This window comes from Mesobacillus sp. QJM3NY_10 (genome assembly GCF_056173465.1).
Genome location: NZ_CM149675.1, coordinates 2,687,697 through 2,803,039 on the forward strand (window position 1 = coordinate 2,687,697; position 115,343 = coordinate 2,803,039).

Annotated in this window: 125 protein-coding genes, 1 tRNA gene and 1 other annotated feature (2 of these 127 cut by a window edge); of the genes, 25 read left to right on the forward strand and 101 right to left on the reverse strand. The window is 40.0% G+C overall.

Annotated features, from left to right (window positions below):
* Positions 1–109, reverse strand: the 5' end (the start) of a protein-coding gene (locus tag AC0VX7_RS13455; RefSeq protein ID WP_475424641.1) for a hypothetical protein. Its footprint begins 608 nt before the window's first position; 109 of the gene's 717 nt are visible here — the first part of the coding sequence; the start codon lies at positions 107–109; its stop codon lies off the left edge, out of view.
* Between the two features lie 243 nt (positions 110–352).
* On the opposite strand from AC0VX7_RS13455, the gene AC0VX7_RS13460 reads away from it, so the two are divergent.
* Positions 353–559 (forward strand): YwbE family protein, encoded by a 207-nt coding sequence (locus tag AC0VX7_RS13460; protein ID WP_475424642.1) that lies wholly within the window; start codon positions 353–355, stop codon positions 557–559.
* 106 nt (positions 560–665) lie between these two features.
* Here the strand turns inward: AC0VX7_RS13460 and AC0VX7_RS13465 are convergent, their stop codons facing one another.
* The gene (locus tag AC0VX7_RS13465; RefSeq protein ID WP_475424643.1) at positions 666–1,811 is read right to left on the reverse strand and encodes a cation:proton antiporter; all 1,146 of its coding nucleotides are present in this window, start codon (positions 1,809–1,811) and stop codon (positions 666–668) included.
* A 177-nt stretch (positions 1,812–1,988) separates the two neighbouring features.
* Between AC0VX7_RS13465 and AC0VX7_RS13470 the strand changes: the two genes are divergently transcribed.
* Positions 1,989–2,879, forward strand: coding sequence for a YitT family protein (locus AC0VX7_RS13470; RefSeq protein ID WP_041965319.1), 891 nt, complete (start codon positions 1,989–1,991; stop codon positions 2,877–2,879).
* A gap of 282 nt (positions 2,880–3,161) precedes the next feature.
* Here the strand turns inward: AC0VX7_RS13470 and AC0VX7_RS13475 are convergent, their stop codons facing one another.
* Together AC0VX7_RS13475 and AC0VX7_RS13480 are read right to left on the reverse strand one after the other, a co-directional pair.
* Positions 3,162–3,695 (reverse strand): GNAT family N-acetyltransferase, encoded by a 534-nt coding sequence (locus AC0VX7_RS13475; RefSeq protein ID WP_475424644.1) that lies wholly within the window; start codon positions 3,693–3,695, stop codon positions 3,162–3,164.
* 93 nt (positions 3,696–3,788) lie between these two features.
* The gene (locus AC0VX7_RS13480) at positions 3,789–4,046 is read right to left on the reverse strand and encodes a DUF1292 domain-containing protein (RefSeq protein WP_475424645.1); all 258 of its coding nucleotides are present in this window, start codon (positions 4,044–4,046) and stop codon (positions 3,789–3,791) included.
* 184 nt (positions 4,047–4,230) lie between these two features.
* Between AC0VX7_RS13480 and AC0VX7_RS13485 the strand changes: the two genes are divergently transcribed.
* The 3 genes from AC0VX7_RS13485 to AC0VX7_RS13495 all read left to right on the forward strand — a co-directional run bounded on the left by AC0VX7_RS13485 (position 4,231) and on the right by AC0VX7_RS13495 (position 6,763).
* Positions 4,231–5,043, forward strand: a complete 813-nt coding sequence (locus AC0VX7_RS13485; protein WP_475424646.1) for a YitT family protein — start codon at positions 4,231–4,233, stop codon at positions 5,041–5,043.
* Between the two features lie 119 nt (positions 5,044–5,162).
* A tRNA-Arg gene (locus AC0VX7_RS13490) sits at positions 5,163–5,236 on the forward strand.
* Positions 5,237–6,118: 882 nt separating this feature from the next.
* Positions 6,119–6,763, forward strand: a complete 645-nt coding sequence (locus AC0VX7_RS13495; protein WP_475424647.1) for a phosphatase PAP2 family protein — start codon at positions 6,119–6,121, stop codon at positions 6,761–6,763.
* 67 nt (positions 6,764–6,830) lie between these two features.
* Here the strand turns inward: AC0VX7_RS13495 and AC0VX7_RS13500 are convergent, their stop codons facing one another.
* The 12 genes from AC0VX7_RS13500 to AC0VX7_RS13555 form a co-directional block, all read right to left on the reverse strand.
* A complete protein-coding gene (locus tag AC0VX7_RS13500) occupies positions 6,831–7,283 on the reverse strand; it encodes a YndM family protein (protein ID WP_475424648.1) in 453 nt (150 codons plus the stop codon).
* Positions 7,284–7,317: 34 nt separating this feature from the next.
* Positions 7,318–8,685 carry an amino acid permease gene (locus tag AC0VX7_RS13505; protein WP_475424649.1) on the reverse strand — a complete coding sequence of 456 codons (1,368 nt, stop codon included), beginning with the start codon at positions 8,683–8,685 and terminating at the stop codon, positions 7,318–7,320.
* Positions 8,686–8,797: 112 nt separating this feature from the next.
* Entirely contained in the window at positions 8,798–9,145 is a 348-nt protein-coding gene (locus tag AC0VX7_RS13510) for a hypothetical protein (protein ID WP_475424650.1), read from the reverse strand.
* A gap of 151 nt (positions 9,146–9,296) precedes the next feature.
* Positions 9,297–10,127 (reverse strand): ABC transporter permease subunit, encoded by an 831-nt coding sequence (locus AC0VX7_RS13515; protein ID WP_475424651.1) that lies wholly within the window; start codon positions 10,125–10,127, stop codon positions 9,297–9,299.
* The gene (locus AC0VX7_RS13520; RefSeq protein WP_475424652.1) at positions 10,120–11,031 is read right to left on the reverse strand and encodes an ABC transporter ATP-binding protein; all 912 of its coding nucleotides are present in this window, start codon (positions 11,029–11,031) and stop codon (positions 10,120–10,122) included. The genes AC0VX7_RS13515 and AC0VX7_RS13520 overlap by 8 nt, the downstream gene beginning before the upstream one ends.
* 409 nt (positions 11,032–11,440) lie before the next feature.
* Positions 11,441–12,787: an ABC transporter permease gene (locus tag AC0VX7_RS13525; RefSeq protein ID WP_475424653.1), complete on the reverse strand. Its 1,347-nt coding sequence runs from the start codon at positions 12,785–12,787 to the stop codon at positions 11,441–11,443.
* On the reverse strand, positions 12,777–13,475 hold the full coding sequence (locus AC0VX7_RS13530; RefSeq protein WP_475424654.1) for an ABC transporter ATP-binding protein: 699 nt from the start codon (positions 13,473–13,475) through the stop codon (positions 12,777–12,779). Before AC0VX7_RS13530 ends, AC0VX7_RS13525 begins: the two co-directional genes overlap by 11 nt.
* 99 nt (positions 13,476–13,574) lie before the next feature.
* Positions 13,575–14,096, reverse strand: coding sequence for an RNA polymerase sigma factor (locus AC0VX7_RS13535; RefSeq protein WP_052442145.1), 522 nt, complete (start codon positions 14,094–14,096; stop codon positions 13,575–13,577).
* A gap of 81 nt (positions 14,097–14,177) precedes the next feature.
* Positions 14,178–16,133 (reverse strand): DUF6449 domain-containing protein, encoded by a 1,956-nt coding sequence (locus AC0VX7_RS13540; RefSeq protein ID WP_475424655.1) that lies wholly within the window; start codon positions 16,131–16,133, stop codon positions 14,178–14,180.
* Positions 16,108–17,007, reverse strand: a complete 900-nt coding sequence (locus tag AC0VX7_RS13545) for an ABC transporter ATP-binding protein (RefSeq protein WP_475424656.1) — start codon at positions 17,005–17,007, stop codon at positions 16,108–16,110. Before AC0VX7_RS13545 ends, AC0VX7_RS13540 begins: the two co-directional genes overlap by 26 nt.
* Positions 16,982–17,389, reverse strand: a complete 408-nt coding sequence (locus tag AC0VX7_RS13550) for a GntR family transcriptional regulator (protein WP_475424657.1) — start codon at positions 17,387–17,389, stop codon at positions 16,982–16,984. Before AC0VX7_RS13550 ends, AC0VX7_RS13545 begins: the two co-directional genes overlap by 26 nt.
* Positions 17,390–17,645: 256 nt before the next feature.
* The gene (locus AC0VX7_RS13555) at positions 17,646–18,128 is read right to left on the reverse strand and encodes a GNAT family N-acetyltransferase (protein WP_475424658.1); all 483 of its coding nucleotides are present in this window, start codon (positions 18,126–18,128) and stop codon (positions 17,646–17,648) included.
* A 201-nt stretch (positions 18,129–18,329) separates the two neighbouring features.
* On the opposite strand from AC0VX7_RS13555, the gene AC0VX7_RS13560 reads away from it, so the two are divergent.
* Positions 18,330–19,238, forward strand: a complete 909-nt coding sequence (locus AC0VX7_RS13560; RefSeq protein ID WP_475424659.1) for a VanW family protein — start codon at positions 18,330–18,332, stop codon at positions 19,236–19,238.
* 130 nt (positions 19,239–19,368) lie between these two features.
* On the forward strand, positions 19,369–21,453 hold the full coding sequence (locus tag AC0VX7_RS13565) for a peptidoglycan D,D-transpeptidase FtsI family protein (RefSeq protein WP_475424660.1): 2,085 nt from the start codon (positions 19,369–19,371) through the stop codon (positions 21,451–21,453).
* 99 nt (positions 21,454–21,552) lie between these two features.
* Here AC0VX7_RS13565 and AC0VX7_RS13570 read toward each other — a convergent pair whose 3' ends face one another.
* Together AC0VX7_RS13570 and AC0VX7_RS13575 are read right to left on the reverse strand one after the other, a co-directional pair.
* Entirely contained in the window at positions 21,553–22,056 is a 504-nt protein-coding gene (locus AC0VX7_RS13570) for a hypothetical protein (RefSeq protein WP_084135442.1), read from the reverse strand.
* A 157-nt stretch (positions 22,057–22,213) separates the two neighbouring features.
* Positions 22,214–22,684, reverse strand: coding sequence for a GNAT family N-acetyltransferase (locus tag AC0VX7_RS13575; protein ID WP_475424661.1), 471 nt, complete (start codon positions 22,682–22,684; stop codon positions 22,214–22,216).
* Positions 22,685–23,143: 459 nt separating this feature from the next.
* On the opposite strand from AC0VX7_RS13575, the gene AC0VX7_RS13580 reads away from it, so the two are divergent.
* The gene (locus tag AC0VX7_RS13580) at positions 23,144–23,707 is read left to right on the forward strand and encodes a GNAT family N-acetyltransferase (protein WP_475424662.1); all 564 of its coding nucleotides are present in this window, start codon (positions 23,144–23,146) and stop codon (positions 23,705–23,707) included.
* Positions 23,708–23,819: 112 nt separating this feature from the next.
* Here the strand turns inward: AC0VX7_RS13580 and AC0VX7_RS13585 are convergent, their stop codons facing one another.
* The 5 genes from AC0VX7_RS13585 to AC0VX7_RS13605 all read right to left on the reverse strand — a co-directional run bounded on the left by AC0VX7_RS13585 (position 23,820) and on the right by AC0VX7_RS13605 (position 27,569).
* On the reverse strand, positions 23,820–24,317 hold the full coding sequence (locus AC0VX7_RS13585) for an N-acetyltransferase family protein (RefSeq protein ID WP_475424663.1): 498 nt from the start codon (positions 24,315–24,317) through the stop codon (positions 23,820–23,822).
* Between the two features lie 57 nt (positions 24,318–24,374).
* On the reverse strand, positions 24,375–25,292 hold the full coding sequence (locus tag AC0VX7_RS13590) for a DUF1002 domain-containing protein (protein ID WP_475424664.1): 918 nt from the start codon (positions 25,290–25,292) through the stop codon (positions 24,375–24,377).
* A 199-nt stretch (positions 25,293–25,491) separates the two neighbouring features.
* Positions 25,492–26,232 carry a hypothetical protein gene (locus AC0VX7_RS13595; RefSeq protein WP_475424665.1) on the reverse strand — a complete coding sequence of 247 codons (741 nt, stop codon included), beginning with the start codon at positions 26,230–26,232 and terminating at the stop codon, positions 25,492–25,494.
* A gap of 4 nt (positions 26,233–26,236) precedes the next feature.
* Positions 26,237–26,953, reverse strand: coding sequence for a hypothetical protein (locus AC0VX7_RS13600; RefSeq protein WP_475424666.1), 717 nt, complete (start codon positions 26,951–26,953; stop codon positions 26,237–26,239).
* A 31-nt stretch (positions 26,954–26,984) separates the two neighbouring features.
* Positions 26,985–27,569, reverse strand: a complete 585-nt coding sequence (locus AC0VX7_RS13605; protein WP_475424667.1) for a YdcF family protein — start codon at positions 27,567–27,569, stop codon at positions 26,985–26,987.
* Between the two features lie 451 nt (positions 27,570–28,020).
* On the opposite strand from AC0VX7_RS13605, the gene AC0VX7_RS13610 reads away from it, so the two are divergent.
* The gene (locus AC0VX7_RS13610) at positions 28,021–28,542 is read left to right on the forward strand and encodes a MerR family transcriptional regulator (RefSeq protein ID WP_475428151.1); all 522 of its coding nucleotides are present in this window, start codon (positions 28,021–28,023) and stop codon (positions 28,540–28,542) included.
* Positions 28,543–28,667: 125 nt separating this feature from the next.
* On the opposite strand, the gene AC0VX7_RS13615 is transcribed toward AC0VX7_RS13610, so the two are convergent.
* The 7 genes from AC0VX7_RS13615 to AC0VX7_RS13645 form a co-directional block, all read right to left on the reverse strand.
* Positions 28,668–28,868: a cold-shock protein gene (locus AC0VX7_RS13615; protein WP_023614065.1), complete on the reverse strand. Its 201-nt coding sequence runs from the start codon at positions 28,866–28,868 to the stop codon at positions 28,668–28,670.
* Positions 28,869–28,976: 108 nt separating this feature from the next.
* Positions 28,977–30,005, reverse strand: coding sequence for an ion channel (locus AC0VX7_RS13620; protein ID WP_475424668.1), 1,029 nt, complete (start codon positions 30,003–30,005; stop codon positions 28,977–28,979).
* Positions 30,006–30,197: 192 nt separating this feature from the next.
* Positions 30,198–31,427 carry a glutathionylspermidine synthase family protein gene (locus AC0VX7_RS13625; RefSeq protein WP_475424669.1) on the reverse strand — a complete coding sequence of 410 codons (1,230 nt, stop codon included), beginning with the start codon at positions 31,425–31,427 and terminating at the stop codon, positions 30,198–30,200.
* Between the two features lie 10 nt (positions 31,428–31,437).
* Positions 31,438–31,902, reverse strand: coding sequence for an RNA helicase (locus AC0VX7_RS13630; protein ID WP_475424670.1), 465 nt, complete (start codon positions 31,900–31,902; stop codon positions 31,438–31,440).
* Between the two features lie 15 nt (positions 31,903–31,917).
* Entirely contained in the window at positions 31,918–32,316 is a 399-nt protein-coding gene (locus AC0VX7_RS13635) for a DUF350 domain-containing protein (RefSeq protein WP_215032584.1), read from the reverse strand.
* 15 nt (positions 32,317–32,331) lie between these two features.
* On the reverse strand, positions 32,332–32,775 hold the full coding sequence (locus AC0VX7_RS13640; RefSeq protein ID WP_475424671.1) for an aminotransferase yhxA: 444 nt from the start codon (positions 32,773–32,775) through the stop codon (positions 32,332–32,334).
* Positions 32,776–33,168: 393 nt separating this feature from the next.
* Positions 33,169–33,294, reverse strand: a complete 126-nt coding sequence (locus AC0VX7_RS13645; RefSeq protein WP_269745728.1) for a hypothetical protein — start codon at positions 33,292–33,294, stop codon at positions 33,169–33,171.
* A gap of 89 nt (positions 33,295–33,383) precedes the next feature.
* Here AC0VX7_RS13645 and AC0VX7_RS13650 point away from each other — a divergent pair, with 89 nt between their 5' ends.
* A complete protein-coding gene (locus AC0VX7_RS13650; RefSeq protein WP_475424672.1) occupies positions 33,384–34,358 on the forward strand; it encodes a LacI family DNA-binding transcriptional regulator in 975 nt (324 codons plus the stop codon).
* A 309-nt stretch (positions 34,359–34,667) separates the two neighbouring features.
* Here the strand turns inward: AC0VX7_RS13650 and AC0VX7_RS13655 are convergent, their stop codons facing one another.
* The 9 genes from AC0VX7_RS13655 to AC0VX7_RS13695 form a co-directional block, all read right to left on the reverse strand.
* The gene (locus AC0VX7_RS13655) at positions 34,668–35,237 is read right to left on the reverse strand and encodes an MEDS domain-containing protein (RefSeq protein ID WP_475424673.1); all 570 of its coding nucleotides are present in this window, start codon (positions 35,235–35,237) and stop codon (positions 34,668–34,670) included.
* A gap of 271 nt (positions 35,238–35,508) precedes the next feature.
* On the reverse strand, positions 35,509–36,507 hold the full coding sequence (locus tag AC0VX7_RS13660; protein WP_475424674.1) for an NAD(P)H-dependent flavin oxidoreductase: 999 nt from the start codon (positions 36,505–36,507) through the stop codon (positions 35,509–35,511).
* A 303-nt stretch (positions 36,508–36,810) separates the two neighbouring features.
* On the reverse strand, positions 36,811–36,996 hold the full coding sequence (locus AC0VX7_RS13665; protein ID WP_475424675.1) for a hypothetical protein: 186 nt from the start codon (positions 36,994–36,996) through the stop codon (positions 36,811–36,813).
* A gap of 82 nt (positions 36,997–37,078) precedes the next feature.
* Positions 37,079–37,354 carry a phage holin gene (locus AC0VX7_RS13670; protein WP_475424676.1) on the reverse strand — a complete coding sequence of 92 codons (276 nt, stop codon included), beginning with the start codon at positions 37,352–37,354 and terminating at the stop codon, positions 37,079–37,081.
* 75 nt (positions 37,355–37,429) lie between these two features.
* Positions 37,430–37,999: a glycerol-3-phosphate acyltransferase gene (locus AC0VX7_RS13675; RefSeq protein WP_475424677.1), complete on the reverse strand. Its 570-nt coding sequence runs from the start codon at positions 37,997–37,999 to the stop codon at positions 37,430–37,432.
* 112 nt (positions 38,000–38,111) lie between these two features.
* Positions 38,112–39,362: an MFS transporter gene (locus AC0VX7_RS13680; RefSeq protein WP_475424678.1), complete on the reverse strand. Its 1,251-nt coding sequence runs from the start codon at positions 39,360–39,362 to the stop codon at positions 38,112–38,114.
* A 230-nt stretch (positions 39,363–39,592) separates the two neighbouring features.
* Entirely contained in the window at positions 39,593–39,826 is a 234-nt protein-coding gene (locus AC0VX7_RS13685) for a hypothetical protein (protein WP_475424679.1), read from the reverse strand.
* A 136-nt stretch (positions 39,827–39,962) separates the two neighbouring features.
* A complete protein-coding gene (locus tag AC0VX7_RS13690) occupies positions 39,963–40,694 on the reverse strand; it encodes a ZIP family metal transporter (protein ID WP_475424680.1) in 732 nt (243 codons plus the stop codon).
* Between the two features lie 87 nt (positions 40,695–40,781).
* A complete protein-coding gene (locus AC0VX7_RS13695) occupies positions 40,782–41,168 on the reverse strand; it encodes a VOC family protein (protein ID WP_475424681.1) in 387 nt (128 codons plus the stop codon).
* Positions 41,169–41,467: 299 nt separating this feature from the next.
* Between AC0VX7_RS13695 and corA the strand changes: the two genes are divergently transcribed.
* On the forward strand, positions 41,468–42,418 hold the full coding sequence (gene corA, locus AC0VX7_RS13700) for a magnesium/cobalt transporter CorA (protein ID WP_475424682.1): 951 nt from the start codon (positions 41,468–41,470) through the stop codon (positions 42,416–42,418).
* 26 nt (positions 42,419–42,444) lie between these two features.
* Here the strand turns inward: corA and AC0VX7_RS13705 are convergent, their stop codons facing one another.
* The 3 genes from AC0VX7_RS13705 to AC0VX7_RS13715 all read right to left on the reverse strand — a co-directional run bounded on the left by AC0VX7_RS13705 (position 42,445) and on the right by AC0VX7_RS13715 (position 44,819).
* Complete coding sequence (locus tag AC0VX7_RS13705) at positions 42,445–42,639, reverse strand: hypothetical protein (RefSeq protein ID WP_475424683.1); 195 nt, start codon at positions 42,637–42,639, stop codon at positions 42,445–42,447.
* Positions 42,632–43,762, reverse strand: a complete 1,131-nt coding sequence (spoIIP, locus tag AC0VX7_RS13710; RefSeq protein ID WP_475424684.1) for a stage II sporulation protein P — start codon at positions 43,760–43,762, stop codon at positions 42,632–42,634. Before spoIIP ends, AC0VX7_RS13705 begins: the two co-directional genes overlap by 8 nt.
* 118 nt (positions 43,763–43,880) lie before the next feature.
* Positions 43,881–44,819, reverse strand: a complete 939-nt coding sequence (locus AC0VX7_RS13715) for a magnesium transporter CorA family protein (RefSeq protein ID WP_475424685.1) — start codon at positions 44,817–44,819, stop codon at positions 43,881–43,883.
* 324 nt (positions 44,820–45,143) lie between these two features.
* Between AC0VX7_RS13715 and AC0VX7_RS13720 the strand changes: the two genes are divergently transcribed.
* The 3 genes from AC0VX7_RS13720 to AC0VX7_RS13730 all read left to right on the forward strand — a co-directional run bounded on the left by AC0VX7_RS13720 (position 45,144) and on the right by AC0VX7_RS13730 (position 47,980).
* Positions 45,144–45,539: a hypothetical protein gene (locus AC0VX7_RS13720; RefSeq protein ID WP_475424686.1), complete on the forward strand. Its 396-nt coding sequence runs from the start codon at positions 45,144–45,146 to the stop codon at positions 45,537–45,539.
* Positions 45,540–45,849: 310 nt separating this feature from the next.
* Positions 45,850–47,238, forward strand: coding sequence for an alkaline phosphatase (locus AC0VX7_RS13725; RefSeq protein WP_475424687.1), 1,389 nt, complete (start codon positions 45,850–45,852; stop codon positions 47,236–47,238).
* A gap of 73 nt (positions 47,239–47,311) precedes the next feature.
* The gene (locus tag AC0VX7_RS13730) at positions 47,312–47,980 is read left to right on the forward strand and encodes a hypothetical protein (RefSeq protein ID WP_475424688.1); all 669 of its coding nucleotides are present in this window, start codon (positions 47,312–47,314) and stop codon (positions 47,978–47,980) included.
* A gap of 440 nt (positions 47,981–48,420) precedes the next feature.
* On the opposite strand, the gene AC0VX7_RS13735 is transcribed toward AC0VX7_RS13730, so the two are convergent.
* Entirely contained in the window at positions 48,421–49,143 is a 723-nt protein-coding gene (locus tag AC0VX7_RS13735) for a DUF421 domain-containing protein (RefSeq protein WP_475424689.1), read from the reverse strand.
* Positions 49,144–49,446: 303 nt separating this feature from the next.
* Between AC0VX7_RS13735 and AC0VX7_RS13740 the strand changes: the two genes are divergently transcribed.
* Positions 49,447–51,564, forward strand: coding sequence for a PBP1A family penicillin-binding protein (locus AC0VX7_RS13740; RefSeq protein WP_475424690.1), 2,118 nt, complete (start codon positions 49,447–49,449; stop codon positions 51,562–51,564).
* Between the two features lie 893 nt (positions 51,565–52,457).
* Here the strand turns inward: AC0VX7_RS13740 and AC0VX7_RS13745 are convergent.
* The 3 genes from AC0VX7_RS13745 to AC0VX7_RS13755 form a co-directional block, all read right to left on the reverse strand.
* Entirely contained in the window at positions 52,458–53,015 is a 558-nt protein-coding gene (locus tag AC0VX7_RS13745) for a GNAT family N-acetyltransferase (protein WP_475428152.1), read from the reverse strand.
* A 69-nt stretch (positions 53,016–53,084) separates the two neighbouring features.
* On the reverse strand, positions 53,085–54,029 hold the full coding sequence (locus AC0VX7_RS13750) for an ABC transporter permease (protein ID WP_041965747.1): 945 nt from the start codon (positions 54,027–54,029) through the stop codon (positions 53,085–53,087).
* Positions 54,026–54,967, reverse strand: a complete 942-nt coding sequence (locus tag AC0VX7_RS13755) for an ABC transporter ATP-binding protein (RefSeq protein WP_475424691.1) — start codon at positions 54,965–54,967, stop codon at positions 54,026–54,028. The genes AC0VX7_RS13750 and AC0VX7_RS13755 overlap by 4 nt, the downstream gene beginning before the upstream one ends.
* A 212-nt stretch (positions 54,968–55,179) precedes the next feature.
* Here AC0VX7_RS13755 and AC0VX7_RS13760 point away from each other — a divergent pair, with 212 nt between their 5' ends.
* Positions 55,180–55,332 carry a YpzG family protein gene (locus AC0VX7_RS13760; protein WP_215036292.1) on the forward strand — a complete coding sequence of 51 codons (153 nt, stop codon included), beginning with the start codon at positions 55,180–55,182 and terminating at the stop codon, positions 55,330–55,332.
* A gap of 53 nt (positions 55,333–55,385) precedes the next feature.
* On the opposite strand, the gene AC0VX7_RS13765 is transcribed toward AC0VX7_RS13760, so the two are convergent.
* From AC0VX7_RS13765 to AC0VX7_RS13790, 6 genes are all read right to left on the reverse strand, one after another.
* Positions 55,386–56,213 (reverse strand): undecaprenyl-diphosphate phosphatase, encoded by an 828-nt coding sequence (locus tag AC0VX7_RS13765; RefSeq protein WP_475424692.1) that lies wholly within the window; start codon positions 56,211–56,213, stop codon positions 55,386–55,388.
* Between the two features lie 147 nt (positions 56,214–56,360).
* Complete coding sequence (locus AC0VX7_RS13770) at positions 56,361–56,855, reverse strand: GtrA family protein (protein WP_475424693.1); 495 nt, start codon at positions 56,853–56,855, stop codon at positions 56,361–56,363.
* Positions 56,812–57,846, reverse strand: a complete 1,035-nt coding sequence (locus AC0VX7_RS13775) for a glycosyltransferase family 2 protein (protein ID WP_475424694.1) — start codon at positions 57,844–57,846, stop codon at positions 56,812–56,814. Before AC0VX7_RS13775 ends, AC0VX7_RS13770 begins: the two co-directional genes overlap by 44 nt.
* Positions 57,847–57,864: 18 nt before the next feature.
* Positions 57,865–59,535 (reverse strand): DUF6044 family protein, encoded by a 1,671-nt coding sequence (locus AC0VX7_RS13780; protein ID WP_475424695.1) that lies wholly within the window; start codon positions 59,533–59,535, stop codon positions 57,865–57,867.
* Positions 59,536–59,639: 104 nt separating this feature from the next.
* A complete protein-coding gene (locus AC0VX7_RS13785; RefSeq protein WP_475424696.1) occupies positions 59,640–60,143 on the reverse strand; it encodes a CBO0543 family protein in 504 nt (167 codons plus the stop codon).
* A 381-nt stretch (positions 60,144–60,524) separates the two neighbouring features.
* On the reverse strand, positions 60,525–61,769 hold the full coding sequence (locus tag AC0VX7_RS13790) for an MFS transporter (protein ID WP_475424697.1): 1,245 nt from the start codon (positions 61,767–61,769) through the stop codon (positions 60,525–60,527).
* 328 nt (positions 61,770–62,097) lie between these two features.
* Between AC0VX7_RS13790 and AC0VX7_RS13795 the strand changes: the two genes are divergently transcribed.
* Positions 62,098–63,843 carry an AAA family ATPase gene (locus AC0VX7_RS13795; protein WP_475424698.1) on the forward strand — a complete coding sequence of 582 codons (1,746 nt, stop codon included), beginning with the start codon at positions 62,098–62,100 and terminating at the stop codon, positions 63,841–63,843.
* Between the two features lie 333 nt (positions 63,844–64,176).
* Here the strand turns inward: AC0VX7_RS13795 and AC0VX7_RS13800 are convergent, their stop codons facing one another.
* From AC0VX7_RS13800 to AC0VX7_RS13885, 18 genes are all read right to left on the reverse strand, one after another.
* The gene (locus tag AC0VX7_RS13800) at positions 64,177–65,004 is read right to left on the reverse strand and encodes an STAS domain-containing protein (RefSeq protein WP_475424699.1); all 828 of its coding nucleotides are present in this window, start codon (positions 65,002–65,004) and stop codon (positions 64,177–64,179) included.
* A gap of 151 nt (positions 65,005–65,155) precedes the next feature.
* Complete coding sequence (locus AC0VX7_RS13805; RefSeq protein ID WP_475424700.1) at positions 65,156–65,431, reverse strand: YkvA family protein; 276 nt, start codon at positions 65,429–65,431, stop codon at positions 65,156–65,158.
* A gap of 178 nt (positions 65,432–65,609) precedes the next feature.
* Positions 65,610–66,371: a MerR family transcriptional regulator gene (locus AC0VX7_RS13810; protein ID WP_475424701.1), complete on the reverse strand. Its 762-nt coding sequence runs from the start codon at positions 66,369–66,371 to the stop codon at positions 65,610–65,612.
* A 753-nt stretch (positions 66,372–67,124) separates the two neighbouring features.
* The gene (locus tag AC0VX7_RS13815; protein WP_475424702.1) at positions 67,125–68,771 is read right to left on the reverse strand and encodes an amidohydrolase; all 1,647 of its coding nucleotides are present in this window, start codon (positions 68,769–68,771) and stop codon (positions 67,125–67,127) included.
* Between the two features lie 358 nt (positions 68,772–69,129).
* The gene (locus AC0VX7_RS13820) at positions 69,130–70,596 is read right to left on the reverse strand and encodes a sodium:solute symporter family protein (protein WP_475428153.1); all 1,467 of its coding nucleotides are present in this window, start codon (positions 70,594–70,596) and stop codon (positions 69,130–69,132) included.
* On the reverse strand, positions 70,596–70,817 hold the full coding sequence (locus tag AC0VX7_RS13825; RefSeq protein WP_215036304.1) for a DUF3311 domain-containing protein: 222 nt from the start codon (positions 70,815–70,817) through the stop codon (positions 70,596–70,598). Before AC0VX7_RS13825 ends, AC0VX7_RS13820 begins: the two co-directional genes overlap by 1 nt.
* A gap of 21 nt (positions 70,818–70,838) precedes the next feature.
* The gene (locus AC0VX7_RS13830; RefSeq protein WP_475424703.1) at positions 70,839–72,092 is read right to left on the reverse strand and encodes a M20 family metallo-hydrolase; all 1,254 of its coding nucleotides are present in this window, start codon (positions 72,090–72,092) and stop codon (positions 70,839–70,841) included.
* Positions 72,093–72,144: 52 nt separating this feature from the next.
* Complete coding sequence (gene ald, locus AC0VX7_RS13835) at positions 72,145–73,239, reverse strand: alanine dehydrogenase (protein WP_475424704.1); 1,095 nt, start codon at positions 73,237–73,239, stop codon at positions 72,145–72,147.
* 94 nt (positions 73,240–73,333) lie between these two features.
* Entirely contained in the window at positions 73,334–74,689 is a 1,356-nt protein-coding gene (locus AC0VX7_RS13840; RefSeq protein WP_475424705.1) for an aminotransferase, read from the reverse strand.
* 63 nt (positions 74,690–74,752) lie between these two features.
* On the reverse strand, positions 74,753–76,219 hold the full coding sequence (locus tag AC0VX7_RS13845; RefSeq protein ID WP_215036308.1) for a CoA-acylating methylmalonate-semialdehyde dehydrogenase: 1,467 nt from the start codon (positions 76,217–76,219) through the stop codon (positions 74,753–74,755).
* Between the two features lie 160 nt (positions 76,220–76,379).
* Positions 76,380–77,999, reverse strand: a complete 1,620-nt coding sequence (locus AC0VX7_RS13850) for a PucR family transcriptional regulator (RefSeq protein WP_475424706.1) — start codon at positions 77,997–77,999, stop codon at positions 76,380–76,382.
* 148 nt (positions 78,000–78,147) lie between these two features.
* A complete protein-coding gene (locus tag AC0VX7_RS13855) occupies positions 78,148–78,375 on the reverse strand; it encodes a hypothetical protein (RefSeq protein ID WP_475424707.1) in 228 nt (75 codons plus the stop codon).
* 18 nt (positions 78,376–78,393) lie between these two features.
* Complete coding sequence (locus AC0VX7_RS13860; RefSeq protein ID WP_475424708.1) at positions 78,394–78,609, reverse strand: hypothetical protein; 216 nt, start codon at positions 78,607–78,609, stop codon at positions 78,394–78,396.
* 16 nt (positions 78,610–78,625) lie between these two features.
* Entirely contained in the window at positions 78,626–80,101 is a 1,476-nt protein-coding gene (locus tag AC0VX7_RS13865) for an NCS1 family transporter (protein WP_475424709.1), read from the reverse strand.
* Positions 80,102–80,305: 204 nt separating this feature from the next.
* Positions 80,306–81,724: a dihydropyrimidinase gene (gene hydA / locus AC0VX7_RS13870; protein WP_475424710.1), complete on the reverse strand. Its 1,419-nt coding sequence runs from the start codon at positions 81,722–81,724 to the stop codon at positions 80,306–80,308.
* 72 nt (positions 81,725–81,796) lie between these two features.
* Complete coding sequence (preA, locus tag AC0VX7_RS13875) at positions 81,797–83,083, reverse strand: NAD-dependent dihydropyrimidine dehydrogenase subunit PreA (protein WP_475424711.1); 1,287 nt, start codon at positions 83,081–83,083, stop codon at positions 81,797–81,799.
* A 21-nt stretch (positions 83,084–83,104) separates the two neighbouring features.
* Positions 83,105–84,478, reverse strand: a complete 1,374-nt coding sequence (locus AC0VX7_RS13880; RefSeq protein WP_475424712.1) for an NAD(P)-dependent oxidoreductase — start codon at positions 84,476–84,478, stop codon at positions 83,105–83,107.
* Between the two features lie 84 nt (positions 84,479–84,562).
* Positions 84,563–85,453, reverse strand: coding sequence for a nitrilase-related carbon-nitrogen hydrolase (locus AC0VX7_RS13885; RefSeq protein ID WP_475424713.1), 891 nt, complete (start codon positions 85,451–85,453; stop codon positions 84,563–84,565).
* A 516-nt stretch (positions 85,454–85,969) separates the two neighbouring features.
* Between AC0VX7_RS13885 and AC0VX7_RS13890 the strand changes: the two genes are divergently transcribed.
* Complete coding sequence (locus AC0VX7_RS13890; protein ID WP_475424714.1) at positions 85,970–86,614, forward strand: alpha/beta family hydrolase; 645 nt, start codon at positions 85,970–85,972, stop codon at positions 86,612–86,614.
* Positions 86,615–86,631: 17 nt separating this feature from the next.
* Positions 86,632–87,369 (forward strand): uracil-DNA glycosylase family protein, encoded by a 738-nt coding sequence (locus AC0VX7_RS13895; protein ID WP_475424715.1) that lies wholly within the window; start codon positions 86,632–86,634, stop codon positions 87,367–87,369.
* A gap of 27 nt (positions 87,370–87,396) precedes the next feature.
* Here the strand turns inward: AC0VX7_RS13895 and AC0VX7_RS13900 are convergent, their stop codons facing one another.
* The 11 genes from AC0VX7_RS13900 to ltaE all read right to left on the reverse strand — a co-directional run bounded on the left by AC0VX7_RS13900 (position 87,397) and on the right by ltaE (position 97,925).
* Complete coding sequence (locus AC0VX7_RS13900; RefSeq protein ID WP_475424716.1) at positions 87,397–88,032, reverse strand: hypothetical protein; 636 nt, start codon at positions 88,030–88,032, stop codon at positions 87,397–87,399.
* The gene (locus AC0VX7_RS13905) at positions 88,022–88,546 is read right to left on the reverse strand and encodes a sigma-70 family RNA polymerase sigma factor (protein WP_475424717.1); all 525 of its coding nucleotides are present in this window, start codon (positions 88,544–88,546) and stop codon (positions 88,022–88,024) included. Before AC0VX7_RS13905 ends, AC0VX7_RS13900 begins: the two co-directional genes overlap by 11 nt.
* A 118-nt stretch (positions 88,547–88,664) precedes the next feature.
* Entirely contained in the window at positions 88,665–90,950 is a 2,286-nt protein-coding gene (locus AC0VX7_RS13910) for an ATP-dependent DNA helicase (protein ID WP_475424718.1), read from the reverse strand.
* A 115-nt stretch (positions 90,951–91,065) separates the two neighbouring features.
* The gene (locus tag AC0VX7_RS13915) at positions 91,066–91,194 is read right to left on the reverse strand and encodes a hypothetical protein (RefSeq protein ID WP_264190894.1); all 129 of its coding nucleotides are present in this window, start codon (positions 91,192–91,194) and stop codon (positions 91,066–91,068) included.
* Positions 91,195–91,473: 279 nt separating this feature from the next.
* Positions 91,474–92,694 (reverse strand): helix-turn-helix domain-containing protein, encoded by a 1,221-nt coding sequence (locus AC0VX7_RS13920; RefSeq protein ID WP_475424719.1) that lies wholly within the window; start codon positions 92,692–92,694, stop codon positions 91,474–91,476.
* Between the two features lie 180 nt (positions 92,695–92,874).
* Entirely contained in the window at positions 92,875–94,158 is a 1,284-nt protein-coding gene (locus tag AC0VX7_RS13925; protein ID WP_475424720.1) for a S8 family peptidase, read from the reverse strand.
* Between the two features lie 426 nt (positions 94,159–94,584).
* Positions 94,585–95,331, reverse strand: a complete 747-nt coding sequence (locus AC0VX7_RS13930; RefSeq protein ID WP_475424721.1) for an STAS domain-containing protein — start codon at positions 95,329–95,331, stop codon at positions 94,585–94,587.
* Positions 95,318–95,980, reverse strand: a complete 663-nt coding sequence (locus AC0VX7_RS13935; protein ID WP_475424722.1) for a cobalamin B12-binding domain-containing protein — start codon at positions 95,978–95,980, stop codon at positions 95,318–95,320. The genes AC0VX7_RS13930 and AC0VX7_RS13935 overlap by 14 nt, the downstream gene beginning before the upstream one ends.
* An 11-nt stretch (positions 95,981–95,991) precedes the next feature.
* A complete protein-coding gene (locus AC0VX7_RS13940) occupies positions 95,992–96,360 on the reverse strand; it encodes a hypothetical protein (RefSeq protein ID WP_475424723.1) in 369 nt (122 codons plus the stop codon).
* The gene (locus tag AC0VX7_RS13945) at positions 96,357–96,662 is read right to left on the reverse strand and encodes an antibiotic biosynthesis monooxygenase family protein (protein WP_475424724.1); all 306 of its coding nucleotides are present in this window, start codon (positions 96,660–96,662) and stop codon (positions 96,357–96,359) included. Before AC0VX7_RS13945 ends, AC0VX7_RS13940 begins: the two co-directional genes overlap by 4 nt.
* Before the next feature lie 237 nt (positions 96,663–96,899).
* Positions 96,900–97,925, reverse strand: coding sequence for a low-specificity L-threonine aldolase (ltaE, locus tag AC0VX7_RS13950; protein WP_475424725.1), 1,026 nt, complete (start codon positions 97,923–97,925; stop codon positions 96,900–96,902).
* Positions 97,926–98,060: 135 nt separating this feature from the next.
* Between ltaE and AC0VX7_RS13955 the strand changes: the two genes are divergently transcribed.
* Complete coding sequence (locus AC0VX7_RS13955; protein WP_475424726.1) at positions 98,061–98,486, forward strand: CBS domain-containing protein; 426 nt, start codon at positions 98,061–98,063, stop codon at positions 98,484–98,486.
* A gap of 44 nt (positions 98,487–98,530) precedes the next feature.
* On the opposite strand, the gene AC0VX7_RS13960 is transcribed toward AC0VX7_RS13955, so the two are convergent.
* The 4 genes from AC0VX7_RS13960 to AC0VX7_RS13975 form a co-directional block, all read right to left on the reverse strand.
* Positions 98,531–98,995 (reverse strand): STAS domain-containing protein, encoded by a 465-nt coding sequence (locus AC0VX7_RS13960; RefSeq protein ID WP_475424727.1) that lies wholly within the window; start codon positions 98,993–98,995, stop codon positions 98,531–98,533.
* Positions 98,996–99,124: 129 nt separating this feature from the next.
* Entirely contained in the window at positions 99,125–99,262 is a 138-nt protein-coding gene (locus AC0VX7_RS13965) for a hypothetical protein (protein WP_023614008.1), read from the reverse strand.
* Between the two features lie 697 nt (positions 99,263–99,959).
* Entirely contained in the window at positions 99,960–100,568 is a 609-nt protein-coding gene (locus AC0VX7_RS13970) for a hypothetical protein (RefSeq protein WP_475424728.1), read from the reverse strand.
* Positions 100,569–100,710: 142 nt separating this feature from the next.
* A complete protein-coding gene (locus tag AC0VX7_RS13975) occupies positions 100,711–100,860 on the reverse strand; it encodes a hypothetical protein (protein WP_475424729.1) in 150 nt (49 codons plus the stop codon).
* Positions 100,861–101,156: 296 nt separating this feature from the next.
* Here AC0VX7_RS13975 and AC0VX7_RS13980 point away from each other — a divergent pair, with 296 nt between their 5' ends.
* A complete protein-coding gene (locus AC0VX7_RS13980) occupies positions 101,157–101,294 on the forward strand; it encodes a BA3454 family stress response protein (RefSeq protein WP_475424730.1) in 138 nt (45 codons plus the stop codon).
* 363 nt (positions 101,295–101,657) lie between these two features.
* On the opposite strand, the gene gloA2 is transcribed toward AC0VX7_RS13980, so the two are convergent.
* The 9 genes from gloA2 to AC0VX7_RS14025 form a co-directional block, all read right to left on the reverse strand.
* Positions 101,658–102,044: an SMU1112c/YaeR family gloxylase I-like metalloprotein gene (gene gloA2 / locus AC0VX7_RS13985; protein WP_475424731.1), complete on the reverse strand. Its 387-nt coding sequence runs from the start codon at positions 102,042–102,044 to the stop codon at positions 101,658–101,660.
* Positions 102,045–102,055: 11 nt separating this feature from the next.
* Entirely contained in the window at positions 102,056–102,457 is a 402-nt protein-coding gene (locus AC0VX7_RS13990; RefSeq protein ID WP_475424732.1) for an anti-sigma regulatory factor, read from the reverse strand.
* A 4-nt stretch (positions 102,458–102,461) separates the two neighbouring features.
* On the reverse strand, positions 102,462–102,818 hold the full coding sequence (locus AC0VX7_RS13995; RefSeq protein ID WP_102263056.1) for an STAS domain-containing protein: 357 nt from the start codon (positions 102,816–102,818) through the stop codon (positions 102,462–102,464).
* Positions 102,819–103,083: 265 nt separating this feature from the next.
* The gene (locus AC0VX7_RS14000; RefSeq protein ID WP_475424733.1) at positions 103,084–104,100 is read right to left on the reverse strand and encodes a C40 family peptidase; all 1,017 of its coding nucleotides are present in this window, start codon (positions 104,098–104,100) and stop codon (positions 103,084–103,086) included.
* 393 nt (positions 104,101–104,493) lie between these two features.
* Entirely contained in the window at positions 104,494–104,961 is a 468-nt protein-coding gene (locus tag AC0VX7_RS14005) for a hypothetical protein (protein WP_475424734.1), read from the reverse strand.
* A gap of 69 nt (positions 104,962–105,030) precedes the next feature.
* Positions 105,031–105,891 carry a DUF421 domain-containing protein gene (locus tag AC0VX7_RS14010; protein WP_475424735.1) on the reverse strand — a complete coding sequence of 287 codons (861 nt, stop codon included), beginning with the start codon at positions 105,889–105,891 and terminating at the stop codon, positions 105,031–105,033.
* Between the two features lie 10 nt (positions 105,892–105,901).
* A complete protein-coding gene (locus AC0VX7_RS14015; protein WP_475424736.1) occupies positions 105,902–106,105 on the reverse strand; it encodes a DUF1657 domain-containing protein in 204 nt (67 codons plus the stop codon).
* Positions 106,106–106,379: 274 nt separating this feature from the next.
* Positions 106,380–106,583: a DUF1657 domain-containing protein gene (locus AC0VX7_RS14020; RefSeq protein WP_023614288.1), complete on the reverse strand. Its 204-nt coding sequence runs from the start codon at positions 106,581–106,583 to the stop codon at positions 106,380–106,382.
* 131 nt (positions 106,584–106,714) lie between these two features.
* Positions 106,715–107,185 (reverse strand): hypothetical protein, encoded by a 471-nt coding sequence (locus AC0VX7_RS14025; RefSeq protein ID WP_475424737.1) that lies wholly within the window; start codon positions 107,183–107,185, stop codon positions 106,715–106,717.
* 391 nt (positions 107,186–107,576) lie between these two features.
* Between AC0VX7_RS14025 and AC0VX7_RS14030 the strand changes: the two genes are divergently transcribed.
* Entirely contained in the window at positions 107,577–108,740 is a 1,164-nt protein-coding gene (locus AC0VX7_RS14030) for a TIGR04053 family radical SAM/SPASM domain-containing protein (RefSeq protein ID WP_475424738.1), read from the forward strand.
* A gap of 139 nt (positions 108,741–108,879) precedes the next feature.
* The gene (locus AC0VX7_RS14035) at positions 108,880–109,176 is read left to right on the forward strand and encodes a HesB/YadR/YfhF family protein (RefSeq protein ID WP_023614291.1); all 297 of its coding nucleotides are present in this window, start codon (positions 108,880–108,882) and stop codon (positions 109,174–109,176) included.
* Between the two features lie 37 nt (positions 109,177–109,213).
* Here AC0VX7_RS14035 and argS read toward each other — a convergent pair whose 3' ends face one another.
* From argS to AC0VX7_RS14065, 6 genes are all read right to left on the reverse strand, one after another.
* The gene (gene argS / locus AC0VX7_RS14040) at positions 109,214–110,911 is read right to left on the reverse strand and encodes an arginine--tRNA ligase (RefSeq protein ID WP_475424739.1); all 1,698 of its coding nucleotides are present in this window, start codon (positions 110,909–110,911) and stop codon (positions 109,214–109,216) included.
* 43 nt (positions 110,912–110,954) lie between these two features.
* Positions 110,955–111,168 (reverse strand) — a binding site (T-box leader).
* A gap of 257 nt (positions 111,169–111,425) precedes the next feature.
* Entirely contained in the window at positions 111,426–111,899 is a 474-nt protein-coding gene (locus AC0VX7_RS14045; RefSeq protein WP_475424740.1) for a GNAT family N-acetyltransferase, read from the reverse strand.
* A gap of 78 nt (positions 111,900–111,977) precedes the next feature.
* Positions 111,978–112,886 (reverse strand): hypothetical protein, encoded by a 909-nt coding sequence (locus AC0VX7_RS14050; protein ID WP_475424741.1) that lies wholly within the window; start codon positions 112,884–112,886, stop codon positions 111,978–111,980.
* Positions 112,870–113,415, reverse strand: coding sequence for an RNA polymerase sigma factor (locus AC0VX7_RS14055; RefSeq protein WP_475424742.1), 546 nt, complete (start codon positions 113,413–113,415; stop codon positions 112,870–112,872). The genes AC0VX7_RS14050 and AC0VX7_RS14055 overlap by 17 nt, the downstream gene beginning before the upstream one ends.
* Positions 113,416–113,537: 122 nt before the next feature.
* Positions 113,538–113,807, reverse strand: a complete 270-nt coding sequence (locus AC0VX7_RS14060) for an OsmC family protein (protein ID WP_475428154.1) — start codon at positions 113,805–113,807, stop codon at positions 113,538–113,540.
* Positions 113,808–114,008: a hypothetical protein gene (locus tag AC0VX7_RS14065; protein WP_475424743.1), complete on the reverse strand. Its 201-nt coding sequence runs from the start codon at positions 114,006–114,008 to the stop codon at positions 113,808–113,810.
* Positions 114,009–114,209: 201 nt separating this feature from the next.
* On the opposite strand from AC0VX7_RS14065, the gene AC0VX7_RS14070 reads away from it, so the two are divergent.
* Positions 114,210–114,347, forward strand: coding sequence for a hypothetical protein (locus AC0VX7_RS14070; RefSeq protein WP_214907677.1), 138 nt, complete (start codon positions 114,210–114,212; stop codon positions 114,345–114,347).
* A 100-nt stretch (positions 114,348–114,447) separates the two neighbouring features.
* The gene (locus AC0VX7_RS14075) at positions 114,448–114,876 is read left to right on the forward strand and encodes a hypothetical protein (protein WP_475424744.1); all 429 of its coding nucleotides are present in this window, start codon (positions 114,448–114,450) and stop codon (positions 114,874–114,876) included.
* A 122-nt stretch (positions 114,877–114,998) separates the two neighbouring features.
* Here AC0VX7_RS14075 and AC0VX7_RS14080 read toward each other — a convergent pair whose 3' ends face one another.
* On the reverse strand, positions 114,999–115,343 hold the 3' portion of the coding sequence (locus tag AC0VX7_RS14080) for a LysE/ArgO family amino acid transporter (protein WP_475424745.1). It continues 264 nt past the right edge of the window; the window shows 345 of its 609 coding nt (coding positions 265–609); its start codon lies off the right edge, out of view; the stop codon is at positions 114,999–115,001.

A 115,343-nucleotide genomic window follows, 5' to 3' on the forward strand; every position in this document is an offset into this window, starting at 1 on the left:
TAATGGTAAGTCCGTGATATTTTTCTTCCTGTATCTTTTGAAAATAAAAATATCCGCCAACTAAAAGCAAAATGATAATAATAAGTAAAGCCAATTTCCATAACTTCAAGTGTATCCCTCGCCTTTTCACATAAGCTTTTTGTGGTTTATTGTTGCTGGTCGTATTTCACTCGAGCCGCAAACAAAATCAAATCTTAATTCATGAATATTACTATTAAGGATAGCAGGGCAACATGTTCATGAAAGAAGCCCTACTTTATAATAATGTAAAAAATGGTAGAATTGAATACTCATCGATCGCTTTATATTATTTAAAAGAGTATATCAATAAATAAATTAGTGGAGGGTTATCATGTCCAATAGAAAAGATGGCACAAACCGAAATGAAATCAAACCCGGCTTGAAGGTTAATATTGTCCTTAAAGCTGACCAGAAAACAGGAAAACTTACTCAAGGCATCGTAAAAGATCTCCTTACCAATTCCAGCACGCATCCTCACGGGATTAAAGTAAGGCTTGAGGACGGACAGGTTGGCCGTGTTAAGGAGATTTTGGAGTAGAAAAGGGTTTATCATTGGTTATTCTATATGCTGTATGAATGCCGGAGGAAAGTATACCGATAGTTTCTTTAGACTAAAAAAGCATTAAAGGGCTGCCCTTTAATGCTTAACTAGTCTTTTCTTGCACTTTTTCAACAATTAATTTATTCAACCTCGGGGCCAATTGGAACATGATCGTCCCTATGATGGCAATTACCAAAATATAAATGCTCGCAAAAATCTTTAACTCTCCGGTTGCCAGCGCAGCTATAATGACGGAGAATTCCCCTCTTTGTGTGAGCGATAGGCCTGCCTTCAAGGAATCACTTCTTGAAAGACCGTACCATTGTCCTCCAATATATCCTACAATCAATTTATGAATCAATGACCACAGCACTAGAACAATCAATAGCTCTAAATACGGAATGTCGCTGGTCATTTCAATATGAAGACCAAAGTTCAAGAAGAAAAATGGAAGGAAGATATTTCTTACTGGCAATGCCGCCTTTTCAACCTTGTCCTTAATTGAAAGCTCTGAAAGCATCATTCCTGCAAGAAATGCCCCGATTACCTCTGACAAACCGAGCAGCATTGCGATGCCCCCATAAGTTAGCGCAATCCCCGTGATCAACACGATAAAGATATCATCTTGGTCAATCTCTTTTAAAATTGATTCGGCTTTTTTAAAGACCACTCTTGCGAAGAACACGGCTATTCCTGCGAGAAGAACAATTTTCAAGAGAATCATCACAAAATCAGTTACCGTAAATCCTTCTCCAGAAAGGCCAATCAGTACGGTTACAAGAATTGGCGCAATTAGATCCTCGAAAACCAGGATAAGGAGCATGAATTCTGACTCTTTGTTTTCATCCCTGTTTTTATCTACAAGCAGTTTCGCTGTGATAGAGGAGCTAGTAGCGTAGACAATACCACCGACAATTAAAGAAGATACCCAATCCAGTCCGAACAGCAGGCTAATCCCTGCAGTTACAACAATCCCGAGAAAAGCATCAAGCAAACCGCCTTTCCATACCTTTGCACTGTTAGTAATAAGCCTTTTGACTGGAAACTTCATACCTAATATGAAAAATAACAGGACTAAACCAATCTCTCCCGCCACTTCAATTACCTTAGATTCCTTAATAACCAAGGATAATATGAGACCAAGCAAAATATATAATAATATATCAGGAATTTTTATTAATTTGATTCCGACCATACCAATAAAAAAAAGCACCAATAGAAAAACTCCAATGACTAAAGTCAAATTCAATCTGCAACAACACCTTTTCAATTTTTAAAAGTAATAACCTTCCTTTTTACTACCCAATTACCTTAAAATCAACACTGGAAAATTAAATAATTAAAGGTCTTTAATTTAGTTTGGTTTAACAATTATGATAAAATTAGTTAAATAAAATTATTAGAAGATTCTTATAAGGGGGAAGAAATGAACAGCATTCCAGAACAGGCCCTTGTCCAGCAGCATAAGGGCATCACAAAAACCAAACTCGCAAAAAGAATTTTTTTCATCATATTAGGTGGTATCTTGATGGGCGTGGGAATTGAGGAATTCCTGGTCCCGAACAAAATTCTTGATGGCGGTATTGTTGGTATTTCAATCATCCTCTCACATTTAACAGGCTGGCGCCTCGGCCTCTTTATCTTTGTTCTCAACATTCCATTCTTTTTCATTGGCTATAAACAAATTGGAAAAACCTTTGCACTATCCACCCTATTGGGAATCACTGTCTTATCTTTAACGACTAGCTTTCTGCATGATTGGCCTGTATTTACAGAAGATTTACTTCTTGCAACCGTATTCGGTGGAATAGTTTTAGGAGCTGGGGTCGGAATAGTGATCAGGTATGGAGGTTCACTAGACGGAACGGAAATCCTTGCAATCCTGGCAAATAGGAGACTGCCCTTCTCTGTTGGGGAAGTCATTATGTTTTTCAATATTTTCATTTTTGGCACGGCAGGATTTATCTTCGGATGGGACCGTGCGATGTATTCACTCCTTGCCTACTTCATCGCATTCAAAACTATTGATATAGTCATTGCCGGTCTTGATGAATCGAAAGCTGCGTGGATTATAAGTGACCAGCACAAGCAAATAGGCGAAGCCATCCTGGCCCGTCTTGGCCGTGGCGTCACATATTTAACCGGCGAGGGTGCATATACGGGCGATGACAAAAAGGTCATTTTTTGCGTCATCACCCGTCTTGAGGAAGCCAAATTGAAATCTATTGTTGAGGAATTGGATGAGTCAGCCTTCCTTGCTGTCGGAAATATTGCCGAAGTGCGTGGTGGCAGATTCAAAAAGCGAAATATCCACTAGTTTACAGCGAACACAGAACAAAAAGCGCAAGCGCCTCGTTCAGCCCCGACAAGCGCTGGAGGGCCGACCAGTGAAGTCGTTCTTTGACTTCATTGGGCGGACCGAAGCGACTCGAGGGGCTAGGCGCTGGAGCTGGATTAAGAAAACCCGTATAGTCATCCACATTGAAATTTTTTTATAGTTTCCTAGTAAACAAAAAAGCTCAGAAATCTGAGCTTTTTGTCTTGATTCAGATAAATTACTTTCTGCAGCTGTATAAAAGGAGTTATAAATGCCTTCATTTCATTTTCGCGCTAATAGAGAGTATACATTGGTATCATAGGATACCCCAGCTTGTACCATATAATTTCTCAGTATTCCCTCTTTTTTAAATCCGAGTTTGAGGAGCAGTTCATTTGAAGTAGTATTTTCAAGAAAAACAATTGCACCAATCCGTTCTAAATTCATCTCATTCAACCCATATTCAACAGCTTTGCCGATTGCTTCTTTTGCTAAGCCTTTCCCCCAATAGGTTGGGTTCAGCTCATAGCCTATTTCTGCTCTCCTATGTTTTAATGACACTGCATGAAAGCCAACAGTACCAAGGAGACTTTTGTTGTTTTTTAATTGGATCCCCCACCTCATCCCTTTACCTTCAGTAAAACCATTGTGAAAAGAATGAACGAGTCCTCGTGCTTCTTCTATGTTTTCTAGGGGTTCTGAACCATAGAGCTTCATAACTTCAGCATTGGAAAAATTGATAAATAAATCTTCGGCATCCTCCTCAGTAATTTCCCTGAGAATGAGCCGGTCTGTTTCTAAAATAGGAAATTTCATATGTCCCCCAAATTAAATAAAGTGATCTTTATCATTTCTATACTAGACAAGAAAACTCCTTTAAAGAAAGCCACCCAGTTTGGGCGGCTTTCTTCAGTCTTCCGCAGGTGCGGCATCAACAGCAATTTGATATGCATCAAGCAAATCTGACTTTTCCAAGTCACTCTCGAGGCCTACGAGGAATTGATTGCCGCCATCTTCTTCTACTCTCATTAATACTGTTCCATCTTCATCCCTAAGCATCGCAAAGGATTCACCATTCATTTCGAATAATGCTTCTACCTCGAATTGCCTCTCCTTGCCCCTATCGTCTTTAACAGTTACCAGATCTCTGATTGAATCGTTTTTCAAAGCTGCTCACCTCCAACAAATGGTCACTTTATCTTTCCCTTCCTCAAACTTAATATGAACTCACAGTTAAATGGCGATATCAAATCGAAATTCTTAATGAATTTTAAATAAACTTTTAAATTCATTTCTTTATTTTCATCTATATAATATTTTTTACACACTGTTATTTTTGGAGGCGGCGTTCTTGAAGTCAGCAGGAATCATCTTTGGTTCAATCATTGTTTCATTTGCATTTAATCTTTTCCTAATCCCCCACGGAATCATGAGCAGCGGGATCAGCGGGCTTTCCATCATATTGTCAATGCTAACATCCATTAATACTGGTATTTACAATTTCCTTTTGAACTTCCCCCTATTAGTCTTAGGCTATTTGAAACTGGGACGTAAATTTATTTTATATACAATACTTTCCGTCATTACAATTTCTATCTCTCTTTATGCTATTCCAGTGTTTAAACTTGCTGAAGATGCGATACTTTCCTCTATATTTGGCGGGGCGATTGTTGGATTAGGTATAGGGATTATATTCCGTTCCTCTGGTTCATCAGGGGGCTTCGATATAATTGGGATGCTTTTGGCAAGACGCAAAGACTTTCCTATGGGAACACTTTTATTTGCGATGAACTCAGTCGTTATTTTGTTATCAGGCTTTTTGTTTAGCTGGGACGCTGCGTTGAATACACTTGTTTCCATCTTTGTTCTGGGGAAAGTGATCGATAAAATTCATACACATCATGTTAAGCTAACGTTGATGATCATTACCAGAAAAGGTGAAGAAGTAAAGCAGCATTTATTAAAAAATGTATATCGTGGGGTAACAGTAATAGACTCTGTTGGCGGATACTCAAACGAGAAAAGTAATGTCATCATCACCGTCATTTCCCGATATGAGCTCACCGAAGTTAAAACACTTATAGAGGAAATTGATCCTGAGGCATTTGTGAATATAACCGAAACCCTGGAGGTCATGGGCCTTTTTCATCGAAAACAGCATTAAGAAGCTGAGTAATCAGCTTCTTGGATGCTTTCTGAAATTAGAGGAAAATTTATCTTGAAATTTTTAGAGTTTCATCTTATAATAATTGAGTCGCTGCAATAAAGTATATTTCTTATCATGTCCCAGTAGCTCAGTAGGATAGAGCAACAGTTTCCTAAACTGTAGGTCGGGAGTTCGAATCTCTTCTGGGACGCTTAAAACCTTGATTTTTAATCAAGGTTTTTTTTATTGATATACCTATCTCCAATCGAACGAACATTCCCCGTAATTCAGTATTTGTTCCCGTGTATGACTGTGATACCTTATTCTCTTGCTGCCCTGTCAAGATTCCACCTTTTTCTTGACAGCTTTTCGACTGATGACCTCGACCTGTCAAGATTCCGGCTTTTTCTTGACAGCTTTTCGCCTCATGCCCTCGAACCTGTCAAGATTCTGGCTTTTTCTTGACAGCTTTTCGCCTCATGCCCTCGAACCTGTCAAGATTCCGAGTTTTTATTGACAGCTTTTCACCTGTTGACCTCGAACCTGTCAAGATTCCGGTCTTTTCTTGACAGCTTTCCTCCTGTTGCCCTCGAACCTGTCAAGATTCCGGCTTTTTCTTGACAGCTTTTCGCCTCATGCCCTCGAACCTGTCAAGATTCCGAGTTTTTATTGACAGCTTTTCACCTGATGGTCCCAAAGCTGTCAAGATTCCGCCTTTTTCTTGACAGCTTTTCGACTGATGACCCCAAAGCTGTCCAGATTACAGCTATACGCTCGCGGTTCCTTAATATTCTATTGTATCTTCCTTAGGCTAACTTCTAATTTCTCACTCTTTTATTTGAGAGCTTCTTTTATGATGGTGTCAACAGCAAATGACCATTTATATCTTGCTATGTTCCTTGTTTATTAAAAATTAAGCACTAAACAAGAGTATTTACTAGGAAGTAGGAACTAATCCCATGCTAAATGCGTCTATATAGGTAATAGCACTATTGGTTACTATTACTATCTCAATCTAATGAATACTAGGGATTAAAAGTTGTGGTTTGTGGTATTTATACACCACAAGCAATTTAGCAAAAGGGGCATTAACATGAAAACCAAAATAAAAGAGTTACCCTATTTATTATTTTTGCTGGTTATGCCAGTACTAGGTTTAATTTATAAAATCTTGAATAACAATCCACGAGAGGCTGTCATCCTTTCTACCAATGTTGACGATAAAATCCCTTTCCTTCCTGTCTTCATTTTACCGTATATCATTTGGTACGCGTTCATATTAGGTTATCTAGTTTATTTTTGGTATAAGGATACTCGAGTTTATTTAAAAACATTGACAATGATTGTTATTGGCGAGTTAGTATGTTTCGTTATTTATTTCTTCTTCCAAACAACCGTTCCACGCCCAATCCTTGTTGGTGATGGAATCCTTATAGACCTTGTCGGTATGATTTACAGCCACGATCAACCATATAACGCTTTCCCCAGCATACATGTATTAACTACGTTTGCCATCATTCTTGGCAATATCAACATTCGCAATAAGCATATCATCCATTCGGTCTTCGTACCGGTGATGGGCTCATTGATTATTATCTCTACGCTGTTTGTTAAACAGCATTATATACTCGATATGTTCGCATCAATGTTTTTAACTTCGTTTATTTATGGAATAGTCTTCGAGCTATATGAAATTAATGTTACCGAGAAATCCAAAACAGTTTATGTAAAAGATTGAAAAATCCGCTTCATGGAAAAGAGCTGCGACTGCAGCTCTTTTTTAGTACCTTGAGGTTTTTGAATCGTTATTTTTCTGATTCCTCTTCACTTCTCACATCAGGTTTGACTGGATAAAATTCTTCAGACGCTTCTGTTTGGTACTGGTAATTCGTATTTCGATATTGTTTCTCCCCATCTTCAAGAATATTTCCTGCCACATATTTATGGAAAAAGTATTCAAATAGAGCGACACCGGCGGCTGATATCAAAGATGCAAGCAGTAAACTCTCTCCATAAGTTAAACTTTCTCCCAAAATCCAAATGATCATAAAGGCAAGTCCAAAGTCAGCTAATGTTGCGATTGTATTATTCGTTTTTGGCAGTAAGAACAGGTCCCCAATTACATAAGAAGCTAGCCCAAGAACCAGGGAAATCAAGAAGACATTTGTAAAAGACATATCGTACATCAGGCCAAGAATGACATAAAGTAGTACCAGGCTGGCAAGAAACTTTACAGCTAATGCTCTAAGATGTTTCATGTCGATCTCCTCCATAAACTTTTAGTGTTTTGCGTTATTTTGCTCCACTAGCTTTATTCCATACCTTTTTCTGTAAAACTAACGATATCATCCCAATAAGCAAGACAACGATTATGCTAATAAAGAAACCCATTCGTATGCTTTTTTCCATTATCGTCCCGCTAACAGCAGCAAGGATAAGGACGATTCCGATAAAAGATATGAACTTCCCCCATACTTTTAATTCAAGCAATTTTAAAGCAGAGATTATGATGAAGGCCCAATTGAATAAAATCAGGATGCCTGCGGCTGTAGTGATATATTCATAAATTTTGCCCGGAAGCAGCAAGGCTGTTATGATTGATGCAATCAAGCCAACCACTGCAAGTCCCAGCGATGGAAGGGGCAATTCTTTTAACTTTTTGATTTTCTTGGCGAAGACCTTCGGAGCATCTCCATCATTAGCTAGCGTAACGAGCAAAGTAGTCACCCCAAACAACGAAGCAGTCATGGTAGAAAAGCCTGCGACGATGATCGCTGCGTTGAACATATGAGGGAAAAAAGCCAGGTTATATGGGTCCAGGGCTGTGACAAATGGGCTTTCTTTATGGTGAAAAGCACCATGAGCTGCCATGATGACCGCAAGTCCCAAAGCTAGTACATAAATGATCACTAGTAAAATCAGCATGATGACTCCCGCTTTAGGAGCATCTTCTTTATTTTTCAATCTTGTTGCCATCAGGCCAATTACTTCTATGCCTCCATAAGCATAAAATGCGTAAATCAATGATGACCAGAATCCTTTAAAGCCTTCAGGAAACAGTTTTTGTGGAGAATTTGGCACCATTACTTGCTTCGTATCAAGATTAAACCAGCCAAATATGGCGGCAGCAGCTATTAAAATGAACATAATAATGGCGGCAGTTTTAATGATGGCTAATAAATCTTCTACCTTGTCAAATCCCTTATTCCCAGTAAGGACAACACCGATCGAGAGGATAGCATAACCAGTAGCGAAAAGCCACAAAGGTATGTTAGGAAACCAGAATTGTGACAAAATTGAAAGAGCAGTAAGCTGGCTACCCATAATCAGGATATTGGAACTCCAATAATTCCAGCCACAGCTGAATCCGGCCCACTGTCCATAAGCTTTCTTGGCATAGTAGCAAAACGAGCCCTCCTGGGGGTCTTCGGCTGTCATTTTAGCCAGCAAATTATAAACCACGTATGTACCGATTGCGGCAAGGATGAAAGAAAAAACGATAGATGGTCCGGTAATTTTAATACCAATTGCAGAACCGAGGAAAAAACCGGTACCAATCGTACACCCAACACCAATCAGTGACAGTTGCCACCATTTCAAATCTCCTTCATTGGAGCTATTTCCACAACCCGACTTTGATGATGGCAGAAAAAAATCCATTGTTTTACCCCCTTCCTCAACAAGTATTATCATTCGAGAATCAACTGCATTTTATGTATTGAACCATCAGGCATGAAAAAAGTCGAATCCCGGGGAATCGACTTTTTTCATTTTATTTCTTGCTCTTTTCTGATTCAGAGTCATTACTTAGTCCGGTCATCGTCCGATACATTTGAGTGTACATACTTCCTTGCACGATGTTTTCTAGGAAAAATTCACCTATGAGCTTTTTATATTCCTCGTCCTCAAACATCTTTTTATTTTGAAGCTCCATTTCTGCCAGTCCTTCATATGTGGAAATCAGTGCATAAGTATGGTCTTCACCAGAAATCGGCGATAAGAGCTCCACCTTGTGGTCATATTGTTCGTTACGGAAATTTTGGATTAAGCGTAAGTTTTTGATGCCATCCGGAAATTTATCCTGTTTCATTTCAAAAGTTTGAATAACAATAACTGACATATCTTATCCCCCTGTGATGTAATCGATAGGATTAGATTTTTCCTAAGTTAGACAATCTATACATTTACATTCCTGGGCTATCAGTTAACAAATTTCCTCACCAATTCACTGGCCACTTTGCCAAATTGGGATGGTGCTGTTGTAATTTATGTTATATTTGCTTTTCAAATAAAGTATTACGATCATTATATTTTGTCATCATTTTTAATAAGATAAAATTTAACATTAAAATGGTGACACCTATTAAAGCAAGTAAAATGGGCTTGATGACAAGAAAGCCCGTTGCCTGGCCTATGAAGAGACCCATGATAGGAAGGATCAAAATACCGCCAAGTTGCTGTGCCTCCTGAAAACCTTTTGCCCTGGCGGAAACGAACACATTCACCAGGATTGTGAGGATTGTAATCATTGGGACAACCCAAAGCATCAGGATTAGCCAGTTTGCATTTGGAAAAATGAAATAACCAAACATACTATAAGTCAAGCTTACAGTAATAATCCCAAATAGGAAAAAGCTCACCCATGTAATAATAATAGAGGGAATGAATGCTGAAAGTACTTTGCCCATAAATAATTCCTTCACCGTAATAGGAGAAAACAACAGTGTTTCCATGGTCCTTTTTTCTTTTTCACCAACAAAGCTATGAAGAGCAATCATCATTGCATTAATGGTCGGTATAAGTAAGAAGATCGAACCAAGCAGGTAATTCACTACAACGAAAATTATTTGGTGTTTCATACTTGGGAGGCTGCCTATCATTTCCCCGCTCTTAGTATCTTTAAGCCCATATACAACATTATTCACTAAATCAATCAATTCCGGAGACGTAATGGGTACATTCTTTACCAAAAGAATAAATGCCAGCGGAAAAATCACCGAAAAAATCAGTGGCAATAAAATTAACCCCAACCATACCTGAGCCGAGCTGGTGATACCTCTTATATCTTTTGCAGCTACAAGCCATATTAATTTTTTATTCATTGACCCCACTCCTGATCTTAAAGTATAAGGATTCCAAATCGTTATTTTCAATCTCCACATGGTGTACCCAAAATTCACTTATGATTTTTTTAAGCAGTAGGGTTATATGGTCACTTGATGGCAATAAAAATTGCAATGTATTTTTATCTTTAACTAAAACAGGATAACCACCCCAATGGGCTTCAACAGGCAATAAATTTGTAATTACCTTCAATTTGATTTGTGTGACATACCTTTTTTGCAGTTCATTTAGAGTGCCGTAATCTGTTATTTTTCCGTCATTTAGAAAAAAGTACTCTTTACATACATGCTCTAGTTGGTGCAAAATATGCGAACAAAGAAATATGGTTGTTCCTTCCTGCTCGTTTAAATCCTTGAGGAATTTAAGCACCAATTTTATTCCTTCTGGATCAAGCCCATTCGTAGGTTCATCAAGAAAAAGGAGTCGTGGTTTATGGAGGATTGCCTTGATGATTCCCAACCTACGTTTCATCCCTGTACTATATGCCCCTACTTTTTTATCCATATGCTCAGCAAGTTCAAATTCCTCTAAATAAAGGTGGATTTGCTTTAAATCAAAGTTTCCATATAGCTTGGAAAAAAAGATTAGATTATCTAACCCAGACATTTCATGATACAGACCGGCATTTTCAGTTAGAATTCCAGTTGATTTCCTGACTGAATCTCCTTCAATTCCCGGGTTCATGCCGAGAATTGACAGCTTTCCGTCTGTTTGGTTGATGACACCGTTCATAAGGCGGATCACAGTTGTTTTTCCGGAACCATTTGGACCAAGAAGCCCTACAATATCCCCTTCTTTTACACTCATAGATACATTGCTAAGTACCACCTGTTCACCGAAATGCTTTGAAACTCCATCCAGTTCTATTACATTTTGCGACATTCTGCTACCCCCTGCTTGCTTACCGTTTTTTCATAAGACGGACAATATTTAAAAACGTTCAATAAAGTTTTAGATTATTTTTTATAAGGTGAAACGTCAAATGGTGTTGGTCGTTGTTCATAGCCTAAACTGCCAACGCTTGATCCATTGAAGATCATAAAATAGGACCAGTATTCGCGACTGGTCCTTCATTTTATAGTATACAATTAGCTCTATTGATGACTAAATATTCCAGAATTTTGATTATTCAGACGTGGCTGTATTGGTGACCTATTTTTACAGAATCTTGATTTTCAGGTCACCAATAGGCTTCTTTGGTGACCTATTTTTCCATAATCTTGATTTTTAGGGCGCCAACAGGTTTTTTTGGTGACTCAATTTTCCATGATCACTACTTTTCTATCGCTTCTTATACTTCCCGTCTCATTGCCTGGAGGACATCTACTTTAGTAGCTCGCTGGGCAGGACGCAGTCCGGACAGAATCGTGACCAGGTAGCAGATGATAAAACTGATGATTGGCAACGTATATGGGATATGGCTGAAGATCAGGCCTTCTGGCGGTTCTTCACCGAACGCTTGCTTGATGATCAGCGGCAGTCCGAAATTCACAATGAAACTAATGAGATAAGCAACAAGCGTTCCAATCGCTGCACCGATTAGTCCGATATAGCTGCTTTCAAGGAGGAAAATCTTTTTAATTGTCTTTGGATTAGCCCCAATCGCTTTCATTATACCGATATCTGGTGCCCTTTCTGTAACAGCCATAGTCATTGTGTTATAGATTCCTATCGAAGCAATAATGATTGCAATCGTACCTATAAAAATCAATCCTGCTTTAACGATGGTGAACATGACATTGACATCTTTGAGCTCATTTATGACCGAATAGGATGGGTAATTATTTTCTTCTAAGTTTGCCGTAATATCTTTAACTGCTTCCATATCCTTCGCGTAAATATTCACTTGATCATACTGGTCAGCAGGGATGGTTGGCAGTTCCATGTCCGGATTGTTAGGATCCTTCAGCATTCCACGTGGAGTGCCCGTGAATTCCTCAACCTGTTTAAGGACTCCTTCAGAAACAAATACCACACTATCGTAAACCCATTCCTTCGTTGGTTTCTTGCGGATGCCGACAACCGTAACTTCTAAGGGTTCTTTCACCTCTTTGCCGTCTTCGAACTTGATAACATTCATGGTAATTTTCTTACCGACCAATTCCCCTTTGTAGCGGAATTCTTCTTTTATCTGGCCCTTTTCATTGTACAGCTCTTCCGTTATCTCTTTATTTGGGCGAAGATCTTGGAAAAAATGGTACCCAACGACCACTTCATTCTCTGCTTTTGGAAGCCTGCCCTCCGAGAGTTCTAGCCCAGCCTTTATTTCAGATGGCATGTGCGCCACTACTGCCTGGGCATCTGTCAGGTGTTCATCCACTTCAAACATATAATTCTGCAGGTTTTTCCTTCTTGTCACAGCCTTGACATCCTCTATTTCTTCAAAGTAGGAAATATCCTCATCCGTCAGCTGTCTGAAGCCATTATTCGGCTCCTCTTTTCCAGGGACTTCAATTTCTGTCACAATCCTTCTTTCCAGCGTTTCTTTTACGATCGATTTATGGAGACCAAACCCCACTGAAGCAAGCACAATCAGGAATGCTACGCTCATAGCCGTGGCTAGTATGGTCATGAACATCCGAGTCCGGTTCTTTTTCATATTTTGCCTGACGAATTGAAATTGATCTTTAAGCCTCATTTGCCAATACCTCCTCAACAACTTTGCCATCCCTTAATTCAATGGTACGATGGCCAATTTTGGCAACCTTGTCATCATGAGTAATGATTAAAAATGTAATGCCAAGCTCTCTGTTTAATTTAATGATGAATTTGAGTAAATCTTCTTCTGTTTCCGAGTCCAGACTGCCGGTCGGTTCATCAGCAAGAATGATTGGTGGATTGACAATAAGGGCGCGGGCAATGCTTACCCTTTGCTGTTGACCACCTGAAAGTTCTCCAGGATAATGATCCTGATAGTCAGATAATCCAACCATATCAAGGATTTCATTTGTTCGTTTTGTCCTCTCTTCCTCTTTGACTCCTTTTAAAATCAGAGGCAGTTCTACATTTTGATAGGCTGTCATGCTTGGGATCAATTGAAAGCTTTGAAAAATGAATCCTAGATGCTGAATCCGGAAATCGGCAAACTTTGTTTCGTTTAAAATGGATGTTTTGATTCCATTGATCGTGATTTCTCCCTCTTTTGGCCTTATAAATCCGCTGACAAGGTTAAGGAGTGTTGATTTTCCCGAACCGCTCCTGCCAACAATGGTTACAATTTCTCCTTTGTTCACTTTAAATGAAACATCCTTCAACACAGGAATTATTGTTTTTCTCCCTTTTTTACCGATTTCAAAGTCGTGGCTCAAATTATTGATTGAAATCATTGACGCACCTCTTCTACAAAATATTTGAATAAATTATATTTTTTTCCAGTAATCAAGCAGAAAAAAATAGGCGATTGGTTAATCGCCCAAATAGAACTATTAGGCTGGGTACTTCTCTGACATAACTTTTTTCAATTGTTTCCGAGCTCTGTGGAGACGCGTTTTCACTGTACCTGATTTAATATTTAATTTGCAGGCGATTTCGTCTTCTTTTAACCCGTATTGGAACCTCAATACCAACACTTGCTGGTACTCACTCGTCAGCAAGTACAGCATATGTTGAATTTCTTCTTTAAACAGGATGATTTCGACTTCCTTTTCAAGCGATTGGTTGTTATCATAATCGCTGAAAATCTGCTCCATGATGCTCTGGTCAGATGGAAGCCATTTTCTTCTTTTCTCTGCCCGCAAATAATCAATTGCAGTCCTTGCCGCGATTGCTGCTAACCATGAACCGATTTTATGCGTATCTATGATGGTATCTGCCTTTTTATATGCCTTTATGAAAGTCTCCTGGACTACATCCTCTGCAAGATGTCTGTCTTTAGTAATACTGAAAGCAATTTGACAAAGCTTTTTCCCGTGGATCCTATAAAGCTCATCAAAATCAATCTTAGCCATATCCATCCCCCTTGCCCCTGTAACTTACTTTTGCAAGCTGCATTGCTTACAATTCTCTGTCTAGTATTTTGACGTTTGTTTTTACTTAAAATGCTCCTTGATAAATGCTGGTACATCTTTATCGCTAAAGGTGCGAATTTCTTTGTGATTCACTGTTTTATAAACGAAAATAGCGGTATACGGTGCTTCATTAAACCAGCCATAACCTGCGTTCTCTATCGATGAGAGCAATTGATCATGTTCACTCAGTTTAAGGGCGTTTTTATCGTTCATAATACGATTAATTATTTCTTCTTCAGGATATTCCTTGAATTGTTCCTGTTCTATTGAATCATTAGTTACGACAACATAGTCTATATCATCAGGTGTCACAATTGCTTCTTTCAGCATGTCGTTTTCCTCTAGCCATGCGATGAAGCTTTTATATGAATGCTTCAATTCAATATGGTCATAATCGTTTATGCCCGACATAACTTCAATCGATGATGTGTTCCCTACTTGATAATAATCAATGGAAAATGGTTCTTGCTCAATTTCCTTTTTCAGAATTGCCATAGCCTGTTTAATTTTCTCCATATCGGTAATCGTCAACGGGCTATCAGTTATGTGTTTGTTAATTCTAATAGATGTAATTTCATCGGTATTCATTTTAAAAATAGGCTGGTGAGTATGCTTATACTCAAGTGATTCAAAAATCCCTCTCATTTGGGGCTCGTAATCGAATCGATCGATCGTGTACTGGCGAACCAGTTTATCTCCATTCTTCAATTCATAGATAAAGAGAGCAAATTCCCGTGATTCCAATCCTTGCTCATTCAATTTTTCATTATTGATGATACTCTCATGGAACTTTCGGACTGCTTCTATATTTTCTTGCTGGAATAGTGGTTTTGGAGCAAGTCGATCATCCGCGTCCATATAAACGTGATTCGCGTAGGTGACACTTTTAATCTCCTCTAGAGCAGGCACCTTTTTCTCGTATGGAGCGAACGCTTGAGTTATGAGGATCAAGACCGCCATCGCAACCGCAAAATATCCAAGGCCTTTTACTTTTCCAAAGACCCTCCATGTTTTTTGAAGAACCATTTCGGCAGCGAAGTATCCGATTATCCCCCCAGCTGTGTACCCAAATATTAGCCAGGCAAATTTATTCTGCATGGCATCGAAATACATGCCACCAAGAAGCATCATGCAGAAAGCTGCTCCGTATTTAAAAACAACTTTTAAACCATTAAAAGCAATTGCCTCCGATGCAGCTTCTATTTTCCTTTTTTTATAGATAAATAGGGACAGGACATATGAGACCAATACAAAGACTGAATATAAGAGAACTGCCTTCACAGATATTGACTGACCCTCTAAAATAGTCAGATGTGAAATAGGTGAAAGATATTCTATATTCCTGATCTGATAATAATCACTAGGAAAACCATACAACATTAATCCAAGATTATAGATGATCAGCAGAGTGAATCCAGCCGGAAACAGGAGCATGATATACGTCAAGACACCCTGGACCACCGATATTCCTGTGATCATTGCTATAAAAACCCCAGAAAGGTAAAATACAGCATTAAATAAAATGATGATCCCAGCCCATCTGAAAATGTCCTGCAGCTGGAAATATAAATTCAAGTCATACACACTGTGAATAATGGCAGTGAACAGCGCAATCAAGATGACTGGAATAATCAGAAACACAAAGCCTGTCAGTGTATAAAAGTGGAAAATATCCTGCCGTTTCAATGGCAGACTATGGATTAAATCTGCTGCCTGCTTCACATGCAGGAAACGATAAAGAAAGATTGCCATAACAACTGGTACCGTAATAAACATGATGAACTGTATCGCAAAATTGAAATCAAACAATCTTTCCACCGGCATGAAATCACGGTAGTTCTCACCTGAATACAGCATCATGATTCTTAATGGAATCGCGAAAAATAAAGCCAGGAAGTAAATGACGGATATCCAGCCGACGTTTCTTCCAACCTGTAGTACCATTTCTTTCTTAAACAATGATGTTTTTGATTGCATAGCCGATATCCCCCATTTCATATATAAAAATCTCCTCTAATGTCAATGGGAGGATATCAAATATAACAGGTTCAGTCTGATTGATAACCTTCTCGATCTCATCCTCTTTCCCCCTGATAATACATACCATGACACTTCCCCTTCTTTCGCAGTGGAGCATTGTCAGTTGATTTTCCAGGTGCTTCGGTGTTTCTCCCTTATAAGCCACCTGAACCTTATGTATATCAGATTTAAGATCATCAAGGTCTTTTTCCAAAAGGAGTGACCCATGATGCAAAATTCCAATATGGTCGCAAATATCTTCAATTTCGCGCAAGTTATGCGAGGATATTAAAATCGTCATTTCCCTGTCTGCGACATCCTGTATCAGTAGGTTTTTAACCTTTTTCCTTGCCACCGGATCCAATCCATCCATGGGCTCATCAAGAATCAATATTTCAGGCATCGTTGATAAGGCGAGCCAGAAAGCAGCTTGTCTTTGAATTCCCTTTGAAAAGGTATGTAATTTTTTGTTCATGCTGAAGTCGAATATTTCGGCTAATTTGATAAATCTAGCTTCATTCCATGAAGGATAAACGCTTTTATAGAAATTCGCCATCTGCTTGACTGTATACTGAGGAAAGAAATATGGCTGGTCGGATATATAAAAGATCTTCTCTTTTAAGGCTTGGTTTTCAAAGACCGCTGAACCTTCCAAAAGCACCTTCCCAGAATCCTGTTTATAAATTCCAGCAAGCAATTTAATGATGGTTGTTTTACCTGCACCATTCGATCCAATCAAGCCGTATATTGATCCTTTATTTATAGTCATATTGACGTTTTTTACAGCCTCGTGTTTTTCAAATGTTTTATTGATCTCGATCATTTGAATCATCTTGCCTGCTTCCCCCTTTCAAGCCATCAATGTTTCCAATCATCTCACGCAACTCTTCCGCAGTAATGCCCAGGTACAATGCTTCCTGTAGCAGTTTTTCCAGATCCTGCTTCACCTGCAATATTTTATCTGCATCTTTGCCAGGTTCCATCGCATTTACAAAACTCCCCTTGCCTTTTAATGAATAAATGAATCCCTGTACCTCAAGCTCTCTATATGCCTTTTGAATTGTATTTGGGTTTATTGTCAATTGCTGTGCCATCTGACGCACCGAAGGCAATTGTTCATCAGGTTTGAGCACTTCATTAATGATCAGCTCTTTCATCTTATCTACCAGCTGCTCGTATATCGGTTTTCGGCTCCTCAGGTCAAGCTCAAACATAATGACCCCCTATCTGTACTAAGTGTACTATTATTATTAATACAGTTAAATTATATGCCAACCACTTCCAAAAAGATAGGGGATATTTTCTTAATAATTTCTTAAGAAAAATTAAGAAATTGATGTCTAACTCATGAAGGTGAACTCGATAGGTAATGGTTAAATTATCTATTTAGTGTAATTTTACACAATTATTATATATAATCACAAGGCTGAAAGAGAAAAATAATTCGACAAAAAAACACCCTAGCGTTAACTAGAGTGCTAATTTATAGTAGATAAAGTCGTCCTTTTCTTCTGATTCTTTTTGAAAAAGACATCTATCTAAAACCTTTTGTGATGGTAAATTATTCCTGGTAGTTTTCGCACGTAATTCTTTCAGGTCCATATTCTTAGTTTCTAATATAAGCAATTGCAGCCCTTTGACAGCAGCTCCCTTGCCAGAGAATTTTTGTCCTACCCGATAACCGATATCGCCTGATTTAGTCACCCAGTCAATATCGACAAGGTTCATTCGACCGATGATTTGTCCATTTTCGTCTTTGATTAAATAAAACAGAGACCTTCTATCTTCCTGTTCCTCCAATAACTCTTCCAAGGTTTCACAAAAATCTTCATACCTAAAATACGAATCTGGCCTGGGCGGCACGAAACTTTCGAAAAATTCCTTATTTTCTTTTTCGAACGCGAACAATTGGACCGCATCATCCAGTGACAATAACGATAAATACAGGTTCATACTTTCTTACCCTCCAATTTTGAAGTTACTTTGAAGATGTATTACCTCAAACAATCATGATTTAATCGAACTTAAGACCTTATATCTAGGCATATTTACTATTCGCCATGTTTTCTCAATAACCTTTCCAACAAACACCAACTAATCCAAAATACATTAAACATCACCTGCTTATCCATAATAAAACGGGAGGTGAAGAAAGTGAAATGGTTATTGGCAATTGGACTTATTCTATCTAGCAGTACAGCAGATAATCATGATGAAATAGATTTAGTTTGGGATGGTGAATCAATTGTAGAAGTTCAGCGATCAGATTTTTCGATTCCATGGTTTGGGTATCCAATTCTTAACCATACAATGCTGGAAACATTAAATAAACAAATGTCTCTTCAGATTAAGAAGGAACCCATAAATGCAGGTTTGGATGATTACGGGAACATCATACCAGAAGAGGTGGGATATATTCTTGATGAGAAAAAGTTCAAGGAAAAATTCACAGCAAGTTTTTTTGAAAGACACCATTCACGATTACAAGTTCCTACCTTACCTGTATATCCGAAGGTAGACAGCGAAATCATCGCCAATATACGAACAAATCTAATTGGCCATTACATAACATATTTCAATAGTAGGAACAAGGAACGGACCCATAACATTAACCTTGCTGCGGAAGCAATCAATAATCATGTTGTTTTTCCCGGGGAAACCTTTTCCTTCAATAAAATTGTCGGCAAACGTACCGCCTCACGCGGTTATCAGCCTGCACCCATAATTGTTAGAGGAGAATTATCAGAGGGAATTGGCGGAGGTATTTGCCAGGTATCATCAACACTTTTTAATGCAGCTGATCGCTCTGGCATGAAGATACTCGAGCGATATTCTCACAGCAAGCAGGTTCCCTACGTTCCACCTGGCAGGGATGCAACTGTCAGTTGGTATGGGCCAGATTTCACATTCAAGAACAAATACAACCAGCCCATTCTGATCCGGGCTAAAACTTATCCTGGTAAAATGATTGTCATGATTTATTCCTCTGATGAAATCAACATAGAAAAGCGCAAAGTTCCCAGCACAGACAGCAGTGTTATAATACCTGAAGAAGCCATATGATGTTAAAAAGGAATCCTTGAAATAAAAAGGGTTCCTTTTATTTTACAGGAAAACCTTTACAGAGTAGTAAATCTTTACGTACACTAATGGTAATAGATGGTTTTTATATTTTCATAGGATGTGAGAAAACTTGCCTAAAAAAAAGAATACAACACCAATAAGGGTCAATATTCTATTCTTTTCAGTCTTTATTCTCTTTTCATTGCTGGTCCTTCGCCTCGGCATTGTCCAAATCGTCCATGGCGAAGACTATAAACGTGAAATTAATCGCAAGGAGGATGTGACAGTCAATAACCCTGTCCCGCGAGGAAAGATGCTGGACAGAAACCACAAGGTAATCGTCGACAACAAACCACTGAATGCTATTACATATACGAATGAAGGTGCTTCCCAGAAGGAAATGCTCCAAGTAGCTGCAAAGCTAGCCAGAATCATTGAGAAAGATACAGATAAAGTCCGAGAGAGAGATATGAAGGATTTCTGGATGATCAAGCATCCAGAAGAAGCAAAGAAACTTTTAAAAGATAAAGAGATGGAGCTTTTCAGAAATAAAAAGCTGAAAAATAAAGATTTATATAAACTACAGCTTGAGAGAGTTACAAAAAATCACCTTAGTCAACTAACTGAGCAGGATATTGAAGAGCTTGCGATTTTCAGCATCATGAACAGCGGCTATAAATTCGTGCCGCAAATCATCAAAAATGAAGGTGTCACACAGGAAGAATATGCGCTAGTCAATGAAAATCTGTCACTGCTTCCTGGTGTTAATGCTGCAACAGACTGGGACCGGGAATATAAGTATGAAGAGGCCTTTAAACCTGTACTAGGAAGAATCACGACAAGCAATGAAGGTCTTCCTGCCGAAAGACTTGATTATTTCATGTCACGTGGTTATACACGTAATGACCGTGTTGGGAAAAGCAATCTCGAACTTGAATATGAAGATGTACTTCAGGGTAAAAAAGAAAAAATTGTGAATGTGACCGATAAAGCCGGCGAACTTCTGGAAAAGGAATTAGTTTCAGAAGGACAGCGCGGAAAAGATCTAGTCCTAAGTATTGATATGGATCTGCAGCTCGCTGTCGAGGAAATTGTTGAGAAGGAATTATGGGCTGCCAAACGGTCTCCGGGAACAGGGCTCTTGGACAGTGCCTACGTTGTTTTAATGGATCCAAACACTGGTGAAGTATTGACAATGGCAGGAAAAAGAATTGTAAAAGACAAGAAAACAAACGAAGTTTATATGGAAGATGACGCACTTGGCAACATACTTAAAACCTTTAACGTCGGCTCTGTCGTCAAAGGGGCAACGGTTTTTACCGGCTATAAAACAGGCGCAATCAGTTCAACTACCAGATTTGATGATAGAGCACTTGATATAAAGGGTACTCCTATAAAAAAATCCTATAGCTACCTCGGAGTCTTGAATGACATCGATGCCTTGAAGAGATCATCCAACGTCTATATGTTCCATACCGCGATCAGGATTGGGAATGGTGTCTACCGTTATCAGCAACCGTTGAACCTTGAGCCAGAAGTTTGGGATACGATTCGCAATTCCTTCGCCTCATTCGGCCTTGGCATCCGTACAGGAATTGACTTGCCAAATGAACAAACCGGTGCAAAGGGAGCAAATTACCCAATTGGTAAAGTACTCGATTTAGTGATCGGTCAGTATGATACGTATTCGAATATGCAGCTTGCCCAGTATATCTCTACGATCGCTAACGGGGGCTATCGAATGCAGCCAAAGATTGTCAAAGAAATACGTGAACCCGCCATGAATGGTGAAGAGCTAGGGCCTATCTATAAATCCTATTCACCAAATGTACTCAATGATATTGGTGCGAAAGACCAGTGGCTTGATCGTGTCCATATTGGCTTCAAAAAAGTAATGCAGGAACCTGGCGGTACAGCATATCGTTATTTCAGCACAGCCACCTACTCGCCTGCTGGAAAAACCGGAACTGCTGAGGCTTTCTACGATGGGCAATATCGAGTAAAAGGAGACGCACTAATAGATACAATGAATCTTAGCCTTGTTGGCTATGCACCTTCCGACAATCCAGAAATCGCCATGGCTGTGATAGTACCCTGGGCTTACCAGGGCAGTGTTGACCACGGTGCTAACAAAAAGATTGGCCGTGCTGTGATGGATGCATATTTCAACATGAAAAATGGAACTGAACAACCCACCGATGAAACTGAAGATTAAGAGACACGTTCCTGCTCTGTATTGCTTTTATGACTCTGATAGTAATTTTGAGGATTGATAAGAAAAGCAGTGCCTTTTGGCACTGCTTTTCAGCTTCTTTTACAGTTCTTTCGCAAGTGAAGGCTTATTCATTTCAAGGCTTTCAAATGCAGCTCCAATTTTTTCTTCACCCTGTGCGAATTTTTCATCAGCAGCATCAAAGGCTGGAGCATCTTTCTTCAGCTCTTCTGATTTCATTTTATATGATTCAGCAATTTCTTTAAGAGCAGTTTCCAGATCCGCTTTTTGATCCTTTAAATCCGCAGGCACTTCCAGGCCTTCAACCTTAGTCGCAACAGCGGCTGCTGATTCACTCGCCGCTGCCTTTTCTTCAGGTGTCGGCTCCTCTGCTCCCTCATATGCATTTAGATCAGCATCAGCCTCGTTAATCGTGCTAACAATGCTCATGTAAAATTTATACATAACACTCTTTGGGTTTGCAGCAGGCTTTGCAGCTTCCTCTGATTCTTTATTTTCAGGTTGTGCTTCTTCTTTTTCCGCTGAACATGCAGTCAACCCGATTGCGAATGTAATCGCTGAAAGTAAAATCCAAAACTTCTTCATCTTTGTTCTCCCCTTCAAACTATATATCGCTAAGTGTGAGACCTGAATTTCACACAGCTTTTTCATTATAAAGGGATTATTTAACAAATACAAATTATTTATGGCCAACTTTATTAAAAAGTCCCCACTTGCCCAAAAGCAATAACGAATTACTTTATCACCACTTTAGCATGATAATGAATTCGTTAGTGTCAGTTTTAAACTCATACGTCTTTTTAAACTCCAGGTTTTCATATAGCTTCATTGCCCTCTTATTAAATTTAGCGACAGTCAACCTGAAAATCGAATCTGAACTTAAAGTTTTAAGTTCGTTTAATACAAATGAAAAAAATAAAGAACCATTCCCCTTTCCAGTTAACTCAGGATGCATTCCTACTCCTACATCAATTGCTGGTTCAGTATATGCACCTGCCCCTCTTCCAGCTGGAACCTGGGCTGAATGCCCACTGCAATAAAACCCAATTAATGCCCCACTTTCGTCCTCTACGGCTATATATCCTTCATTCATTAATTCACTTATTGCATCATCGGTAACGTCATTATTATATAAATCATACGGCGGATCATACTTCCAACTTAAAATATCCGTTGCAATAACCTTCGTCATCTTCCTGCTATATAACTTCAAGACTCTCCCCCCTGCCTGTTTATCGAAATATTATCTAATAGTTATTTAACATTCAATACAAAAAAACTATTAGTTTTGAATGCAGTTTAATAAAAAAAATCATTTTTACTATTTTGTCATTTTTTCGTAATAATAGGTTTAATAGTTTCAACTGCGGGAATATAAGTAGTAACAAAACAAAAACAATTAATGACAGGAGCGATTACATAATGATTACTACATTCGCATTACTTGGAGGAGCTTTCGCAATCGCCGCTGGTTTAAATTTCTTCGCAGTTAATGAAAATGCATTTATAGATGACGAAGCAACTAATTAAAGAGACGCTGTCCGCAGCGTCTCTTTTTCTGTAGATTTGAACATTTATTGTATTTTTGTTCAGGCGCAGGAAATACTAGAATTGAAGAGAATTAGTTAAGCATAAGCGTCTAGCCTCATATCTATTAAGGAGGTACGGAAACATGCAGACACCAGATATATTATCAGGTGAACAAGTTATATTGTGCAAAATTAAAGAAGAGGATTTGGATACATGGTGGGGCCTGATTCACAATGACGAACATCCTGAATGGAAAAAATGGGATGCACCTTACTATCCACTAAGGCGAGAAAGCCTTGATAAGTTTAAAGAACAAATGACGAACCTCATCCATCAGGGATATGACAGAAAGTACCTTATTAAAGTAAACGATGAAATTATCGGAATGGTGGCATATTACTGGGAACACGAATCTTCACAATGGCTGGAAATTGGGATTGTTATTTATTTGCCAGAATATTGGAATGGTGGGTATGGGACTGAGGCATTGAAAGTTTGGATTACACACCTATTTGAAACTTTCCCAATTCCAAGGATCGGCTTTACAACCTGGTCCGGCAATTCCAGGATGCTTACGGTTGGTAAAAAACTGGGAATGGTCGAAGAGGCTCGAATCAGGAAATGCCGACTCTATAACGGGAAATACTATGATTCAATAAAAATGGGATTATTAAGGGAAGAATGGGAAGCCCAGCAACATTCCTGAATCTCATCTAGGGCAAGTACTTTAAGATATTAAAACAGGCTAAAAACGATTGTGAGTCCATCGTTTCTAGCCTGTTTTATTCATGTCATCCAAGAATGCCACAACTATTGGCTTAAAGTATTCTGGACATATAGAATTCATCATTATATTGACCATCGACAAGTAACGAATCCTTCTTGGTTCCTTCTATTTCAAAGCCCATCTTCTTGTATAATGCGATACCTGCCTTATTTTCAGTCATCACCGTTAATTCCAATCTGTGAATCCTAACTTCTTTCCCCCAGCTAAAAAGCTCTTCAAAAAGTCTTGTGCCAAATCCGGAACCACGAAAACCTGACTTTATGCCTATAACAAGATAAGCTGTATGCTTAGTACGGCTTGCACTTCCTCCCTTTGCAATTAAATATCCTGCCAGTCCACTGTCAGCCTCTGCCAGGAAAATATTTGAGTTTTCTTCAGCCCTAAGAGTCTGAATCATTTTCCTTTGAGCCTCAGGATTGAATTTCCTTTCACCAGGTCCAAATAGCATGAAATTCGTTGTACCTTCAACTTCTTGTATGAGTTGTGCAAAATCATCTGTATCTCGTTCTTCGGCTTGCCGGATATTCATATTAAGTCACCTCTATACCATATACGATTTCAAAAAAACAGAGGAAAATCCTCTGTCTTAGGAAAAAATGCTCTTTATGCTTTCAATTAGTTCTTTAAAAAAGTTTGAGACTGATTCCAGGAAGCCTTTGTCCCCTACTGCCTCCTCGATTCTCTTCTGGATATCTGTAGAAAGGTTTTCTAACTGAGTTTTAACATTGTCAAAATTGATGTTCAAATCGCGCATTTTATTGAACAAATCAACGAGAAGCTGTTTGTCTTCCGGGCTAAGCTGAATTTCGAGAGACTTTAGCTTTTCATCGATAATCTTCTCGATCTCTTCTTTTGTTGCTGGGTTTTGAGCTGCAATTTCTTTCTTGATTTCTGTCAGGAGCTCACTAACTTTATCCTGATCGAGCCCCTCTTTTTTAGCTAGTTTTGTTGCCAGGTTCAATTCTTGATTGGCAACTTCAGTACGATCCTTATCAAGGGCTGTTCCTTCACCTTCATCATATGCCTTATAGATTCCCACTAGAGCTGAGTGTCCGGTTACCTTGACTGGTGAAACGACATCTACAATGGCATCCTCGATTCCTGCTGTCAACAGCGCGTTGGCGTACATTTCATCCGTTACTTCCGTTATATTTTCTGGAGTGACTTGGTTAATCACAAGCCCCTCTCCGGTATCCTTCCTAGTAATCTTGGCAGATGAATACATATTGGAATGTTCATCGCCATCGATATAGGTTACTAGATCTTTTCCTGTTACAACAATTTCCTTAACTTTGGAAGGATCTTTGATTCCCAGCAGATTCCTGACTTCATCTTTCTGCTTTTCTGAAAGTGCTTCACCATAAACTACAATTGGTGGTCCGTATTTCTCATTTATGACATCCTCATTGTCAGTGGAAGCAAATGCTGGAACAGTATAAATACCCAAAGCGAAAACAAACAGGCTAAATAAAACTGAGATTTTCATCAAGTGCGTAACTTTCATCAATTGTTTCTCCTTTTTCACATTATTTTACCTACTTACCCTTCTTACATCAGTTAGAACCTGAAGAATGATTTCCCATCAGTTGGGCTCTTTTCACAGGTTCCCTTATTAATACGAATATTTACGCCAAAAAGTTTCATTGACAAGCTACTGAAAAGGAATCAGGAATTACTTTCCATTAATTTTACTCACAAGCATATTACCTTATATAAATTTCATTTTCATTTAAAAACCTAAGATACTCTGTTGACGAACCACCACTGCCAAAACCATTATTGTTTGGGTAAGAAGGATACTCTGTGGACCCATCAACCGATGTTGACTGCCAGCCAAAGTAATATTGAGCAGGTGGAAAAAAGTCAGCAAATAAAGGATTGGGTTTCATTGCTGCCATCAGTTTATTTTCTGCTTCCATATACTTTTGCCACTCTGGAGGAATCGAAGTATAACCATATGACTTCTCTCCAACCTCTGCCCTGTAATCCATTTGAATACCGGGATCATACTGTTGCTTTCCATCACTGACGGAAAACCCACGTTCTTTAATCAAAAAAAACGTCAAAAATTCCAGATTATTCTCTGGATGATAATTCCACATAATAAAATGTGATGACGGGTCATTTGAATCAATCTTCCAGATTTGCGGCATGCTTCCGGTAGAGAAACTTGATAATTTCCACTCCTGCTTTCCCCACTCCCAAAAGCTTATACCATGGCCTTCCTCTTTTGTAATGAAAGGAATGTATACATGCTTATCATCAAGAAAAATCGTGTCCTGTATTTCCGCTATTCCAACTCTGTTATATGGATCACTCAAGATTGCCTTTATTTCCTCCTGGTCTGGAAAGGTTGCTGGAGGAGCTAGATAATACCAATAAAAAATTCCTCCAGCCATAAGAATCGTAATAAGTAAAAGAGGCACGAGCACCTTTTTGCGCATGAAGTTACTCCCCCTTCTTTAGCAAAGATTTTTCGGCACGAAAGTATACTTGCTTTTGGCCCGTTGAGATTAAGATCCCTTTTCCATCTTGTTCAACAAAAATCATAGGATCGATACCGCTTCCCCATTTTGCTTCAATTCCTGTAAGCTGATATGGAAATCTTTCTTCAGCTTTTGAAAGTTCACCGGCAGACTCAAAGGCTTCGTAGTACCACTTTTCACTATATACTGATTCTTTCTTGAAACTGTCCAATTGATCAAGAAGAGAATCCCTGTCCAATATCTTGCTGCCAGCAGAGGGATGGGTTTGAATGATCTTTCCTTTGTTGATATCCGAAAGATAGGTTGATATCTCATTGGCAGGGAATATAGCCGAATGGATTAGTGGACTGATAAGTGAAACTGCTAAAAAGATAAAATTGGCGAAGAAGCCTAACCAGGCATATTTCCGATACTTATCCCAGCTAATACCCTCTTCTTTACGTGAATAGATACGTGAATAGATTCCATATAAAATCCATACACCAAGAGGAAGAATGGCTAGTTTTATCTGCTGATCCATATATGGCAAGTTAATAGAAAAAGAGAATAATCCAACAAAAATGACAATCGCCAGTTTCCATATGATTGGTTTTATATCCTGTTTACTATATATACGTCTTGCCAGAATGAAAATAGCACCCCATGCCACTAGATTCAAAACAATCCCAGGAGCGTTCATATATTCACCTCATTTTAGTTACTGTTTATTCTTACCTGAAAACATTGATCATGAAATACTTTGTCAGCGCCAGGTATTCTCTTATATATGATTTCAACACTGCCTGAATTGGCGTCTTTGCAGCCAATCCATTTATCTTCAGTGCTTCATTGTCTGCTATCATCTTGGAACGGAAGATATGGAAATCATTCGTCACCACTAAGCCAATTTCAGCATTTTCAGGTATGAATTTTTTAGAAAATCCAATATTCTCGTACGTATCAGTGGACTTGTCTTCAAGGATAATCCTTGATTCTTCGATCCCATGTTGCATTAGTTCCCTTTTAATACATTCGGCTTCAGATATGTCTTCCCCCGGGCCTTTGCCACCGGAGGCGATCGCAATAGTATCAGGATTTTCCTTTAGATAATTTGCTGCGTGGTCAATACGGTATTTTAGTGCCAGCGAAGGAACTTTTCCCTTGACCCGCGCTCCTAGAATTATCATATAATCAGAATTCTTCGGCACATCCATGTTAGCGTGCTGGTTTATTTTGTAATGAAGGTAACCTACATAAAACAAGGAAAAGAGAAGTCCTGCTATCACAATTTTTTTGATTATTGGTTTCTTTATCATGATTATTAACCCTCCAAATCGATACTCTAATATTACCATCGTTTACCATAGAAGGTTTGTAATTTTCTTAATAACAAGCTGTTTTCGTTAAAATTGTTGTTAAAATCCTAAAGCCGATTTTAACGTGATAAAAAGTCATTTTGAAGTCTTTATTAAGTGTGCAAGCTCTTTCTCATAATAAGCTTTTAATTTTATGAAGAAACATAGGTCATTCAATCCTATTTTGTAGTCAATAGCAACAAAATTTGAGAAAAGAGTCTGATAAAATGGATAACTTGATAAAAAATAACATAACTCGACTGGTTATTATAATAAAATCACGACGGTTTTACCTAAAAGAGTGTATGGTGGTGTTTTTTCACTTTCTTTGCCGAAAGCCAACTAGTTTTGTCAGCGACAAAGGAAAAGCAAATTAAAAAGCGAAATTTTACTATAACAAGGGGGGATTATGATGAATACTAGCGCAGTAGCAAAGCTGCTCGGCGTTTCACCGAGCACAATACAACGCTGGGTGAAGCAGGCAAACCTTCAAATGGAGCGTACGGAGTTAGGACATTATCAATTTTCCGGGGAAAGTATCGAGATCTTAAAAGACATCAAAGAACAGCTTAATAAAGGAGTTTTATTACAGGATTTAAAAATTAAAGGAAGAAAGCAAAGAAAAGCGACAATCCCAGCTGTTAAACCAGATATGGCACTGGATAAGCTAATGAAGCGAATGGAGGATTTCGAAAACAGGCTTAACCGAAAGGCTGATGAAGTTGTATCATATCAAATCCTTCAGCATCGCAGGGAAATTGAGGAACTGCAAAATGAGGTAGCCAGACTGAAAGAAGTGATTACAAGCATGGAGGAAGCCGCTGCACAGCAGGAACAAGTGGCTAAGGAGGAAAAACAAACATCTTTAGCACCTGTTTCTTCCTTAAGGAAATTCAAAAAACGAAATATAATCAGTTCCTTTTTTGGATTTTAATTTGGCACATCAAGGATGTGTTCTTTTTTTGTAAATATTTAATCCTCAAAATCAACAATATTTACGAAAAAGCCAAATCAAAAAAACAGACCCATAAAATCTGAGTCTGTTTCAGGTATCCTTAGTTAGGCTTTCTGTACGTTTGTCGCTTGCGGGCCACGCTGGCCTTGTTCAACTTCAAATGTAACTTCTTGTCCTTCATCTAAAGATTTGTAACCTTCGCCCTGGATTGCTGAGAAGTGTACAAATACATCTTCCCCGCCTTCACGTTCGATGAATCCAAAGCCTTTTTCGCTGTTAAACCATTTTACTTTACCACGTTCCACTATTGTTGCCTCCTAGCGATTAAAAAAATTGCAATTTAACCTTGCGTGATTATTATATCCTTCTAAAAATATTTTAAACCAAAATAGAAGAATTTTTTTGACGAAAATTTAGCTGCATAACTTTTTATAGGTTGCCTCATCGCAAATGACAAACATCTCCGTACCCTCAGGAATTTCTTCATTATGTTTTCTTGCAATATCAAGCGCGTGTCCATCTGAAATGAGTGTTGCTCCGAGGTCAAAGAGCTCCATGGCTGCTTGCTTATAAGTAGTCCAATGCGGCTTCTTCTCGATTTTATAGAGGTTCTCTCCTTCCATATTGCTGAGCAGTTGTTTAAACAGCTTGCTCGAACCTGGAAAGATCGCTGCCTGAGCCATGAGTTTAGATACTGATTCATTGGATAAAATAAATTCATCGATGTTCGCATGTTCGAACAACGCAATATGCTTTTCTTTCATGATCTCGGCAATCGTATATATATTTCTTTTTGACTGTTTCGAGATATGTTCTACCCTTGATGCTATAAGCAAAGTTTTCCCATCAGCGTATTCAGGAAACTCAATACGATCATCCGTAAAGACAGCCACTGATTTGGACTCGAGGATATTAGCCTGCATTAGAATTTCTTCTTCAGCAGGGTTTCCGCTGACAAAATGTACTCGGTCATGCTGCACTGGCGACTCATTGCTATGATCGACAATGACTATATCGCACTTTTTATTGGAATTCAGGATTTCCTCAACAACATTACTAAGTTTATCTTTGGAGGAGCCGATCAGTATATAGTGGTCCTTTCCTTTATATGCCAACTTCCCTTCCTCCTTCATTTTTTTATACAAAGTCAAACTATCAAAAATCTTGCCGATGATAATACCCATTGCCCCAATCCCGACTGTATATAGCAGCACCATCGTAAAAATTCGGCCTAAATCACTGCTGGGGGAGTAATCACCATAACCAACCGTCACGACCGTGGTCATTGTCCACCAGACTGCATCAAGGTATCTTGGAAAAGTTTCTGGTTCAAGTGTCTTGATAATCAAGCTGCTTAATAGAATCACTCCAAGAACGATCAAGGTGATTTTCAAAAGACTGACTTTCAGCAGTTTTGTAAAAAACCTCTGTAAAATCCACATGAATGGACCTCCTTTCTTTTATGCTCTTTTCTCACTACAAAATAGGATTGGTTGACCTATGTTTCTCGCAAAGTTGACTCTTTTTTTAAGAAAAGAGCATGCAAACTTAATACCGACCTGCAAAGTGGCTTTATATTACGTTAAAATCGGCTTTAGGATTTTAACAATCATCTTTACGAAAACAGCCTTCTCTTAAGACAACCCCACTGGTAAAAAGCAAGAAAGGTTGTTTGTAATTTCTCCTCCGACACGGTAACCGAGCGCGGATGATTTTCCGTTAATAAGAAAACTCCCTGTTAATACATGCCCTTTTTGCTTACCTTTTTCTGAATTGTATGTAACAGTGGGCAGTTCGATATACTGCTGAAAAATGGATGGAACAGCGTTGTAGTTTTTATGTTTTTCTTCCATTATCAGTTTACCAGTGGAACTGTATATCTCGACTGTGTCTCCTTCTCTCCCGAAGATAGGCTTTTTGACAAAAGGAACATGCTTCGTTAAAAACGGCTCCGCTTCCAAATAAGTAGGCAGGAAATATTCGTTAATCCAGTCATGCTCTTCGGGTGTGAAAAACGGATCATTATCCTCATGTAATCCCCATATTACCGCCTGCACAGCTTTATTCTGCAATAAGAAAGCAGACGGAGGATTGATCATTGCCAATTTCTTTGTTTTTACAAGTTCAAGCAGCCACATACCGATTTTATTTCCAGATTCGTCTTCATCCATTATGAGGCTTTCTATCGGAAATGTTTGCCGGTAGAGGATGTCAATCTTACGGCCAGTTTGATCATATAGGCCAGTCCCAGGTATGATACTTAGTTTATCTAGTGCAATGAACCTGGAAGGTAAACCATATAAATCCTGCAAATATAAAACTGTATTTCGATCTTCTATATTGTCTTCATGCGCAGTGAAAACAACATATGGTTCAATTTCTTCCAGCCATTTTGCAGATGCAGCAACAGCAATCCGGACAGCTCTGGCCAGTTGATCCTCCATTCCTTCATTTGGATTTCTGAAGCCAAATTGAGTCGCTACAGATCCATTTACGCTAAATAATTCCTTAACGAAGGTTGGAGTATCAGAATTGATCTCAATGCACTTATATGTATTTTCTGTTTTAATCAGGTCCAGCCTTGCGATAACACTTTCAACATTTAATGTCTTGAGCCTTATAAAATCGAGGGTTTCAACCGGATACCCCAGTTCACTCAAGGTATCCAGTTGAACATTTCTCAAGAGCTCACTAACTTTAAAAAATATTCTGCCGATTCTATTTGTACAAAGCCTGATGGCTTCAACTTCCCCCTTATCAATGGTAGAAATATCAAATAAGGCATATTCCTCCCCATACAAATCGGGCCAGAAGTTCTTTATTCCACTATAAAATCCTTCTCTATTTGCTTTGTAGTTTTTCATGGAATGCCTCCTATTCCATGTCGTTTTCACCAATGGCTTTAAGATACAGGACGTAAACTCCCCGATCTTCATCCACTTCAGTGGAGGTAACAGCCATTTGCCCGAAACCAGGAACATCAATAATATCCTTTAAGAGATAGCGGATTACATCAAGGTGTGTCCGACAAGGAACAGCAGTTAGCAACTTATAATTCTCACTTTCCTTGAATCGCCGGAATTCCACGTGGATTCCTATTCCCCGATAACTTTTCTCACCAAGGACATAATTGTTCCTGCCCCTGTCTTCAAGAACGAGTATTTCTTCATCCCCAACCATCTCATTGGATATCAGTTCATACTGGCTTCCTTTAATAATGAAATAAGTGCAAAGCTGGCGGGCATAAAACTCATCTATTCCGACATTCGGGATCGTATATTCGTATAATGGTTCATAGTTGTCTTTTCCATCATGAACAAAATAAGTTAGTTTTTTCATGGATGTTTTCTCCTCCTAATAAGAAAGGCTTTTTGCAACAATCCAGCCTACAGCAAGAGAAAGTGAGAAGAGAATGACACCAACTGAACGGTTGTCTTCTTCAATCGCTTTTTGGAGGCTATATCTGACCGTAATAACCTCAGCGACAAAGAATACTATAATTTGCGTAAAAATCCCAATGGAACCCCAGATAGCCATATCCAGAAGGGATACCGAATATTCTGCTGCTGCTCCCAGCACGATTGCTAGTCCCAGCATTTTCCCTCCAAGCGAAAGAGCTGCTGTTATATTTCTTTTGCCAATCAGTTCAAACTCCTTAATCTTTGGTGTAGCCAACACGAATAAGCCCACACCTGCCGTCAGCAAAAGCAATCCAAGTCCTAAATAAGCGGCAAAATTCAAATATAAATTCATTAATTTTCCTCTCCCTTAACCGCCAGTAGTGCTTCTTGACCCGCTGCCGAATCCTGAACTGCCCTTTGGCGAAGTGTTTTTATAATTGCTGTCCAATCTTGCCCCTTTGAATGATGAACTGTTCTTGTACTTCGTATAGTCATTGCTCTTATAGAGTAATGATCGATTCGCAAAGAACATACCAGCGAAAAAGTAATGTCCAAAATATGGAGAGTTGTTATCATCACATTCCCAGACACCATCTTCATTGTCCCATTCCCAGTCTGAACAATCGGTCCCTTCTGGTACTGGAGGGATATCCTGGCCCTGCTCAGAATTCCAATCCTGCCCTTCATCGCCAGATACATCCGGTTCCCAATCCCGGTCCGGAATGGCCTGTGGGTTGTTATTGCAACCAGCCAGCCCCATCATCAAAGCCGTAGCAGAAATACTCGCGATAACCTTTTTTGTTTTGCCCATTTATTTCACCTCTTTCTTATTGACGTAAATATTTACGGAAGACCTGGTAAAAAGTTTCATATTCCTTCTTACTTTCCAGATTACAACCTTCCTTTTATTGTAACACTTTCGTTTCGCAGTGATGCTGAATTCTACAATCAGTTTATTAATTCCTTCCTGCACTTTACTATTAAGGCTGTTTTCGTAAAGTTTGTTGTTAAAATCCTAAAGCCGATTTTAACGTGATATATCCCCATTTTGCAGGTCGGTATTTAGTTTGCATGCTCTTTTCTCATAAGAATCGTCAACTCCACGAGGGAATATAGGCACTCCAATTTTGTATAGCAACAACGTTTGAGAAAAGAGCCATTATTAAAGAGTGAATGACGGCGGTTCGTTTTTTCCTATTAACATTCAATCTTTCCCATAAAAAAATTCCTCGAAATTAAATTCCTCTATTTCCGCGTTTCCTAATGCGATTTTTGCTAAAATAATTTCAAATAAGCATAAACCTGCTAACATAATAATTCCTGCAACCATAATGACAGCTCCTTTAAAATATGTTTGCATATACAATAATTTATGGAACGCGTTTCAGGTCAAGAATAATCTTTGCGAGGTTTTTTTAAATGGCTAATATCCGAGAAATTGCCCGACTGGCAGGAGTGTCGGTTTCCACTGTGTCACGGGTGTTGAACCATCATCCATATGTAAGCCCAGATAAACGGGAAGCAGTGCTGAAAACAATAAGAGAACTGGATTACAGCCCTAATATTAATGCTGTTCATTTATCCCGGGGAAAGACCAATATGGTCGGAATCGTATTGCCAACAATCAATCACCCTTATTTTTCAGAACTCCTGGAAGGAATTGCTGAAGAAGCAATAAAGCATAATATCCAGCTGGTTCTCTTCCAGACAGGTTATCAACAAGAAAAGGAATTCGAAGCGTTAGAACAACTTCGAGGCCATCTTATTGATGGGGTTATTTTTGCTTCACGTGCAATTCCGTTTGATTCACTTTTGAAGTATAAAAATGCAGGGCCGATGGTGTTATGCGAGGACTCTGATCAAGATGATTTTCCTTCTATATCAATTAAACATGTTGCAGCATTCAACCTGGGGTTGGAATATTTAATATCAAAAGGTCATAAGCGGATTGCCATTTGTCTTGGGAGACTAGAAGGAACAAATAGCCAAAAACGCCAGAAGGCATACGAGGAAAAGATGAAGATGATTGGTCAGAAGGTACAAGAGGAATGGATTCTTGGCAAATGTTTAATGATTCAGGATGGGAAAAGAGTGGTGAATCGTTTTTCACAAATGAAAGAAAAACCCACGGCCTTTCTAGTGGGTAATGATCAAGTTGCAGCCGGTATTTTTACCGAAAGTGTAAAACAAGGACTTGCTGTACCTGAAGATGTAGCCATTTTGAGCTTTGATAACCATCAGATATCTGAAATTATGGGAATAACAACAATTGACATACCCACTAAACAATTAGGTTCATTTGCCTTCAACTCATTTATTAAGCGATCTGGCGATAGTACATATGCAGAGAAGATCGCTCTTCCATTTAAATTAATTGAGCGACAATCTGTATAGAATAAGAAAAGCGCAAGCGCCTTGTTCAGCCCCGACAAGCGCTGGAGGGCCTGACAGTGAAGTCGTTCTTTGACTTCATTGGCAGGACCGAAGCGTCTCGAGGGGCTAGGCGCTGGAGCTAGACACTAATCTAAGTGGATAAATTTATACTTTCTTATCCAAGAACAAAAAGCGCAAGCGCCCCGTTCAGCCGAAGCGACTCGAGGGGCTAGGCGCTGTAGCTGGAAAAACAAATAGTTATCCACATTGGGATAATTTTATAATTTGCTGGATAACCAAAAAACCTGCCAATTATCGGCAGGTCACTTGTTACTTTATTCTGCTTTTTCGATCTATCAATTCAATGGTATCGTCCGTCATGTAATATTCGTGGGAATCCATCAAAATGTCTTTCAATGACTCAGGGACCCTATTGGCATCGTAACTACAAATGCTGATTAATTTTGTGGCCTGGAGAAATACGTCCGCTTCTTTTTCGTAATCCCCAAGATTCTGGACGATTTCCTCTTGATCCCTCCATTCAACATGAGCCCAAGTCTGAATAGGAATATTATTTTCCAAAAAAGGTGAAAGCATGTTATCTAAATAACTAAGAATAGTATCCTTATTAAAGTTGCCACGATAGCAGTAAAATTCATAATTATTGATTGTGTGAATCATTTCCTGTTGTTCCTCATTAAACTCAGCTTTGATTCTCTTCTGGAGTTCAGGCAAAATCCGGTCATTTTCTATGATCATCACGTGATTGCCGAGTCCAATTGCCGCTGTAACATAGACTATAAGGTTATCAACATATTTCTCTTCGTTTTCGAATGAATAAAAAATATGGGCACCATTTTCTTTAACAGTAGAGATCAAATCCTGGATTCTTTTGCGCATTGTATCAGTCTCCTCCGGAATTCAAGGGAAACAAACAATGAATTCACATATTCAAAATATACCCTTTATAATAACATACTTCTATCCATTAATCGATTGAACTTGTTTATGATTCAATCAGGTCAGATTATATATACAGATTAGGGTTTTAATATCCCTATATTTTCCCAACAAGGTTTTTTAATCTATTCATTTTATTTCTCGAAATTTTCTTTTAACAGGGATTACTCTAAAAAACTCACCGATCAATTGCCTGTCGGTGAGTTTAGTATTATTCCATAATAACAGTTTTGAGTTTGCCAGCTTTTGCGTTCACATTACTTAAAGCCTCACGGTATTCAGATTCTAACTGGCTAATAATCTCTGATGCAGATTGTATATTATTAATAGCTCCAACTCCCTGCCCTGCTGACCAAATGTCTTTCCAAGCCTTGGCATTCGTCTCTCTTTGCATCGAATCAAAATTAACATGATCTTTTTTCTGTAGGGTTTCAGGGTCTAGTCCGGCCCTGACGATGCTTGGCTTTAGCATATTCGCTTTGACACCAGAAAAAGCATCGGTGAGAATAAGGTCTTCTTGAGTTGCATCCACTACCATTTGCCTGTACTCATCATTGGCCATACTTTCCTTTGCCACAATGAATCTTGTCCCCATGTAAGCAAGGTCTGCTCCTGCAGCCTGTGCAGCAAGTACGGCCTTTCCGGTGGTGATTGATCCTGCCAGAACAATGATCCCATCCCAAAAGGTCCGTACAGAATCAACGAAAGCAAAACCATTAAGATCCCCAGCATGGCCTCCTGCTCCGTTAGCGACTAAGATAAGCCCGTCTACTCCTGTCTCTGCAGCTTTCTTGGCAAATTTTACATCACTGACATCAGAGAAAACAAGGCCCCCATATTCATGGACAATGTCTACCACTTTCTTAGGACTCCCGAGTGACGTGATCACAAGCTGAGGTTTATGCTTTTTTATTAAGGCAAGCTCTTCCTCAAGCCTACTGTAAGTACTATGTACCACCATATTCATAGCCCAGGGTGCTATTTTCCGTTCTGGCTCTTGTTTTTTTGCTTCTGCTAATTCGTCATTCAACCTGCCCATCCATTCATCTAGAACTTCTATTGGTCGGGCGTTTGGAGCTGGAAATGATCCAATCACTCCATTTTTACAGCAGGAACTTACCAAATCAAGACCTGAGACTAGGAACATTGGGGCTGCTATTGCAGGAACAGATAGCTGATCCCACCAGCTTTCTGGAACCACTTTACTCATCGTATCATCCCTTCTACATTTCTAAATTTTCTGAATATCTATATCATAGTTTAACTTATCGGATTTTTCAATCTCGATGAATATTTTATTATTTTAAAAAAACGCTGTTTTCGTAAAGATGGTTGTTAAAATCCTAAAGCCGATTTTAACGTAATATATACCCATTTTGCAGGTCGGTATTAAGTTTGCATCTTTTCTCAAAAGAAGCATCAACTTTACAAGGAATATAGGTAATTCACTCCAATTTAGTATTCAATAGCAACAAAGTTTGAGAAAAGAGCCTTAAAAAAAGAATCCCCCACCTTAATGTGAAGGATCCTTACGATATTTCTGCTGAATCTTTTTTATGCTGTTAAGAGTACGTACTAAAATTGTATCATTTCCTTCTTGTGGGTTCTTTAAATATCTGCGCCATATAAATTGACTTCCTTCTTCTATCAACAGCAAAACAGTGATTGGCAGCAGCAAGAGCCAAATCCAGGTCCACATATTTCAGGCTCCTTTCGAATGGATACATTATCCTATTCATTTCTTTACCTCAAAATGTGCGAATGCTAAACATTAACTCTTTTTAGTTTGGTTCCTTGTATTCCATCGCCCTTTTACTGTCTCTGTATCCTTTAGTAGTTGGATCTTGTATGATCCCGAGCATGGCAAGAATCATGAATATACCGTTCACCAACATCAAAATTTCATTTTGTAGTTCATCTGTTAACCTGAAAGTTGTCCACCCTAAAATATTCAATCCTTCCAGGACTATTTGGGCTACAATCATAAGTTGTGATATGAAAGCAATAACCCAGGCTTTATTTTTGAACCTAATACCCCAGTTAAACAAATGCATCATTCCTTCCACTGCTTCTATTCATAATATATTCAGCTGAAGGAATTGGTTGTCTGCTTTTGTCCCGGCCTTCTTATTTTATCTTCTTTTATCTAATCTATCTAAAATATCTTCACGGTGGATGAATATTATAATCATTACAAGTAATCCAGTAATAAGAAGGACAAGAGGCTGGATATCAAAATAATAAAAACTTATAGGAATCAAAACAAAGGAGCCTAGACCAGCAAATGTAAAACTTTTTAAGAAGGGATAAAGTATAAGAAAACCAAAAATGATAACTAAAGCTGTTAACGGTTCAAAGGCGAGCATCCCTCCGATAAACGTCGAGATTCCCATTCCACCTTTAAATTTTAAGGTAATCGGCTTTACATGGCCAATAATTGCAAATCCCAATCCACCCAATATGAATTCAGGTGACAGTTTAAAATATTCACCAATAAGTATCACAACGGCCCCTTTTAGCGCATCACCAAGAAAAGTCAAAACGAATGATACTCTTCCATGTACCCGGCCGGCATTCCGCGCCCCTACATTACCGCTTCCTTCAACTCTTATATCCTTTTTCCCGAGGAACTTTACAACGAAATATCCAGCCATCAAGGTGCCTAGAAAATATGAAATTAAAAAATAGCTAAAGATAGTCATGGCAACACAACCTGTCTAACAATATTAATAGAGTTTATTCGATATAAGGCAGATAAATTCCTTTATAAAAATTCCCATAGGTCAGTTGACATATACTTCCTTTATTTACCAGTTATGATCTTTGGATTGCGACCTTATTCCCGCTGAGGTACTGTTTTTTCATATAAAAATAGAATAGTAAAAATACAGCTCCTGAGAACAATCGTAAAACAGCTGCAAGATTCATAGCTGTTTCAATTGAACTTAACTGAAGCAAATACACACCAACCTGTGGTGCGATAAAGCCTATAATCGCTAAAAGTATGTTATATTGTGCGATAAAACTTCCCCGGTTCTCCTCCTTCGTCACTTCAAGAAGCTGATTAAATAACAAAAGAACGGTCCCAGAAACAAAAAGGCCGGAAGTAAAGTTGACGAAAGTTAGGTAATACATATTTTTTGAAAGAATTGTTAGGAATGGCGCTGATGCCATCCCGACCGCAGTAACTGCCAGCATCTTTCCATTACTGTGCTTATCAGCCATCCTTCCCCACCACTTGAAGCTTATGATCTGACCTACCTGATTCGCCACAGTTATAATGCTGATCCAAAAACCAGTCATATGAGCGACTTTGATATTATAAATATTGAACAGAGGCCAGGCTAGCTGCCAGGCAAAGTTGAAAAACAAACCGCATATCAAGTAATAAATGAACGGTTTATGTTTATAAGCGTCCCAGCCAAGATTTAACCGTTTCTTGCCTGGTACGATTTCTTTCTTTGGTTCTATATGTCTATTTAAATAGAAAACTTCTGCAATGCCAAAAAGAAACGCTAAAACAAAGAGAATCTGATATGGCAGAGGATTGGATTTGTCAAACCATTGAAGCCCTATTCCAATCAGCAATGTCGTAATCATACCAGCTATGGTCAGTATCCTGTTCCTTTCACTAAAGAAACTACTTCTACGCCTGTCTGAAATAAGGTCCCCGATAAATGACTGCCAGCTAAGCATTGCGAATGATCCAGGAAGATTCATTAGACCGATCAGTATGACAAATGTCCAGGCTCTGTATTCTTCAGGCAGATAAATGACCAAAAACATCCCCAGCAAAAATAAACGAGTGAACAAAATCGAGAGACCAGTGAACCTCTTTTTTTCCTGCAGCCTGCTCATGATCACGGTACCAAGAATCATTGCGAACATACCTATTATTTGAGGCAGAGAACTAATTAATCCAACTTGATAATTCGTAGCTCCGAGAACACCAATTGCAAATAAGGCAAAGTAGTTATTGCTCATACTCATAACAATCGTAGAAGCGACACCATTTATTATGCTATTCTTTTCATTCCTCTTTGTTATTTGTGAAGGACTTTCCATACATTCCTCTTCTTTCGAATCATTCAAATTATTTTGGATATCGAAATATCCACCTAATTTTACTCCTTCTGGTTTTTGCTGGCAATAAGATTTTTTCTACAAAATAAACAAAGAATTTTCTGGAAATAAGGCTTTTTAAAAAGGGGATTTTTAATCTTAATTGGTTAGCTTTTTTAGAATGGCTTTCTCTGCTCCAATAAAAAAAGGAGCACATGGCCCCTTACGATTATTTACACGTTCTTTAAAACTAGTTTCAATTTATTGTCACGTTCGCTTCTTTCTTCTTCTGCAGCAAGATCATACTTCTTTAGCAAGTGAAATACTTCATTCAAAATGTCCTGAGTATGTTCTTCCTCAAAAAAACGGTTGAATAACGGGTGGATGTCCTGCGGAAGGAATTCCTTTTGTGATTGGTATTTCTCCTGGACATCCTTTTTGCTGTGGTCGATATTGCATTCTCCCATACTGATCCCTCCTAATATGTATACCATTAGAATACCAGACTCTCTTTGTCTTTACCCAGCACTTTTAGGTTTATTCCTAACAAAGAAACCTGAATTATAGAAAAGGATAAAGGCCACGCGTTTATCGCCTTTATGTCTAACCGAAATGTATAGTGAGATAGAGCATTGAAATCAAGCCAAGGATAAAAGAGTACGTTGGGAATTTTACTTGATGATCTTCCTGGCTTTCTGGAATAAGTTCCTTATAGATGACAAAGAGCATTGCACCTGCCGCAAAACTCAATCCATATGGTACAAGCCCTGCTACTTCTGCAGCTAGAAAATATCCAATCGCAGCCGTTACTATTTCTACAGCCCCTGTAAAGGCAGCAATCATAAGAGCCTTCACTTTAGACATTTTCTGATGGATTAAATAAAGCCCAACGAGGAATCCTTCTGGCGCATTTTGCAGGCCAATTGCAAAGGCAATAATAGCTCCAAGGTTTTCTTCACCCGATCCATAACTCACCCCGACTGAGAGGCCCTCGGGTAAATTATGGAGAGTAATAGCTGTAATGATGACTAACGTTTTTCGATCAACACCGGAAAAAATTTTAAAGTCACTTGTGCCGAGGTCTTCAGTCTTTGAATGTATGAAATTCAAGGCAAACGTCCCTAATAACATTCCGATCGATAGTACCCAAATATCTGATGATTTCAAAGACTCTGGTATCAAGCTAAAGGTTGTAGCCGCCATCATGATCCCTGAAGCATAACCAAGAAGTAAAGATTTCAACCGGGGTGAGACATTATTTAGAAATAAAACTGGAATTGCTCCCAAACCTGTTGCCATCGCAGAGATGACAATTCCTAAAAAAGCATCTGCCATAACTTTTTCCAGTGCCTCCTAATTTACAAAAGTAAAATACTTTTCCCCTTAAATCAGGAAGTTACACTTGGAAAAAATTATCCGCTGTCAATCAGGTGCAACCAATTCAACTTTCATACGATCTGGACCTTCAAAGAACACCGCGTAGTGATCTGCCCCTCCAGCAAAAGGGTGTCTGTCTTGATAGAGGATAGGGATACGTCTTTCTCTTAGTTTTTCTGTCATTTGATCCACATGTTGCCGTGAATCTGCATAAAAAGCAAGATGATTCATACCAACTTGCGAGCGGTGATATCCTGCTTGAATGAACCTTTCTTCGGTTTGGACGAATACTATATAAGTCTTTTTAAATTTCCAACTCATGCCGCTGTCCCATTTTTGATATACTTCATATTTTAATTCGCTTAAAAACCAGCCCCAAAATTCTATTGTCTTATTTAAATCGGTTACATTGATTTCAACATGATGCAGCATTCTTTCTCATCTCCTGAACAATCTGTTTTTGTATTTTGTGCATAACTATTGGCAACACTAGAATGAAATTTTGTAGAAATTGCTTTGATTCTTATTATAGCAATACAGCTTTATTTCCATCACCCATCTTTTGTTGATTTGAAGCAGCTTTCTGACTCCTGATATCCCACTCTCATGGGTTCTGCTTTGATTCCTGTCCATCTTTGCTAATATAATAATAAGAGGTTATTAAGTTTGCTTTACTGAAAAACCAATCAAATTAATTAAAATAGCCTAGAAAACGTTTTTTGGGAGAATTTATGATACGTACAATTTCTGTTAGTCCTTATGGGGATATCCAAACTGGTCGAGGTATAGATTCATTGGTGTCAGACAGTGGTCATTGGCATTGGATTGACTTCAATGAGCCGACAGACGAAGAAATCGAATTTTTAAAAGAACCATTGCGATTCCACCCTTTATCCATTGAAGATTGTATCCATACACTTCAAAGACCCAAACTCGATTATTATGATGATTATCATTTTTTTGTTTTCCAGGCTCTGAATGGAGAGTCCATGCAGAAAGAAGAGGTTGATCTATTTCTTGGACATAACTATATCGTTACCTACCATAGCGTCAGCATGCGTGAAATTGACGATGTGTGGAAGAGATTAGAACTTTCAAAGTCGCCAGGAGAATGGAACCCATCAATCGTCCTCTATCATGTTTTAGATAAAATAGTCGATAACTATTTCCCTCATGTTTATCGAATTGAGGACTTATTGAATGAAATTGATGAGAATTCTGCTGACCGCTCGATGGAGGAACTGCTTGAAGAGCTATTCGATACAAGGCATGAATTGCTCTCGTTAAGACATACCATCACTCCAATGAGGGATTTGGTATACAGGATGATTAATTCCCATCGCCTTTCTGGAGTGCTTGAACAAAAAGAATATTTTGCGGACATCCATGACCATTTATTAAGGTTAGCTGAAAAGGTGGAAGCGAGCCGTGAACTGACAACAGATATGCGGGACAGCTATTTGTCAATCAATTCACATGAAACAAATCGCGTAATGAAAGTACTTACTGTAATCACAACCATTTTCATGCCACTCACCTTCATAGCAGGAATTTACGGGATGAATTTTGAGAATATGCCTGAACTCTCCTGGAGATTTGGATATTTTGGATCATTGTTCGCCATGTTCGTCATAGGGATGACCATGTTCTTCTGGTTCAGGAAAAAGGGATGGTTTAAATGAAGCAAAAAAACCATTGAAGTCATGCATCAATGGTTTTTTTCGTTTTGCTTTTCAGCGTCTTCCTGATGGTTTATAAAATCTTCAACCAGGCATTTACTGCTTATGATAATGCCTGACAAGAAAAATGCAATTGTCAACGTCAAGGGGAAATAAAAGTACGCTAACATCGTAGTGGCAATCGTCCACAACAGCCAGAAATATTTTTCACGATATTCAGCCATTTACCTCTTCCGCCTTCCAATAAATCTGGCTGATTGCGTCCGCTAACGCTTCTATTGTGTTTTTTAATTCTTTCATATTATTATCAACGCCGCCTACCTCGACGACCAGCGTGTTAGCATGCAAGTCTTGATTATATATTCCATCAACGCCGATTCCTTTTTTAGGCAAAACTCCCTTGCTGATCCCTGGATAATCTTTATTCAGGATCTTATGAAGTTCATTTGCAAACTTCAGGTTCTTCTGGAAGTTCTTATTTTCTTCGCCAATGACAAAAACCAATCTTGCATATGGCTTGTTATTGATTGTGGCTGTAGTCGAATCCTTTCTGACAGAATCCCTGTGCAGGTCAATAAAGTAATCTAATTTCTCGTTCCCAGCCATTGCGCTTTGAACCAACGAACGTGATATTTCATATGACTTGTGTGTCATCCAGCCTTTTTTATCTAACTCCTGGCCAATATTGGTCTTATCCACACTCGCTCCTATACCCCTTTTCTCCAACTCCTTTCCTAGTAATTCACCTACAATCGTAATGTTTGTTTTGCCATCAACAGCCTCATTTTCATTCTCTGCTCCCTCCAGGCCAAGCAATGGTAAGTACGACTCCCAGCTGTGAGTATGATAAATGAATACCGATTTTTCAGTTGGTGAAGAACCAGAGTATATTTTGCCGCTATTCAGCTCCTTCAGTTCATTCGCTGCCATATTTCTTTCCTGCAGTAAAACCTCCATAGGAGGGGCAGATTCAATCGGAATATCCGTAAAATCAACTCCTTCATCTGCGATGAGGAAGTTTGAATCAAATGCCATGAAACCTGGAATTTCACTCCTTATCAGACTTCTAATATCATTCATCTCAACATTTGTTAGCAATTTGAATCCAGTAGAAAGAATTGGCAAATCAGCATTCGATCCTGTCAGTGCATGTCCAATCAACGGGTTCTCATAACTGATGATCCTGAGGAATACGTCTGCACCAATTTCTCCGTTTACTTTGAATTTAAAAAAGCTAATGTTCGAAGAAGAAATGAATCCGGCTATCAGAAAAAAACTGAGTGTACAAATTAATATAATGAAACCTGACAGCATTTTCCTATAAATATTGACCAAAATCCCTGTCATTCCATCACCCTTTTGCTTGTGATACTAATTTTGAAAGTACTATCTCTGTTAATCCATAAATATGTATTAATGCAGAATTTAGACTAAAAAACGCCCGGACTGATGTCCAGACGTTCAATTAGAAATATTTCTTTTTCCAGAAAACAAATGCAGTTAACCCGGCCAATAACAAAGCCATACTGATCGCCAGGAAGAACGCAAACGGATTGTGCTGAAATGGAAGATCAACGTTCATACCATAGAAGCTTGCCACCATAGTCGGGAACGAAAGAATGATCGTAATGGATGTCAGGAATTTCATTACCATATTTAGGTTATTTGAAATTATAGAGGCGAAAGCGTCCATCATACCACTTAAAATTGAACTATAAGTCTCAGCCATTTCGATGGCCTGTGTATTTTCGATGATGACATCCTCCAGCAAATCCTTGTCTTCATCATACATTTTTAAATAATTGAAGCGCATGATCTTTGCGAGTACCACTTTATTGGATTTTAGTGATGTCGTGAAGTAAACCAGGCTTTTCTCCAAAGCAAGAAATGCATATAATTCCTTGTTTTTCATCGACTGATGCAGCTCGCGCTCAATCTCATTTGTCTTTTTATTGATTTGTTTCAGGTAGCGTAAATAATAAATGGAAATAACGTAAAGGATCTGCAGGGCAAATCTTGTTTTCTTATAAGTATAAAATTCCTTGACTCTATTTGACTTGAATTCATTCAATACAGGAGTCTCTTTTAACGAAACTGTGATGATACAATTCGCAGTCTGAATTATCCCGACTGGTATAGTTTCATAAATCGGAAAGCCAGAATCATCATGGGTGATGTATGGATAGTCAACGATGATATAGACAATACCATCTTCTTTTTCAATCCTTGGCCTCTCTTCATCATCAAGGGCATCCTTTATGAAATCCACTGCGATCCCTGTTTCAGTCGCAACCCTTATGATCTCATCTTCTGAAGGATGTACCATATTAATCCAGGATCCTTTTGAAATTTCTTCTACACGTGTTAAATGTCTTTCTTCACTGCTTTTATAGATTTCCAGCATTTGACCAACCTCCTCTTCAATTATTGAGGAAGCCAACTACCTTTTTTCAGAGTTGATAGTCTTGCAGCATTCAATTGTATCAAATCTAATAGATTATCGACTTCCCCGCACCTATCGGGATCAGGTTCTTTTGAATAACCCAAAGATACCAACTCCTTTCTGTTTTCAACTCTTACATCTTACTCCTGAAAGGGTGAAACTACAATTAGAACTTTAAATGAAAAATAATAATTTTTATATTACAGTTGACATTATACCTCATATGGTATATATTAATTAAAGTAAATTATACCCATAAGGGTATTAAACAGGAGGAATATTCGAATGAAAAACATGTTTACAAAATCTCTCATTGCTTTTGCGATGATTTTATCTTTAGTTGCTGCTGGACTTCCACAGCAAAAAGCTGAAGCTGCTACTACAACCGCTGATGTTTTAGTAACAGTAGGCCAAATGGGTGCTGATTCATATTCTCAGACATTGGATGGTGTTCTTTACACAGTTGACCAAATTGGCTTCATGGCTGACAGAATCCTTTGGACTCAAGAGCAAATTGGTTTCATGGCTGACAGGATTGTATATGTAACAGAGTTTTCACAGAATAACACGGTAAAAGTAATCTACATGGCTACTGCTTTATGGCCAACTGGAACGAAGGATGGCGGATACACTTATAAGGTATCGCTTATGCCAGTGGCAATGCTGCCAGCTGGCTGGTAAATAGTCATGAAAGGCGAATCTTGGGGTTCGCCTTTTTATTTTCAAATAATTCATCCCACCTCATAAAAACACATCTTTTGACATGTCTTGTTTATATATCCAAAAAATCCAACCTTTTCTTAATCCCTTTTATCTAACTTCCCCCTCCTCTTTTCTTTCATAGATAATCCAATTGTCACACCTCCCCTTTCTATCTGCTCCAAACCTCACATTCCTAATACAGCCCTTGGAAAATCTGCTATTTCTCAAAGAAGAAATCTTCTAAAAATATAACTATAATTAGCTTGAAGTCTAGTAATTGGAGGGAAAAATGAACATGAATAGTAACTTCAAAAAGAAATTGATTCCTTTTGCTGTCGTTTCATCTCTTGCTATCGGCGGTCTTTCAGGAGCTTTTACAGCTGACGCAAAGGAATCACCTAATCAGAATAATGCTAAAATCAAGAACGTCATTTTCATGATTGGTGATGGTATGGGAGTATCCTATACATCTGCTTACCGTTACCTGAAGGACGACCCAAATACTAAACTGGCAGAAGGAACCGAATTCGATAAGTTCCTCGTTGGCCAGCAGTCGACATATGCGGAAGACCCTGAAGAAAACATTACAGATTCCGCTTCATCAGCAACTGCAATGTCAGCAGGTGTTAAAACATATAACGCGGCAATTGGAGTTGACAACGATAAATCCGATGTGAAAACGGTTCTGGAATCTTCCAAAGAACAAGGCAAAGCAACCGGACTTGTTGCTACCTCTGAAATCACCCATGCTACTCCAGCTTCTTTCGGTGCACATGATGAGAGCCGCAGAAATATGAATGCAATTGCAGAGGACTACTATGATGATTTAATTAATGGTGAACATAAGGTCGATGTGCTTCTAGGTGGAGGTACCGATCTATTCGATCGCGAAGATCGGAACCTAATTGAAGAATTCCAAAAAGACGGCTACAGCTACGCTTCTACGAAAGAACAGCTGGAAAGCGATAATAATGAAAAAATCCTGGGATTGTTCGCACCGCGTGGTCTTCCTAAGATGATCGACCGTACAGACGACATTCCATCTCTTGAAGAAATGACTAAGTCTGCGATTGAAAGATTGAATAAAGATAAAGACGGTTTCTTCCTGATGGTCGAAGGCAGCCAGATCGACTGGGCAGGACACGATAATGATATCGTTGGTGCGATGAGTGAAATGGAAGACTACGAAAAAGCGTTCAAGGCAGCGATTGATTTTGCGAAAAAGGATAAGCATACTCTTGTAATAGCGACTGCAGACCACTCTACGGGCGGCTATTCAATTGGAGCTGACGGCATTTACAACTGGTTCCCTGAACCAATTAAAGCAGCTAAACGCACGCCAGACTTCATGGCAGCTGAAATTTTCAATGGTGCAGATGTCGAAGAAACACTTTCCAACTACATTGATCTAGAATTGACTTCTGAAGAAATAAATTCAGTCAAGGCTGTTGCTGAAGGAGATGTAACTGACATCGATAATGCTATTGAAGAAATCTTCAATCAGCGCACACATACAGGCTGGACAACCAGCGGTCACACCGGTGAGGATGTAAACGTCTATGCATTTGGCCCAACTCGAGAAGGTTTAGCTGGGAAAATTGAAAACACAGACCTTGCGAAACATGTCTTCAGCATTCTGCAAAACGGGAATAAAGAAATTGTAATTGAAGATAAATAAAAAAATACTACCACTTCTCCCGCTGTCTCTAAGGTAGCGGGAAGTCTGTTTATCAAATGCTGGAAGGTGCGATATGAGAAAGATAATTTTATTGATCGCAATAATTACTTCACTCCTAGGGTGCAGTCACGAAGTAAGTTCCAATTCTTCAGCTGAAAAAGAAAAAGAAAAATTGATACATAAAAAACAAAATGAAGACACTCCCCCTCCACGTAAAACAATGATTGAATATGTCCCTAACCCTCAAGTCACAGATGATCGAAAGTTGCTGAGTGTCGGTCAAGATTTCAGGGATGAGAAAGGTTATGCCAAGTTAAAAAATTTCAGTAACTTGGATGAAAGAATTACTGCAGATTCCATTGAAATGGTCATAAAGGAAGCCAAAATAATCGAATATCATCCTGACTACAGCCTGGTTGACTTTTTTCACAGCTATACTCATGAAGAACAATTTACTTTTGTTAAAATATTTGTTGAACTGGAAAACAAGTCAGATGAAATATTAAATTTTGCTCCTGTAGCCCAAATTGAATTTGACACTGGAGAAAAGAGAAGTTGGGAAGACGATATCTACTTAGAAGAACTGAACGGAAAGTTTCTCCCTGGTGAAAAGAAAGCTGGGAATATCGGAGTGATCGTTGAGAACCCCGATATAAAATCAATCAAGATTACAACTAGCAAAGTTTTCAACCAAAGTGAAACGGAAATCTTTGAAGAGCAAACAATTAATATCCATTTTTAATAATGGCTCTTTTCTCAAACTTTGTTGCTATTGAAACAAAATTGGATTGAATTACCTATACTCCTTCGTAAAGTTGACGCTTCTTATGAGAAAAGAGCATGCAAACTTAATACCGACCTGCAAAACGGGGATATATTACGTTAAAATCGGTTTTAGGATTTTAACAACAATCTTTACGAAAACAGTCTTAAATAATACAAAAAGGCGTGGAATTTTAATCCACGTCTTTTTATGTATGTATAGGGCTTTTCACCCCGTTCTTATCTGCGCATTTCACCAGAACTCTGAGAATTTTCTTACTTACTTTTTTTAACTTACTATGACACAATTCGGGGTATTTATACTGGGGAAACTGATCTTAACAGTCCCCTTTTGGATCTTGATCAAGCATGGCTTTCCAGCTTGATTGTAAAAAGGAAAGTTCAATCACGCTTTTCCCATCAATGATAAATCGGTGGTATGTTAATAGCTGATTGTTTCCTCAAGGTGATATGCAGAGATTTCCCTTCTGTAATGGAAGCAAAGAATACCTCACTCAAATTATTTACCGACTCCTCTGCTAATCTCTCCATCAGCCACTTCTCGTCCAGGTTAAGCTGAAAAAGAACTTTTTTGTACAATTTGCCGTCTAAAATTAATGGCATGGCCAAATCATCACCAACTCTGGTCAAGTTCATATCTTCCAGAGTGACCGTCGATTTTTCAGCTTTTTTCATGACCGTTAAATTCCCACTAGCTTCCAGGATTCCAATCCTTACATCCTGTACATTAAAAATATCTTTTTCACGTAACATTAACAAAATATTATCTATTGAGTACTGTGTTTTACGTAAGTTTTCCACAATTAATTGTCCTTCATGAATGACCGTGATTGGTTCAAAAGTGAGTATACGGCCTATTTTTCTGTTTTTAATTTTCAGGTAGGCTACCAGTTTTTGAAGCAACGCTATTAAGATTATGGCAACCCCTGTATGTATATGAGGAATCTTTGGGTCGGCAATGTCAGCCCCAACGACCGCACCAAAAGCCAATAAGATTAGAAAATCAAAGATAGGCAGCTCTCCTATTGAGCGCCTCCCCATAAATAAAGTCGCAAACAACATCAGCGGCAGAATAGTGACCACCCTGCCTAAGAGAATTAACATTTCTTCTAAGAGTTTCATTTGGCCCCTCCATTTGTAAGAATCCTTTAGTTAGTTTTGATGTATTTATTTCATTTATACAAAGAGCATCAAAATTATAGACAACCCTCTCCCTTTCATAGTACTCATTTTTACTTCTTAGTCGACTGCACTGCCATAGAACCGGAGAGCTCAAAATTGTCATTTGGCCCATCTGTGCCTGTTAAACGCCTCCAACTTTCCTGATGGACAGCAAATCATATATAATGGAAGGTAAATTAGTGAACACCTAATTCTGGCAGCTTGAATATACACTGAAAAGCTTCAATTAAAAGGAGAAATTATATGCAATTACTGCAACGATTTTGGGAGGCTGTTGTTCGATTTTGGAAACGGCGCCACCTGACTCAGATATTTTTATTAATCTTATTGGTTTTCATATTGCTGTCGATTCTCTGGTTCGCCTTTATCGCTAGCAGGGCGAATGTCCAAACCCTGAAGGATGGATTGAGCCAGGCAACCACGATTTATGACCGCAATGGTGATGAAGCAAGCAAGCTTGCTTCAAACCGCACTGGTGGAGTATCGATAAATGATATGCCAGAGCATGTCCCTAATGCGGTCATTGCTATTGAGGATGAACGTTTCTATGAACATAACGGATTCGATATTAAAGGCATCACACGTGCTTTTTTCGGCAACCTTTTAGCTGGAGGCATTACCGGTGGTGGCAGTACCCTCACCCAGCAGCTGACAAAAAACGCCCTGTTATCTTCAGAGCGGACATACAAACGTAAAGTAGAAGAATTATTTTTAGCAGTTGAGCTTGAAAAGGTATATGAAAAGGACGAAATCATAGAAATGTACCTGAACCAGGTGTATTTCGGCAGTGGCGCTTTTGGGATCAACAACGCCAGTAAAAAGTATTTCGCAAAGGATATTCAGGATGTGACAATCAGTGAAGCTGCAATGCTTGCCGGTCTGCTTAAAGCACCTTCTGCCCTGGATCCTTATAATAATTACGATGCTGCCATCAAACGCAGAAATGTTGTTTTATCTAAAATGAACGAGCTAGGGATGATATCGGATTCTGAATATAAACAAGCAAAATCCGAAAAGATTGTCCTGGAAGACGGAGGCGGCTCTCTTGCCGATCGAAAATATCCTTCTTATGTCGATGCTGTTTTAGATGAAGCGACAAGTAAATACGGGCTTACCCAGGATGAAATCATGACAAGAGGCTATCGCATCTATACTGAACTTAATCAGGACATACAATCCGGCCTGGAAAAAGTATACCAACAGGATCATCTATTCCCTGATCGAGCCAGTGATGTTTTAGTACAGAGTGGATCCGTTCTGCTTAATCCCGAGAATGGTGGTGTCCTTGCATTGGTTGGCGGACGAGGCGAGAAAGTGTTCAGAGGGTTCAATCGTGCTACCCACCTAAGAGCTCAGCCTGGTTCAACAATGAAGCCTCTGGCCGTTTACACACCGGCATTAGAAGAAGGCTATAAGTATGATTCCATGCTTGTTGACAAGAAGATGTCTTTTAAAAATTACAGTCCCAAAAACTTCTCTGATACTTATAAAGGAGAAGTGCCAATGTATGAGGCAGTGGAAAATTCAATTAATATACCTGCTGTTTGGCTTTTGAATGAAATAGGCTTAAATAAGGGAATTGATGCTGTAAGAAGGTTTGGAATCAAAGTAGAGAAAGAAGACCAGAACCTGGCCCTCGCCCTCGGAGGAATGCATAATGGTGTTTCCCCCTTAAAGATGGCCGAAGCTTATTCTGTCTTCCCAAATGGCGGGAAGCGTCATGATGCCCATGTAATCACGAAAATTGTCGGTCCCACAGGCAAGGTGATTGCAGAGCATGAGGGCTCAACAACACGCGTAACTTCCAAATCAGTGGCCAATGAAATGACGTCTATGTTATTGAATGTTGTAGAAACAGGGACTGGTAAAGGAACAAATATTGAGGGTGTTGAGATTGCAGGAAAAACAGGGTCTACTCAGCTTCCTTATGCAGATATCAATGGAACAAAGGACCAATGGTTTGTAGGATATACACCGAACATCGTCGGGGCAGTATGGCTTGGTTATGATAAAACTGACCGCAAGCATTATTTATCCAGCAGCAGTTCAAAGGATGTAGTGCCGCTGTTCAGGGCGATCATGGAAGAAACAGTGCCCCACATCGAGCAGGAGGAATTCAGGGTCCAGTCAATCAACGAAAGGCAGTCTGGTGCCATCGTTGATTATGAAGAAACAGAAAAAGCAATCAGGGAAAAAGCAGACGAACTGGAGCAAGAATTAAAAGAGCGTGCTGGCCAGGTTGAAGAAAAACTAAAAGAAGAAGCGCCAAAGTGGAAAAAAGTATTTGAACAAATGCAGGAAGACGCCGGTAAGGTTGGCGACAAAGTGATAGATAAACTTAGAGAGTGGCAAGGAGAATAAAAGAAATGTGAGCAGCTTAATAATTGGCTGCTCACTTTTTATTTATAAAGAAAAAGGCCATTTTCACGGAGGCATGATTGCGAATTATAGGCTGATGTCGTAGAGATGTTCGATCTCGGTTTGACTTCGGACAAATCCGCAGGGTCACAACACCACTTTGTCCGAACACTCAAAAGCACATCGCCATTTTGTCCGAACATGGCATGACTTCGGACAAATTCACAGAAGCACATCTTCACTTTGTCCGAACACGACATGACTTCGGACAAATTCACAGAAGCACATCGTCATTTTGTCCGAACACGGCATGACTTCGGACAAATTCACAGAAGCACATCGCCATTTTGTCCGAACCTGGCATGACTTCGGACAAATTCACAGAAGCACATCGCCATTTTGTCCGAACACGGCATGACTTCGGACAAATTCACAAAAGCACATCGCCATTTTGTCCGAACACGACATGACTTCGGACAAATTCACAGAAGCACATCGCCATTTTGTCCGAACACGGCATGACTTCGGACAAATTCACAGAAGCACATCGTCATTTTGGCCGAACCTGGCATGACTTCGGACAAATTCACAGAAGCACATCGCCATTTTGGCCGAACCTGGCATGACTTCGGACAAATCCGCAGGGTCACAACACCATTTTGTCCGAACCTGGCATGACTTCGGACAAATTCACAGAAGCACATCGCCACTTTGTTCGAACCTGGAACGACTTCGGACAAAATCTCAGAATCACAACGCCACTTTGTCCGAACACGACATGACTTCGGACAAATTCACAGAAGCACAATTCCATTTTGTCCGAAGACGGCATGACTTGTTGTAATGCCCTTAGTAATCAAATACCAAAAGATATTGCCTATTAACAAATTGCATATTTAGAATGTTTTAGAATAAATACATGTATCCCTTAGCTCACCGTCAACTGAAACTGAATCATTCTTTAGTATGCCATCGAGAGCAAAGCCTAATTTTTCGGGGATTGCCCTGCTTTTAGTATTCAATGAATCACATCGGATTTCGATCCTGCGCGCTTTAAGCTCCCGCACGGCAAAATCAGTGATTCCCTGGACAGCCTCTGTCATATAACCTCGCCCGCTATAGCGAGTATCAATCCAATAACCGATCTCGAATTTAGGCACATCCCAGTTTATTCTATGTAAACCTGATGAGGCGACGAATTCCCCTGTGTCTTTTTTAAATACAAGCAGCCGTAGATCTGACCGATTTAAAAAATTCAAATATCCTTGTCTGATTACAATTTCCGTTTCTTCAACCGATTGTTCTTTTTGAGCAAATGGCATCCAAGGCTGGAGTTCTTTTAAAGATGCATTGATTGATTCACAAGTTACAGCACCGTCACCAGGCAGCGGCATCCTGATCAAAAGTCGGTCCGTTTCAAATTCAGTTGGAAAATCCAATAAAATAGGATTCACCATCCCTCTCACCTTCCAATCTTCAAATTAAATAGAGCGGCCCGAGGACCGCTCTTTAATTTATTCTGCTTAAATACTGATATCCCTTTTTTGGAAAAAGAAAAATGTAAGCATCATGAATATTGCGTAATACACTGCAAGTATTGATAAAGATACCGGCAATGTTATATCCTCAAGAATTCTATCCTGAAGAGCATAGACAGTCAAATCCAAATGCGGGAAAATCAATAATTTCGCCCAAGTATACTTGTCAGCAAGCATTAGGATAATCCCACCTAGTGTCGACGAAAAGAAAAGGACAAAGATACCTATTCCAACTGCAAGAGCCTGGCTTTTAAACAATGTTGACAGCATAAAAGCAATGGTCATGATGATGAGAAGGCTAGGAATGAAGTAAACCATTTTTAACAAGAATTGTGTACCGACAATTGCCACTTTTCTTCCTTCCAGCGTGATTTCAAACATCTTCATATTGAAATCACCACTTCCAAATAGGAGCAATCCAATTATATAGCCAGATACGATTAATGTCAGGACCAATAATAAAGCATAAATAATGACAGCTATGTACTTTGACAGCAGGATTCGCCATCTTTGATGCGGACGGATTAATAGCTGCTTGATCGTTCCATCAGAGAATTCTGCAGCAACATTGGCACTTCCGACAACTACTACGAACAAAGTGACTAGTGAACTGACACCTACAACAACATCATTCATAAAATGCCAGTTTGTTTTCGCATTCGGATTAATGTCCTGATCCAGAAATTGCTGGGTCTGCTCTATTTGGTTTTGAATCATTTTCTTTTCGTCACCGGAAGCAGATGCCATCTGGTTTTCAAGCATGGTAATTTCATTCTGTGTATCCTGTTTCCAATTAGGGTTAGGATCTGCACTGAATTTAGAATAAATAATTCCTGCGATTAAAACTGCCAGTACAATAACGATCATGTATATCCAGCTTGCCATTTTTCCAAAAATTTTCATCAATTCATTTTGAATTAAAGGAATCATACCATTTGCTCCTTTTTATCTTTATTTGTGATTTCCAAGAAGCGGTCTTCCAGCGTGGCTTTCACATTTAAAATTTCAAAAACATCTATATCATTTTCAACAAATAGCTTATTGATCATTGGAATTTGTTCTTTTCGCACTGATAAGGTCAGACGCGTGCCTTTACTCAAAGTCACTTTCACACCGGACATGTGTTCTGCCAAAAGCTTCGATGCAAGGGCAGGATTTGATAGTTCCACTTCTATTGTATTTACCTTTTTCTCCTCAGACGTTTCGTTATCATGCATTGAGGATATATGTATCAATTTTCCCTTCTCGATAATGGCGAACCGGTCGCACATTAGCTGCATTTCTGATAATAAGTGAGACGAAACTAACACCGATGTTCCCTGGCTTGCGAGCAAACGTAAATAATCACGGAATTCACGAATTCCCTGAGGATCAAGTCCGTTTGTTGGTTCATCAAGTATGAGAATAGAAGGCTTATGTAAAATGGCTTGTGCAACCCCCAGACGCTGGCGCATCCCTAAGGAATACGTACGAACTTTATCATTGATTGCATTTTCAAGACCTACCAGCTCAGTCACTTCGTTAATCCGCTCTTCAGAGATATCGCTTAATGCCATTCGAGCATAATGCCTTAAATTTTTATATCCACTGAGGTATTTATAAAATTCTGGGTTTTCGACAATAGCACCCAGTTCATTCATTGCTTCTGTAAATGAATCATCCAGATCGTGGCCATTGATTAGCACAGTTCCTCCTGTACGATTAATCAGACTGACGATCATCCGGATGATTGTTGTCTTCCCTGCACCATTAGGACCCAGGAGTCCAAATATTTCACCCCGTTCCACTTGAAAACTCACATCATCAACAATTGTTTTTTTACCAATCGTCTTCGTTAACGCCTTTACCTCAAGGGCAAATTGCGACATAGAATCTCCTCATTTCATTAAAAGTTAATATACCTAAACGCCTCACAAAGATTAATACGATAAAAATTGTAAAAAGTTACAAAAAAAGAAAAAAAGATTTAATTGTTTCACTCAATTTTCCCGATGTATATTGCTATTTGATAATACAAACGCTATTAGTGATGTTCTTACGAATATCAGACGTTTCAAAAATCCAATCCTGAGGTGATAGTATGAGTTACAAAGATCATTTGGATCCGCACTCAGAACTTTTCCACCACGCTTGGACAAGGCGGAAGCGATTAAATTCTCAAGTGAATGGCCAGACACAGGTCACGAAGAATACCATTCTTGCGAGAGGGAACGCGAAAGCCCACCGCTGGTAAAGGATATTTGTAAACGTAAAAAAGGAAAAGGCTCTGGCCTTTTCCTTTTCAAATTAAAGAAAAATAAAATAAATCAAAGCTGCCAATACGATTCGATAAATCGCAAAAGGCACCAATTTAATTTTGTTGATTAACCTCAAAAAGAATTTAATGAATATCAAAGCAAAGACAAACGCACTGAGGAAACCGACGGTGAAAAATGGCAGGACATCCAGTGAAAAATACTGCCAATTTTTGAATAGCGAAATGCTGCTGGCGCCAAGCATGATTGGAACCGCCATGATGAACGTGAAATCGGCAGCTGCTCGGTGGCTCATTCCAAGTAGAACACCTCCGGCAATTGTGGAGCCGGATCTGGAAAATCCGGGCCATAATCCGAGACACTGGAACAAACCTACTCCCAATGCTTGTTTATAGCTGATTTGATCAACATCTTCAGTCTTAAGTTGTTTTGGTTGTAAGCGGTCTGCGAGAATTAATAGAAATGCACCGACTACTAATCCGATTATGACTGTTTCTACCGAAAATAGATATTCGTCAATATAGTCCTCAAATAACACACCTGTCAACCCGGCGGGAATCAAACCAACAATCACCTTAGGCAGACTTAGCCTCCCTTTGGAATCTCCGATTGAAACACCTTTTTTCAGAGCTAATAGGTTAATGAATCTTTCCTTAAACACAATGACCACTGCTAATATAGATCCTAATTGTATGACTACTTTGAAGGTATTGGCAACAGGTTCTGTAAATAATTGTTTAGAGTGCAATAACAAATCATCCACAATAATCATATGACCAGTTGACGAAACAGGAGCAAATTCAGTTAATCCTTCTACTAACCCTAGTATAAATGCCACAAATAATTCCCAAATGTTCATGAAGTGGTCTTGCTCCTTTTAAAGTTAAATTTAGATATTGGGTACTTGCCATGTTCCGAAAACCTTACTAAACAAAAAGAAGAAAAATTAAAACACTCATTCATTTTTATCTCTATTTCGATATTTAGTCAATAAAAAAAAGCAGCCTCAAGAGCTGCTTTGAATCTGGTCCTTAAAAACAAAGGATTTTTGTCCTATATAGTTCGTGATCGTGTATATGATTGATCCAAGTAGTATTGCAATATTATCCGAATCTATATAGAAATGCCAAACTGCAATGGAGTTCATTGTCCCGGTTATCACTCGGCTGACCGAGAAGGAAAGGAAATAACATGCCAAAACCACTAAAATAAATTTTGGTCCCCCAACCTGAATGGGAACCCTGCTATTAAATGTAAGAGTTCGATTCAATAGATAGCTAACAGCAGCCCCTATAGCATTGCCGGTGAACGTCGCATACCAAAATGGCCAGTCCAGTCCATTTTTCAGTAACAACATAAGTCCCATTCCAACAAAGGTATTCAGTAAGCCGACAAGCAGAAATTTCAAAAAAGGAGGAAAGTTTGCAAAACCTACGACAATTCTTTGAGCCAGCTGGTTAGTTATTCTCAGATAGCTTCCGAGTTTCAACGATTGACTCATAGTCTGCCCCTTCCATGTTCATCAGTTTCCTTGACACCGGCAGGTTAAAGAGGTCGACATCGATAATATACTTGGGCCTCCGCTTAGTTTCTTTATAGATTTTGCCAATATACTCACCGACTAAACCCAGGGCAATTAGCTGCAGTCCCCCTATAAGCCATATCGATGTGATTAACGAAGTCCATCCAAGTTCTGTGTTACCGAACAGCTTCAATGTAAGAAAGTATAGACCGAAAACAAGGCTTACAAAAAATGAGATACACCCTACAAGCATAACGAATCTTATCGGTGTAACGGAAAATGAAGTGATTCCATCAAAGGCAAACGCCAGCATTTTTCTTAATGGATACTTTGTTTCCCCCGCAAGCCTTTCCTTTCTTTCATAGGAAACAGAGGTTGAATTAAAACCGATTAGTGGGACAATCCCACGGAGGAACATGTTGCTTTCAGCAAAATGCACCAATTCTTCAACCGCCCTCTTGCCCATCAAACGAAAATCGGCATGGTTGAAGACTAGTTTGACTCCAAGCTTGTCCATTAGCTTGTAAAAACCTTCTGCAGTATAACGTTTGAATAATGTGTCACTCTCCCTGCTGCTTCGCACCCCATAAACAACTTCATAACCCTCATTGAACTTCATGACCATGTCGTTAATGGCATGAATATCATCCTGCAGATCAGCATCAATGGTGACCATGCAATCAGAAGCCTCTTTTGCTGAAAAAAGTCCGGCAAGCAGTGCATTTTGATGCCCTGCATTTCTCGATAGCTTTAGTCCTTTTACCATTTCGCTATTCAAACTGGCCTTATAAATCAAGTGCCAAGTCCTATCCTTGCTGCCATCATCGACGAATAAAATTTTGCTTTTTTCTGATACCATTTTATCGGTGACCAGTTCTCTAAGCTTTGTTGTTAACTGATTAATAGTCTCTTCCAAAACTGCTTCCTCATTAAAACAAGGAACAATAATTGTTAAGATCGGCATATTCATTGATTAGCCTCCTTGGTGTTATAAAGCTTCATAGAGGTAAATTTTCCAGGCGCTTTCCTTTGAGGTAAAGACTTTATCGAGCTTCAGGTTATTTTCTAATGCGTTATCAATCGGAACAGCAGAAAAGATAAATTGCCCCCCCATTTGTTTAAATGGCTCTAGGTTTAAATCAATATTTTCGATTCTTCTTTTGGATGTTTTTTTAAATAAATAATGCTTTCCCAATTCATCAGTAAAAAGATAACAGCGTCCGCCCCACTCATCAAAATAAATTCGGATCCGCTTATTTTTCACTAGTTCCTTTTCGATAATTTTCCTGAATTGATATTTATAACTCAAAGGATAAAAATTATTGTAGGTATCCAGTGTGTAAAAACCATTAAATTGTGCTACCGCTGGATGTAAGCCTATACTGGCAATACGATAGCTATTTTGAGGTTTTCCTATGTGATTTTTAATCGCGTTAAATTGTTCCTCTGCATAAAACTCCCTAACACTTGGCTTTTTGCGATGAACAATCTCTTCATTTGTAAATAACAGAAATAAAATTTGCGCAGCTACCAACCAGGGGACTGCTTTTCTTAATATTTTTTCATCCCATAGAATTTTCAGACCGATCGCAAACAACAGGTACAGGATTAATGGACGCAAAAAGTGATACCTGGCAAAATTAAATGTATCAAGAAAATGGAATTTCTCCGTTAAAGGTAGCCAGCCTTTATAAAACCAAAAGGCATACCAGGCAGATAAAATGAAATTCAGCACAAATAAGAAAACAAAGATGCGCTCTTTCCCCCATTTCCTATGCTTCCAAATAAGAAACAGCGCTGCAAATATGACCGGCAAAATAACAAGTGTATGTACAGTCATTACATGGGTATGTCCAAGCAAGAAATTTTTAAAGGTAAGTCTGACAGAATGCCAGAAAGACAGTCGGGCATGAAAATATTCATCCCTGCTATTCGGTTCACCATCAAATAGAAAGGAGTATACCAGTCTGTAATCAGTGATTAAGTAAACAGCGGTCATATAAGCTATTGCTATGAAGAATCTCCAGTTCCATCCTTTACCGCGAATAACATCACTAAGCCAGAGTAAACCCATTGCACTGAGGAAAAAGAAAAAACCCAGAACAATGCTTGAGTAAAATGGCAAGAGCGTTAGAGCAACATAATGCAACCATTTACCTCTTCCATTTCTTATATGCAATAAAGCCCAAAGTGCCAGAGGCATACCCAATGTGCTAAGCATCCCTGAAGGCCAAAAAGGGGTTAGGGCAAATGCAAGTGCAGTCCCAATCCGAATCAGGCTTTTATCTTTCCCCTTAATAAAGTGGTCCTTCAAAACCAGGTACATTCCAATGAAGGCAAAAAACCTGGTGATTGCCTGACTTATTCCATAAGCAATCATCGTCGGGAACCATACATATAACCACACAATCAGGCTGTACTCAGTTCCAAGTGCATTTCTTGGCAGTCCATTAATGATTTGAGGAATCCTGGATTGTAATGATCCGGCAATCTGGCCACTCTCAGCAAGTACCTTATACCATGCCAAATTCGAATCAAGATTGTCATGTACCCGGATATGGGCATCGTCTCCTAAAATGAAATAGGGGGATAGGAAGAGTGATATCACAATCAGAGAAAACACGATGAATATTCGCTCTTTATCCTGAAAGTAAGACAAATCACATTACACCTCAAATTTCATATTTGCTTTAATTAAGGTTTACACATTTTTAGAAAGTATTCCCTTAACTGCCAAACAATCAGCAAGTGATCTATATACCTTCAAACAAGTTGGTAGTTAAAGATCAATAAATAAAAAATAACAAAGAATATGGAAAGAATAAGCGCAAGCAAAGGATTCCTATAGTGGAGCCTGAGCATGGGATACATCGTGCTGTAGAAAAATACTTCCCAGCCCATAGACCAGCCGTGTGCGAATTTGATGGCTCCTATTTTGAGTGCAATTGCCTCTATAATGACCGACAAAGATATCCACTTTAAGTAATACCAGAACCTACTAGTTCTCTCTTCTGGAAAACTGCCTAGGAACAATACAATCATGCTTGGGTAAAAAATAAACGTATATAGGGTTTCCGTGACGAATAGACTGATGAAGTTCTTGTCAAATTCCCACAAGTGTTTATTTCCGATGTAGGAAATATACTCATAGAAACAGCTAAACAAGGCCCAGTAATAAAAAGTAGGTAAAAACTCTTTCCACTTTTGCCACTTCCCTCTTCCGACCGCCAATGCGACCCCACCTGCGATCACTACAGCATGGAACAAGTTCTTCCCTCCCTTTGTTACACCTTGTCTAAAATCCTTTGTTAATCCTGTATATTCAATCAAATCTATTTTCTGCCAATCAACTTGTTTTATGTATCATCATGCCAGAAGAGTTGAGGTCCAAAGTTTTCCCTATTAGAAAAGCGCAAGCGCCTTGATCAGCCCCGACAAGCGTTGCCCGACTATAACGCCACATCCTGTGGCAGTCGGGTCTGCACGTCCTGTGCCTCAGAGGGCCGACCGGTGATGTCGCTCTTTGACTTCATCCGGACCGAAACGTCTCGAGGGGCTAGGCGCTGGAGCTAGACACCAATCTAAGTAGATAAATTTATACTTTCTCCAGTAAAAAAGCTGTACTGGATTTTAAACCAGTACAGCCTACTAACCTTCTTCTGTTAAATTGTTTTCTGCCTCAAGGATGAATAGATCTTTCTTTGACTGCAGGAATATGATTGAAGTCAGGGCAACAGCCAGCAGCAGCCCCAGTGCCGAGAATGCGATAGTGACTGTTTGTAGTTTCACTAATTCCGCTAAATAACCTAAAAGTAATGTTAAGACGATCTGGACCATTGCCTGAAAGAAGGCAAACGCACTGCTGAACCTGCCCATCAAGTCAACAGGTACATTGTTTTGGAAAAATGTTGTGTAACCGGTAAACGAGAATGGAGAAAAGAACCCAATAATTATAAAGCCAATTACAGCTAAAGGTACCGTGGCTGGAGAAGCAAGATAAAACATTAAGTATCCTGTTACAGACAAAAACGACCCCACTCCCAAGAGCATTTTTATGGAAAGACGATTCGCCAGAGCTGACACTGCAAATGAGCCAACCACATACCCCGCTCCTGTAAGACTTACCAACAGTCCGTAATTCTTTTCGGATAAGCCGACAACCTGCTGAATGAAGGTTACCTCCTGAGAATCAAGTGCAAATGAGATTAAAGTAATGAATTGAAAAATCAGGAAAACCACCATAAAACCTGCTGCTGTTTTACCAAAATTGATTACTGCCTTCCAATCCGCTGCGATCATTTTCATCGTAATTCGATCTCTGTGTTGTTCATTAGTTAACCTTTCATCAACATCTGGCAGGAAGAAAATTGCTATAGCACATAGAAAGAAAGTTACTGCATTAATATAGATACTTGTACTTATGCTTCCATACATGATCAGCAGTCCAGACACACTCGGTCCAACCAGCATAGCCCCGGATGTTGCAAAGGAAAAAAATGAATTGAAGCGTTTTCTCTTTTCAGGAGGAACAAGCTTCGTTATGTAAGTTTCTGAAGTTGGGCCAAAAAATGCCCCAGCTATATTTGTTAAGAACATAATTATATAAATCGGAACCAGCGAAGTAAATAACGGAATGATCGCTATTAAGATACCACGAAGAATATCAATGAAAATCATTAAACTTCTCTTATTGACCCGATCAATGACGCTGCCAGCCCAAGTATTAGTTAGGAGGATCGCCAGTGGCCTGATGATGAATAATCCTGCAATCGCAGCAGCAGAACCTGTTAATTTTAATACTAATAAATTTATAGCCACAAAATAAATCCAATTACCAATATTTGAAATCCCAATTCCCAGAACCAATAGCATGGGATTCTTCCAGCCCTTCAAACAGACCCCTCCTGAGTGCGCAAAATAAATGTCAGAATATTACTTAAGTATTTCTCTTTCCATCCTATCTTTACCTTCCAAAAGTTTCAAGTAGCTATTCAGTTTGGACTTGTATTTTTTCCCATTTACGATTAATGTCACAATTTGTCCATATAAATTTTCCCAACATCAAATACAAAAAACCTGCTCTATACCCGTATTAGCAACATTTCTAAACATCAAGCCTATTAATTTCATTTATTTACCACTGCGAGTCATACAATTTACCCATTCATAACGTTGGTATATTACTTATAATGGTATTTAGAATTAATAAGGAGCTGAAACTATGAATTCAAATCCGAAGTTTGTTTCTAAGATCCTTCCGCTTTTTGCGGCGTTTATGGTTATAATTACGTTAGCAGCGACATTTGTCGTTCAAAATACTACTGATGATAAAGTATCGGTTCCATTTTCTTCGCTTGTCAAGTCTATTGAGGGCCTAAATGGTGGCGAAGCAACACTTATTGAAAAAATGGATGGAACTCTTATACTCGAGACAAAAGATTCAACATTTGTTTCCCAAGTTCCTCCTGGCAGCCAGATGGTTGAGAAATTAGTAGAGAAATATAATATAAACTATGAATATATGAACAATAGCAAGTATGGCGCTTGGATCCTTGGTGGAGTCTTATTGCTGTTGATGGGTACTGCGTTCGTGATCCAAAAGAAAACAGGAGGTATAGGCACCGGCAATAGAATGAAAAACAGTTTATCAAAGCCTAACCCCCTTCCTTCCATTACCTTAGCAGATGTAGGTGGATTGCAAGAAGAAATGAAAGAAGAAATCATCCAGACTCTTTCAATCTTGAAAAATCCAGATAAATCATCCAAGATGGGCATTAAATCTCCAAAGGGGATTCTGTTATACGGACCTCCAGGCACAGGTAAAACATTACTTGCCCAAGCTATTGCCCGTGAATTGAATGCTAATTTCTTCTCAGCCAGCGGATCTGCATTTAATGAAATGTTCATCGGTGTAGGTGCATCGCGTGTCCGAAGCTTATTTCAAAGTGCCCGCAAGCAAGGCCCTGCTGTAATTTTCATCGATGAAGTCGATGCTCTTGCAGGCAAGCGTAAACCCCATGGCGGTGAAGAAGGTGAAAAGACATTAACAGAGCTTCTTGTCCAGCTTGACGGAGGACATTCTAACGATGGCATCCTATTCATTGCTGCAACAAACAGAAAAGACATGCTTGATGATGCATTCCTGCGCCCTGGACGTATCGATTTCTCATTTAACGTCCCTCTTCCTGATACAAAAGGGAGAAGAGAAATCATCGATATCCATATTAAAGGAAAAAACCTTGCTGACAATGTAGTCGCATCATTGGATGACCTGGCAGAAAGTACTTCTGGATTCTCAGGCGCAGAGCTGCATTCATTGTTTGAAACTGCAAGTAGACGGGCGTTAAGGAATGGACAGGATTTCATTTCGAAGAGTGATATAGATTATGCTCTTGACCGAACAATACTAGGCAGCACGTCCCGCGCCCTTCAGGATGCTGATACAAAGCGCAGGGTAGCAATCCATGAGGCAGGACATGCTCTCGTATCAGCTGTCACTAAACCTGGTTCAGTCCGTAAAGCAACGATTATTCCTCGGGGACAGGCACTCGGTTATGTGGCTCCAATTCCTAAAGAGCTTCAATTGTCCACACACAGCGATTTGATCGACCGGATTGCCATGATTCTTGCTGGCGGTGTCGCTGAAAGAATGATTCTAGGTGAGCACAGTATCGGGGTAAGCGGTGATGTCCAACAGGCTAAACAGATCATTGAGCAAATGGTAGACACCGGATTGCTTCAGGAAGGTTTCTCACTTACATTTAGCAAAGGCTTAAAAGAAACAAAAATGCAGGAGCTTTTCGATGACGCTTTAGAAAAATCCGAAATGATCATAAATGCCCACCAGAATCAATTTGAACGACTAGTAGATGAATTGCTAAAGAAAGAAACACTTGATGGTTCCGAAGTTGATGAGATCGTACAGGATAAAACTGGATTTCGTGAAGATCAATATATAATGGCTTAAGAACAAAAAGATCCAGCGCCTCGAGGGGCTAGGCGCTGGACCTGGATTAAGAATACTGCATGTAGTAATCCACAACTAAATAATTTTTAATTTACTAAACAACAAGAGTAAAAGGCTTTCCTCAGTGGGAAGCCTTTTTTATTGGCTCTTTTCTCAAACTTTGTTGCATTGAATACAAATTAGGATTGAATGAACTACGTTTCTTCTTCGCAAAGTTGACTTTTAATAAGAGAAAAGAGCATGCAAACTTAATATCGACCTTACAAAATGGGTTTAAATTCCGTTAAAATCGGCTTTAGGATTTTAACAACAATCTTTACGAAGACAGCCATTTTATTTTCGCGCAAGAGCCTGGGCTAGATTTGTACGAACTTCTGTTTCTTTAAAAGAAAGCCCGAGCTGAACGGCTGTCTGGGCTATTTCAGGCCTGATACCAGAAAGAGTTGTCTTCACGCCTATTAGTTTCAATGCATTTAAAAGCTGGAATAACTGGTGGGCTACCATTGTGTCTATCATCGCCACACCGGATAGATCGACAAACAAATGGTGTATACCTCTTTGACTGCAATGCTTCAGTGTGTTTTCAAGAATCATTTTCGCCCTGTATGTATCAATATCTCCAATAAGAGGCAGCAAGCCTTGATGGTTGCTTAACGAGATGACAGGTGCACTTAACTCGTTGATTGTGTCCTGCTGGGCTTTTAAAACGGTTTGCGAGTATTTATATGTAGCTTCAACAAATCGTAAAATGACTTCATCCATTTCTTTAAGGATGACGTCATACCAATCATCCACTTCTTTTCTCGTTATCTCTGGATGTAACTCCGTAAATTTTCGGACATAGTCAAAATACTGATTCCTGACGTTTTTAAATTCCCTGATCACATAATGGATAGGCGTATTAATATGTTCAATATCACTGGCAATTTCGATAATCCACGGTTCAAAGTCCTGAAAAAATTCTTTTTCCTCTTTTCTAAATAATTCAATAAAATGCAGATGAAAATCATGATTTTGCTCTTTTAAGGCTTTTATGACATCAGGTTCTTTTGGCGCATAAACACCTGCTGTCTTAGTCTTATCAATATTTTGATACCATTCTTCCGTTAAATTGCGGGTGTTTTCTTTCAGATATATATATAAGTTTTGATTTCTGTGCACTAAGCTTCCCCCCATCTGTATGCACCACTATGACTATACTATGAGTGCAGTTAGTCTTTTTTTTGGATTATATCAAATATCTCCCCTTTTAAGAAATATTAACATGGTGGTACAATGACTCCATGTATTATTAGATGTATCTATCTGCCCTTTAATCTAGACTATGTTTTTCCTTTAACTCAGGGGGAGCCATTTTTATTATTTGTTGGAAAATGATAAGCAGCACGCCTACATCATCTACGATCCCAATCAGGGTTAAGAAGTCTGGGATGATATCGAACGGCAGCAGAAAATATCCGATGATCAAACCAACTGAAATTACTTTTTGCTTTACTGGGACCATTTTAGAAGTAAAGAACTCTATTAAAAAAGGGAAAAACTTTTTCACTTTAAATATAAGCCTAATTCTTTTGAAAAACTTTTTCATAATAAAACCTCCTTCATACTAGTAATACCCTCATTCACTTTTATGGAATCTTTAAACATCTAAGCAGACAAAGAACTGCAACGCTATATCTTTATACGTAGGAGGTAGAGAATTGTTTCAATCAGAAATAAATAAACAGCCAATATAAATTGGCTGCTTCCGAGCTTAATAAATTGATTTACTTTTCTTGCTGATCGCAATAGTAATGTATTGCTTCTTTAAAGAACGCTGCTAGTCCTTGTTGGTATTTGTCTATATTTTTTGTGAATCGTGGGTCATCGACATATAAATCCCCAAGACCGCGAAATATATCCAGGGTGCAATCATAATAATGATCAGTGATAAACTGGCGCCAATCCGCTACTGCCCGCTGCACTCCCGGGTCTTCTGGACCGTAGTCCATTCCGGCCATGATCCGCTTATAAATTTCATCTGTCTTATTCTGGATTTCCCCCCAGTCTTCAGAAGAATATCCAGCGGTCCTCTTCTCTACTTTTTCGACAGTCTCCTTACCGTATCTTTCCTTCGCTTCCTCACTATATTTCTTCTGATGTTCTTCGATTTCCTTCATATCAAAACCTTTGAACATATCCTTATTCTCCATTTGATAACCTCCTTCTATTGAATCAATTGTCATTTCCACTGTCCGGATGATCTCTTCAAGCCGCTTTTTTTTCGCTAAAAGCAATTCTTTATGCTTTTTGAGATTTTCTTTGCGGTTGAACTCTGGCCGATCAATAATATCCTTGATTTCATGAAGAGAAAAATCCATTTCCTTGAAAACTAAAATTTGCTGAAGGCGCTCAAGATTTTCATCTGAATAAAGTCTGTACCCAGCAGAGGACACCTCCTCCGGTTTAAGTAAACCTATACGATCATAATGATGCAAAGTACGCACACTTACTCCAGTCGTCTCCGCAACTTCTTTTACTTTGTACATATCTCGATCACCCCCACATTTAGATCGTAAACTATGACGCAGCGTCAGAGTCAATATATTTTTGTAATTCCATTTTCTGTAAATTCATCTGTAATAGAGAAAACTTTTAAGGAGACATGAAAATGTACACTTTTACCAAAGGTTCTGTCGCCGGTTACAAGAACCAGCCAGTTCCCTAGCTGTCATGCTACCTGATATAAGAAATGAAGCAAATCACAGTGATGTCAACTCTGCTGGATTAATCCTTTATTGGGGTAACTACTAGAGCCTATTTTCCTAGTGGTTCATTCATTATGTTCCTTGATAATAAGTTTGGTAAAAAAACAAAGTCTCAGGATTCCATGGAGATTGTTATAAAAGAACAAAAAGCGCAAGCGCCTCGTCCAGCCCCGACAAGCGCTGCCCGCCTTTAAAGCGCCAAGTCCTGTGGCTGGCGGGTCTAGCACGTCCTGTGCCTCGGAGGGCCTGATGGTGAAGTCGTTCTTTGACTTCATTGGGCGGACCGAAATCGAAAAGTATAGCCGACTGTCCAGAAACGCAGAAACTGGAGACTCCGACAAAGAAGCGCTTTTTGCTTCTGCCTGCGGAGTTGAAGTTTCGGAGTTTCTAGGAGGCGAAACTAGACAAGCGACTCGAGGGGTTAGGCGCTGGAGCTGGATTAAGAAAACCTGTATAGGTATCCACATTGAAATTTTTTTATAATTTCCTAGTAAATAAAAAAACAAGCCGATTATGATCAGCTTGTTCTAAAGTCTAACATTCGAATTGATACACTTCCCTTTCAGCAACCTTGTTGGAATCATACAGAACTTTCCCATCAATCATGGTTAACTCTACTTTCATCTCTTTAATTTTACTCTTTTCTATTTTCATTATACTAGAATCCAGGACGACTAAATCTGCCAGTTTGCCAGATTCAATACTTCCCTTTATATGTTCCTCAAAGCTGGCGTAAGCACCATTCCACGTGTAGGCCCTGATTGCTTCTAAAACACTGATGCACTGGTTTTTCCCTACTGCTAAACCATTTATTGATTCCCTGTTCACTGCCGCATGGATACCTAGTAGTGGGTCGAGAAAAGTAACCGGAGCATCGGAGCCAATTGCGGCTACGATCCCCTTATCAATAAAGTCACGAATAGAATACATAACGTCTACACGGTTTCCATAGTATTCAAGATATTTATCCCCATTCACAAACATAAACACTGGGTTAGGCGTTACAACCACATCTAGTTTTCTCATTCTTTCCTGTAAATCAGGACAGGAGATACCTGCATGCTCAATTCGGTGGCGATGGTCCGCTCGAGGACGTTTAGCCAATGCCTCTTCATAACAGTTCAATAGCATTTCGACGGCTCGGTCCCCCTGAGCATGGGCGGTAAGCTGGAACCCTTTTTCATGAGCCTCTCCCAAAATACGGTTTAACTCTTCCTGGCTGTAATAGATAATGCCGTTGTCAGAAGGGTTATGCGTATATCCTTCTCTAGTAGCGATTGTAGGTCCTACACTGCTGCCGTCTGTGAACAATTTTGCTGGTCCAATCTTAAAATGCTCATCACCCAGTCCAGAAATTGGTCCTGCATCGACCATTTTTTTCACAAACTCGTGTGAATTGGTCAAAGAACCTACCATAGCATAGACACGGGTTTTCACTTCTTCTGCTTTAATGGCCTGCTGCATAATCCGGATAATTTCAGCACCGTCACCATACCCGCCAGCATCATGGATGGAAGTGATCCCTGCTTTAATGAATTCCTCAGAAGCAAGCTTCATCCCCTTTCGAATTTCTTCACTCGTATAGCTAGCGTATTGAAAAACTTGCATATGCGCGTTTTCAATCATCCGACCAGTTAAGCTTCCATCTACATTCCTTTCAATAATCCCCCCATCAGGATCAGATGTATTTTCGTCAATTCCGGCAATCTCCAGAGCTTTACTGTTCACCACGCTTGTATGATTACATGTACCGATGATGACAATAGGATGATCCATTGATATGGCATCAAGCTCTTCTTTTGTTGGATAGCGATTTTCCTTCAGGTTAGATTCTTTGAATCCCCACGCTCTTATCCATTCACCCTTAGGAGTACTCTGGACTTTTTTACGAAGGTCCACAAAAAGGTCTTTCAAAGATTGAATATGGTGTTCAATGCAGCTCACACCTAATAGATTCGTGCCATAAATAGTTAAATGGATATGAGCATCAATGATACCGGGCATTAACGTCTTGCCTTCCAGATCCACAATAGTCGTTGTTTTTGCGGTAAATTCTTTCATTTCAGCTGATGTCCCCACCGCTAAAATTCGATTATCTTTAACCGCAACCGCTTCTGCAACCCGATTCTCTTCATCAACTGTAATCACTTCACCGTTTATAAAAATAATATCTGCTTTCATTACTTCTCCTCTCTGTTTGAAAAAAAAATCGCCAGACCGAGCAAGGCCACTGAAAAAGTCTTAACAAGGATAGTATTGTTAAATTGGCCGGTTGATTTCCACTCCAGGATGCTTCGCTTTCCGCGGGGCGTGCGGTGAGCCTCCTCAGCGCTAAAGCGCCTGCGGGGTCTCACCTGTCCCGCTGATCCCGCAGGAGTCTCGCACCTTCCGTTCCAATCAACCTAGTGCTGTTAAACCAGTAACATTAACCAAACTACTAAAAAGGCCGAGTCCCTGATTTTTTAAGGAACTCGACTTTTTTTGTTTAGTCTCAAGAAAATCTAAAAAACCGGCAGATTTTCAGCGGCCTCGACCGAGCCTACGCTACATCTACATAACGGTTAATATCTTCTTCTGTCTGCTTTTTCGTCAAAAAGCTAACCGTTACCATAATGACAATATTAGAAATTAAACCTAGAATACCGGCATGGATTTCAAATGGTGTAGACGTTGCCACCAGCTGGAAATAATAGTTTACTAGTGTTCCTACAACCAAACCAGAGATGACCCCCTGGGTTGTTGCCCTTCTCCAGAATAGGGCACTGTACACTCCAGGTGCAAATTGAACAATCGATCCATATGCACCTAAAAGCAATGCAATCAAGCCTTGTCCTCCAAAAACGGTAATGTAATAGGCCAACGCGCCAATTACGAACACGCCCACCCTCATAATCAAGAGGGTCGTCTTATCTGAAAGGTTCTTCCAAATCGACTTCACTACCCCATCTGTCACTTCGAGTGACGCACTGTGCGTAATCGCATCGGCAGTTGACATCGCCGCCGCAAGTGCTCCAGCCCCAACAAGTCCATACAGCCAGCCAGGCAAATTCATGACGGTTGTGATTAGATAAGGTAAAATCTGATCAGCACTCTGAAGCTGTCCGGAATCAACGATCCCTTTTGCTGCGAATCCTACTAGCAAAAGCGGAACCAAGAACAGTGCGAATATCGGATAGGCCAGAACCGTCTTTTTGATGGTTCTTGGACTTGATGCATACGATTTTGAAAATAAATGCGGCCACATTAAGAACCCGATGACCGAAACCAGAATAGTTGTCGTATAAGCAACAGTCCCCATTGACGATCCCTCTTTGCCAATCTGTAGAAACTCAGGTGTTTCCCTTGCCATGGAAGCAAACATCTCCGTCGTCCCGCCATGGAGCTGATAGACGATTGTCAAACCAACAATCCAGGAAATAAGGATCATCAATAACCCCTGGAAAACATCTGACCAGGCAGCCGCGCGCAAGCCTCCTGTCGCTACATACACGACAACAATTCCATACGATAAAAGTGCACCTAACCAGAACGGGATTCGTCCCTCGGTCATGATTTCAAAAATAATCGCCATCCCGGACATTTGTGTAGCCAGGTATTGGATCGAAGCAAAAAGAGCGATCAAACCAACGATGACTGCCAGTGCAGGGCTGTTGAATCTGCCTTTCAAGAATCCAGCCACCGTATATAAACGGTGCTTCTTACCGATTTTCCCGATTTTAGGGCCAATGATATACCACGGTAAAATAGCAAAGGCGGTGTAGGTAATAATATATAAAGCCGGTGCTCCTTTAGAATAGGCCCAGCCTGGTGCCCCTAAAAACGAGAAGGCACTGAAGACGGCTCCGCCCATCAGGAACCACATCACAAATAATCCAAGCTTGCCGCCTGCTACTGCAAATTCATCAAGCGAGCTGCCATCTCTTCCCCTGCCAGCCATGATCCCGACAAAAAGGGCAATGACAAGGTACAAAATCATCATAATAAGAGCTATTTGCCAGCCTGGCATCACACATCGCCCTCCTCATCCTGGTCTGGATCAAACCGGTATAAAACAACCAATGCCACAAAAGTGATGACAATCCACAAGATCACCCAGAAGAACGAAAAAGGTAAACCAAAAATAATTGGAGTGGCACGGTTCGCAATTTCGAAAAACGGGAACACGAGCATTAAAAAGGGAATGAATCCTACTGCGATATACAGAGTATTAAATTTCGCTTTGCTCAACTTGTCTCAGCTCCTCTTTGTTTATGATTGTTCTGCTATCTTTACTGCAGTTCGATAAAGCAATTCAGCACCAAAAGCAATGTCTTCAAAGGTTGAGAATTCCTTTGGATTGTGGCTGATTCCGTCCTTGCAGCGGACAAAAATCATTCCATAATCGCAAACATAGGACATGGCCAGGGAATCATGGAATGGTCCGCTCATCAGTTCCATCGTATCAAGGCCAATCTTTTCGCTCTCTTCTCTCATGACGTCCATTATTTCCTTGGCGCAGTACCGCGGCTCACTATTTGTATCCTCGGAGATTCTGCATGTCAATCCATGCTGGACAGTAATCTCGGATATTCTTGTCCTTAATCTTTCTTCGATCCTGTGCCTTCTATTAATATCAATATCTCTTAAATCAACAGTGAACGTGACTTTTTCGGGGATAATGTTGCGCGAATCCGGGAAAATGCTCAGACTTCCAACGGTGCCGACAGTTGGAGCATCATGGTTTTCACCGGCAAGTTCGTTAAGAGCAACAATCACCTTCGCAGCCCCCACCAGCGCATCCTGCCTCATTGGCATCGGCACAGAGCCAGCATGTCCCGCAAAGCCCTCAAGCTCAACAGTCAGCCATAACGGACCAGAAATCCCGGTAACAATTCCGACCGGCAAGTTGTTTTTTTCCAGAACAGGCCCCTGTTCAATATGCATTTCCAGAAAAGCGCCGATGCTTCCTTCTGGATATACAGATTCTTGTAATTTATCTGGATCACAGCCAAAGTCAATTAATGCTTGCCGTCTTGTTATTCCATCCTTGTCCGTCCGTTCCATTTCTCCTTCTTCCAGCTTGCCGAGGATTCCCCTGACACCGAATAATCCTTTATTGAATCGGCAGCCTTCTTCATCGCTAAAAGCAACCACCTCAATCGGCATTTTCGGGACGATGTTCTGCTCCTTCATCGTCTGTGCGACTTCCAGTGCCCCCAGGACGCCGATGACACCATCAAACCTTCCGCCATATGGCTGAGAGTCGATATGGGAGCCAAGCATCAAAATCGGCGCCTCGGGATTTTCACCATCAAACCTGCCGATCAAATTGCCAAAATGGTCAATCCTCGCTGCCAGGCCGGCTTCTTCCATCCAGCCCTTTACCTTCTCTAGGCCCTTCCTGTCCTCTTTTGTTAAGGTCACCCGGCATACGCCGGTTTCGCCAATTTTGCCGATTTCCGCCAGCTCATTGATCCGCCGCTCCAGACGCTGTTTATTGATGGTTATCGTTTGCAGAGTCATACTTTTCGCCTCCATTATTGCAGAGTATTTTAGCCTTATAAGATTCACCATTCTAGATCATCGTCATCTGGTGTGCCTTTGCTACTTCTTCATAGACGATCTTTCCATTCAGGATATTGAGCCCTTTATGTAAGGCATCGTTTTCTTCAAATGCCCGTTCGTAACCTTTATTGGCGATTTGTAAAATATAAGGAACCGTCACATTGGTAAGAGCGATCGTCGAAGTACGCGGGACTGCACCTGGCATATTTCCGACTGCGTAGTGGACAACACCATGTTTTACATAGATTGGATTTGCATGCGTGGTGACATGAGTGGCAGTTTCGAATATTCCTCCCTGATCGATCGCCACATCGACAATAACCGATCCTTCCTGCATCATGCATACCATTTCTTCACTTACTAATTTAGGCGCTTTCGCACCCGGGATAAGTACCGCTCCTATGACAAGGTCAGATTCAGCAACGGTATCAGCAATCGTGTATGGGCTCGACATTAACGTCGTGATGCTATGGCCAAAAATGTCATCCAGTTCCCTAAGCCGATCAGGGCTTACATCAAGAATGGACACTCGTGCCCCAAGTCCAACCGCAATCTTAGCAGCATTCGTACCGACCACGCCTCCTCCAATGATCGTCACCTTCCCCCTGCTCACACCTGGAACCCCGCCAAGCAAAACACCTTTACCACCGTGTGTTTTTTCAAGGTAGGCAGCCCCAATTTGCGTCGCCATCCTGCCGGCAACCTCGCTCATCGGTGTGAGCAGCGGCAATGTCCGATTCGGAAGCTGAACGGTTTCATAGGCGACAGCCACGACATTCTTTTCAATCAAGGCTTCAGTTAATGGCCTGTCAGCAGCAAGGTGCAAATACGTGAACAAAATCAGGCCATCGTAAAAGTATTTGTACTCATCTGGCGTTGGCTCCTTTACCTTAATGACCATCTCGCTTTTCCACACCTCTGAGGCCGTCTCGACAATCACTGCACCAGCTTCTATATAAAGTTCATCGATAAACCCGGAATTAACACCTGCTCCTTTTTCAATGACAACCTGATGCTGGCGCTGGGCCAACTGCATCACCCCGGCTGGCGTGAGGCCAACCCTGTTCTCATTGTTCTTGACTTCTTTAGGTACACCTATTCTCATCGTCCATCTACCTTTCAAGTAAATTAATCATTTGTACAAAACACCCGTAACCCCTCCTTACGTAAACGGATTACGAGTGTCATAGATGGTGATTTTACAGAATTCCGTTCAGCTCTTCCTTCAGTGTTTGAATGATAAAATCCAGGTCTTCCATTTCAATGTTCAGCGGCGGAGCAAGGGTCAATACATTGTTGTAGCCAGCTACAGTGGCCCCGTTCTTGCCAATGATCAATCCCTTTTGTTTACAGCCGCCAATGACTTTATTGACCAGGTCCGCTCCCAAAGGTTCCTTTGTTGACTTATCCTTGACCAGTTCAATACCCACAAGCAATCCCTTGCCTCTAACATCACCCACAAAAGGATGATCCTTAAGCTTTGCAGACAAACTTTGTTTTAAATAGTCCCCAAGCTCCCTTGAACGATCATAGAGCTGCTCATTTTCCATAATTTCTAGATTCTTCAAGGCGAGGGCACATGCCGCCGGATTTCCTCCAAAAGTATTGACATGGCGGAAATAGTCGTATTCCTCCGACCCTTTAAAAGCCTCGTAGATTTCCTTGCGAACAGCCGTTGCCGACAATGGGAGATAGGCACTCGTGATTCCCTTGGCCATCGTGATGATATCCGGTTTGACATCATAATTCATGAAGCCAAAAGGCTTTCCTGTCCGGCCGAATCCGCAAATGACCTCATCTGCAATCAACAAAGCTCCATGTTTTTCACAAACCTCTTTGACACCCTTCATATATTGATTCGGAGGAATAATGACTCCCCCGCCGGTGATGATCGGCTCCATGATGACACCGGCAATCGTCTCGCTCAGTTCCCAGGTCATCATGCGATCAATTTCCTTGACCGACTGCAGTTCAGCACCATCCGTGTCCGCCTGATCAACATCCCTGTACAAATCCGGCGGGGCCACATGCATGAAGCCGGGAGCAAGCGGTTCATATTTGTATTTCCGCTGTGCCTGCCCTGTTGCCGCAAGCGCACCCATCGAATTCCCATGGTAAGCCCGGTAGCGGGAAATGAATTTGTACCTTCCATGCTCTCCATTTTGCTGATGAAATTGCCTGACCAGCTTAAAGGCTGTTTCGTTCGCTTCCGACCCACTGTTCGAAAAGAAGATCACATATTCATCGCCTAGAAGTTCGTTCAGTTTTTCCGCGAGCTTAATCGCGGGAAGGTGACTCTGGCTGAGCGGGAAATAAGCCATTTGCTTCAGCTGCTCATAGGCTGCATCCGCTAGCTCTGTCCTTCCGTAGCCAACATTCACACACCACAGGCCAGCCATCCCATCCAGATACTTTTTCCCGTTATGGTCTGTCACCCATGATCCTTCCGCCTTCTCTGCAATCAAAGTACTCTCAGGACTGTACGGCTTCATGGAATGCCAGACATAATCCCGGTCCTTTGTGAGAAAATCCTCACCCTGTTTAATTTTTGTCATACAAGCCTTCCTCCTAAGCTCTATTTCATGCTTAATCTATTTGGAGTTGCACCGCCCTAAGCTTTAATAATCGAAACGGGAAGTGATCATTTTTTTACGAGTAAAGAAATTAACCCCATCCTTGCCATTTACATGAAGGTCTCCATAAAAAGAGTCTTTCCAGCCGGAGAATGGGAAGAAGGCCATGGTTGCCGGAACGCCAACATTGACTCCCAGCATTCCTGCATCTGCTTCTTCTCTGAACTGTCGTATGGCCCTTGCATCCTTCGAATAAATGGTCGCGCCATTTCCAAAACGGGATTTTCGAAGATACTCAAGTGCTTCATCCAAATCCTCCGCCCTCAGCAAGCTTAATACCGGTGCGAAAATTTCATCCTTCGCAATCGTCATATCAGGAGTGACATGATCAAAAATCGTCGGACCCAGGAAAGTGCCGTCCTTATGTTGATCCAGTTCATTCCGGCCATCCAAAAGAAGGGTCGCACCCTCTTCCACACCTTTATCGATATAGCCCAGCACCTTTTCACGATGGGATTCCCTGATGACCGGAGTGAGAAGGACCTCATCATCCAGACCATTTCCAATCACAAGCTCGTCTGCCTTTTGTTTTAACGCCTGGACGAACTGCTCACCCTCGCCCACGACAACGACGGCACTGCACGCCATGCATCGCTGGCCTGCACTACCATAAGCAGAACTGATGATATGCGCTACAGCCTTTTCCATATCCGCATCTGGCATGACAATATGATGATTTTTAGCTCCTGATAACGCCTGGACACGCTTCCCTTCTGCAGCAGCTCTTTCATAGACATATTTTGCAACTGGCTGTGAGCCAACAAAAGAAATCGCCTTCACATCCTGATGATCAAGCAGTCCATTAACGACATCATGGGCTCCATGAACGATATTCAATACTCCCTTCGGAGCACCTGCTTCACTTAAAAGCTCAACCAATTCATTAGCTAAAAGCGGTGTCCGCTCGGATGGCTTAAGCACAAACGTATTTCCGCATGCAATCGCCAGCGGGAACATCCACAGTGGAACCATCATTGGGAAGTTGAAAGGAGTAATTCCGCCGACTACGCCAAGAGGATAACGGAACATCTCCGAGTCGATGTCCTCGGCAATATTGGACAGGCTTTCTCCCATCATCAGCGTAGGCGCGCCAGCCGCAAATTCCACACACTCAATGCCCCTCTGGACTTCTCCATGTGCTTCCTTATAGGCTTTTCCATTCTCCTGGACGATCAGCCTTGCCAACTTTTCATGATTTTCCGTCAGCAAGTGATGGTACTTGTATAAGATTCGCGCCCGTTTTGGCACCGGGGTATTCTTCCATGTTTTGAAGGCTTCATTCGCAGCGCTTACTGCAAGCTCTACATCTGCTTTTGAAGAAATAGGGACCCTCGCCAGCACTTCCCCTGTTGCCGGGTTTGGTACATCAAGCGCCTCTGTACTTTGCGCATCCACCCATTCCCCATTGATATAATTCTTCAAGACAGCTGTTTCATTTTTTATGACAGTCATGCCTTCTTAACCTCCTCGTTTTTTCTAAATTTTTAAAAAACTTACCTTATAGTAAAATTATCATTTATTTGTTACACGCTTTCATTAGACATTATGTAAAATAACTAGCCAGAAAAATTGCACATAATGAAAAAAGCGGGGATCACTCAAAAAATGCGGACTATAATGATTCCTGTTCCATTCCCTTGACATGCTTCGATGAAAGCAAAAACTCATAGGAATGGAGCATGAATTCGATCGCAAGTCGTTTTTCTTGGTTCATAAAATCACTTCCAAGCAGTTTTTCCAGCTTTTCAATCCGATGATATAAGGTTTGCCGTACAACATAGAGCCGCTTCGCCGTCTCCTGCTTTGAGCCATTACAGGCTAAATACGTTTTCAACGTTTCCATCAGCTTGCCATTATACTTTTGGTCATAGCAGATCACTGGCTCAAGGTATTCCAATACAATTTCATTCAAATCTAAATGACGGTTCAAATGGGAAATAAGCCTGTAAATATGAAGGTCATCATAAAAATAGCTCATCTCCTGCTGACCGCAGCGATTCTGTATCCGAATCGTTTCAACCGCGGTCTGATAACTGAGGTTGATATTTGTCAAATCCTCTACGTATTTTCCTATCCCCAGCACCAGCTTGGATTTATGCTTTCCAACCTTAAAGTCCTGTTGAACCAGTTTTTCAATCCCTTCGCGTATTCGCTGCTTCCACGTGGTTGAGTTTCTTTTATTCAAGAAGATAAAAATCAGGGAATCTCTTTTTTCAATCGAAAACAATGTAAAGCCCTGCTGCTCAAAAATCGTCCTTGTGTAGAGCTTGAAATAAGTTAAATCGACATTCGAATACTGAGATAATGGATCGAGCTTACAGAGACAGACGAATGCCCCCTTTGGTTTAACAGCCGGCATGTGATAAGCAAAGTATTCGTTAATCGACTCCTCGCTGTACTCACCCTCAAGCCAGCTCATTAGCCATTCCGATTCCTCTGCCTGCTTTTTCTCCTCAACATAATGCTTCCGTAGAAGAAACTGAGCAAGTGCCGTAGCAGTCCGATCGAGGATCAGCTGATCAAAATCGGTAATAGCCCTGTCTTTGGAATAGATAATCAGCTCTGCTTTGCTGTCTCCAAGTAGCTGGATGGGCATGCTAGCAACCGAAGGTGAGGCGAGGCCCCTAGCGTGTTCCTCAATCATATTCAATAAGACGCCTTGTTCCTTCTCATTTACTTTTGGGGTGAACTGTATTTCATTGTGGCTAAAAATGGTGATGACCTGAATTTTTAAATATTGCTGGATAAATTGGAGGATTTCATTATGATCTTCAATCGTTAAAAGCTTCTTATTCAGCGCCTGGGAATAGCCTTCTAAGTCTGAAATCATTTGATATTGGTGATTGATAAGGAGAGTATGTATATCCTGGGTTATTTCGACAAATGGAACTTCCTGTTTAAATAGAATGATTGGAAAGTGATGCTGATCAGCTAATGCAATAATTTCTTGTGGCAAAAAGGTTGTATAGGTTCCGATCTCAATACATAGCCCTGCTGCCTGTGATTCGATCAGCTGCTCCAAAACTGAAAGGAACAATTGCTTGTCCTCCTTCCAGGCAAGCCCTGTCGATAATATCAATTCATTCCCGTTCAGTAAATTCCTGATCTTCGTCACATCGACAACATGAACCCACTTAACCAGTCTGGATAGTCCTTCTTTGCCTGCAACGACTTCAATATTTTCAAAATGTTTTCTTTGTAAAAGATCTTTTACAGTGAGATATGAACTCAAAGAATAACCTCCTTTTTCATAGAGTTATCCCCTACTATAAAATAATTTCACCAAAAAATGTGTCGTTTTCTGTATTTTCAGTATATTTACCTATAAAAAACAGCCAATCACCCCGAAACCCGGCTGATTAGCTGTTTCTGAAAGAAATTTATCCGAGATGTATGTCTTGTAGCTCACGAAGCATTTGCTCATACTGTGCCTGATCGTAAAAGTCATCAATCTCCCAGTTGTCTAAAATCCAATGGACCGCCTCGGTTGAAGAGTTGAACACCTCGCCGCTTGAATCGGCTTTCTTAATCATATATCGTCCATTGTCTTCATCAATCGTAACTTCGCAGGGAAAGGCATTACCCCGGCACTTCAATAAATATTCCACTGTTCAACCCTCCTCCTTTTAAGCACCTGTTTTTTGCTGTTTCAATAAAAGGAACGAAAAATACTTCCGCGCATCCGGAGTGAGGATTTGCAAGGTTTCGTTCTCTCCCTCTTGGTTTTCAAATTCTACAAAGGCCCCGCTTAAATTCTCGGTGATATTTTTGATGCTGTAGCCCTGCTGGATCATAAAATCAAGCCGGTCTCTTTCCTGTAAAAATTCCTGGTACTCTGACAAAGATTTCACGCTCCTTTTAAGTATTAATAGGGTTTGTCGCTTCTGGCACTACAACCACCTCAACACCTTCTTCGATGCTCCAATCTCGGCCAACTGTGATACCGAGGTACTTTTCATCGCTTGGATCCTCGATTTCAGCTTGCCTGTATTTTTCGAACCACCAGTATTTAGCAAGTACATAGTAGGCAATACCGCCGACGGCAAAGCCGACCAGGAACGAGTAGGATGGCATCATATAAGCGGCTGCTCCGCCTAAGATCCATGCGATCAATCCTGCCATATTAAATCCATTCAAATATCTGAATTGCCCATGTTCTTCATACAAGTCCTGGACATTTACACGCCTTTTGCGAAGAACATAATAATCCGTGAACAAGATGCCGACGATGGCGGATAAAATTCCGCCAATGATTAGCAATGCAGGAATGATGATCCCGAACAGGCTCCAAGGCTGTACAACGATTCCGACGACACCGGCCATGATAACACCCACCCAGAAAGGAACCTTGGGCCCGCCAACATTGGAGAAGATGGTCGCAGCCGGGATTACATTGGCAGAAGTATTTGTGGACCATTGAGCCAGCACGATCATTAACAAAAGCACACCTAAAATAAATCCGCTTGCTGCCTGCTGAAGGCCAACAACAGGATCATAATTCAAGACAGCCACATAAGAAACAGCACCTATAATGACCATGAATGTATTGACAATCGGCATCGCAATAATGCTGCCTGCAATCTGCGCTTTATTGCGCTTGAGCCAACTCCGCTCGTGTTTGGGTGCTTTAAAATATCTTGATAACGACGGCATATCAGCAGCCAGTGTGGCCCAGAAACCCATATTCGCCATGACGACAACCATGAATGCAGTGAACGCTGCTCCGCCAGTTACTGGACTTTCCACCCAAACCCAGATATCCCTGCCCTCTGCCAACGCTTTATCCGACAGAGACACATACATCCAAGAAGAAATGATGATGATGATTGGAGCAGCCAGATCAGCAAAGCGCTCAACCGCCTTGATTCCAAGAGCGGTATTCACAAGCTGTACAGTGGCGAATAAAACAAAGCAGATGAACCAGTTGTCAAAGCCGTACAATAAATTTAGGATGCCATTGATGGCAGTTGCACCAAAGTAGGTGTTAATCCCAAACCAGCATGATGCTGTGATACCCCGCACCAGTGAAGGGATATGAGTCCCGAACGTTCCGAACGGTGCCCGCATATAGACCGGGAAAGAGAGTCCATGTTCTACTCCGATATCACCAATAATCGTCATGAATATCCCGATAGCGACGGAACCGATAAGCGTAGCGACAATCACCCAGCCTAAAGGTAAACTTTGAATCCCAGATCCCCCAATTGCAAATGCAGCCAGGACAACGGCCATTCCGACCCAAATGACTGCAAAACCGAATGCACTGATCTTCCTGTCACCATGTGAAATTGGCAGTAAATCAGGCGATTTCAGGTAACTTCCTTTTTTACTCATTCAGACACCCCCAAATAAAATAAACTTAATTTTCTGAATTCAAAAGACAGAAGGAGACAATAGACATTGGCAAGTTCTTAATACTCACCTCCAAAATTCATTTTAAAAATGATCTAGTATCCGGCAGCAAGGGGTGACCCCCTTGCTGTGGTAATAGGATTCACTGTCTCGAATTCTTGAAATAGTTTGCAGGGTGTCCTGGAATTATAATGTAAGTGATTCCTTTGTCAGGTTAGCTTTTACCTCGCCATATTTAGCCCGCTTAAGATACTGGCCTGCGCCTGGTTTACCAACAAAGGTTTTATCGCGAATGACAAACTCTCCGCGAGATAAAACAGAAACAGGTTCACCAGTGACCTTCATTCCTTCAAACGCACTATAATCAACCGCCATATGGTGGCTCTCTGCAGTAATCGTTCTTTCGACTGTTGGATCAAAAATCACAATATCTGCATCGGCACCGACCGCGATTGTTCCCTTCTTCGGATACAGGCCAAATAACTTCGCAGCTCTCGTGGAAGTAACATCGACAAATTGATTAAGAGAAATCCTTCCCTTCATCACTCCCTCTGAGAAAAGAATGGACACACGGTCCTCTACAATTGGGCCTCCATTTGGTATTTTGGAGAAATTGCCTCGACCAAGCTCCTTTTGCCCTTTAAAATCAAACGAACATTGGTCTGAACCCACCGTTTGCAGCTGGCCAGTCTTTAGTGCATTCCACAAGACATCCTGATTCCATTTTTCACGGAGTGGAGGTGACCAGACATATTTTGCCCCTTCAAATTCCGGCTTTTCCAGGTAAGATTGGTCTAGCACCAGATACTGAGGGCAGGTTTCACCCCATACATCAATGCCTTTATTTCGGGCTTCAGCAATTTTCCTTGCAGCATCAGCGCAGGATACGTGGACGACATAAAGCTGGGAATTCGCAAGTCCTGTAAAAGTCGCTGCCCGTTCAGTCGCTTCTCCTTCGATTTCCGCCGGCCTCGTTAAGGCATGATAAATCGGATCCGTATTCCCCTGAGCCAGTGCCTGCTTTGTCAAATACTCAATGACATCACCATTTTCCGCATGAACCATGACAAGAGCGCCAAGATCCTTGGCAGCAATCAGTGTTTTGAATAAGGTTTCATCATCCGCCTGCAGGACATTTTTATATGCCATAAAGACCTTGAATGATGTAATCCCCTCCTCATCAATAACCGCAGGAAGCTCGTTCAGTACATCATCATTGATTTCACCGATCATCAAATGAAAGCCATAGTCGATTACCGACTTTTCCTTCGACTTTGCGTGCCAGGTGTCGATTGCACTTTTCAACGGAGCCCCTTTATCCGTTAGGCAAAAATCAATAACGGTTGTCGTGCCGCCAAACGCAGCAGCAATCGTTCCTGTTTCAAAATCGTCCTTCGTAACCGTCCCGCCAAATGGCATTTCAAAATGGGTATGCGGGTCAACGCCACCAGGGAAAAGATAGCAGCCAGTCGCATCCACGACCTCCGCTCCCTGTGCATTAAGGTTATCTCCGATCATGCTGATGACACCATTTTCAACCAACACATCTGCATGGAACGTATCCGTTGCCGTTACGATTGTTCCATTTTTTATCACTTTTTTCATGCATTCTCCTCCTTTAAAAAAGCTGCAAATTTGAGTGCTTTAATTTCTTCAATGGCTTCGCGCGCTTTAAAATCACTTAGCAACCGGATCAACTCCGCAAGCCAGGACTCCAAGCGCTGCCTGGCGTTCATTCCATGTCATCGGCGGCAGCCCGCTCTTGACCTCTACCATATCGATCGCCCCATCAACCGGGCAGACAATTGAGCAGAGATTACAGCCCACGCAATCCTCCTCCCTGACCTTCAAATAAGCCTTTCCGCTATCATCCTTCAGCATGTCAATACACTGATGCGAGGTGTCTTCACAGGCAATATGGCATTTATTGCAGTTAATGCAAGTGTCATTATTGATCCGGGCCACAATCTTATAGTTGAGATCAAGGTCGCCCCAGTCAGAGTATTTCTGGACAGACTTGCCGACCAGCTCCGAAACCGAAGCAATTCCTTTTCCATCGAGATAGTTGTTCAGTCCCTCAATCATATCCTCGACAATCCGGAAACCATGGTGCATCGCAGCGGTACATACCTGAACGCCTGTTGCGCCCATCAGCATAAATTCAACAGCATTCTGCCAGTTGGAGATGCCGCCAATGCCGGATATCGGCACATTGATCCGCGGATTTCTGGCACACTCGCCGACCATATGCAGGGCGATCGGCTTCACCGCAGGACCACAATAACCGCCGTGCGCGCCTTTACCGCCGACATGCGGCACGGTATCCCAAGTATCGATATCGACCGCAGCCAGACTGTTAATCGTATTGATCATACTGATGGCATCGGCTCCTCCTTGGACCGCTGCCTCAGCTGTCACTGTGATATCCGTGATATTCGGAGTCAGCTTCACGATCACCGGAGTCTTGGCGACTTCTTTTACCCAGTAAGTCTGTTTCTGGACAAGTTCAGGCACCTGTCCAGATGCCGCCCCCATGCCCCGCTCAGCCATACCGTGAGGACAGCCGAAGTTCAGTTCAAGACCATCTACACCAACATCCTCCACTCGCTTCACAATCTCATGCCACTTTTCCTGCTTGGGCTCGACCATTAGGGAAGCGATGATCGCATGATTCGGGAACTTTTTCTTTGTTTCATAAATTTCTTTTAAATTTACCTCGAGCGGCCGGTCTGTGATCAATTCAATATTATTAAATCCAGCCACTTTCTGGCCGTTGAAACTGACTGCTGCAAAACGAGAAGATACATTCAAAATCGGATCGCCCAGCGTCTTCCAGACAGCGCCGCCCCAGCCAGCTTCAAAGGCACGCTGAACCTGATAGCCCGAGTTCGTTGGCGGAGCAGAAGCTAGCCAAAACGGATTGGGTGACTGGATTCCTGCCAAATTGATACGTAAATCTGCCATACACTTACCTCCCTTTGATTGTTAAGCTGTTTCCGGAACCGGCTTAGACAGAAGCTGATGGATCGCATAGGCCGTGTCCTTGCCTTGCTGGGCCGCTGAAACAACCATTGCTTCGCCCTGTCCTTTGCCAAAAATGACGTCACCACAAGCGAAAACTTTCTGATTCGAGGTCTGATACGTTTCCGGATCAATTTTCACGACACCGCTCCGGTGCTCCAGCCCGAATGCTTCCAGCAATCCAACATATCTTGATTGGCCAATCGCCTTGATGACCGCATCAACTTCCAAAAGGAACTCTGAGCCCTCAAGCCGTACCGGACGCCGGCGTCCATCCTCTCCTGGTTCACCGAGCACCATCTTCACACACTCAATGGCCCTCACCTTTCCGTTTTCATCCCCAATAATCCTTACAGGTGCAGTCAGCCAGCGGAACTCTACGCCATCCTGCTTGGCAAACTCATATTCAAATTCATAGGCCGTCATTTCTTCAACTGTACGGCGATAGAGAATCTTAACGTTTTCCGCCCCCAGCCTTACTGAACATGTCGCACCATCAATCGCTGTATTTCCAGCTCCGACGACGGCGACTTTTTTGCCTAAGAATTGGTTGTCAATCGGTTTCGTTTTTGTCGCTTTGACGAATTCAATCGCATCATAAACTCCATCGAGGCCTTCTCCATCGATTCCGAGCTCCGGTACCTTTGACATTCCGACTGCTAAAATGACGATGTCATGCTGCTCCATGATTTCTTCAACGGAGATATCGACTCCGACTCTTGTATTGGTACGGATTTTAACATCAAGACTCTCAACCTGCTTTACTTCCCAAAAAGAGATGCTCTGTGGAAGCCTGAATGAAACAATTCCATAAGTGTTCAGTCCGCCTGCTTTGTCCTCCGCTTCAAAAATCGTTACATCGTAACCGAGCAAAGCAAGCTCTCTAGCTGCTGATAAACCAGCAGGTCCGCCGCCGACGATTGCGACTGACTTCCCATTCTTATTCCCGGCCTGGAAAAGCACTTGCTCATTCCTGATCGCCCAGTCCGTCGCATAACGCTGCAGATCCCCAATCATAATTGGCTTTGTGGAGTGGTTCAGCACACATGCACCCTCACATAGTTCTTCAGTAGGACAGACACGTGAGCAGCTTGCCCCAATCGGATTCGCAGTCATGATCGTTTTCGCAGAGCCCTTCAGGTTTCCAGAAGCAATCTTCTTTATAAAAGTAGGGATATCGATTCCCGTCGGACATGCCTGGATGCATGGCGCATCATAGCAGTACAGACAGCGATTCGATTCTTCGTACGCCTCCTGATTCGTCATTCCTGGATGGACTTCCTGAAAGTTCACTTGTAAATCTTCATATAATATTTTCGAGACATTGCCTTTACTCATGCAAACAACCCCCTGTTTAAAAAATCGGACAGAAAGAGGGCTTTACGTCCTCCTCCTGTAAAGCCCTTACTGTTGCCACGATAATTATGGTAAAAGTGCAGTCATATCCTCATACGTTTCCGGACGTCTGTCACGATAGAACTGCCACGTATCACGGACTTCCCTGATTAATTTCTTATTCATTTCGCCAATGATTACCTCATCCTGATCACGGCTGCCCATAGCGACAAAATTGCCGCGCGGGTCCACTAGATACGACTGGCCATAAAACTCACCCATATTCCACGGGCCTTCCATGCCAACACGGTTGATTGCGCCCACATAGTAGCCATTAGCTACCGCATGCGCTGGCTGCTCAAGCTTCCATAAGTATTCTGACAAACCAGCAACAGTTGCCGACGGATTCAGGACAACCTCGGCTCCCTTCAATCCTAGTAATCTAGCACCCTCAGGGAAATGGCGGTCATAGCAAATATAGACTCCGACCTTGGCGAAGGCTGTGTCGAATACTGGATATCCGAGATTGCCAGGCTTGAAATAATATTTCTCCCAGAACCCGCATCCCTGTTCTCCAACACCCACATGCGGGATATGCTGCTTTCGGTATTTTCCTAGATAAGACCCATCCGCATCAATCACCGAAGCAGTATTATAATAGGTAGCGATCCCTTCCCTCTCATAAATAGGAAGCACAATTACTACTCCTAATTCCTTTGCTAGATCCTGAAACAGCTTAGTCGTCGGTCCGTTAGGAATCTCCTCTGCAGCGTCATACCATTTTGAATTTTGCTCCGAGCAGAAATACGGCCCATAGAATATCTCCTGCAGACAGATGATCTGAGCTCCTTTATCCTTCGCTTCCCTGACCAGCTTGATATGCTTCTCGATTGCCTTCTGCTTATGAACATCCACAGGCTCATGACCATCTACATCATTTGATGCCTGGATTAGCCCAATTTTTACAGTGTCCGACATTCTCGATTCCCCCTCTTATATAGTTAGGTAGTTATATGTCGTTATTTGTAAGCGCTTACATAATTCCTTAGTAAACGACAAATTCTTTGATGACTGGAATGGTTATGTAATTATAGTAACCTCCTTTTTTATTATTTTTCTGAATAATTAGAAACTTATGTATATTTTACAGTTTCCCTATTTTGTTTGCACTATACATAATGTTAAAAGATGTACAGCGTGTACTGTTCATTTTGTAAGATACAAAAAAAAGTACCAGAAAGATTAAGTATCTCTCTGGTACCTGAAGACACCGCCTCCGGTTTGAGTAAACCAATACGATCCTAAGGATGCAGAGGATGCAGAGTACGCACATTTACTCAGTCGTCTCCGCAACTTCTTTAACTTTGTACATATCTCAATCACCTCCACATTAAGATCGTAAACTGTGACGCAGCGTCAGTGTCAATATATTTTTGTCATTCCATTTTCTGAAAATTCATGTATAATAGAGAAAACTTTTAAGGAGACATGAAAATGTACACTTTTACCAAAGGTTCTGTCGCCGGTTACAAGAACCAGCCAGTTCCATTTCAGCTTATCAAACAGAATAAGCAAGCAAGTTCCCTCGTCGTCATGCTACCTGGAAGAGGATATACTGTCCAGGGACCTTTATTTCATTATTCTACTGGAGTCTTTTTAAATAAAGGTTTTGATGTTCTTCATGTTAACTATGATTACAATACTGTTCAGTCGGAATCTTTAACCTTGGAAGAAGAAATACAGCAAATCACCCAAGACGTAAATTCAGTACTTGACCAAATTCTTATCGACCAGCCATACGAAACTTATACTTTAATCGGAAAATCACTGGGAACGATCGCGCTATCTTCAATAGTAGACCGAATTTCATTAAAAAACGCGAAGGTTATCTGGCTTACTCCGCTTCTGCAATTGGATCATGTTATGGATAAGATGCTATCCTCAACTCAAAATGGTTTATGCATCATCGGTGATGAAGATCCATGTTTTATATCTGAAAAATTTGAGAAACTGAAAGAAAAGGAAAATATGCAGACACTTTTACTGCCTGGAACAGAGCACAGTCTCAACTATGCAGATCGGCCAGTTGATTCGATTGATATATTGAAAAAGGTAATAACTGAAATTAACAACTTATAATGTAATGGGGGATAAGCATGAACAAGCTGGAGAAATACTACAAGAAAATTGCAAATCTCCCTTTAAAAGAAAGTTATAGTCGAGGCGAAATATTAACTTCGGATTTTGTGTTGGCCAAGGAAAATAACATTGAAATTTACTATTGCACTCATAACGAATATATCAATAAAAAGGCCAAAGTGTTTATTGTAGGAATTACACCTGGGTTTCAACAGATGAGTAAATCGATTGCGGTTGCCCGAAAATGTTTAGAGGAAAACCTTTCACTTGATGAGGTAGCTTATATTTGTAAGCGTGAGGCAAGGTTTTTTGGGGTACTCCGCAGTAACATCGTTCAAATGCTCAATGATTTAGACCTGAATAACCTTTTGGATTTAAAAAGCTGCGAGGAGCTTTTTAACGATAAAGATTACTTGCTACATACCACATCTCTCATCCCTTATGCCGTCTTTATCAATGGGAAGAACTATACCGGTCACAGCCCGAAAATCAAGAAGAATGAATTATTGACTCGTTTTCTGGCAGAATTCTTCGAGCCCCAGGCTACCTTACTTAAGGATGCTCTGATCATCCCGCTTGGTAAGGGAGTCGAGGAAATCGTAGCAGAATATACGCGAGCAGGCATAATTAAGGAAAATAATGTCTTATACGGATTCCCACACCCTTCAGGTGCGAATGGCCATCGCCTTCACCAATTTAATAGTAATAAAGAAAAAATGAAGATAAGGATTAATGATTTTTTCCAAGAAAGATAAAAGACCAATGATCTTGGTCTTTTAAACTTACTCAAATGGAATTTCTTCCTGATATGCCTTTTTGTATTTGTTCAGCATTTCTTCTTTATGTGCTTCACTTTCGATCATTATGTCTCCGTAAACGGGAACAACTGTATGCCAATCCTGTTCTTCATTCTTCCTGGATACAAATAAATAGATTTCTCCTTCTTTTAGCAGCTGGTCATTTTCCACCAGTATCAGTTTTTTTCCTTCATATCCCCCCTGCTGATTGACTGTTACCTCACCTTGCAAATCACCCTTGATATTCTCAGCCACCTCCACTTTGAATTGTGTTTCAAGCATCCCTCTTTCTTCAGAAGTTCCAGACATCTTTATGACTTTTCCAACGAACACATTGTCAGCCCATCCCACAAGCCTTTGAGGGACAGTAACATCAAAAGCATGACTGGTTTGTACCGTTTGAATCACAGGATTTTCAGGAGGTTTATTTGAAAGCAATCCAGGACCGGCGATTCCCAAGGCAATGATCGCAGCAATGCCTGGTGCTGCAAAGGCGAGCCATTTCTTTTTATTCCTTTTTCCCATCTCCGTTTTTGCCTTTCCAATCCCTATTCTGCTCCGATCGTTCAATTCTTTTGGTATTTCAATTTTATTCATTTCTGTTTGGATTTTATTGCTCATTTGCCTCATCTCCCTCCAAATCTTTGCGAAGCTTCCCCAATCCCCGGTACAATATTGTCTTCGCTGTACCTAGAGGTATATTCAATGTTTCTGAAACTTCTCTTAAAGTCATTCCTTGATAAAATCTAAGAAGGATGACACTTTTTTCTTCCTCCCGCAGCTCTTCAATCAATCCCTTTAATGTAATTTCGGATGTTATATCTTCATCAACTGCTCCGGAAATAAATTCATCAAAATCGGGCTTCAGCGGCACAACTTTTTTCCTTTTTCTAAGAATGTCGAGAGAACAGCTGATGGCTATTCTGGTCAGCCATGACTTAAAGTATTTAGGCTCTTTCAGTTCTTTTATGCTTTTAAAAGATTTGTACGCTGTTTCCTGGACTACATCCAAGGCGTCATTCTGGTTTTTCATATATATAAACGCCATCTTGTAAAGATCTTGCTCATATTGCTGGAAAAGCTCGAGAAATGCTTTGTCATTTCCCTTCTGTGCTTTTTTAATCAACTTCAGCAATAGGTGCACCCCCTTGTTACCGTTCTTATTCATTAGACGGAAGATTCGCCGCTTTGGCTTTAAATCCTCTAAAAAAATACAAAATAAAAACATCCTGTACTACAAGCAGGATGTTTCCCTATAAAATCGCATATCTTCTCCATACATCTGGAAGCAGGGATTGATATTTTTGCTGTAAATACCGATCATCGATCAAAATGATCGTTCCTGTATCTTGTTCTGAGCGTATCAATCTGCCGCCAGCCTGAAGCACTTTGTTCATGCCAGGATAAACATAGGCGTAATCATATCCATTTTTCCCTTTGGATGAAAAATGCTGTTTGATCAAATCCCGCTCAAAGCCGATCTGAGGCAGACCAACACCCACTACCACTACACCATTCAGTCGATCACCCTTTAAATCTACTCCTTCTGAGAAAATCCCTCCTAGGACAGCGAAACCTACCAGAGAAGATGATCCACCTGGCTTGAAGTATTCCAGAAACGCTTCACGTTCGGCATCTGCCATTCCTGTTCCCTGTACAATTGTAGGTATACCGTGATCGCCAAGATTCCATTCTTCCAATACCGAATTAAGATATAGATAGGAAGGAAAGAAGACTAAGTAGTTGCCTGGCTTGCTTTGAATGGTTTTGATCAGTGTTTTAACTATTGGTTGTATCGAGTTTTCTCTATCCTTATATCTTGTTGATAAAGGATGGATCATTACCTGGTTTTGTTCTTGTGAAAATGGAGAAGGAATTCTGACAACATAATCATCATCATCTCCACCTAACATATCACGGTAATATCCAATAGGACCCAAAGTCGCCGAAAAGAAAACACGAGCCTTAAAGCTTTTACCTGCTTGCTTGATCAGATAAGAAGGATCAAGGCAAAATTGCTTTACTATAACCTCATTCCTTTGAACCTCTGCATATAAAATGAACCTTTCATCAAAGAGCTTGCTGATTCTTTGCCAGTTCTGCGCCGCGAAATAGGTTTCAAGCAAAAGCTCAGAATCCCCTGGACTCTCTCTTAGCAATTCTTTTTCAGCATAGTCAATGAATTCCAGCACTAACTGATTAAACTCCCAAAGTGGGTCCTCGAACTCAATCGTTTTAGACGGTTCAGCCTGCTTCCTTATTTTGATAAAGAAGTCGTTTATCTGCTTGCAAATTCCATGGATATCTTCGTTTCTCCCTTTAAACTCCCTTTTAAGCTGCAAAAATGGAGCCTTTTCCAAAGTGGATGAAAACATATCCCTGCCTCTATCAACTAGGTTGTGAGCCTCGTCAACAAGAAGCACAGTTTCCTTTTTATGGTCATCAAATAAACGCTTCAAAGAAACTTTAGGGTCAAATATATAATTATAATCACAAATGACTGTATCAGCCGCATATGCAAGGTCCAGAGAATATTCGAATGGACAAACCCTATGTTTAAGGGCGTATTTTTCAATACAATGCCTGTCTAAAGAGTTTTCATTATGCAGAATATCGAGTATTGCTTCGTTTATTCTGTCATAGTAGCCATCCGCAAACTCACAATGGTCCTTGTTGCATATCCCTTGTTCAGTAAAACAAACCTTGTCCTTTGCCGTTATGGTTACTACATTCATATGAAGACCTTTAGCTAACAATTGACTGAAAGCTTCCTCTGCTGTTTGCCTTGTCGTTGTTTTGGCAGTCAAGTAAAAAAGCTTTTTCAGGTGGTTCTCGCCTATAGCTTTGACGGACGGAAAGATTGTGGATATTGTCTTACCGATACCTGTAGGAGCACTAGCGAAAATAGTCTTTTCTTCCAGGATTGTTTTATACACAGAACCAGCAAGCTTCCGCTGTCCCTTACGGTATTGTGCAAAAGGGAAATCCAGATCTTTTATGCTCTGGTTCCTTTTCAATTCATGCTCTAAACGCAATTTCGCATAAGGAGCAAATACAGAAACCATGTGCAACATGGTTTCCTTGAGCTTACTATATGTCCGAGTTCTTATGAATCGTTTCTTTTCACCGGAGGATTTCTGTACATAAGTAAGCTGGATATCGATACAATCAAGTTCATGTTCCTGCATGTACATATAGGCATAGCATTCTGCCTGCGCCCAGTGAGCAAGGTTAGTATCCTCATCGATAAGGTCAAGGCTTAAAGAAGTTGACTTTATTTCATCAATGGTAGTACGTCCGCTATTTAAAAGAACCCCGTCACATCGTCCTTCTATAAGAAAATGAAGGTCTTCATACTCTATTTCTGTCTTTAAAAAAACCTCACTTTGATCATGTTCGTTATATGTATTTTGGACTTCACGATGGATTCGTGAGCCTTCGGTAAAAGATGAAGCAGTCCTGAACCCAGATACGATACTCCCACTTCTATGTACATACTCAGCCAAAGTTCTTACCGGTATCTTGATTTGATTCTTCATCCACTCACCTGGCCCATAAGTTAAATTCTTACTTTGATTATAGTACATACGTTCTGATACATCCAATAAAAATAAAAAATCCGTCCCAGTGATTCCTGGAACGGATTAATATCTTTTACCAATGGCGTGTATTTTCAAGTAAACGATCAATTTCAATTTGGTTCAGTGTAAAACTCAGATCAGTTTCAGCAATTTCCGTTGTCTCATCCAAGAGCTCGTCAATATCCATGCTAATTGTTCCCATACCGAACCTCCTCATAGTTTTCAGCTGGACAGAGAATGAACGTCCGGCTTCGTGAAAATAGTTCGTATATTATATGAGGGTTCTGGGGGTAATTTAACATCATGAAAACTTTCCCAAGTTTTTCGGGTAAAAAAACAAAAAGGCCTTAAGGTGGCCTTTTTGCTGTATTTCTTATACTGGAGGTTGGATTGGTGGCATGCCTGCTGCTAAAACACCTAAAGCAAATGCACTTGTTGAAAGTAAAGCAAATAACTTCTTTTTCATGTTACATTCCTCCATTTAATTAATTTTTTGAATATATTTTACTGCTTGATCGAACCTGCCTATTTGTTGATAGTGGTTCGATAGCATTTTGTAAAATCCAATTAATTCCTCACTTTTCCCATCACTTTCTTCTAAATACGGAATTACTTTTGTTTCAGAGTAAGCAAGTGATTTTTCAGGAGACTCAAGGTTCATAAGATAATAATTTGATAGTATTTTATACTTGCGATTATCTAACTTCTTGGAGACTTCATGGACCTCTTCAAAAGCCTCTCTTGCCTGATCATTATTGCCAAGTTCCAAGTTAATTTCACCTATAGAATACGTGGTTATTATATAGTTTAGATTAATCTGTGTTTGCATTTCCTTACTTTTTTCAAAGAATACGAGGGCATCTTGATAATTATTAAGTTTCTTCTGCAAGTAACCCATATTATGATAGATATCAGGTAGCAGTTTGGTTTCTTTTAATAATTCTGCATTCCGGATCAAGTGCTTAAAACAATCTTGAGCTTCTTCATAAATTTTAGAGTGTGTATAGTTGATTCCTAATAAAATCATTACGTGCAATATCCGCTTAAAGTTATGGTCCTCCATAAATTCTTCCAGTGCTAGCTTGCCATAGTATATAGCATAACCTGGTTCTTCAAGTGAACTTTTAGCCAATGCGCGATGATATAGTAATTCCCCACTAGAAATTTCGATTTTGGATGCTTTCCCTATCGAATCTAAAATGCCATCCGCTTTTTTACAATTCCCCTTCTTTAATAACCATACAGCATGCAGATAGGAAAATAAAGCCATTTGAGGTTGGGAAAATATATTCTTTTGCTTATTCAACAGTTCAAATTGCTTACTTGCTTCAGATATCTTACCTTTAAAAATCAAATACCTATATTTAGCGAGCTCATATGTATGTAGATTTGTTGAAAAAGGGATGATTCCTTCAAACTCTTGCAGCTTCTTCATTACATCATCAGCTTCATCGTTTAAGTAATAATCAATTTTCTCATTCAGTTCACCGACCAGCTGCTTAATCTGTCCTTCATTTTCCGTAATTGATGAAAGGTTGACGCCAAGTCTCTCGAGCAATAGTCCCATTGTTTCTTCATTGGCTTCCTTCGAATTGCTTTCGATTTTGCTTAAATGGGGAACTGAACATATGCCATTAGCCAGTTCCTTTTGTGTCAAACCTTGCTGGATCCTATAAAATTTAATGAGTGGTCCGAATTGCATACGTTCACCTACCGTTTTCTTTTAATCTACCATCTTTTCTAACATTTTAAACAGACCAAAAGTACTATTTTTTAAAAATTCTATATTTTATAAATTATTTCTTCATATATTACTATAAATCATTAAATAAAGCCACCCGGATCAATCAACCCGGATGGCTGGCATAGTTGTCAGCTTTTATTATTTTACACGTGGGAAACCGAAACCAGATGCATAATCGTCTCCAGTTGCTGCTCCTGTTCCACCTTTGATGTCATAAAGCTTAGCACGTCTTTGGATTTCAGAACGAAGCTGTGAGTTACTCCAGTACTTGTTAGAAGACCAAAGCTTCGCTGCAAAACCCGCAATATGCGGAGTTGCCATTGAAGTACCACTCATTGTCGTGTAATTTCCATCTACTGCAGTTGAGTAAATGCCTCCGCCAGGAGCAGAAACTTCAACATCTTTTTCCTGGATATAGTAGTCGCCGTCAGTATTAGGGTTTCCGCGAGAAGAGAAGTTGGAAACTCTGTGAGTTCCGTTGACGAATGCGTTGTCAAGTGATGCAACTGCGATGGCATTTGTCAATGCGCCAGGGTAGCCAATAGTGTTCGCATATGGACCGCTGTTCCCTGCAGCTGCTACTACAAGCGCACCCTTGCTGTATGCATAGTCAACAGCGCTCGCGATCATTGAATCTTTTCCACTTGAACCAAGTGACATATTGATGACTACTTTCGTACCTGTTCGTACTCCTTCATCAGCAGCATGGCGAATCGCTCCTGCGATGTCATCTGAGTAACCTGAACCGTTATCGCCAAGAACTTTATAGCCCCAAAGTTCAGATTGTGGTGCTACACCATAGATACCTGCTCCGTCATAACCACCATTGGCGACAGCTGTTCCGGCAACATGTGTTCCGTGTCCCTGACGGTCGGTACATGTTCCGTTAACCAAAGGTGAACTTTGTGTAAAGTCTTTACATTGTTCGACATTATCAGTTAAGTCGATGTGGTTGCGATTAATACCAGTATCCAGGACAGCTACCTTGATTCCATCGCCGCCGCTTGTAGATTGGATGTAGTTATCATTATAGATCGCTTGAATGCCCCAAGGTGTTTGGTCAGATGGATAAGATGCCTGAACAGTGTAATCACCCTTGTCTTTTCCTTTACCATTGCCATTTCCTTCAACACGAGCGTCAATTGTGTGGATCCCAACCTGAGAAACATTGATATTTTTGTTCTTTAACAATGCCTGATATTGCTTGCTGTTTACTTCAGCTGTAAATCCTTGATTACCAAAGTCCCATCGCTTGCCATATTGTTCTTGCACTTTCGCTTTCTCGGCACTCGGACCCTGAATCAAAACTCGATAAGTATCCTGGCTTTCTGGTGTCGTAGCACCAAAAGCCCCTGTCGCAAACATGGAAACACCCATTGCCAAACTAAGTACTGCGGATCCGAATATTCTTTTCTTTTTCATTCTTTTGCTCCTCTCGCCTTCAAAAAATTTTACAGCTTGCCGGCTGCAGAAATAAGTATATTTTAAATTTTCAGCCAATATCAACTGTTAACCGAGCCTTTCTGTTTGGGAAAAATGAATACAAAAATACAGTATTGACACTGTTTTGGAAGTGTATTACCATTTGCATTTCCAATTTAAAAACACGTTTCCAACATAATAGTCAATTTCTGATCAACATGTTTCTTCCTTATATACATTTAAATTTAGTGAGGTGTACGATAACAAAAAGGCAAAAAAGAACTGGTAAATCATGATCCAAACATATTGGGAAACCGCTTGCTTTAGAAAGCATTTATAGAAAAAAAGACCCATAAAACAAGCTCCAATTCACCTCATTTCTCGGTACAAAAAAAAACACTCCGATAATTTATCGAAGTGTTCATTCTATATTGATCTGTTAAATGCTTTGCTGAGGCTATTTAGGAACGGTACATCCGGGACTGTTTTTGAATTATTAAGATAAAAGGCATGATTCGGTTTAATGCCAATAATACAGGGCTGAAGCCCCATCAACTGGAGTTCATTAACAAGTGAAACGAAGGCTTCTACTCCTTCGATTGTTAAATTTCCGACTCCATTAAAATCGAACAGAACCTCTTGATAGTCCCCTTCTTGTGATTTTTCCAATACCCTCTTTTCATTTTGGCCAATCAATTCAACATCCAGGTTTCCAAAAAGAGGCACCAATGCCGTGCTTTTAGTTAACTTTATGAATGGGCAAGAAAGACTTTTAATCTCGAATAGTGTTTTTTCAACCAACTCTTTTTTTTCAAGCAGTTCTAGATTTGTGTCCGCCAGCCGTTTACGGTGTTTATCAACAATACTTTCTAATTCCATCAGACGATGGTCTTTTCCAATACAAATGATATGACCCCTATCTCCACTCCAATTTACACTTATGTCAAACAGGGCATATGGGGATTCTTTGGTTTTCATGGTCAATTCGCCTTCTGCCCTGCTTTCCTTATTTCCCAATATATTTTTTGTTTTGCGATGGCTTTCCCAGTCCACAAGATCAAGAAAATTTTTACTTATATAAAATATTTCTGAACTTACTTGAGAAAAATCATGGATATCATATTCACGGTCTATTAAAAAATATGGCTGTGGCAAATATTTAAGATCCGACATTTGAATTCACTCCATGGTGATGACCGTCAAGCCAAACTTTTATGTCTTCAAGATTCTTAAGGAAAAGTGTCCGTTCAGAACCATATCGTTTAAATTCATACTGACTTAACAACCGTCCTCCAATAATTACAACTGGGTGGTTTGGAAGCTCTTCTAATTCTTTTATATAAGGACGAAGTTGTTCTGCATGGTATAGGATTGAAAAAGAAAGACAAATTGCATCCGGTTTCCACTCTTCAGCTGCTTTTTTGACATATTCCAGCGGAAGGTTCGGACCATGGAATTTAGTTTCCCAACCGTATTCACTAAATAGCTGGCTAGCCATTTTCAAACCAAGATAATGCTGTTCATTTTCAACACAAAGAAACATCGCTTTTTTTCCAATTGGGGATATTTGCTTGTCTTTTCCATTTTGCCAATTGTACCGTGCCAATACATAATCACAAGTTGAAGTTGCCAAATGTTCATCGGCGACTGTGATTTTGTTAGTTTCCCATAACTGACCGATATGCCTCATTGCAGGAGTAATGAGGTTTTCATAAATATACAAACTGTCTTTCGAGGCCTTGCTCTCATCTTCTATCAGTTCCCAGGAGGCATCCTGATCGCCTTTGAGTAAAAGCCGCGAAAGCTTTATAGCCTTTTCCATGTCACCTCACCTCATTCATTTATTATTGCATCTTCTGATAATGAATTAATCGCGCTTTCAAGAATATTGATAAATACTCTAGAAAGTTTGTCATCATCCGACTTTTCTAAAGCGCCGATCAATCTTTGAAAATTATCAATTAGATGTTCTGTTTTCATTCCTCTGGAGGTAAGGATTCCATTAAGCCAATGGGCATAATCAACGAAGTATTTTTCCTCATCCATGCTAGCAGCGGTTTGGAGATACTTTATATGATGCTCATTGTCCTCTTTGCATTTTTGCCTTCCGCGTTCTCCATATTTTTCGAGCAAGATAGGATAATCTCTGTAAATCCCCTCGGTAACTTCTTCTATAATTGCATTGATTAATGAGTGGTTCATTCAGCTACCACCTTGTAGCGTCCAACAGTTGGACGGATCGAAGCAAGTTCCTGATCTGGATAATTCTTTTCAAGTTCATGAACTTTTTTATATGCGTCACTTGTTATATAATTTATATAATTTTCCTTTGATTCCCAGCAAATTTGAACGGTTAATTCTGATGATTTTTGATCGTTTTGAAGCAATTGAAAGGAAATGAATCCTTCATATTCATCTACCATTCTAGATCTTTTTTGATAGATGCCTATCACTTCATCAACCTTGCCTTCCGGTATGTTCACAGTTGAATGAACGATATACATATTTCATTTCCCCTATTTCTTTTTAAGACATAGTGCCATTATACATTTCTAGGCGTATCCATTCAAATTAACTACATTCACAGTAGAAATAGTGTTTCACTATTTAAAAGATGAAGTCTGCATTGAATCTCTTCATAATTGGTGACCTTGAGGAATTTGAGTTTCGTGGATATCGGGATGTGGACAATGTATCGTTGATAATAAATAAAGCTGGATGTGAGCCATCCAGCTTTCGTCTTATTGTCTGGCTACCTTGGCGATTGCATCGATTGCCTTCTGGATTTGATCTTCTGTTACATCATAATGGGTTACGAACCTAACAAAAGTAGGGCCAAATGTACCCGAGATGACTCCTTCAGATCGCAGTCTCTCGACAAAAACATCAGAAGTGATGTTCAGGCCTTCTACATCTGCGACGACTATATTTGTTTCGGGCTGCCTGGCAAGCTTCATTCCAGGGATCGCTTCGATTGCTTCAGCCAAAATCCTCGCATTCCATTGGTCTTCTCCAAGTCTATCTTTCATCTTTGTCAGGGCAATCAAACCAGGTGCAGCAATGACACCTGCCTGCCTCATACCGCCACCAAGGCGCTTCCTCCATTTGCGTGCTGTTGTGATAAATTCAGGATTACCAGCTATGATTGAGCCAACTGGAGCTCCTAGTCCCTTTGAAAGACATATTTGAACAGTATCTGTGTATTTAGCGAATTCCTTCACATCGACACCTGCAGCTGCTGCGGCATTGAACAATCTTGCACCATCAAGATGAACAGGCACTTTATTGGCTTGCGCAATACTATAGATTGCTTCCATATTTTCGACCGGAATGACTGCTCCTCCTGCGCGGTTGTGAGTATTCTCTAAACAGATCAGCCCTGTTTCAGGATAATGGATATCCTCAGTTCGAATTGCATTTAAAACATTTTCTGGCTCCATGGCTCCTCTGAGACCTGGAATGGTCCTGGTCTGGACTCCGGCAAGGGCAGCTACAGCACCTGATTCATAATAAAAAATATGGGATTCTTCCTCCAATAGTAATTCCTGTCCTGGTCGACAATGCGTTAGAACCGCTATTTGATTCCCTTGTGTACCACTTGTAACAAACAGGGCTGCTTCCTTGCCTAATATTTCAGCTGCAGTTTCTTCCAACTCCCTGACTGTTGGGTCTTCTTTGTAGACATCATCACCCACCTCAGCAGAGTACATAGCTTTACGCATTTCTTCAGTAGGTTTCGTGACAGTATCACTTCTTAAATCAATCATTACTTTCCCCTCGTTCCTATGTAAATTTCTTATTTAATCATATTTTAACAACTCAACCTGCAAAAAACTAACAGTTTCTCCTTTATAGCATCCGGGTATTCCTTATATATACAAAAAATAAAGGAGGAATACAGTATGAATATCGAAAAAGTAATGACTAGAGACGTAGAATATTGCAGTCCTGATACACCAATTCACGAGGTAGCAGCAAAAATGAGAGACCTGGATGTTGGTGTCATGCCAATTTGTGAGGGTGACCACCTGACAGGACTTGCTACCGACAGAGATATTATTCTGAAGGCTGTTGCTGATAACACTTCAATGGAATCACCCATATCTGAGGTAATGACAACTGATCCAGTGAGGGGTACTGTCAATATGACTGCCGAGGAAGCTGCAGACTTGATGGCAGATGTACAAATTCGCAGGCTCCCAATCGTTGAAGACGGAAAGATGATTGGAATTGTTTCACTGGGAGATCTTGCCGTAACTCATAAGTTGGATGATGAGGCAGGACAAGCTTTAGAAGAGATTTCCACTCCTTCCGAACCCGAGAAGTAAAGTATTGTAAAATAACCCGCCAGGAAAAACCTGGCGGGTTATTTTTATTCTGAGATTTTTCTGAATTCCATGCCCTTTTGCTTCATCAAATGTTTTAAGGCTGATTGAAAGGTTGAAAAAGATTGTGCTTCTAATTTTATTCCATCAAGGACCATCCGCTTGACCAATTCTGGATTCATGCCTACAAATAACGTTTTAACACCCATCAAGGAGATAGCAGAAGCCATCTCATGAAGCTCCCTGCCTATTTCTTCAAGGCATACATCCTCAATTCTTTCTCCGCTTATATCAGTTAAGTCTATAATTGCCGTTTCAATGTCTTTATTATGGATAAAGTTAAGAACTTTTCCTCGTATTTTATCAAAACGCTCTGCTCGAATTAACCCTGTAATGGGTATAAGTATTGTCTGAGGAACAATAGATGGTATAATTGGCGCGGACATTTCAGAAATAATTGTCTCATATTCTTGAATTTTTCTCTCTAGCTCCTCGAGCCTATTTGTTTCCAAAATTCCAAAACCCCCCGGTGACGTAGAATTCTCCCTGCTTTTACTATGATACCTTTTCAGGAATTTTTTGTATAGAAAAAAACTGCTTCAATTAAAGAAGCAGTAAGTAAAGGGTCACCCTATTGATTCTTAATTTATAACATTAATTAAATGCATGATATCTTCATAAATCTGCTCTTGATATTCGTCATCACAACATCTTTTATAATCGTCAATCAAACGTCCGAGTTCTTTTAAAAAGATTAACTTTTCTTCTTCATTGATCATGGCAAAATTCTCCTTAACAGGACAAAAGTCATGTGTGTGGTCTAACTTATCATAGTTAACTTATTAAAACAATAATAATTTATCCATACTCATTATTATATTTTGTATATGTGGAGAAACTATGCATAGTGCAATTAAAAGTTTAGATTTATTTAAGAAAGGAGCAACCATGTTACATAACATATTCAGGCTAAGCATGCTGCTAATATCTTGGTCGACATTATTGTTATACCCCAAACGTGCATTAAAGCGGTTTCTTCCTGTTACGATATTTGTTACAGCTTTAGTTTCGATTTTATTGGTATTATCACACCCATATAAACTATGGAAAGTCTCAGGTAGTATCGCAACCCGAATTTTCAATGATCTTAGTTTTACTCTTGGCCCTTTTTTTGTTACAAACCTATGGGTGTTCCGCCTGGCCTACGGAAGCCTTTGGCAGTATTTAGGGATTAATCTGGTGATTGACTATTTATTAGCATTTCCCATCACAAAGCTTTTTAAGAAAATAAGCATATATCAATTAGAGCGACTGAAACCACTGCATTTTTTCAGTATCATTTATTCATTTGCTATTTTCGCATACGGCTTCCAGTATTTTTTTCAAAAGTCTAAAAGATAAAAGTTCATTTCAGTTCGCGTGAATGATTGAATTCAAAAAAACCCTTCCAACAAATTGATGGAAGGGTTTTTTCGTCTATTCTTCATCTGCAGTGATATTCTCCATGACCAGTTCGACCCCTTTTGCATTCTCGATATAATTGATTACAGGGTCAATTTCGTTTCTAAGTTTAGGAGTCAACGGCAATTCAATTCTTTTGTCGTCATAAGTGAATATCACTTTATCAGGTGTTAAGGTCCCACCCTCTTTTTTGTTGATTTGTTTCATCGCCGTAATTTCATCCCATGAATATTCGGTTTGTTCTAACTTCCAGAGCTCATCATAATATAAGCCATTTTTGTCCATATAATAATAATTGTCAATACTTAAGTAACCACCTGCAGCGATGATCATCAGGATAAAAGAAGCGGCAATAGAAACATTGAAACTTCTTTTTCTGGATTCATCAGTTTTGAAAAGATAAATAGCCATGATGATCAGTAACACAGGTATAATCAGTAACACCGCAATCATTGTTATGTATGATGACATCGGACTGTCAAAAAACCAGTGCGAACGGTCTAGGTAAACGGAATTGTGAATAAATGATACGATAAATATCCCAATTGGTACAGATGCGAAGAGCAGGATAACAGCAACTGTTATCAGCAAACTCCCGGCACGGTCAGCATTATGTGCACTCAAGATTTTGTTCCCCTTTTCTAATTCTCTATATTTATATAATATATATTCAACCACAAGTAAAAAATTTCCTGCTTTAATTGGCAACTTTTTTCCTAGCAAATACAAAAAAACAAGCCGGAATGTTCTCCGGCTTGTTTTGTTCTTATTTCCTCAAGTTTTCCTGATCCTTTAATCTATTTTGCTGGTCGGGAACTCTTCCTTGATCCTTGAATTCATCTATCTTTTTATCTTCACCAAGTTTTTCTTTTTCGTATTCAACCAAGCTTTGCGGGTCTTTTTTTGAATGATCCATGAAGCTTTTCCCTCCTTAGCATTAGTATTTATGCTATTCCCTTTAAGGAATATAGCCAAACCCGCAGGCGAGATGTATATATGATGGTTAAGGATCTTTTTCTCTAATCGCTTTGTATTAAAGCGAATTTCAACACACTTGATTGACTTTTCATGTGGCTATTCAGCATCCAGACACAAATCATCAACTAAAATATAGACTTATGCCAGTCCACTAGGTTTACATAAACCGTTAAGATGGTAATTAGTATAACAAAGGGGTTTAACATCAAGTAAAACAAGAAGAAAGGAAAATGTATGATGAGAGAAATCACAGTAAGCGTAGACCTAAAAGGAAAAAATTATTTAACCAACGTCATTGCAGACCATGAAACATCTGAGGAAGATATCCTAGAGATGGCACGTAAGCAAGTTCAAGAGCAATGGCTCTTTTAAAATGGCTGTTTTCGTTAAGATTGTTGTTAAAATCCTAAAGCCGATTTTAACGTAATATAAGGCCATTTTGCAGTTCGGAATTAAGTTTGCATGCTCTTTTCTCCTAAAAGAGTCAACTTTACGAAGAAAAATGGTTTTAAAATTCTATTTTGCAGTCAAAAAGCAACAAAGTTTGAGAAAAGAGCCTTTAAAATAACGAAAAGGATGTTCAGCTGCTGTCGCTGAACATCCTTTTTTATTATATTGGGTGGATTTGACACCAGAAATGCACTTTACTTTTTTGGGACATCTAAGTCTGCTGAAACCAATTGCCTAGATCAACATGCGGTACAAATTTAAGCGTGGAAATCGAAACAGAGGATATTACTTTTCATATAATTCAATAGGTAAACCATCGGGATCGGAAAAGAATGTAAATTGCTTATGAGTTAGTGGATCAATTCTGATCGGTTCCACTTCCACTCCTTGCGTTTCAAGATAATTTGCATATGAGGAAAGATTTTTCACAGTGAAAGCGAGATGCCTGAGACCAGCAGCCTCAGGGTAACTCGGGCGTGCCGGAACTTCTGGGAAAGAGAACAATTCAATTTGATAGTGACTTCCAACACTTAAATCCAATTTATAGGATCTTCGTTCTTCTCTATAGGTCTCTGAGATGACCTTCAAGCCAAGAACTTTTGTATAAAACTCTTTTGACTTTTCATAATTAGAACAGATAATGGCGACGTGGTGTATTTTGTCTAACTCCATGCCAATCCTCTTTATCTCGCCCATTTGGTAATTGTAATTTTTGTGCCAGTTCCCGGCATAGAATCAATATCAAAACTGTCCATTAACCTTTTAACTCCTGGAAGTCCTGCACCAAGACCGCCTGAAGTAGAAAAACCATCCTGCAAGACCATTCTTATATCATTTATCCCTGGTCCATTATCAGCAGCAGAAATCTGAATCCCTTTTCTTCCGTTCTCTTCTAAGACGTCAATAGTAATCTGGCCGCTGCCCGCATATAAATAAATATTTCTTGCGAGCTCAGAAATCGCTGTCGTTATTCTTGCCTGGTCAACGCCACCAAATTGGAGATTTTTTGAAACCTCTCTCCCTTTCTGACGGGCAAGCACTATATCAAATTCATTATTAATATTAATAATAATCGTTTCTGTCATTTGGCTAACCCTCTAACAATTGGCTTAATATCGAAATTCCTTGCTCAAGATCCAGTGCAGTATGGACATTTTCCAATGTTATGCCAAGCTCTATTAAAGTAATGGCGACTGCAGGCTGGATACCTGTAAGGACAGCTTTCGTGCCCATCAGGCTTGTCATTACTATTACGTCGCCCAATACTTTTGCAATGAACGAATCAATCATATCGACTGAAGTTAAATCGATTACAACACCTTTTGCTCCCGTATCTTTAATTTTATTCAACAAGTCCTCTTGAAAAGTCAATACCGTCTGGTCATCTAGTTCTACTTGAATTGAAACTAATAAATAATCTTTTAACTTTAATATAGGAATTCTCACTTTATATGCCTCCAAATCATTAAACTAACCAGAATTCACTATGTACAAATAATTTTAATCCAAGATGGTCTACATCCAAACACTTGCACGTTAGCAAATAAGAATTTAATTGGATTATACGCTATATATAAAGTGGTTTACAAATTAAAAGCTGTGCTTTATAAATGAAATGCTAAATAGTTACGAATAAATATAAAAAGATAAAAAAACCTCCATTTAGGAGGTTTAATTATTTCTACAGCTGGGTAAAGGTTTAAAAATCAGATTAAAATGTGGTTTTTGCTCCTAGGTAACGTGGCTTCCAATAGGAATTATTCATATCACTGATTTCTACTCCTCTTGAAGATCCGGCATGAATAAACTTGCCATCGCCTAGATAAATGCCTGCATGGGATGGACCTGGCTTATACGTCTCAAAGAACACTAGGTCTCCTACACGTGGTGAAGAAACAGGTTTTGTAGCATCCCAAATGGATGCGACTGTTCTCGGGATTGAAATTCCGACTTTGCTATATACATAGTTTAAGTATCCTGAACAATCAAACCCTGCCGGCGTGCTCCCTGCCCAAACATAAGGTACACCTATATACTTTTTGGATTCAGCAATTAATGAGTTTACCTTAGAGGTAGAACCATATGTCGCCATAACAGGAGTACTTGCTGTTGATACATTAGTAGCAACTGGAGTTGAAGCTGAACCTGATAGCTTTAATACCTGACCAGGGAAGATAAGATGAGATTTCAGATTATTAAAAGACATCAATTGAGATAGCGATAAATTATGGCGAGCAGCAATCGTTGACAAATTGTCACCGCTACGGACTGTGTATGTGCTGGATGAACTGGCTGGTGCTGTTGTTGCAGTTGTAGCAGCAGTCCCAGACACTTTTAATCTTTGTCCAGGATAGATCACATCAGATTTAAGTCCGTTCAATGATTTAAGTCCGCTAATGGACATTCCATATGATTTTGATATTCCCCATAACGTATCGCCTGTCTTTACGACATACGTAGAACCAGCTGTGCTTACGGCAGTACTAGCATCAGTTGAATGACTGTGCGGCGCTAAAACTGATAGTTTTTGATTTACATAGATGGTTGAGCTTGATAGATTATTCCACTTTTGAATATCATTTATAGCAACATTATATATATTTGAAAGTTTCCATAAAGAATCTCCAGATTGTACTGTGTGTAATTTATCATGAGCACTTGCAGAACCATTGAATGAAGTAAATAAAATCCCGGCTGTTGCAGCCACCGTCAAAAGCTGTTTTTTCATGTTAGAGCAACTCCTTTGATTTCGATTACAGCTTAATAGTAGAGTTTCCCAAACTAGTTTTGAATCTATAAATATTGGTTTGTGAGGAATTGTTTTCCTCTGGTAAAAATACCGTTTACATGCCAAAAAAGAGCCAAAACCTATTATTTACAGGGTTTACAGGCTCTTTTTTCCTTTTAATAACACTTTTTGTTACATGAATGAAATATAAGCTTAATCTTGTTGTAATTTTAACAATCCATGCCAGTTTACCCAGCCTTTTTTATCAGCAAGGGAAATAGGAACTAATTAATTGAACAAACAGTGATTTTTTTTATATGAGTCTAATATTATTTTTAAGTGAAAACAAAAAAATCCCGCTTTAACAGCGGGATTTTTGTTTCTTGCAAGTTATTAAAGGTTGCGCTTAATCAATTGATTAGCCAATTGATCGACCTGTTGGCTGTTTCCAGTTTCTTTGGCGGCTGATGCAATTTGATTAATCATCTGACTACTTTCAGGGTTTGTCGAGGTTGTCGAATGGAATCCAGTAGATGGACTTGACTTACCAGTATTCAATCCAGATGTGATTTCTTTTGCAAATTCTGTAAGTCCTGCAGCCACTGGCTTATTAAAAGCTGTTCCGGAATTGGAATTTTGGAAAAGTTGCCTCATTCCATCTCCCATTCGATTTCGAAAAAGAAACGCTGCTGCAGCACTCGCTACAACTCCTACAATCGAAAACGTCATTGAGCGATTTCTCTTACGTCTGTATCCAAACACTTTCATCATGTTTTGAGGTATATTCGATCTCATCAGCGTGGAAACCCATGCAGATCTATTCATCGGCAGCACCCCTTTATAAATTAGAGGAGTTCTCATAAACCCCTCCTTCTTAGTATTCGATATCTGCAAATTGATATTCCGGAAAAAGATTACATAATAAGCTGTTTATTCTTTCAAAAACGGCCTCATTTTATTGATCGCTTCTTGCAATTTTTTAGCGTTCTTATTGTACATTTCCTTAGTACTTGTAGACTCTGTCCCTAAAGCGAACAATTCTAGGTCTGCCTGGCATTTATTAAGCATGGCCAACAATAGTTTCCTCGGTTGAGGTGATGGAACCTGGAGTTGGTCATCGTATGTATCAATGCTTAATTTGCCATAAGAATCAACTTGGCCTAAAAAAACATTTTCAATAGTCACTCCTAGATTGTCTAGCTCGATATCCAGCCATCCTTTGTTTTTACCAACAGATGCTAATTGGTCATGCAATACCTTTCCATCCATGATGACAGTATAGGTCTCCTTTTCAGGAGCGACAGGCATGTTTAAATCCTTTGGTGTAATAGGAAGCAATTCTTTTTTTAGCAATACACTTAAATCGCCTTTTGGCTCAAGGACAGCAAACTCAACATCTGCTGTCTTGAATACATTTTTCTGTCTTAACAAAGAATTCAATTCATCGATTGTGTATTTTTCCTTTTTCAAATTCTCTTCCATCACTTTTCCATCTTTTATTATTACCGTTGCCTTTCCTTCAAAAAAATCACTGAACTTCTTGCTTTTAATTCCTAAGAGGTCATGTATATATGTAAAAGTTCCGAATATTACAATGGCCAATACTCCATGAAACAAATTTCCATCAAGACCCATTATGACTTCACCAGCAATACTTCCTATCGTGATGCCCGAAACATATTCAAAAAATGACAGCTCGGACAGTTGCTTCTTACCGCCAATTTTCGTAATCGCAAACAATGTCACTACAAACAAGATAGACGATATGACTATGTGCGTCCATTCATTCATTTTCTCACCTCTAGCTTTTATATTGCGGCTCTTCTATTTCAAGCTGAGTTTTCCTTTTTTGCAGGTCCGTTTTTATTTCTCCGATGACTAGCATCGTTTCGTGAAAAATTTTGCTAGCTTCAGGGATACTGGTATTCATTGCCATGGAAGATAACTGTGCTTCAATCCCTTTTATCGTTGAAAGGACCTGGTTAACATCAGATGCAATTGTCAATTTATTTCACTCCTATATATAAGAAAAGCGCAAGCGCCTTGATCAGCCCCGACAAGCGGTGCCCGCCTAATAACGCCACGTCCTGTGGCTCGCGGGTCTAGCACATCGTGTGCCTCGGAGGGCCCGACGGTGAAGTCGTTCTTTGACTTCATTGGCAGGACCGAAGCGTCTCGAGGGGCTAGGCGCTGGAGCTAGACACTAATTTAAGTGCAATAAGTTTAGACTTTATTAAAAAGAAAGAAAAGGGCGGGTTCCCCCTGCCCTCCCTGACTTTTTACTGTTTGTATTGTGGTTCTTCTTGTTCAATTTCCTGCAGACGTGGTTGAATGCTATCTATAACTGCTTGAGTTTGTTGAGCAGCTGTCTGATATAGTTGTTTAGCTTGCTGATTATCTGTACCAAGTGCAAAAGTCTCCAAACTTGCCTGAGCACTCTTTAGACCAGCGATTGTTTGTTTTACTTGCGCTCCTACAGTCATAAATGGTCCCTTCTTTCTTAGAAGTATTGGTACTGTTTTAGTATGGCAAGAGCGCAAAGAAATATGCCCGCCTAAATAGCTCCAAAAAGGAAAAAAGCCATTAGCATGCTTTTCGGCAAACCAATGGCAGGTTATTCGGTATCATCGTGTACAATAATTCGTGTGTTATATAAAACGTAGCCATTTCCCCATTTAGCACGAATTTCCATTGCATAATCCCCAGTAGCAACATTCGACTCCTCAAGGTTTAATGGGTACCCTTTAAGTCCTTTATATGCGAGCTTTCCTGTATCCATTTCCCATAAATAACATTTTACAGAATCAGGTGATTGTTCAAATAATAGCCTGATCTTGTCGTCAGTTTCAACAATAATTGGACGTGATTCCTTTACGAGGGCAGCAGGGTCGGTATTAGTATCTGCCGATGCAGTCCTTCCCCATTTCCTCAACGAATAAGTTACAGGCTTAACCTGCACAGCATATTTGGCTACAACCACTTCTAAATCAGGAGGGGTTGGTTTATACCGGCTATAAGTATTCCAACTTATTACACAGAATAAAATCAATAAAGACATGGTTACCCACAAAACAAACTTCTTCACCACCGATATCCCCCATTTCCTGAACACCAAATTGCTCCCATAAAATAGACGGAATGGTCAGTGAATAAGTTTCAAATATTTCAGTTAATTAAATTAAACTTACTTTACTTTCCTCCAATATATATTATCTGGATGGTTATTTTTTCCTGCTAATACCGTTTTCGATATAATGTAACATTCATTACATGCGTATACAATCTCTTATTTTATAATGAGTAAATAAAGGCTGTTTTCTCATTGATTGTTGCTTTTCGTATAAAACCCCTTCGCCGCATACTGAAAGGACATAATACTTGTAAAAATCCAGTAGCCGATTTTTACTTTTGGTTAAAAAAGCAACAAAGTTTAAGAAAAGAGCCTTAATAAATGATAAAAAAAGTTGGTGATGAAAATGCATGAATTTGGACATACACAACCTTCGGGCGGACACCCTGCTGGTATTGATTTTAATGAAAATCCATATATCGTTATCTGGGAAGTTACGAGGGCTTGCCAGCTTAAATGCTTGCATTGCAGAGCAGATGCTCAGAATAAGCCTGACCCACTGGAATTGACACATGAAGAAGGCAAAAATCTGATCGATCAGATTTACGACATGGGGAATCCTATGCTTGTAATTACTGGTGGGGACTGTATGATGCGAGAAGATCTCTTTGACCTTGCGGAATATGCAATTAATAAAGCGATGCGCGTTTCAATGACCCCTAGCGCCACAGATAATGTGACGAAAGAAAAAATGCAAAGAGCTAAGGAAGTCGGACTTTCAAGATGGGCTTTCAGCCTTGATGGTCCTACTCCTGAAATCCATGACCATTTTCGCGGCACTCCTGGATCGTTTGACCTTACAATTGAAAAAGTAAAATACCTGAACGAATTGAATATGCCCTTGCAGCTTAATACAGTTATTTCCCGCTACAATTATGAACATCTTGAACAGATGGCCGAATTGATGAAAGAACTCAAGGTAGTAATGTGGTACATCTTCCTGCTTGTACCTACAGGCCGGGGACAGCTGGATGCCTGCCTTACTCCAGCAGAACACGAAAAAGTTTTCAGATGGCTTTACGAGTTAAGCAAAACCGCTCCATACGATATTAAAACCACTGCAGCTCAACATTACAGACGGGTAGTATTTCAGCAAAAAGCACGAGAAAATAGGGTAAATAAAGACGAGGGAATCCGTTATGAAGATACCTTGACTAAAGATATGGCCTCTGTGATTGATGGGTTGAAGCGAGCGCCTAAAGGTGTAAATGACGGAAACGGTTTTTTGTTTGTTTCCCATACCGGTGATGTCATGCCTTCAGGGCTGCTGCCTCTAGTTGGCGGGAACGTCCGCGAAAAACCATTGGCTGAAATATATCGAAACTCCCCTATCTTTAAAGACTTGCGAAGCCCTGACAAATATAAGGGCAAATGCGGTGTATGTGAATTCCGCTTTGTTTGCGGTGGTTCGCGCTCCAGAACGTACGCAGTGACCGGTGACTACATGGAAAGCGAGCCATTTTGTGTTTATATTCCAGAAGCAATGAGGAAAAAGGAAACAACGGTTTAAAATCTCAGCTCCTGTTTTGGAGCTGTTTTTTATTCAGCATTTTTGACACTTTCATGACAACGCATAAACTGTGACATAAAGCACGGCAACCAGCACCATTCAGGTTTTAAAATAAAACTAACGAAAGGATGGTGCAAAGATGACAATCAAGATTGATCAAAACGCATTCAAATGGTTTGAGCAGGAATTTGATACACCTAAACCGTTTCACATCCGCCTTTACCCTCAATATGCCGGGTTTGGCGACAAGAACAAAGGCTACAGCCTGGCATTTTCCCTTGAAGCACCTGCGATTGCTGCTGAACAGCAAGAGATTGATGGAATTACCTTTTTTGTCGAAGCAAACGATACTTGGTTTTTTGATGAGACAGATGTAGAACTGAAGTTAAGCGACACCTCTGGTGAAATTTTCGCTAATTATATAGAACACAATTGAAACTAATGGAGTCCCTGGTATTATCCAGGGACTCTTTTTACATTTCCTTCGGTGCTTTAATGCCAAGCAATCGAAGTCCTTCTTCAAGAACAATGCTAACAGAATGGACTAACTGAAGTCGGGCATCTTTTTCTGCATCATCTTCAAGAATCTTGACTTCTCCGTAGTATTTATTAAAAGCCTGTGACAGGTTTAGGACGTATTTAGCAATTAGGGATGGATCATTTTTCTCGATCGCTCTTTTGACTGTATCCGGAAACGCTTGAAGCTCAGTTATCACTGGCCATTCACTGTCAGCAGCCAAATTGACTTCCCCATTGCCTGCTTCAAATGCACCCTTTGTCAGCAATGACTGTGCCCGGGCATTTGTATATTGAACATATGGTCCTGTTTCGCCTTCGACTTTAAGCATATCTTCAAGGGAAAACTCGATATCATTCATGCGGAAATTTTTAAGGTCATGGAAAACAACAGCACCGGTACCGACCATTACGGCAATATCTTTCTTATTGGCCAAAGAAGGATTTTTATCTTCTATATTCTTTTCCGCCAACTGAATGGAATCTTGGAGAACATTTTCAAGCAAAACGACTTTGCCTTTCCTTGTGGACATTTTTTTGCCGTCCTTTAACATCATTCCAAATGGAACATGAGTAATACCATTCGCCCATGGAAAGTCCATTTTTGCAAGCACTGCTTTTATCTGTTTAAAGTGAAGGGTTTGCTCGTTACCCACCACATATAATGACTTCACAAAAGAATACTCTTCGAATCTGTACTTGGCTGCAGCTAAATCTCGTGTAGCGTATAAAGTGGCACCATCCGATTTTTTTATTAGACAAGGAGGGAGTTCAGATGCATCCAATTTGACTACTTGTGCCCCATCAGATTCTTCAAGCAGTCCCTTTTCCCTTAACATTTTCACGATTGGTTCCATTTTATCATTATAAAAAGCCTCTCCAGCAAATGAATCAAACTCAATTCCCATAAGGTCGTATATCTTTTTAAATTCCTTCAATGATTCATCCTTGAACCATTTCCAAAGCTCGAGTGCTTCAGCATCCCCATTTTCCAAGCGTCTGAACCAGTCGCGGCCCTCTTGTTCAAGCTGTGGCTGGCTTTCAGCGGCTTCATGAAATTTTATATACAGTGCAAGCAGCTCCTGTATCGGTTCAGCCTTCACTTTTTCCTCAGTGCCCCAAAGCTTATATGCCGTGATGAGTTTGCCAAACTGAGTTCCCCAGTCTCCTAGATGATTGATTTTCACTGTTCGGTATCCACATTTTTCATAGATAAGTGTAAGGGAATTCCCTATAACGGTTGACCGCAGATGGCCCATGGAAAATGGTTTGGCGATATTGGGCGATGAAAGGTCAATTGTTACAGTCTGACTTTCACCAAGGTTAAGGTCACCATAATGATTCTTTTTTTTTCGTATTTCGTTTAAAAGTTCTTTGGCGACATTTGCCTTATTTAAGAACGCATTTATATATCCGCCAACTGCTTCGAACCGATTGAATGACCCATCGACATGGCTTTGCAATCGTGAACTTAGATCTTTGGCTATTTCAGCTGGTGGCTTTCGTATCGTTTTCGCAAGTTGGAAACATGGAAAAGCCAAGTCCCCCTGGTGCAAAAATTTCGGTTTCTCAATTAACCTCTCTATTTCATTACAAGTAAGAAGCCCATCTATCTCGGCAGCAAGCAATTCTGAATACAGTTTTACATATTCCATTAGAAATCCCCCTTTATAAAATACAAAAAACTCCCGCCTCTATATAAGAGACGAGAGTTTATCCCGCGGTACCACTCAAATTGTTCCACACTAAGGAACCTTCTTTCATTGATAACGGGAAATTCCCGGCCGACCCTACTTCCATTCAGGCAAGCATCTCAAAAGTGCGCTTCATTACTCTGATGCACCAGGCTTCCACCGTCCCTGGCTCGCTGAAGCAAACAAAGAATAATTACTCTCTTCATCATCGATTAGATATTTTTACCATTATAAACAACTGCTATGTCATTTTGCAATCATTATTTTAGTTATTTAGAAAGGCTCTTTTCTCAAACTTTGTTGCTATTGAATACAAAATTGGAGTGAATGACCTATATTCCTTCGTAAAGTTGACGCTTCTTATGAGAAAAGAGCATGCAAACTCTATACCGACCTGCAAAACAGGTATATATGACGTTAAAATCGGCTTTAGGATTTTAACAACACTCTTTACGAAAACAGCGTTTAGATAAAACTATTTAACTTTTAATCCTGTGTTGAATTCTTGGATGGATCGATTGAAATCATCAAACGTTTCAATATAGTTACCGCTGGTATAATCGCCTATCACTTTCCGCCAGAAGTTCCTTGCGGGTTCATTTTTCTCTACCTGTGTGATACTCCATTTTCCAGGGAATTGATCAAACAGCTTAAATGCAACAATTTTGCCGAATCCTCTCCGGTAAAATTTCCTCATGATAAAAAACTCTAGGATGACATTTGGGTCTCCGCTTTCCACCATTGCAAAACCTGCCAGCTCCCCATTGTGGACTATAAAATAAGCGTGTAAATCAGCTTCAGACCAATACGGCTTCAAATCAAACGGTGCAAAACTTCCATTCTCTTCAAGTCTGATTTCCTGAAAGACGGTAAATTCATAAATATAAAATCGAATTAAATTGTGGAGAATTGCTTCATCCTCTTGTTTCACTCGCACTAAATCAATCACAGAGATTCCCCTTTTTTCAAGATATATATAAGAATTCGGCCATTTATCATGAAATCCTTTTTCTCCTGTAAAAGCTTTTTACTCCTCTCTGTTCGGATATAAATATTGGTAGGTTATTTCTTTACCTTTTAATGATATTTCAACTGTTTCTGAACCATCGGTGGATTCGAATGTATAAGATGAACCGCCACCCTTGCTCTGCTTCCAAACTCCGGTTGATTTGATTTTTTCGATATAATCTTTAAACTGTTGCGGTACCCCTTGCTCCCATACATATTTTTCTTTATCACCTATTAACTCTACTGGTCTTAATCCAACAGGATATGGGAGACTTCCGTAGCCATGGGTAACATAAAGCTGCTCATCATGTCGATATGGTTTAGGTTTGATAACATCTAGTGATGAAATGACCTGGAAGATTTCAGCGTATTCAAGTTTTGGGTAATCGAAGCTGAAATGCATTGTTTCTTTTCCGGCTTCGACGAAGAAATGGTACCGGAGGCTAACATCCTTCATTTTGACGTGTTCGATATATAAGGATGTTGGATAAGGAAAGTTCGCCATTTCTTTGGCCATATTCATAGCGCTCGTATTGATGATTTTATTCTTCTCTCCATCAGTTACAAACTCAGCCATCCCTACTTGTTCAGGGTTGCCTTTTTCAAAAAAGGCGTAACCCTCCTCGTTCTTTTCGCTATATATGCTTTCTAAATCCCAATTGAGACTGAGTTCATTGACTGCTTGCGATTGTCCTGACCCATTTGGAGATTGATAATATTGTTGTAACTGGATGAGCAGACCTGCCGAGATGATTACAAATAGTGCTGTTAATACAACATTTCTCAACTCGAATATTCTATGTTTTATATTTAATCCAGCTTGTGCACGAATCGATGACCTGATTTTACTTCTCATCCTGTCTGTTTCATCTTCTCCCGGGGTAACTGATCTTAGGACAGTCCAATTTCGGTCAGAAGGTTTTTTCAAAGTATTCGCTCCCTTCCACTACATCCATTTTTTTTAATGCAGCTAACCCCCTAGACAAAGTCTTTCTGATTTTTGATTCCGACCAACCCAGGATTTCGGAGATTTCCTTAGTGGAACACTCTTCAACCTTTTTCAAAGTAATCACAAGCCGGTAGTCCGGTTTAAGCTGCTGGATTGCTTCGAGTGTTCTCTCTATCGCTTCTCTGTGTTCAATATACTGTTCAATGTTAAAAGGTGACTGGATCTCTGGGGCATTAGCAAATAATGAAAAAACCCTCTTTCTTTTTCGCCTGCGTATTTCATCTATTACGAGATGCTTTGCTATACTAAAAAGCCAGGTTTTCACGGTAGTTCTATTTTCGAATTTCTCAAAGGACGTAAAGGCACGCAAAAAAGTGTCATGTACCAAATCCTCGCAGCATTGACGGTCTCCCATCATGTAAAAAATAAATCGGTAAATATCTTTATAATATATCTCATACCATTCCATGATCTGTTTTTCCTTAAATTTATCGTTTATTTCCCCCACCTCATTTCCCCATCTATACGATAAGTCGAAACAGAATGAAAAGTGTGACACATTCTTGTTCCTTATTTATCCATTATAAAGTAAAAATGAGTCCTTACGTTTTAAGATAAGGACTCATTTTACTAGTATTCTTCGATTTTCCAGGTATGTGTGAACTGGATACAGCCCTTTAATGTTTGTGCAACGGGACATCCTTGTTCGAAAACATTTAAAGCTCTTTCAGCAGCTTCGCTTTTCCCGGCCGGAACCTTCAGCTCATAGTGGCAGCTGATTTTCGTGATTTTAAGGACTCCTTCCGGTGCTTCAATTGTTCCTTGGACTTTAGCCATGATTTTATCAGGTGAAGTTGGTATTTTACGCGCCTCCAGCGCGCCAGATAGGGTTCCTACCAGTCAGCCGCCTGCTGCAGAAACAATATGATCAAGCGTTGACGGATATTCTACCTCTGGATTTACCCCATAGAACTCCTTTACACCACCATGGACGCCAAACAACAAAGGCTCACTAAAACCGTCAATATAAGCTTCTCTGATTTTATTTGGAGTATCTTTCTGGATCACCGTTATCTTCGTTAGCGCGATTGGTTCGGACAATTATACGATCCCTCCTTAGATTCTAACTACACCATATAAGAATACCTTTTATTTTTCAAACAATTACCTATTGAATTATAAAATAGGCAGCCCGAATTTATTATTCTATGATACAAGCTGATGCTCGTCCGATAAATTCACATATGATGTTCTTGTAAGGTTCGGATCTTACCTATCTTCTTAAAGGAAGGGGGTGAAGAGATGTTAATCACTGCGATTGTCGTTCTTTTGCTGGCACTTGCTTTAGTCGTTGCGATTTTGTTGGGTCAGGATGCTTTAGCTAATGTCCTTTACACTTGCATCGGTGAAGTAATTGCCGTAGAAAATGGTGCTGCTTAATCTCTTTGAAAGATTTGAGACCTGAAGTTCCTTACAGTCTCTCCGGCTATACCGGTATATGCCGGGGAGAACTTACTAAAAGATAGAAAGGATGTATTAAATGAATGAAAATGAAGTAAAGCCATATATTGACCGTCTAAAAAAAGATCCGTCATTAAATGAAATACTTAATTTTACAGAGGCAATCCTCAAGAAATTACCAGAAAACGAGAAAGCAACCGATAAGGTTGCAGCACCAAAGGATACTCAATTGAATGCAGAAACACTTAACTCCCTGGTGACTGCTGCACAAGGCTTTATAAATCCAACTACTTTATCATTGCTTTCAAGGACTTTAAATCAGTCAGAAATTAAAGAAAAGGATTCTGACACTACTAGCTTAAAACATAAAGTCGAACAGCTCTCAGCTGAATTGAGCGAAGTAAAAGAGGAAATAAATCAAACCAAGGTTCAGTTAACAGAAAAAAATCAACGTTTGGAAGAACTAGAGACAACTGTCCAATATCTTAAACGCCGGAGGAGGAGATAAGTAAAAATAGAGTCCTTCATTTTCAATATGAAGAACTCTATTTTTTTGATTTCCTTCTGCGATTGCATAAGGTTCTTTAGGGGTTCTACTGTTCTGTAACCTTCTCATATGTTTCTTATCTTTTAAAAAAGTATTACCGCCAAATAAATGGCTGTTCCCCACATAATCATAGCGGATAACTTATTTATGATACCGAGAAAACCATTTGATTTTCCTAACCTCCCCACTTGCCGGCCAACAAAGGCAAGTGCAAAAAACCATATCCAGGATGTTAATATACAGGCCAGTGCAAATATAAGTTTCGCTGGACCTGCATAGTTGAGCGAACTTGTTCCTATCACTCCGATTGTATCCATGATCGCATGCGGATTAAGCAAGGAAACCGAAGCAGCGAAGGTTATTTGTTTTTTTGGAGAAAAAGCCTCCTGTTGAGCTGACATTTCAGATATGGTACTATTCCAGGTTAG

What these genes read in the sequence shown, in the direction of transcription:
- AC0VX7_RS13965 (WP_023614008.1), bottom strand. Translation starts at nt 99,262, where the DNA reads ATGATCAATGAAGAAGAAAAGTTAATCTTTTTAAAAGAACTCGGACGT.
- corA (WP_475424682.1), top strand. Translation starts at nt 41,468, where the DNA reads ATGATACGTACAATTTCTGTTAGTCCTTATGGGGATATCCAAACTGGT.
- AC0VX7_RS13925 (WP_475424720.1), bottom strand. Translation starts at nt 94,158, where the DNA reads ATGAAAAAGAAAAGAATATTCGGATCCGCAGTACTTAGTTTGGCAATG.
- AC0VX7_RS13665 (WP_475424675.1), bottom strand. Translation starts at nt 36,996, where the DNA reads ATGTGGACCTGGATTTGGCTCTTGCTGCTGCCAATCACTGTTTTGCTG.
- AC0VX7_RS13910 (WP_475424718.1), bottom strand. Translation starts at nt 90,950, where the DNA reads ATGAAGAATCAAATCAAGATACCGGTAAGAACTTTGGCTGAGTATGTA.
- AC0VX7_RS13495 (WP_475424647.1), top strand. Translation starts at nt 6,119, where the DNA reads ATGAAAACCAAAATAAAAGAGTTACCCTATTTATTATTTTTGCTGGTT.
- AC0VX7_RS13885 (WP_475424713.1), bottom strand. Translation starts at nt 85,453, where the DNA reads ATGTCGGACACTGTAAAAATTGGGCTAATCCAGGCATCAAATGATGTA.
- AC0VX7_RS13685 (WP_475424679.1), bottom strand. Translation starts at nt 39,826, where the DNA reads ATGGGAGAATGCAATATCGACCACAGCAAAAAGGATGTCCAGGAGAAA.
- AC0VX7_RS13580 (WP_475424662.1), top strand. Translation starts at nt 23,144, where the DNA reads ATGCAGACACCAGATATATTATCAGGTGAACAAGTTATATTGTGCAAA.
- AC0VX7_RS14030 (WP_475424738.1), top strand. Translation starts at nt 107,577, where the DNA reads ATGCATGAATTTGGACATACACAACCTTCGGGCGGACACCCTGCTGGT.
- AC0VX7_RS14020 (WP_023614288.1), bottom strand. Translation starts at nt 106,583, where the DNA reads ATGACTGTAGGAGCGCAAGTAAAACAAACAATCGCTGGTCTAAAGAGT.
- AC0VX7_RS13630 (WP_475424670.1), bottom strand. Translation starts at nt 31,902, where the DNA reads ATGAAAAAACTAACTTATTTTGTTCATGATGGAAAAGACAACTATGAA.
- AC0VX7_RS13775 (WP_475424694.1), bottom strand. Translation starts at nt 57,846, where the DNA reads ATGAATATGCCGATCTTAACAATTATTGTTCCTTGTTTTAATGAGGAA.
- AC0VX7_RS13765 (WP_475424692.1), bottom strand. Translation starts at nt 56,213, where the DNA reads ATGAACATTTGGGAATTATTTGTGGCATTTATACTAGGGTTAGTAGAA.
- AC0VX7_RS13730 (WP_475424688.1), top strand. Translation starts at nt 47,312, where the DNA reads ATGAGAAAGATAATTTTATTGATCGCAATAATTACTTCACTCCTAGGG.
- AC0VX7_RS13935 (WP_475424722.1), bottom strand. Translation starts at nt 95,980, where the DNA reads ATGGAAAAGGCTATAAAGCTTTCGCGGCTTTTACTCAAAGGCGATCAG.
- AC0VX7_RS13570 (WP_084135442.1), bottom strand. Translation starts at nt 22,056, where the DNA reads ATGAAGAAGTTTTGGATTTTACTTTCAGCGATTACATTCGCAATCGGG.
- AC0VX7_RS13920 (WP_475424719.1), bottom strand. Translation starts at nt 92,694, where the DNA reads ATGCAATTCGGACCACTCATTAAATTTTATAGGATCCAGCAAGGTTTG.
- preA (WP_475424711.1), bottom strand. Translation starts at nt 83,083, where the DNA reads ATGGCAGATTTACGTATCAATTTGGCAGGAATCCAGTCACCCAATCCG.
- AC0VX7_RS13515 (WP_475424651.1), bottom strand. Translation starts at nt 10,127, where the DNA reads ATGAATAAAAAATTAATATGGCTTGTAGCTGCAAAAGATATAAGAGGT.
- AC0VX7_RS13840 (WP_475424705.1), bottom strand. Translation starts at nt 74,689, where the DNA reads ATGACAAAAATTAAACAGGGTGAGGATTTTCTCACAAAGGACCGGGAT.
- AC0VX7_RS13955 (WP_475424726.1), top strand. Translation starts at nt 98,061, where the DNA reads ATGAATATCGAAAAAGTAATGACTAGAGACGTAGAATATTGCAGTCCT.
- AC0VX7_RS13510 (WP_475424650.1), bottom strand. Translation starts at nt 9,145, where the DNA reads ATGTCAGTTATTGTTATTCAAACTTTTGAAATGAAACAGGATAAATTT.
- AC0VX7_RS13590 (WP_475424664.1), bottom strand. Translation starts at nt 25,292, where the DNA reads ATGAAAGTTACGCACTTGATGAAAATCTCAGTTTTATTTAGCCTGTTT.
- AC0VX7_RS13505 (WP_475424649.1), bottom strand. Translation starts at nt 8,685, where the DNA reads ATGGATTTTTTTCTGCCATCATCAAAGTCGGGTTGTGGAAATAGCTCC.
- AC0VX7_RS14035 (WP_023614291.1), top strand. Translation starts at nt 108,880, where the DNA reads ATGACAATCAAGATTGATCAAAACGCATTCAAATGGTTTGAGCAGGAA.
- argS (WP_475424739.1), bottom strand. Translation starts at nt 110,911, where the DNA reads ATGGAATATGTAAAACTGTATTCAGAATTGCTTGCTGCCGAGATAGAT.
- AC0VX7_RS13610 (WP_475428151.1), top strand. Translation starts at nt 28,021, where the DNA reads ATGAATACTAGCGCAGTAGCAAAGCTGCTCGGCGTTTCACCGAGCACA.
- AC0VX7_RS13620 (WP_475424668.1), bottom strand. Translation starts at nt 30,005, where the DNA reads ATGTGGATTTTACAGAGGTTTTTTACAAAACTGCTGAAAGTCAGTCTT.
- AC0VX7_RS13815 (WP_475424702.1), bottom strand. Translation starts at nt 68,771, where the DNA reads ATGAAAGCAGATATTATTTTTATAAACGGTGAAGTGATTACAGTTGAT.
- AC0VX7_RS13915 (WP_264190894.1), bottom strand. Translation starts at nt 91,194, where the DNA reads ATGGGAACAATTAGCATGGATATTGACGAGCTCTTGGATGAGACAACG.
- AC0VX7_RS14005 (WP_475424734.1), bottom strand. Translation starts at nt 104,961, where the DNA reads ATGAGAACTCCTCTAATTTATAAAGGGGTGCTGCCGATGAATAGATCT.
- AC0VX7_RS13460 (WP_475424642.1), top strand. Translation starts at nt 353, where the DNA reads ATGTCCAATAGAAAAGATGGCACAAACCGAAATGAAATCAAACCCGGC.
- AC0VX7_RS13880 (WP_475424712.1), bottom strand. Translation starts at nt 84,478, where the DNA reads ATGAGTAAAGGCAATGTCTCGAAAATATTATATGAAGATTTACAAGTG.
- AC0VX7_RS14000 (WP_475424733.1), bottom strand. Translation starts at nt 104,100, where the DNA reads ATGAAAAAACAGCTTTTGACGGTGGCTGCAACAGCCGGGATTTTATTT.
- AC0VX7_RS13750 (WP_041965747.1), bottom strand. Translation starts at nt 54,029, where the DNA reads ATGATTCCTTTAATTCAAAATGAATTGATGAAAATTTTTGGAAAAATG.
- AC0VX7_RS13625 (WP_475424669.1), bottom strand. Translation starts at nt 31,427, where the DNA reads ATGAAAAACTACAAAGCAAATAGAGAAGGATTTTATAGTGGAATAAAG.
- AC0VX7_RS13810 (WP_475424701.1), bottom strand. Translation starts at nt 66,371, where the DNA reads ATGTACAAAGTAAAAGAAGTTGCGGAGACGACTGGAGTAAGTGTGCGT.
- gloA2 (WP_475424731.1), bottom strand. Translation starts at nt 102,044, where the DNA reads ATGGAGTTAGACAAAATACACCACGTCGCCATTATCTGTTCTAATTAT.
- AC0VX7_RS14070 (WP_214907677.1), top strand. Translation starts at nt 114,210, where the DNA reads ATGTTAATCACTGCGATTGTCGTTCTTTTGCTGGCACTTGCTTTAGTC.
- AC0VX7_RS13660 (WP_475424674.1), bottom strand. Translation starts at nt 36,507, where the DNA reads ATGAGTAAAGTGGTTCCAGAAAGCTGGTGGGATCAGCTATCTGTTCCT.
- AC0VX7_RS13770 (WP_475424693.1), bottom strand. Translation starts at nt 56,855, where the DNA reads ATGAGTCAATCGTTGAAACTCGGAAGCTATCTGAGAATAACTAACCAG.
- AC0VX7_RS13690 (WP_475424680.1), bottom strand. Translation starts at nt 40,694, where the DNA reads ATGGCAGATGCTTTTTTAGGAATTGTCATCTCTGCGATGGCAACAGGT.
- AC0VX7_RS13795 (WP_475424698.1), top strand. Translation starts at nt 62,098, where the DNA reads ATGAATTCAAATCCGAAGTTTGTTTCTAAGATCCTTCCGCTTTTTGCG.
- AC0VX7_RS13655 (WP_475424673.1), bottom strand. Translation starts at nt 35,237, where the DNA reads ATGCGCAAAAGAATCCAGGATTTGATCTCTACTGTTAAAGAAAATGGT.
- AC0VX7_RS13715 (WP_475424685.1), bottom strand. Translation starts at nt 44,819, where the DNA reads ATGCTGGAAATCTATAAAAGCAGTGAAGAAAGACATTTAACACGTGTA.
- AC0VX7_RS13820 (WP_475428153.1), bottom strand. Translation starts at nt 70,596, where the DNA reads ATGCCAGGCTGGCAAATAGCTCTTATTATGATGATTTTGTACCTTGTC.
- AC0VX7_RS13705 (WP_475424683.1), bottom strand. Translation starts at nt 42,639, where the DNA reads ATGGCTGAATATCGTGAAAAATATTTCTGGCTGTTGTGGACGATTGCC.
- AC0VX7_RS13520 (WP_475424652.1), bottom strand. Translation starts at nt 11,031, where the DNA reads ATGTCGCAAAATGTAATAGAACTGGATGGAGTTTCAAAGCATTTCGGT.
- AC0VX7_RS13605 (WP_475424667.1), bottom strand. Translation starts at nt 27,569, where the DNA reads ATGATAAAGAAACCAATAATCAAAAAAATTGTGATAGCAGGACTTCTC.
- AC0VX7_RS13600 (WP_475424666.1), bottom strand. Translation starts at nt 26,953, where the DNA reads ATGAACGCTCCTGGGATTGTTTTGAATCTAGTGGCATGGGGTGCTATT.
- AC0VX7_RS13595 (WP_475424665.1), bottom strand. Translation starts at nt 26,232, where the DNA reads ATGCGCAAAAAGGTGCTCGTGCCTCTTTTACTTATTACGATTCTTATG.
- AC0VX7_RS13680 (WP_475424678.1), bottom strand. Translation starts at nt 39,362, where the DNA reads ATGGAAAGTCCTTCACAAATAACAAAGAGGAATGAAAAGAATAGCATA.
- AC0VX7_RS13550 (WP_475424657.1), bottom strand. Translation starts at nt 17,389, where the DNA reads ATGTTTGAGCTTGACCTGAGGAGCCGAAAACCGATATACGAGCAGCTG.
- spoIIP (WP_475424684.1), bottom strand. Translation starts at nt 43,762, where the DNA reads ATGACAGGGATTTTGGTCAATATTTATAGGAAAATGCTGTCAGGTTTC.
- AC0VX7_RS13500 (WP_475424648.1), bottom strand. Translation starts at nt 7,283, where the DNA reads ATGAAACATCTTAGAGCATTAGCTGTAAAGTTTCTTGCCAGCCTGGTA.
- AC0VX7_RS13555 (WP_475424658.1), bottom strand. Translation starts at nt 18,128, where the DNA reads ATGAACCTGTATTTATCGTTATTGTCACTGGATGATGCGGTCCAATTG.
- AC0VX7_RS13865 (WP_475424709.1), bottom strand. Translation starts at nt 80,101, where the DNA reads ATGAGTAAAAAAGGAAGTTACCTGAAATCGCCTGATTTACTGCCAATT.
- AC0VX7_RS13890 (WP_475424714.1), top strand. Translation starts at nt 85,970, where the DNA reads ATGTACACTTTTACCAAAGGTTCTGTCGCCGGTTACAAGAACCAGCCA.
- AC0VX7_RS13930 (WP_475424721.1), bottom strand. Translation starts at nt 95,331, where the DNA reads ATGTCGGATCTTAAATATTTGCCACAGCCATATTTTTTAATAGACCGT.
- AC0VX7_RS13830 (WP_475424703.1), bottom strand. Translation starts at nt 72,092, where the DNA reads ATGACTCTGCAAACGATAACCATCAATAAACAGCGTCTGGAGCGGCGG.
- AC0VX7_RS13525 (WP_475424653.1), bottom strand. Translation starts at nt 12,787, where the DNA reads ATGAGGCTTAAAGATCAATTTCAATTCGTCAGGCAAAATATGAAAAAG.
- AC0VX7_RS13645 (WP_269745728.1), bottom strand. Translation starts at nt 33,294, where the DNA reads ATGGTTGCAGGAATTATTATGTTAGCAGGTTTATGCTTATTTGAAATT.
- AC0VX7_RS13585 (WP_475424663.1), bottom strand. Translation starts at nt 24,317, where the DNA reads ATGAATATCCGGCAAGCCGAAGAACGAGATACAGATGATTTTGCACAA.
- AC0VX7_RS13535 (WP_052442145.1), bottom strand. Translation starts at nt 14,096, where the DNA reads ATGGCTAAGATTGATTTTGATGAGCTTTATAGGATCCACGGGAAAAAG.
- AC0VX7_RS13530 (WP_475424654.1), bottom strand. Translation starts at nt 13,475, where the DNA reads ATGATTTCAATCAATAATTTGAGCCACGACTTTGAAATCGGTAAAAAA.
- AC0VX7_RS13735 (WP_475424689.1), bottom strand. Translation starts at nt 49,143, where the DNA reads ATGAAACTCTTAGAAGAAATGTTAATTCTCTTAGGCAGGGTGGTCACT.
- AC0VX7_RS13675 (WP_475424677.1), bottom strand. Translation starts at nt 37,999, where the DNA reads ATGACTATCTTTAGCTATTTTTTAATTTCATATTTTCTAGGCACCTTG.
- ald (WP_475424704.1), bottom strand. Translation starts at nt 73,239, where the DNA reads ATGAGAATAGGTGTACCTAAAGAAGTCAAGAACAATGAGAACAGGGTT.
- AC0VX7_RS13980 (WP_475424730.1), top strand. Translation starts at nt 101,157, where the DNA reads ATGATGAGAGAAATCACAGTAAGCGTAGACCTAAAAGGAAAAAATTAT.
- AC0VX7_RS13545 (WP_475424656.1), bottom strand. Translation starts at nt 17,007, where the DNA reads ATGATTCAAATGATCGAGATCAATAAAACATTTGAAAAACACGAGGCT.
- AC0VX7_RS13640 (WP_475424671.1), bottom strand. Translation starts at nt 32,775, where the DNA reads ATGGGCAAAACAAAAAAGGTTATCGCGAGTATTTCTGCTACGGCTTTG.
- AC0VX7_RS13540 (WP_475424655.1), bottom strand. Translation starts at nt 16,133, where the DNA reads ATGCAATCAAAAACATCATTGTTTAAGAAAGAAATGGTACTACAGGTT.
- AC0VX7_RS13470 (WP_041965319.1), top strand. Translation starts at nt 1,989, where the DNA reads ATGAACAGCATTCCAGAACAGGCCCTTGTCCAGCAGCATAAGGGCATC.
- AC0VX7_RS13755 (WP_475424691.1), bottom strand. Translation starts at nt 54,967, where the DNA reads ATGTCGCAATTTGCCCTTGAGGTAAAGGCGTTAACGAAGACGATTGGT.
- hydA (WP_475424710.1), bottom strand. Translation starts at nt 81,724, where the DNA reads ATGAAAAAAGTGATAAAAAATGGAACAATCGTAACGGCAACGGATACG.
- AC0VX7_RS13940 (WP_475424723.1), bottom strand. Translation starts at nt 96,360, where the DNA reads ATGAACCACTCATTAATCAATGCAATTATAGAAGAAGTTACCGAGGGG.
- AC0VX7_RS13805 (WP_475424700.1), bottom strand. Translation starts at nt 65,431, where the DNA reads ATGAAAAAGTTTTTCAAAAGAATTAGGCTTATATTTAAAGTGAAAAAG.
- AC0VX7_RS13670 (WP_475424676.1), bottom strand. Translation starts at nt 37,354, where the DNA reads ATGATGCATTTGTTTAACTGGGGTATTAGGTTCAAAAATAAAGCCTGG.
- AC0VX7_RS13975 (WP_475424729.1), bottom strand. Translation starts at nt 100,860, where the DNA reads ATGGATCATTCAAAAAAAGACCCGCAAAGCTTGGTTGAATACGAAAAA.
- AC0VX7_RS13945 (WP_475424724.1), bottom strand. Translation starts at nt 96,662, where the DNA reads ATGTATATCGTTCATTCAACTGTGAACATACCGGAAGGCAAGGTTGAT.
- AC0VX7_RS13720 (WP_475424686.1), top strand. Translation starts at nt 45,144, where the DNA reads ATGAAAAACATGTTTACAAAATCTCTCATTGCTTTTGCGATGATTTTA.
- AC0VX7_RS13900 (WP_475424716.1), bottom strand. Translation starts at nt 88,032, where the DNA reads ATGAGCAATAAAATCCAAACAGAAATGAATAAAATTGAAATACCAAAA.
- AC0VX7_RS13990 (WP_475424732.1), bottom strand. Translation starts at nt 102,457, where the DNA reads ATGACAGAAACGATTATTATTAATATTAATAATGAATTTGATATAGTG.
- AC0VX7_RS13845 (WP_215036308.1), bottom strand. Translation starts at nt 76,219, where the DNA reads ATGACTGTCATAAAAAATGAAACAGCTGTCTTGAAGAATTATATCAAT.
- ltaE (WP_475424725.1), bottom strand. Translation starts at nt 97,925, where the DNA reads ATGATTGATTTAAGAAGTGATACTGTCACGAAACCTACTGAAGAAATG.
- AC0VX7_RS14075 (WP_475424744.1), top strand. Translation starts at nt 114,448, where the DNA reads ATGAATGAAAATGAAGTAAAGCCATATATTGACCGTCTAAAAAAAGAT.
- AC0VX7_RS14010 (WP_475424735.1), bottom strand. Translation starts at nt 105,891, where the DNA reads ATGAATGAATGGACGCACATAGTCATATCGTCTATCTTGTTTGTAGTG.
- AC0VX7_RS13650 (WP_475424672.1), top strand. Translation starts at nt 33,384, where the DNA reads ATGGCTAATATCCGAGAAATTGCCCGACTGGCAGGAGTGTCGGTTTCC.
- AC0VX7_RS13725 (WP_475424687.1), top strand. Translation starts at nt 45,850, where the DNA reads ATGAACATGAATAGTAACTTCAAAAAGAAATTGATTCCTTTTGCTGTC.
- AC0VX7_RS13760 (WP_215036292.1), top strand. Translation starts at nt 55,180, where the DNA reads ATGAGTTACAAAGATCATTTGGATCCGCACTCAGAACTTTTCCACCAC.
- AC0VX7_RS13740 (WP_475424690.1), top strand. Translation starts at nt 49,447, where the DNA reads ATGCAATTACTGCAACGATTTTGGGAGGCTGTTGTTCGATTTTGGAAA.
- AC0VX7_RS13695 (WP_475424681.1), bottom strand. Translation starts at nt 41,168, where the DNA reads ATGCTGCATCATGTTGAAATCAATGTAACCGATTTAAATAAGACAATA.
- AC0VX7_RS13635 (WP_215032584.1), bottom strand. Translation starts at nt 32,316, where the DNA reads ATGAATTTATATTTGAATTTTGCCGCTTATTTAGGACTTGGATTGCTT.
- AC0VX7_RS13895 (WP_475424715.1), top strand. Translation starts at nt 86,632, where the DNA reads ATGAACAAGCTGGAGAAATACTACAAGAAAATTGCAAATCTCCCTTTA.
- AC0VX7_RS13475 (WP_475424644.1), bottom strand. Translation starts at nt 3,695, where the DNA reads ATGAAATTTCCTATTTTAGAAACAGACCGGCTCATTCTCAGGGAAATT.